Below are 101,268 nucleotides of genomic sequence, written 5' to 3' on the forward strand. Positions count from 1 at the left end.
TCGCACGTGCTGTCCGAGGTCGAACGCGTCGCCGACCGCGTCGCGATCATCCGCGAGGGCCGGTTGCTGCTCGTCGATGACGTCGCCACGCTCAAGGGTCGCTCGCTGGTGCGCATGCACATCCGCTTCGACCGTCCGCCTCCGCTCGACGAGTTCGCCCGGCTCGAGGCCGTGCGCGAGGCCACCGCGGAGGACGGGACGCTGCACCTGGTCGTGGAGGGATCACCGGACGCGGTGATCAAGCTCGCCGCGAGGTACCGCGTCGAGACCTTCGTCAGCGACGAGGCAGCCCTCGAGGAGATCTTCCTCACCTACTACACGCGCGGTCGGAGCCCCAGCGAGGAGCGGGGCCGTGTCTGATCTCTCCATCGCCACACGCTGGTTCGCCGACCAGCGCCGCGCGCTGATCGGCTGGACGCTGGGAGCCGTCGCGCTGATCATGATCATCGTTGCGACCTACCCGGCGATCCGTGACAGCCCCGAGCTCTCGTCGTTCGTCGAGGACCTGCCCGAGTTCATGCGTGCCATCGTCGGTGAGGAGATCACCTCTCCGGCCGGGTACCTCGGGGCGCGCCTGTTCTCGACCTCGCTGCCGGTGCTGCTGCTGATCTACCTCATCGGCCGCGCCACGAACGCGATCGCCGGCGACGAGCGCGACGGCAAGCTCGAGCTGCTGCTCTCCGAGCCGATCACGCGTCGTCGCGTGGTGCTCCAACGTGGTCTCGCGCTCGCGGTCGCGGCGATCGTCATCTGTGCGGCCAGCTGGGTCACGATCGTGGTGGGCGGACTCCCGGTCGACCTCGGCCTACCTGCCGGTGACGTGGTCGCCGCGCTCGTCAGCACTCTCCTGCTCGGTCTGGCGCACGCAGCGGTGGCACTGGCGGTCGGTGCGGGGAGCGGGAGCAAGGGTGCCGCGACCGGGGCGGCTGCGGTCGTCGCGTTCGCGGGGTGGCTCCTGTACGGCCTCGCCCCGATGGTCGACGTCATCGAGGACGTCGTGTGGTTGTCGCCGTGGCACCACGCGCTCGCGGCCGACCCGATCCGCGACGGCTTCGACGCGGGTGGATCGCTCGTCCTCACCGCCATCGTCGCGGTCGCCACGGTCGTGGCGATCTGGGGCTTCGACCGCCGCGACGTCGGCGTGTGAGCCGCGACCGCCAGGTGCACGCGTCGGTACGCTCGGGCTTCCGCCCCGATCGAGGTCATCGCTGTCGTGACGACCCCTGCCATCGTGGTCGCCGGTCTCGTGAAGCGCTACGGCGCCACGACCGCCGTCGACGGGCTGGACCTGTCGGTCCGGACGGGTGAAACGTTCGCCTTGCTCGGGCCCAACGGGGCGGGGAAGACCACGACCATCGAGTGCTGCGAGGGCTACCGGCGGCCCGACGCCGGCGTGGTGCAGGTGCTCGGGCTCGACCCGGTCCGCGACGCGACGCGGCTGCGACCCCGGGTGGGGCTGATGCTCCAGGAGGGCGGCGTCTACCCGACCGCGCGGCCGCTGGAGGTCCTCCAGCTGTTCGCGGCGTTCTACGACCGGCCGCGCGAACCCGCGGCGCTGCTGACGCAGGTCGGGCTCGACGACGCGAGCGGGACCCGCTTCCGCGACCTCTCGGGGGGCCAGAAGCAGCGGCTGTCTCTGGCGCTCGCGCTCGTGGGCGATCCGGAGGTGGTGTTCCTCGACGAGCCCACCGCCGGGCTCGATCCGGCCGCCCGTCGCCAGACGTGGCAGCACATCCGTGAGCTCAAGGCGCGAGGCGTCACGATCGTCCTGACGACCCACCTGCTGGACGAGGCCGAGGAGCTGGCCGATCGGGTCGCGATCATCGACCGGGGTCGGTTGATCGCGCTCGGGACACCGGACGAGCTCACCCACGGTGACGCCCCAGCCGAGATCCGGTTCACGGCCCGTCGCGGTCTCGACGTCGCCGCGATCGGCGCGGCGGTCGGAGCCGCCGTCGAGGAGGAGCGCCCCGGCCGCTACCTGATCCGCGTCGTCGCCACACCGAAGGTCGTCGCGCAGCTCGCGACGTGGCTGCTCGATCACGACGAACCGCTCGGCGAGCTGCAGGCCGGCAAGCGCAGTCTCGAGGAGGTGTTCCTGCGTCTCACCGCCGAGGAGGAGGCGGGGCGATCGAGCACCGGGACGGGGCGACGTTGAGTGCCGACCACGTCACCGCCGAGCCCGTGACCTCCGAGCGACGCGCCGGGGTCGCGCGCGGCGATCGCCACACGCCGGTACGGGGCGCGGTCGTGGCCCAGGCGCGGATGGAGCTCGCGCTGCTGCTGCGGTCGGGCGAGAGCCTGCTCGTGACGCTGGGGATCCCGCTCGGTCTGCTCGTGTTCTTCTCCCGCGTCGACGTGCTGCCGACGGGCGATCTCGAGCCGGTCGACTTCCTGGTCCCGGGCGTCCTGGCCATCTCGGTCATGTCCACCGGGTTGGTCGCCCTCGCCATACAGACCGCGTTCGAGCGCAAGTACCTCGTCCTCAAGCGGCTCGGTGGGACCCCCCTTCCACGGTGGGGCCTCGTCGCCGGCAAGGCACTGTCCGCGCTCGCCGTGCTGGCCGTCCAGACACTGCTCATCGTCGCGATCGCGGTCGCCGGCCTCGGATGGTCGGCGTCGGTCGGCGCCGTCGCCTGGATCACGCTCGCGCTGGTCGTCGGCACGTTCACCTTCAGCGCCATCGGTCTGCTGATCGCCGGCACCTTGCGTGCCGAGGCCACGCTCGCGGTCGCGAATACGCTCTACCTCGCTCTGCTGCTGGTCAGCGGCCTCGCGTTCGAGTCCGAGACCCTGCCGCGCCCGCTGGAGGTGGTGGGACTGGCACTGCCGTCCGGGGCGCTGGGCATCGCCCTGCGCGACGCGGTCGATGGCGTCCTGGCGGTCACCCCCCTGCTCACCGTCGTCGCCTGGGGCGTCGCCGCGGCGCTCGCGGCGGGGCGCTGGTTCCGGTGGGAGCCGTAGTCGCGGGCGTGGGTGGAGACGGTTCCGAACGTGGCAGGGTGCTCCGCTAGCCTCCGCATCCCCTTGCTCGGATCTCGGGTGGCGGACAAGGAGACGTGACGTTGGGCGACCCACGCACGTGGCGGTGCCGTGCCCGGTGGCTGCTCCCACTCGCCGCGGTCGCCGCCCTCAGCGCCTGCTCCGGCGAGCAGACGGCACTCGACCCGCAGGGACCGTTCGCGGAGCGCCCCGACGACCTGTTCCGAGTGGTCTTCTGGATCGCCGTCGGGGTTTTCGTGCTCGTCCAGGGCCTGATCATCGTCGCGGTCCTGAAGTTCCGCGACCGCGGGGATGACGAGACGCTGCCGGTGCAGACCCACGGCAACACCAAGCTCGAGATCCTGTGGACCGTCATCCCGGCGCTCATCCTGGCGGGCATCGCCGTCCCGACCGTCCAGTCCATCTTCGAGCTGTCCGAGGAGCCCGATGGAGCCGTGACCATCGAGGTGTTCGGCCACCGCTGGTGGTGGGAGTACCAGTACCCCGAGGCCGGCGTCGAGACCGCGAACGAGATGGTCATCCCCGTCGGCCGCCCGGTGCGCCTGGTCATGACGGCCGAGGAAGCCGACCAGCCCGATGTCGGCGTGATCCACAGCTTCTGGGTCCCCGCCCTCGCGGGGAAGCAGGACGTGATCCCCGGCCGCATCACGACCCTCAACATCCAGGCCGACACCGAGGGCCGCTACCTGGGCCAGTGCGCCGAGTACTGTGGTCTCAGCCACGCCAACATGCGCCTGCGCGTGATCGCGGTGCCGCCCGACGAGTTCGACCAGTGGCTCGAGGAGCAGGCCGCGGACGCGCCACGGCCCGACGAGGGAACGCTCGAAGCGGAGGGAGAGCAGCTCTTCTTCGGTGGGGCGTGCGTGGGCTGCCACGCCGTGCGGGGCGTCGAGGTGGACGGCACCCGTGCCACGGGCAACGTCGGGCCCGACCTGACCCACTTCGCGACCCGCGAGGAGTTCGCCGGCGCCATCTTCGAGGTCAACGAGGACAACCTCGCCGAGTGGCTCGAGGACCCGCCGGCGATGAAGCCCATGACCCCGGACGAGCGGCCCTCGCTCGGCATGCCCGACCTGGGGCTGAAGCCCGACGAGATCCGTGCCCTGGTCGCCTACCTGCTCAGCCTGACGTAGAGGAGCGCAACCGATGGCCAGTTCGTCCGTCGCGCCGAGCGGCTCCGTCTTCCGCCGACCCCTCGCCACCAAGGGGTGGGGCAGCTGGTTGACCACGGTCGACCACAAGAAGATCGGGAAGATGTACGGCTTCACCGCCTTCGCGTTCTTCCTGATCGGCGGTCTCGAAGCGGTGTTCATCCGCCTCCAGCTCGCCGAGGCCGACGCGTCGGTGCTCTCCGCCGAGGTCTACAACCAATTCTTCACCATGCACGGCATCACCATGATCTTCCTGGTGGTGATGCCCATGGCGGCAGCGTTCTTCAACTTCCTGATCCCGCTGCAGATCGGGGCGCGCGACGTCGCCTTCCCGCGCCTGAACGCGTTCAGCTACTGGGCGTTCCTGTTCGGCGGTCTGTTCCTGTACAGCTCGTTCATCTTCGGCGGCGCGCCCAACGGTGGCTGGTTCGGGTACGCCCCGCTGTCCACGTCCACCTCGGGCCTCAACATGGCGTACTACGGGGTCGGGCTGCAGATCCTGGGCATCTCGTCGCTAGCCGCGTCGGTGAACTTCATCACGACGATCCTGAACATGCGCGCGCCCGGGCTGACGATGATGCGCCTGCCGGTGTTCATCTGGATGTCGCTGGTCGTCAACTTTCTGCTGCTGTTCGCGATGCCGGTCATCGCGGTCGCGCTGTTCCAACTCACCTTCGACAAGGTGTTCTTCACGAGCTTCTTCCAGGCCGCCACCGGCGGGGACCCGGTGCTGTGGCAGCACCTGTTCTGGCTCTTCGGCCATCCCGAGGTCTACATCCTGATCCTGCCGGCGATGGGGATGGTGTCGGAGATCCTGCCGGTGTTCAGCCGCAAGCCGCTGTTCGGCTACGCGGCCGTCGTGTTCGCCGGCGCCGCCATCGGCTTCATGGGCTGGGGCGTGTGGGCCCACCACATGTTCGCCGTCGGGCTCGGGCCGGTCGCCAACTCCGCGTTCGCGCTGTCGACGATGTTCATCGCGGTCCCGACCGGGATCAAGATCTTCAACTGGGTCTTCACGATGTGGGGCGGCAAGATCCGCTTCACGACGCCCATGCTGTTCGCGATCGGCTTCGTGGCGATGTTCACCATCGGTGGCCTCTCGGGCGTCATGCACGCGATCGTCCCCCACGACGCCCAGCAGACCGACACCTACTTCGTGGTCGCCCACTTCCACTACGTGCTGTTCGGCGGGGCGCTGTTCGGGATCATGGGCGGCATGTACTTCTGGTGGCCCAAGCTGTTCGGCAAGATGCTCGACGAGCGCCTCGGCAAGATCCACTTCTGGCTCTGGTTCGTGGGCTTCAACCTCGCCTTCGGTCCGATGCACATCGCTGGGCTGCTCGGCCAGCCACGCCGCACCTACGTCTACGGCGAGGAGCTGGGCAGCTCGGTCGAGCGCTGGAACCAGGTCTCGACCCTCGGTTCCCTGATCATCGTCGTGTCCGTCGTGGTCTTCATATGGAACGCATGGAAGACCTACCGCAGCGACGAGATCGCCCCGCACGACCCCTGGGACGCGCGCACGCTCGAGTGGCTCACGCCCACCCCGGTGCCGGAGCACAACTTCGACGTGATCCCCACGGTCACCCACCGCGACGAGTTCTGGCACCGCAAGTACGCCGAGGACGATGCGGGGCGCGCTGTCCCGGTGCCCGCCGGGGCGTCGGAGGACCACGCCGCGGAACACGGCGAGCACGAGGAACACATCCACATGCCCGACCCGAGCTACTGGCCGCTCGTGCTGTCCGCCGGTCTGCCGTTCATCGGCTACGGCGTGATCTACAAGAGCATCATCTGGGCCGTGATCGGCCTGGTCCTGCTGCTGACCGGCGTGTACGGCTGGCAGCTCGAGCCGGTCGCCGAGGGCGACGAGTAGACCGCCACACCGGCGGAACCGCGACGGAAGGAGCGCCCCGTGTCCACGGCGGCACACGAGACGTCACTGGGTCTCGACCACCGCAAGGTCGCGATCTGGGCCTTCCTCGGGTCGGAGTTCCTGTTCTTCGGCGCGTTCATCTCCTCGTTCCTGCTCTACCAGAACGACGTCAACGAGGGTCCCGGCGTCGAGCTCTTCGACATCCCGTTCACCTCGGTCAGCTCGTTCGTGCTGCTGATGAGCTCGGTGACGATGGTGCTCGCCCACTCCGCGCACGTGCGCGGCGACATGCGCCGCATGCGGTTGTGGGTCCTGGCGACCGCGTTTCAGGGCATGGTCTTCATCGGCGGGCAGGTGTTCGAGTTCACGACCTTCGTCAAGGAGGGGATGGCGTTCACGACCAGCCCCTTCTCGTCCGCGTTCTTCGCCCTGACCGGGTTCCACGGGGCGCACGTGACGGTCGGGATCCTGATGCTGCTCAGCCTCGCCGGGCTGACCAAGCTCGATCGGGTCAAGCCCGACCAGCACATCAAGACCGAGATGATCGGCCTCTACTGGCACTTCGTCGACATCATCTGGATCATCATCTTCACCGTCGTCTACCTCATCCCTGCGGGCTGAGTCGAGGAGGAGACCGTGGCGACCACCACCGACGCTGCCGCTGACACCGGGATCGAGCCCGAAGAGGTCCACCACCCCACGCCCGGGGAGTACGTCCGCATCGGCATCGTGCTCGCGGTGCTGACCGCGCTCGAGGTGAGCCTGTTCTACATCGCGCTGGCCGATGCGGTCCGCGTGACGTCCATGCTGATCCTGATGGTGATCAAGTTCGGGTCGGTCGTGGCGTTCTACATGCACCTCAAGTTCGACTCCCGGCTGTTCCGGCGGCTCATGCTGGCGGGGCTGATCCTGGCGGCGGCGGTCTACGGGGCGGTGTTGGCGATGTTCACCAACGTCACGCCGCCCGGCACGACCTGAGCACGGCATGACTGATCGAGCCTCACCCCCCAGGCCGGCAACGCCGGCCCCTCCCCCCTCTCAAGGGGGGAGGCATGGACTGATCGAGCCTCACCCCCCAGGCCGGCAACGCCGGCCCCTCCCCCCTCTCAAGGGGGGAGGCATTGACTGATCCGCTGGCCTGGCACCTCCACCCGGAAGCGTGGCTGCTCTGCCTGGGGTTGCTCGGGCTGTACTTCGGCGCCATCCGCCGCTACGGCCGGCTGTTCCACCCGCGCCCGTCCGACCCCCCGATCACCTCCGGTCAGCGGTTCGCGTTCGTGCTCGGCGTCGCGCTGCTGTGGTTCGCCTCGGCCTCGCCGTTGCACGACATCGGCGAGCGCTACCTGTTCTCGGCCCACATGATCCAGCACCTGATCGAGGTGTTCGCGGTGCCGCCCCTGCTGCTGTTGGGCACGCCCCGCTGGATGGCCGAGCTCGTCCTGCGCCCCGCCTGGCTCCGACGTTCGGTGCGGGCGATGGGCCAGCCCCTCGTCGCCGCGGCGACCTTCAACGCGCTGCTGCTCGCACTGCACTGGCCGGCGCTGATCGAGTGGACGCTGGGGTCGGAGTCGCTGCACGTCGGTGTCCACGCGGTGCTCGTCGGGGCGGCGCTGCTGATGTGGCTCCCGGTGCTCAGTCCCGTGCCGCACATCGTCCCACGGCTCTCGCTGCCGGGGCAGATGGGCTACTTGTTCCTCCAGACGCTGCTGCCGACGGTCCCCGCCTCGTTCCTTACCTTCGGCGAGGCCCCGCTGTACGCCATCTACGAGACCTTCCCCCGCATCTGGGGCATCTCCGCGCTCCACGACATGCAGATGGCGGGCCTGATCATGAAGCTCGGCGGCGGCGTGCTGCTGTGGACCATCATCACCATCCTGTTCTTCAAGTGGGCCTCTCGCGAGGACCGCGCTGACCACGGTGAGGCTGCCGCCCCCCCTGTGACGTCGTCGACCACCGGCTGACCACGGAGACCGACCGCATGGACAAGCACTTCCGCAACCGGGCCTTCCTCCCCATCGTCATGCCGCTGGCGATCCTGGCGTTCATCGCGATCCTCGTCGGGCTGTTCGCGCTGATCCTGCTGTGGAACACGCGCGAGTCGGCGCTGGTGCTCGCGCTCGTCGCCGCCGGCGGTGTGCTGTTCGCCATCTCGCTGGCGTCCTCGCAGGACCGTCTGACCGGGCTCCAGCGGGGCGTCATCACGGCCGCGGGAGTGGTGCCGGTCCTGCTGGGCGGGGCGGTCGCCGTGGGCGTGTGGGAGGTTCCCGACGAGGAGCTCAACATCAACCGCACCCCCCACATCGTGGCGGGTGCGCTCGAGGGCAGCGAGGCGGCGGTCGTCGCCACCGAGTTCGAGTTCGACCCCGCCCAGGGCGAGTTGACCGCCGGCGAGGTCGCCTGGACCGTCAGCAACGAGGGCGCCGCCTTCCACACCCTGGTCCTCGAGGGACTCGAGGGCCAGATGAAGCTCGAGGTCAACAGCGGCGAATCCGACCAGGGCTCCATCACCCTCGACCCGGGGGAGTACGTCTTCTACTGCGATGTCCCCGGCCACCGCCAGCAGGGCATGGAGGGCACCTTCACCGCCGCCTGACCCTCCTCGCTGCCGCGCCCCGTCCCACGCGTCCCGTCGCATGGCCGCCCACTTCATCCCCCACTTCGGTCGGATATCCGGCCGAACCGGGTGACGAAGTTGCGCTGCCCGCCGGTCCACAGGCCCGGACCAGTCCGACGGCCCGCCCCGGACACACGTCGGTGACAATCGGGCATGGTCGACGACGAGCACCGGTCCGCCCTCGAGCGCCTCGGGTACGAAGCCCGCAAGCGCGGAGGCTGTTTCACCCGGCAGCAGGCGTACGCCGAAGGCGTCATCCCGGCGCGCTTCCACCACCTCACGTCGACGGGCGTGATCGTGCCGGTCCACCCGGGGCGTGCGATCTTCCGGTTCGCCGGCACGCCGACGACCTGGGAGTCGGACCTCCACGCGGCCCTGCTCATCGCCTCGCCTGCAGCGGTGGTGAGCCACAGGTCCGCCGCGCGACTCTGGGGTCTCGAGGACTTCGGTGTGACAACGGCGATCGATCTGTCCCTGCGAGCGAGGAAGTCCCGACGCCACGTCGATGGGGTGACCGTCCACCTCACGCGGTGGCTCCCGGAGGCGCAGGTCGTCAAGGTGGGGGCGGTGGATCGCGTGACCGTGGCCGCTCGGACGATCCGTGACCTCGCCCGGTACCTGCCTCACGACCGACTCCTCCCCGTGGCCGTGGACGCCTGCCGCCGCAAGCTGACCGACCCCGAGGAGCTGGCTCGTTGCCACCTCGAGATGGGTCGTGCCTGGGGTGCGCGGACCATGGAGTCGGTGCTCGAGATCCTCGACGACGACTGCCTCCGCGCGGCTTCGGTCCCCGAGCTCGACCTGCACGTCGCCTTGATCGGTGACGATCGGGTTCCCTCCGCACGTCCTCAACTACCCGGTGACGTTGCGGAGGGGTCGACGGGTCGTCTTCGACGTCGCGTGGCCCGATCTGCTCGCCGCGACAGAGGTGGACAGCGAGCGCTACCACGGCATCGACCACGACCGACGGCGTGACGCGGCGCGTGACGAGGCGACCCATGCCGATGGCTGGGTCGTGGAACGCGTGTCTACGGCCGAGCTCGGCGACATGGCCGGAACGCTCCACCGGCTCTGCGGCTTCATCGCCGAGGCGCGCCGCACACTCGGTTCCCGCTACGTTGCGTGAGAGCCTCGACTTCGTCTCCCGATCCGATCGGATATCCGAGCGAAGTGGGGGACGAAGTCAGGTCAGCTGCGGGGGCGTGTCCCCGCGTACTGCCAGGCGAGCAGCGACAGCGCGATCGCGCCGATCATCAAGCCGAAGTCGCGCAACGCGATGTCCCAGTACTCGGTCCGGCCGATCGGCTCGACCGGATCGCCGAACCAGCTGAGCACGACCAGGTTCACCACGATCGTGCCGAGCCAGAAGGCGACGAGCGGGGCGCCGATCCGCGGCGCGAACAGCACCAGCAAGCCTGCCGCGATCTCGATCACACCGACGCCGTACATGATCTCCTGCGCCGTCCAGGGCAGTGCGTCGACGACGCCGTCCCACAGGTAGTACTGCCACTCGACCATGAGGTTGAAGAACTTGTCGAGGCCGAACAGGATCGGGGCGACCCCGAAGCCGGCCCGGAGCAGGCCGTACGCCCAGTACGCCAGGTCCCGCCCGGCCCGGGGCGGGGCGACCGTCGTCGCTGCCGTTGCGCGCTCCTCGGTCTGGGCAACCATGAGAACCTCCACGAGGTCGTCTCGAACCAGGTTGCGTCCGCGCACTGGGCCTGGCCGCGAGCGGACCCGACCGGACGACCGTGATCGCTCAGCGCACGGCGCCGGTACCGTTCAGAGGAGGGCGTCGAGGGTGGCGGCGCCGAAGACGAGGGCGAGGTAGCTCGTCGAGTAGTGGAACAGTCGCATGGCGGTCCTCACGTCAGGATCACGACGGAGGCGGTGGGCGAGCACGAGCCACCCGGCGGTGAGCGCGAGCGCGGGCACGACGTACCAGGGCCCGGCCTGCGCCCCGGCCCAGTACAGCAGCACCATCGCCAGCAGCAGGTAGCTGTAGAGCAGGATGTGGCGGGTCGCTTCGCGGTTGCCGTGCGTGACGGTGAGCATGGGCAGGCCTGCGGCGGCGTAGTCATCGCGGTAGCGCATCGCCAGCGCCCAGAAGTGTGGCGGCGTCCAGTAGAAGACGATGCCGAACAGCAGCCACGGCTCGGGTGCAGCCAGGGTCGCACCGGGCACCGCGACCCAGCCGGTCAGCACCGGCACGCACCCTGCCGCCCCGCCGATGACGACCGCCTGGAACGTCCGGCGCTTCATCCCCAGCGTGTACACGAAGACGTAGAACAGGATCGCCGAGGTCGCCAAAAGCGCCGCCGGGAGGTTGACGAGCAGCGCCAGCCACGCGAACCCGGCCACGCCCAACACGACCCCGAACGCGACCGTGGCGCGGCTCGACACCAGATCGCGGGCGGTCGCCCGGCCGCGGGTCCGGTCCATCATGCGGTCGATGTCGCGGTCGAGTTCGTTGTTGAGCACGTTCGCGCTCGCCGCCGACAACGTCCCGCCCAGCAGCGTCGCGAGCACCAGCCACGTCCCGGGCCATCCCTGCTCCGCGATGACCATGGCGGGCACCGTCGTCACCAGCAGCAGCTCGATGATGCGCGGCTTGGTCAGCCCAACCCAGTAGCGGGTCACCACGCCCCGCTCCCTGGTGGGCGCCCCGGCCTGGGGGGTGGAGACAGAGTCGGTCATGCCTCCCCCCTTGAGGGGGGAGGGGCCGGCGTTGCCGGCCTCGGGGGTGGAGACAGGGTCCGTCACGCCGGCACCTCGACCGGGGACCGGTCTGGAGCGGACGACGCCGCCACCTCACCGTTGCGGCGTGCCAGGACGGCCGCGGCGACGAGCGCCGCCCAGGACGCGGTCGCGACCATGAGGTGGGCGACGATCAGGCCCGCCGCCGATACCTCGGTGAACACGTGCGCCGCCCCGAGGCCGATGTTGACCGTGTAGAGGGCGAAGCCGGTGTGGACGAGCGAGGTCTCGGGGCGGGGTCGCCCCGCGCGCCCCGCGCGCATCGCGAGGTAGGTGAGCGCGACGAAGACCACGGCGACGACGGCGCGGTGACCGACGTGGAGCTGGGTGGTCGTGTCGGCGCCGGTCGGGATCAGCCCGGCATCGGTGATCGGCCAGCCCGGGACGTAGCGGTTGTGCACCAGCGAGCCGAGCACGATCACGGCGTAGACGCCGAGGGCCCCGCCCCACAGCAGCCGCGACCACGCGGTGGTGGCGTCCGGTTCACCGCGTGAGCCGATGAAGAAGCTGTTGACGGCGATGGCGGCCAGCAACCCCATGAGGATCATCGCCACGCCGAGGTGGACGCTGACGAGGTCGACGTCGAGGCCGGTCTTGACCACCGCCGCCCCGAGCCCCGCCTGGACCAGCACGGCGATCACGGCGATAGCGGCGGGCACGTACAGCCGTCGCTCCGCGGCGTGGCGTCGTCGCGCGTGGATGGCCAGCGCGATCAGCAGTCCGATGACGATCGCGGCGACCCAGCGGTGGGTCCACTCGACGACCATGTGGAACTCCCACCGGGGCAGCAGGCCCCCGAGTGCGCCGTCCTCGCACAGCGGCCACGAGTCGCGGCAGCCGAAGCCCGATCCCGAGCCGCGGGTGAACGCCCCGATGCCCACGAGGACGAGGGCGGTCGCCAGCGAACCGACGGACAGCTTCTGCGTTCGGGTCACGCGTCGACCGTCGCGCGTGGTCCGGTGGTATCAGCGGCGACGTCGACGGAGCGCAGACGCCACCCGACCCACGCGATCGCGGCCGCGAACACCAGCGACACGGTGAACAGCAGCCCGTGGACGACGACGAACCCGGTGGTCCGCTCCACGTCGTCGGTCGCGAGGTTGTACAGGCGCGTCCCCCAGACCCAGACGTTCCAGGCGGCCGCGGTCAGCAGCAGCCAGGACCAGCGTCGGAAGGGCTGGGAGGACGCGTTGCGGGCCCAGGTCGGCACGAGGGAGAGCCTCCGGAGACGGCGGCGCCGCAGGGTACGCGGCCGGTCCCGGCGACGCCGCATCCGCGCCGTTGGTGGAGGGGTGGCACCCTCCCCCCTTCGGACCGGAGGTTGACGTGGCGGACGATCCGCTCCGGCTGGTCGTGTTCGGCGACAGCCTCGCCTTCACGACCGCGGAGGGCCCGCAGTTGCCCGACCACCCGGGCGTGTACCCCAACGTCCTGCGGCGCCTGCTGGAGGCCGAGCTGGGGCGCGAGGTCGAGGTCACGACCCTCGCGCGCGCGGGGCTGACCATCCGCGAGGCGTGGCGCTGGGTGACCAAGGACCGCCACGCGCAGTTCGATGTCCTCGCGCGCGCCGACGCGCTCGTCGTCGCCATCGGCAGCTTCGACCACGCCCCGGCCGGCACGCCGGCGGTGCTGGACGCGGTCGTGCCCTACGTCCGCTCCGACCGCGCCCGTCGCGGGCTCCGGCGCGGTCTGCACCTCGCCTACCCCTGGTTCGTCCGCGTCAGTCGGGGACGCCGACCGCGCACGCCCGACCGCGTCTTCGACCGGCTCTACGACCAGCTGCTGCTGCAGCTGCGTGGACTCGTTCGCGGGGCAGCCGGTGTCGTCATGGGTCCCACGAGCCACCGCTCGGACTTCTACGCCCACCGTCACCCCGGCCACACCCAGGCGGAGGCCCGCCAGTTCGCGATCGCGCAGCGGCACGGCTTCCCGACCGTACCCTCGTGGCCGCACGTGCTCTCGGCGACCGACCGGCTCAACATCGATGGCATCCACTGGCCCGAGGACGTGCACGCCGCGGTGGCTGCGGCCCTGGCCACCCCCCTGCTCGATCAGCTACGTGGGACCGCCTGCAAGCTGGTCGACCCCTGGGACGAGCACGGGGCGTGAGGGAAGATGACACGCAGCGCTTCAGCGGCGGCTCGGGTAGCCGACTAGTACCTTCGTCGATCGGGATGAGTTCCGTGGAGGGTGCGCTGTGAGTTGGGCTAGACGTCGCCTGCGCCAGGATGGCTTCACGCTGGTCGAGCTCTTGGTGGTCGTGGTCATCCTCGGCGTCCTCGCGGGTATCGCCATCGCGACCTTCCTCATGCAGCGCGATCGAGCGGTGCGCAGCGCCGCCATCTCGTCGCTCCGGAACACCGAGACCGTGGTCGAGAGCATCCGGAGCGAAACCGGCGTACTGGCCACGACCGCGGCGGAGTACACCGCCGATCAGCCGGCGTTCACCTACGTCGACGATCCGGCGGCTTCGGACGATCCCAACGAGATCTCGGTGGACGGCGACGACGCCGTCCCGTACGTCTCGTTCGCCGCCCTCGGCGGCGACTTCTGCTTCTACCTCCGGGTCGACGACACCGTCGGCTCGTTCCGGCACCGCGAGCCGGCCGAGGGGGTCGACTGCACCGGGAGCGAGTTCCCGCCAGGGGTCCCCGGGGCTGGCTGGGGCTAGACGCAGCACCGCTACGTTCGCCTCCTGACAGGAGGCACGGCGTGAAGATCGGTGTCCAGCTCCACCCGCAGCACACGACCATGGACGCGTTGCGGCAGGCCGCACGCGGCTCCGACGCGATGGGTGTCGACAGCATCTGGACGTGGGACCACTTCTACCCCCTCTACGGCGACCAGCAAGGGCCGCACTTCGAGGGCTGGACGACGCTGACCGCCTTCGCCGCGGACACCGAGCGCGCCCGCCTGGGGATCCTCGTGTCGTGCAACAGCTACCGCAACCCCGACCTGCTCACCGACATCGCCAGGACGGCGGACCACGTCTCCGGTGGGCGCGTCATCCTCGGCATCGGCGCGGGCTGGTTCGAGCAGGACTACGCGGAGTACGGCTACGAGTTCGGTTCTCCCGGCCAGCGCGCCCGTGCGCTGGAGGAGAGCCTGCACCGGATCGCCGCCCGCAAGGAGCGTCTCAACCCGCCACCGGTCGGCGACCTCCCCATCATGATCGGCGCCAAGGGTGAGAGGGTCATGCTGCGCCTGGTCGCGCAGCACGCGGATCTGTGGAACACGTTCGGTCCGCCTGACGACTTCGCGGCGAAGAACGCGGTCGTCGATCGCTGGTGCGACGAGGTCGGTCGCGATCCCCGCGCCATCGAACGCACCGTCCTGATCAGGGCGGACGAAGGTCCTGGCGTGGTCCAGGCCTACGCTGAAGCGGGGGTGGAGCACCTCATCGTGCAGCGCGGGGCGCCGTTCGACCTCGTGCCCATCGGGGCGTTCCTGGACGCCGCCCGCTGACCGTCACGCGGTGTTGTCCCAACCCTCCTCGAGGATGGTGTCGCCGCTGCGCAGGCGGTAGTACACCTGCCAGTGGTAGTAGGCCTCGTACGTGACCGGCTCGGCCTGCATCACCGACGCGTACGCCTCGATCGCCGCGACGTAGCGGTCGGAGTGGTTGTAGGCCCACAGGGCGCCCGCCATGTCCGCAGGCGCCCCGTGCGCCACGAGGTAGCGGGCCGCGGCCCGGATCGCGTCGCGCGGGTCGGTGATGTCGCCCTCGCCGTACGCCTCCCAGGTCGAGGGCAGGAACTGCATCGGTCCCCGAGCGCCCGCGACCGAGTCACCGCGGATGCGGCCCATCCTCGTCTCGACGAGGTGGATCGCCGCGAGGTAGGTCCAGTCGACGCCGAACTCCTCCCCGGCCGCCAGGTAGTGGCTGCGCAGTTCATCCGGCGGTGGCGGCGTGACGATCTCCCACGGCGGCAGCTCGTCGCGTGGCTCGGTCAGCGCGAACAGCTCGACCGTCGCACGCAGGTTCGCGTCGTAGCTGTCCCCGAGCGCCACGGGCACCCGAGCGGTGACGAGCTCGTGCCACTGCGGAGTCAGCGCGAGCTGCCGGTACGCCGCCTGCTGCACGTGCGCCCACCCACGCAGGCGGTCGGTCGGCGTCTCGGGGTCGCGGATGGCCGCCTCGGCCGCGAGCAGATCGTCCGCGAGCGCCTCCGCCGACGCGTGCTCGGTCGTCGCCCCAGGGGGCGCATCCGGCGTCGGGCTCGGCGAGGGAGAAGGCGAGGGAGACGGGGACGGCGGGTCGGTGATCGCAACCGTCGGCGACGGCCCGGCCATGGGCTCCGCTCCGTCGTCAGCACACGCCCCGCCCACGAGGACGAGCACGGCGACGGTGAGGGACGAGGTCAGACGCGACATGCCGACGGAGGGTACGGACGACCCGATCACGCGCGAACCGAGGGAGCGCGACGGCAGCAGCCGCGCGGATCAGCGCCCCGCCTCGGCCTGCAGCGCCGCCCCGCGCGCCCGCTCGTCGATCGGCTCCCGGATGAACTCCTGCACGACCCGGCGGCAGACGTCGTCGCGCCACTGGATCGGCGGGCTCTTCATGAAGTAGCTCGACGCGGAGTACACCGGCCCACCGTGACCGCGGTCCTTGGCGATCTTGGCCATGCGCAGGGCGTCGATCACCACGCCGGCCGAGTTGGGGGAGTCCCACACCTCGAGCTTGAGCTCGGCGTTGAGCGGCACGTCACCGAAGGCGCGGCCCTCCAGACGGATGTAGGCCCACTTGCGGTCCGACAGCCACGGCACGTGGTCGGACGGGCCGATGTGGATGTTCTCCTTGGGCAGCTCGTAGCTGAGCTGGCTCGTGACCGACTGGGTCTTGGAGATCTTCTTGGACGTCAGGCGCTCGCGTTCGAGCATGTTCATGAAGTCCATGTTGCCGCCGAAGTTGAGCTGGTAGGTGCGATCGACCTGCACACCGCGATCCTCGAACAGCTTGGCGAGGATGCGGTGGACGATGGTCGCGCCGACCTGGCTCTTGATGTCGTCGCCGACGATCGGCACGCCGGCCTGCTCGAACCTGGCGGCCCACTCGGGGTCGGACGCGATGAAGACGGGGAGGCAGTTGACGAAGCCGACGCCGGCGTCGATGGCGCACTGGGCGTAGTACTTCGCCGCTTCCTCGGAACCGACCGGGAGGTAGCAGACGAGCACGTCCGCCTTCGACGCCTTCAGGACGCCGACGACGTCGACCGACTCGTCCGGAGCCTCCTCGATCACCTCGCGGTAGTACTGGCCCAGACCGTCGAGGGTGCGCCCCCGCTGCACGGTCACGCCGATCGGCGGGACCTCGGCGAACTGGATGGTGTTGTTCGGCGGGGCGACGATGGCCTCGGCCAGGTCGCGACCGACCTTCTTGGCGTCGACGTCGAAGGCGGCGACGAACCTGACGTCACCCACGTGGTAACCGCCCAGCACGGGGTTCATCAGCCCGGGGATCTGCTCATCGGGGTGGATGTCCTTGTAGTACTCCACGCCCTGGACGAGCGAGCTCGCGCAGTTGCCGACGCCCACGATGGCGACGTTGATCTGCCGCGCGTTCTCGGTCATGGGTCCACTCCTACGGTCGTGTCCGGGCGGTCGCGCCATCCACGCGCCGCGGTGACGGTGACTTGGCCGGTGCCGGGTCCTCGTCGGGCTGTTCGGTCTCGGGACTCACCGCGTCGTCCTCGGCGCCGGTGAGCTGACGGCGTTCCGCGGCGATGAGGTCGTCGAGCCAGGCGATGTCGGCCGCCGTGGCGTCGATGCCGTGCTGGAGCAGCGACATCGTGTAGCTGTCGACGTGACCCGGGGCCTCGTCGAGCGAGGCCTTGAGGTCGGCCAGCTTGTCGTGCAGGTAGGCCTTGCGACGCTCCAGCAGGCGGATGCGCACCTGGGGGGTGAGGTAGCGGAAGAACGCGAGACGGAGGGGGAACTTCTCCTCCTCCCACGTGGTCGCGGCGCGGTCCTCGATGAGGTCGAGGAAGTCCTGCTCCCCGCGCTGGGTGATGCGGTAGATCTTGCGTCGTCGTGCGGTGCTGCGATCGTCGAACAGCACCTCGACCGCGCCCCGCTTGGCGAGCCGCTTCAGGGTCGGGTACAGCGATCCGAACGAGACCTGCCAGAAGCTGCCCAGCTTGGCGCTGAGCTCCTTGCGGAGCTCGTAGCCGTGCATGGGCCGCTCCTTGAGCAGACCGAGGATCGCCAGTTCGAGCACGAGGCAGCTTCCTGTTACCGTTCGCGTGGATCGCGGCGGGTAGCGCGGCGATGTATCGGGGCGATATATCGTGACGATACGTTACCCGGGTGGTCCCCCTCCGGCAAGCACGCGCGCGGACGAAGACGGATGGCGATGACCCTGCCGCCACGCGCACGAGCGTCCCTGTGACCGAGGACGACCGCGACCTCGCTCGGGCGATGTACGAGCTCGAACGGCTCACCGATCGACTCCGCGAGCGCAACGCCGAGTTGGAGCAGTTCGCCTCGGTCGTCGCGCACGACCTGAAGTCGCCGCTGTCGTCGATCCGGGGTCTCGCCGAGACCCTCCAGGCCCGTGCCGAGGACCTGAGCGAGGCAGAGGCGGACATGCTCGGACGCATCGTCCGCGCCGCCGATCGGATGCGCGCCCTCATCGACGACCTGCTCGTCCTCGCGCGGGCCGGTGGTGGCGACCTCGACCTCGAGCAGGTCGACCTGGCTGAGGTGGCCGCCGACGTGATCAGCGACCTCGGCGAGTCGCTCGACGTGGCCGGTGGAGAGGTCATCGTCCACGAGCTGCCGACGGTCGAGGCGTCTCCCACCCTGATGCGCCAGCTGCTGCTCAACCTCGTCGGCAACTCGATCAAGTACCGCCGCCCCGACGCTCCCCCACGCGTCGAGATCGCCGCCGAACCAGCGCCGCCGCCCCTCTACGCCGACCCCGACGGCGGCTGGTGGCGCATCGCGGTCCGCGACAACGGTCGCGGCTTCTCGCAGGACGACGTGGACCGCCTGTTCGTCGCGTTCGACCGGCTCGGACAGGTCGACGTGTCGGGCACCGGGGTCGGCCTGCCCATCTGCAAGCGCATCGTCGAGCGCCACGGCGGCGACATCTCTGCCGAGGGAACGCCCGGCGCGGGCGCGGCCTTCACGATCCTGCTGCCGGAGCGCCAACCGGAGCGGTGACGGCGGGGCGTGGTGGCACGGTGGGACCGTCCGGCTCGTCGGGACCGACCGTCGCGGCGAACTCCGACCCCGTGGCGCAGATGACCCGCACCACGATGTACATCCGGTGGGTGCCGTCGGCGAGCAGCGCCTCGGCCTCGAAGCCCTCGTCCTCGAGGAGCAGCAGCTCGACGCCGGCTTCGGTGGCGTAGTGCTCGCGCGCCTCGATGGGCGTCATGGCCAGGAAGCCGTCGACCTGCGTGAGGGGACCACTGTGGTGGACGGCGGTCGGGTACGCGCTGTCGGGGAGCCGCAGACCGTCGACGTCGCGGACATCGATCGGCTCGGGAGGGTCGGTGCAGGGGGCGAGGATGCTGTAGTCGATCGGCTGAGGTGACGGGGCGGCGCGGGGCTCGTCGCCACCGCAGGCGCCGAGGAGGCTGCCGGCGAGCAGGAAACCGGCAGCCCCGAGTCGAAACCCTCTCGTGAGCACATCCACCGAGGGGAGCATCGCATGCGCCGCTGGCTCGTTCCGACCGTCGTCCTCGCACTCGCCGCGAGCGCCCTGGCCGCCATCGACGCTCACCACGCTGACGACATCGGCCTCCCCGCCAAGATCGTCGACCTGACGCCGGACATCGTGCGGGTCAGCGAGTACGCGACCACCGACTTCACGCCGGAGGACGGTCCGGTCGACACCACCACCCAGTGGCGCGTCACGACCGGCACCGGCAACGCGGCGGAGTCGTGGGTCACCACCACGCCGGAGGGACGCATCTACGACCTCGGCGGCCGCTACCTCAACTACTCCGACGATGACGGTCAGACGTGGAAGTCGGTGCAGCCGCAGGACCCGCTGATCAACGGCGAGGGCTCGGTGGTGGTCGCCCCCAACGGCGACATCCTCGGCGTGACGTGGGACCCCTACGCCGGCGACCGGGTGTGGACCTACAAGTACAGCAAGGCCGAGGACGCGTGGTACTACTCACAGAACGTCTTCCACACCCCCTTCTGGGACCGTCCCGGCATCGACGTCGTACCCGGCGAGTTCACCGACCCCCTGGGCAACACCTCGCCGTACATCGTCTTCATCAACGGCTTCCCGCACAACATCTGGCACTACAGCTACGACGGTCTGAACTACCCCTACACGACCGAGCTGAACGTCGACCGTCGCAACAACCAGGACGCACCGGTCAACGAGTGGCTCGACATCGAGCCCGATCCGTCATACGACTGGATCCAGCCCAACACCTACTTCGCGTTCGCCGCGCTCGGCGACGGCGATGCCGTGATGGGATCGCTGTACTGGGAGAGCGACGACATGTCGTGGCACCCCTTCACCCTCGGCGACGGCTCGTCGTTGCCCAACGGCGGCCGGATCCAGACCGACTCGCTGGGCCGGCTCCACACCACGGTGCGGGTGGCGGACGGCTTCGAGTACCGCGTGTCCGACGATGGCGGCCGCACGTGGAAGGCGACGTTCGCCGGTACCGGCAGCCCCGGCGACTTCCGTGCCAACGCCGAGGTCGGCGTCGCGGCGGTGTGGGCGCTGGAGGGCACCCAGGATCTGCTCTACAAGTTCGACATCAGCGGCGATGCGCCGGTGCTGACCCACCGCCACGTGATCGGCCGCGGTGACGACTCGAGGACCGGCGGCATCGGCTTCTACGGGCTCACCGGCGGTCACCGCTACGACTTCCCCAGCGTGGGCATCCTCCCCGACGGGCGTGCGGTGCTGTCGTTCATGGACACCAGCACGACGATGTCGTTCCCGACGCTGGGCACGCACGTGGTGTCACCGGGTCTGGCGATCGAGCTGCCGGCCCCCGAGGCGCCTACGACGAGCGGCTAAGCGCCACCGTACTTCCGCTGCCGAGAGCTGAGCGCCGCCGCCCCGAGCGTCGCCGCGATCCCGAGCGCCGTGCCGGCACCGGTCGTTGGCAGATCGGGAGTATCGGTCGGCGCACCGGATGCGTCGTCGTCGGGGCGCCCGCCGCCGCTCACGGATCCGTCGCTGGTGAGCGTGCGCGACCACGCCACCGATCCGTCCCCCCGCAGCAGCTCGATGGCCAGGCTCGGCGCCCCGCCGAGATCGCCGCTGCGGAACCAACCGAGGTAGCTCTCCCCGGCTTCCTCGAACAGCACCCCGTCCCCACCGACGGGTGGGTGCCAGCCCGGCGGGGGCGGGATCGCCAGTGGGCACGGTCGCAGCTCGAGGACGCCGCGAGACTCCACGACCGCGGCGGAGTGCGAGTCGCCCGTCACGAACACGACCGCTCCCTCCACCGCGGCGGCGATGTGGTCGAGCACCACCTCACGCTCGGCGGTGAAGGCGCTGCCCCAGCAGGTCTCGTCGTTCGCCGGGTGGAAGACCGGGTTGGGCGAGCACACGATCTTGAACGGCGCGTCGCTCGTGGCGAGCCCGTCGAGCAGCCACGAGAGCTGGTCGCGCCCGATCAGCGACTTACCGGGCTCGTCCGGCGCCTCGGGGTCGTGCTTGTAGCGGCGTTGGTCGAGCATCCACGTGTGCACGTAACCGGCCGCGAAATCGTAGTAGGGGTCGGCGGTCACGATGTGCTCGTAGGGGAGGATGCCGAAGTCGGCCAGGTCGGCTGCGGCGGAGTCATCGACGCCGTAGTCGTGGTCGTCGCGGGTGATCGCGAAGCAGCAGCGATCGACGATCGGGGCCAGGACTCCGGCGTCGAGGAACTCGCGCCAGATCCCCGCGTAGCCGGACACGGTCTGGCTCAGCGACCCGTGGCTGTCGGGGTAGTTGAGGTCGCCCTCCCACACGAACACGTCCGGACCGAGGTCGGCGAGGAGCGAGAACGGGTTGGCGCCGACGGTGTTGAACTCGTACGCGCACGAGGCGATCGCCAGCGTCCACGGCGTGCCGTCGTCGATGCCGGGGAGCGCACGGAAGCGTCGGACGGGTCCGGGGCTGGTGCCGGCGGCGCTCCGGAACACGGGGCGCCAGAACACCTCTCCGGCTCCGGCTGGTGTGCTGACCGAGGACAGCAGCGTCAGGAACTCGTTCGTCGGGACGAACACGCTCCTCGTCGCACCCGTCAGGTCCGGCGACGCTGCCACCTCGATCGCGATCTCGGCGGGCACGTCGGCGACCACCGACACCCGCGCCCCGCCGTCCGCCGGCGCCCCGGTCCGCACCGCCACGGCGGAGGGGACCGTGGGCTGGGGCTGCTCGGCCGAGCTCACCGACCAGGCGTCGACGTGCGCGACGCTGACCTGGCGGTACTCGGCCTCGGTCAGACCGGCGAGCGGGGTGGTGTTGACGAGGCGACCGCTGCCGAACATCGGGGGTGCATCCGGACCGCTGAGGAAGCCGGTGTCGGACGTCGCCAGGACGCCGGGATCGCCCCCGACCTGCAGCTGCGGGGTGCGGTCGTCGCCCTCGGCGATCGCACTCAGGCCGTCCGCATCCGTGACGGTCGCGACCACGCGGGTCGGATCCGCACCGGTGACCTCGAGCGACACCGTCAGCGGGGTGCGCAGCACGGGCGCGGGCGCCGAGGCGATCACGGTCTCGCCGTCACGCGTGCGCGCCACCGCGCTGATCGTCCCGGTCGAGGTGTCCACGATCGCGGCGAGGTGCGTGCGGGGCGCCACGCGTCGTGCCACCACTCCCGCGGCCAGGCCGAGGCGACTGAAGTTCGCGACGACGACCGCGTCGAGGACGCGGTGGTCGGCGAGGAAGGCCACGTGACGTTCGTCGGCGGGGTAGATGTCGGTCGCGGCTTCGAAGACGCCGATCCCGCTCGCGACGCGGAGGTTCGCGACGCCGTCGATGAACCAGCCGTCGCCCCAGCCTTCGCGATCGACGTCGAAGCCCTCGGTCGCGTCGACGACGACCGCACCGACCGGCCCGGGGTGGAGCAGCGATGCGGCACCACCGACGATGCTGGCTCGCAGGAAGCTCCGGCGCGTCAGACGCATCCCCGTCCCCTCTCGACGAGGGCACGCTAACCAAAGCACGGTCAGGCGGGGCGGTAGATCCGGTCGCGGTACTCGCGCATCATCCGCGTGGCCGTGAAGCGCCAGCCCAACGTGCGCAGTGAGTTCTTCACGATCGCGATCCAGGCACGGGGGATACCGTCCTCGTCACGGTCGTAGAAGGTCGGGACGACCTCCTTCTCGAGGAGGTTGAACAGCGCCTCGCCGTGCTCGTGGTCCTGGTGTTCGACGTCGGTCGCGACGTCACCCTCGATCGCCCACCCGTTGGTCCTGTCGTAGCCCTCGGCCCACCACCCGTCGAGGACGCTCAGGTTCAGGCCACCGTTGAGCACGACCTTCATCCCGCTGGTGCCGCTGGCCTCGAGCGGTGGCCGCGGCACGTTCAGCCACACGTCGCATCCGGAGGTGAGCAGCGCCCCGATGTGCAGGTCGTAGTCCTCGAGGTAGCTGACCCGCTCGGCGACGGCGGTCTGGCTGCGCATCTCGAACAGCGATCGGACGATGCTCTTGGCACCGTCGTCCTTGGGATGCGCCTTGCCGGCCACGAACAGCTGCACGGGCTCGGGGTCGTCGAGGATCTTCGCGACGCGCTCTGGTTGCGATCCCAGCAGGTACAGCCGCTTGTACGAGGCGACGCGTCGCGCGAAGCCGATCGTCAGCGCGTCGGGGTCGAGCCGGCTCGCCGCCGCGTCGACGTAGTCGAGCGGCTCGCCCCGACGGAGGCGGTCCTCGATACTGCGCTCACGGACCCACTCGATCAGGGCTGTGCGGGAGGTACGTCGTGCCTCCCATAGCTCTGTGTCGGGGATGTCGTCGACGGCTGCCCAGGTCTCGGGGTCGCCCGCCCGTGCGGTCCAGTCGTCTCCGAGGTGGCGGTCGAGCACCGCTCGCATGGGGGCGGACAGCCACGTGGGCAGGTGCACCCCGTTGGTGACGTGGGTGATGGGAACGTCCTCGACCGGTCCCGGGTACAGCGGGTTCCACATCTGCCGCGCCACCTCGCCGTGCCGCTGGCTGACCGCGTTCGTGCTGCGTGAGAGCCGCAGCGCGATCGGCGTCATGCCCGGTTCGCCCTCGGGTTCGACGCATGCGAGGTCGAGGAAGCTGTCACGATCGAGACCGGCTCGCTCCGGCGCGCCGTCGACGGTCGCGAGGAAGCGATCGGTGGGGTAGGTCTCGTTGCCTGCCGGGACGGGGGTATGGGTCGTGAAGATGCAGCGCTCGCGGATGCGCTCCATGGCGGACGTCTGGTCGTGGCCGTCCGCGATGCGCCCCGCGATGAGCTCGAGCGCGGCGAGGGCGGGGTGGCCCTCGTTCATGTGGACCGTGCCCGGGTCGATGCCGAGGGCGCGCAACGCGCGGACGCCGCCGACCCCCAGGACCGTGTACTGGGCCAGGCGTAGGTCGGGATCGCCCTCGTAGAGCCGCGCGGTGATCCAGCGGTCGACCGGGTGGTTGGCGTGGAGGTTCGTGTCGAGCAGGTAGAGCGGGACCCGGCCCACGTCGACGCGCCAGATCCGTGCGTGCACGTCGCGGTCGCGGACCGGGACCTGGATCTCGAGTGGCTGGCCGTCGCTGCCGGTGACCGGCACGGCGGGGGTGAGCGGGGCGTCGGTCCGGACCCAGAACTCGTGTTGCCACCCGGTGCGGTCGAGCCGCTGGTGGAAGTAGCCGTAGCGGTACAGCAGGCCCACGGCGACCATCGGCATCGCGAGGTCGCTGGCCTCCTTCAGGATGTCACCGGCGAGGACGCCGAGGCCGCCTGCGTACAGCGGCAGTGCGTCGTGTACGGCGTACTCCGCGCAGAGGAAGGCGGTCGGTCGCTGCGGGTCCAGGCCCCCGGCGGGAGGGCGGGTCAGGTCCGCGTCGACACGGGCGGCGAGGGACTCGACCCGCTCGGCGAGCGTCGCATCGGAGGCGGCACGATCGAGCAGCGGTGGAGGGACCTCGACGAGGAAGCGCACCGGGTTACGCCCGACCTCCTCCCACCGGCGCGGGGCGATGGCTCCGAACACCGCGTCGCCCTCCGGGTCCCAGGACCAGCGCAGGTTGTAGGCGAGGTCAGCCAGGGGCCGCAGCGGCTCGGGGAGCCTCAGCGCGAGCGTGGCGGCTGCGCCACGCAGATCGGCGGCGCCGGTGGTCGGGGCGTGGTGCAGGTACACGGTCGGCCTCGTCGGATCGGAGCGGGCGGGCGGCCGTCAGCGACGGCGGAACAGCAGCGTGCAGTGTGCAGGTACCACCCGCTCCGTCCCACCCGGGACGGCCTCCCGGCCAGGTTCGTCACCGGGAGGGAGCGCCGCGCTCGTATCGAGCATGAGCTCCCAGCTCTTGGCCCAGGTCCCGTCGGGGATCGTGAACGTCACCGCTTCAGGGTGAGCGTTGAACAGGATCAGGAAGCTGTCGTCGGTGATCCGCTGTCCGCGGCGGTCGGGCCGGGCCATGGACTCGCCCGACAGGAACACCTGCATCGAGCGCGCCCGCGCGTGGTTCCAGTCGTCGTCGGACATCTGCTCACCTTCGGGAGTGAACCAGGCGATGTCCTCGACCTCCTCACCGTGCAGGGGACGGCCCTCGAACCAGCCCCGCCGACGGAACGTGGGGTGCTCACGGCGGATCCGCAGCAGCTCCCGCGTGAAGGCGAGCAAGGGCTCGTCGATCTCGTTCCAGTCGCACCACGAGATCTCGTTGTCCTGGCAGTAGGCGTTGTTGTTGCCGCCCTGGCTGCGACCCAGCTCATCGCCCCCGAGCAGCATCGGCACACCCTGCGACAGCAGCAGCGTCGTCAGCAGGTTGCGCTGCTGTCGCGCCCGGAGCTCGAGCACGTCCGGGTCGTCGGTCGGTCCCTCGACGCCGCAGTTCCACGAACGGTTGTCGTCGCTCCCGTCGGCGTTGCTCTCGCCGTTGGCCTCGTTGTGCTTGTCCTCGTAGGAGACGAGGTCGCGGAGGGTGAAGCCGTCGTGGCACGTCACGAAGTTGATGCTGGCGGACGGGTAGCGGGTCGACGAGGCGTACAGGTCCGAGCTGCCGGTGAGCCGCATCGCGAACTCCGGCAGCGTCTCGTCGGTCCCGCGCCAGTAGTCGCGGATCGTGTCGCGGTACTTGCCGTTCCACTCCGACCACCGCGGGGGGAAGTTGCCCACCTGGTAGCCGCCCTCACCGATGTCCCACGGCTCGGCGATCAGCTTCACTCGGCTGATGACGGGGTCCTGCTGGATGACCTCGAAGAAGGTCGACAGCCGATCGACGTCGTGCAGCTCCCGTGCGAGCGAGGCGGCGAGGTCGAAACGGAAGCCATCGACGTGCATCTCCTGGACCCAGTAGCGCAGCGAGTCCATGATCAGCTGCAGCACGTGCGGGTGGCGCATGTCGAGGCTGTTGCCGCAGCCCGTGTAGTCGATGTAGCGCCGAGGCTTGTGGTGGTCGAGCCGGTAGTACGCCCGGTTGTCCAGCCCGCGCAGCGACAGCGTCGGACCGGTGTGATCGCCCTCGGCGGTGTGGTTGTAGACCACGTCGAGGATGACCTCGATGCCGGCTGCATGCAGGTCACGGACCATGCGTTTGAACTCGCCCACCGCCGCTCCGAGGTGATGGGCGCTCGCGTAGTCGTTGTGCGGGGCGAAGTACGCGATCGAGTTGTAGCCCCAGTAGTTGGTCAAGCCACGCGCGACGAGGTGCTGCTCGCTCACGAACGCGTGCACGGGGAGCAGCTCGACGGCCGTGACCCCGAGCTCGATGAGGTGCTCGATGACCGCCGGGTGGGCGATGCCGCCGTACGTCCCGCGCAGGTCGGGCGGGAGCTCGGGCTGGCGCGCGGTCAGGCCCTTGACGTGGGCCTCGTAGATCACCGTGTCGTGCCACGGCGTGTTGGGTCGACGGTCCTCGCCCCAGTCGAACCACGGGTTGACGACCACCCCCTTGGGCACGAACGGGGCGCTGTCGCGATCGTCGGGTGGGCCGTTGAGGTCGCCGGCCGCGTACCCGAAGACCGCCTCGTCCCAGTACAGCTCCTCGTCGATCGCTCGGGCGTACGGATCGAGGAGCAGCTTCTTCGGGTTGCAGCGGTCGCCCGTGTTGGGATCGTAGGGGCCGTGGACGCGGAACCCGTAGCGCTGCCCGGGGGACACGTGCGGGAGGTAGCCGTGCCACACGAACCCGGTGACCTCGGGCAGCTCGAAGCGGATCTCGCGGCTGAGGCCGTCGAAGAGGCACAGCTCGACCCGTTCAGCAGCCTCGGAGAAGACGCTGAAGTTGGTGCCCACGCCGTCGTAGGTGGCGCCGAGGGGGTAGGAGTCGCCCGGCCACACCTCGAACCTGCTCACGCCACGCTCCCGGGATCAAGGGGATGGTCAGCCACGCCCCGTCGGCGCGGACGGCCCCGAGGGTAAGCGCTACGTGCGGTTGACGCGCTACCCGCCGCGGGGCGCGGCTCTCCCGGAAACCCCCGTATCCGGTGGTTCCGGGGGGATGGCGGGCGGCAGGCGACGCCGGGGCGGGTCCAGGTCGACAGGAACCCCCGTATCCGGTGGTTCCGGGGGACGGCGGGGGGTGCCACGGGTCCAGGTCGACAGGAACCCCCGTATCCGGTGGTTCCGGGGGATGGCGGGGGGTGCCACGGGTCCAGGTCGACAGGAACCCCCGTATCCGGTGGTTCCGGGGGATGGCGGGTCACCTGAGGAGGAGGCGGGGCGCCTCGACGCCGAGTTCGAACGCACGTGAGCGGGCGACCGACTCGATCCAGAGCAGGAACGCGTTCTCGTCGGCGAGATCCTCCGCGATGATGGGGACGACCTCGATCTCCAGGCGCTTCAGCTCGTCGTTGCGAGCGCCATCGCGCAGCCGTTCGCGCTCGCCTCGGTGGTCGACGAGCCCGAAGTACTCGAGTGCGAGGCGGATGGGGCGCCAGAACCAGTCGACACGACGTGTCGGAGTGACCCACACCTGCGGCTCGGGGCTGGGGTCGAACCGATCGAGCAACGGCGCCACTCGCCGTTCCCCCTCGCTCTCGTTCTCCGCGCTGCCCTCGGTCAGGAAGCTGTCCCACCACATCGCTCCGGGATCGTCGGGGCCGAGTTCACGGACCCTCGACTGGAGCCGTTCCGACGATGTCAACCTGCGAGCTCGGGCGTTGTCGAAGCCCACACGCACGCGCCGTTCGCCGAGCTCGTCCGCGAACCTCCCGCTATCGACCAGTGCGTTCGTGATGGTCGCAACTCGCAGCCCCTTGAAGCGGCCGGTGGTGGCATCTGGCGTGGGGTTGGCTCGGTAGCTGAACTCGACGTTGCCGATGCGGCGGTCCGGCCGGAGCAGCGCCTCGAACGGATCGCTCCTGGTGAAGCCTTCGATGTTCAGGATCGCCAACACGAACGGACCGGTGATGCACGCGTCGGGGCGCCCGCGCAGCTGTGCCGCCATCGCGTGCTGCTCCGGAACCTGCGGCGCGCCACGGACCCGGTACTGCCCTCGTTCGTGAGGGATCAGCTCGCCCCGCTGCACCAGGCCGTCGATCTGGCCCCGGCTCATGAAATCGAGGAGCTGGAACCGACCGACGATCCCGAACTGGTCGTTGAGCAGCTCCAAGGCTTGGTCGGGTAGTCGTGCCATGGCGCGCAGCTTCCACGAGCCGACGCGAGACGTCACGCCCCGCGGTGCCCAGCATGTGGATACGTGTGAGGCGCTACGCGAGCTTGCCGGGTCCACGGATCTGGCAGACCGCGGGGCGACGGCGAGCGGCCTCACCGGAACCCCCGTATCCAGTGGTTCTCGGCCGGGGCGTAGGCGCGACGGGGACCGGACCCACAGCAACCCCCGTATCCGGTGGTTCTCGTGGGATGGCGCCGCGCGATGGGAGCCCGACGCACCGGAACCCCCGTATCCGGTGGTTCTCGGGAAGGGTGGGGCGCACCGGGGTCGGGGACACCGGGGTCGGGGACACCGGGGTCGGGGGGTTCGCCGGAATCCCCGTATCCGGTGGTTCCGTGAGGGGGGCCGGGCGGCGGTCACGGCGGGGGCGGGGCGGCGGTCACGGGGGGGTAGCCCCGCCCCGCGCATCGCCCAGGGCCGACAGGCGGTGGGTGACGGCGGGGTCCTCGGTGATGGCCTCGAGCGGTTCGGGGAGGGCGAGGGTCCAGTTGCGGGGCAGGCTGGTGCCGGGGATGTTGGGGCGGTCGGTGACGCCGAGCAGGTCCTCGACCTGGGTGACGACGACCCGCGATCGCGCCCCGCCGAGCAGGCGGTGGGCGGCGAGGATCGCCTCGTCGAGCGGGGCGTCGGGGCCGAGGCCGGCGCGGTCGGCCAGGCGGCTGCGTACTCGGGCGAGGAAGTCCTCGTCCGGCTCGCGACCCAACTCACGCTGGGCTGCCGACTCGGCGCCGGTCCAGACCCCGACCAGAGTGGGCAGGTCGTGGGTCGTCAGCGCCCCGAGCGAGTCGGGCGCCCAGTGGTCGGGATGGTCCTCGTCGAGCCACAGCACCTGGTAGCGCAGCATCCGGCGCGTGGCGAGCTCGTCGCGGACGCCTGCCTCGACCGTCCCGAGGTCCTCCCCGACGATGTAGGCCTGCGCGCGGTGGCTCTCGAGCGCGAGGACGCCGAGGACCTCGCGGGTCGGGAAGCGCACGTACGCACCCTCGGCCGGGGTCGCGCCCGGTGGGATCCAGAACTGGCGGAACAACCCCAGGACGTGGTCGATGCGCAGCGCGGTCGCGTGCCGCAACGCGCCCCGCAGCGTCTCGATCCACGGCTGGTACCGGGTGGCCCGCAGCCGCCAGGGGATGAACGGCGGCAGCTGCCAGTCCTGGCCGTGCGGACCCAGCTCGTCGGGCGGGGCGCCGACACTGGCCCCCACGGCCAGGGAGTCGCCCAGATCCCAGGCGTCGAACCCTCCGGGGTCGAACCCGACCGGGAGGTCGCGCATCAGTCCGATCGACGCCCCGGCTCGGGCCAGCTGGCGGTCGAGCTGCCACTGCACCCAGCGGTGGAACGCGACCCGGTCGGCGTGCTCGGCAGCGAACGCCTTCACCTCGGGAGAGTCGGGGACGCCGTACCCGCCGGGCCAGGCGTGCCAGTCGTCCCCGAACCGCTCGACGAGCGCGTTGTAGGTCGCGAAGCGATCGAGCGCCGGCCCCACCTCGGCGGCGAACGCCTCGACCTCGTCCGCGAACGTCCGGCGCCCCGCCCGCGCCCACAGCGCCTCGAGCGCGGCGCCCTTGAGGCGCAGCACCGCGTCACGGTCGATGTCGCGCCGACCGTTGAGGCTCCGTCCGGCGCGCGCGAGCGCCCCGAGGTGGTCGCCGAGCAGCTCCACCCCCTCCAGCTCTTCGATGCGCAGGTACAGCGGATCGCGGAAGCGGCGCGTCCCGGGGAAGTAGGGACTGGGATCGAGGCGCTCGGCGGGGCGGGGCGCGTCGATCGGGTTGATGAGGGCGACATCGGCACCCAGACCGGCCGCCCAGGACCCGAATGTCGCGAGGTCGGCGAGATCGCCGACCCCCCAGCTCGACGCCGACCGCAGCGCGTACACCTGCAGCGCGACGCCCCAGGCATGCAGATCGTCGGGGAGGTAGCAGCCACCGGGCGTGACGATCAGCCGGGTCGACTCGTCCTCGCGGACGGCCCCGTCGCGGACCGGGTGCAGGTCGTGGTAGCCCAGCGGGAGGTCGTCGGGCAGCAGCCCCTCCGCGTGGCGCTCGGTGCCGTCCTCGAGCACGAGCACCACCGGCCCCATCAGCGGCTCGGGTGCTCCGTGGCGCACGACCCAGACGTCCCAGGGGTCCGGCGGCGCCTCCTCGGGCTCGCCACCCATCGCCTCGATCAGCGACCGGCGCGACGACTCTGGCACCTCGGTCCAGCGACCGTGCGCGTCCTCGTACCCCGCCACGACACCCCACCCGTCGTGGATCACGACGTCGCACCCATGCTGGCGGGACGCAGATCGGCGGTCGCGGCGGCGACTTCGTGGTCACCGAACACCGCGGCGGTGTCCGGGGGGATCGGTGCGTCCGCCGACACCGGCTGCGACGACAGCAGCAGGTGGGCGGGGCGGTCGCCCAGCGGCGGGTCGAGCGGGACGCGGCCGAGGTTGACGACCACCGTGACGCGGCCCCGCTCGACCGCGATCCAGTCGGCGCCGGTCCGGGTCCGCACTCGGTCACGGCGACCGTCGGTGAGTTCGGGGATGCGGCGACGCAGCGCGATGAGTCGGCGGTACCAGCCCAGCATGCCGGCGTGGGGCTCCGCGTCGCGTTCGTCCCACCGCAGCATGGCGGAGACGACCGTCGCCGGATCCTGCGGATCGGCCACCTCGTCCGGAGCCCACCCGAACGCCGCGAACTCCTCGCGACGTCCGCGCCTGACGGCCTCGATCAGCTCCGGGTCGTGGTGGTCGGTGAAGTACGGGAAGGGCGTGGACGCGGCCCACTCCTCGCCTTGGAACAGCAGCGGCACGATCGGGGCGGTCAGGATCAGCGCGGCCCCGGCTGCCGCACGCTCCGGCGACACGAGGTCGGTGACACGCTCGCCCCGGGCGCGGTTGCCGATCTGGTCGTGGTTCTGCAGGTAGCCCACGAACCGCGATCCCGGTACGTCGTCGGCGGGGCGGCCGTGGACGCGCTGACGGTAGACCGAGTGGCGGCCGTCGTAGACGAAGCCGTGGCGGAGCGCGTACGCGACGTCGCTGAGATCGTCGAAGTCGACGTAGTAGCCCGACCGTTCACCGGTCAGCGCGACGTGGAGGGCATGGTGGAGGTCGTCGCTCCACATCGCCCCGAGGCCGTAGCCGCCGGCCTCGCGAGGTCGCACGAGGCGCGGGTCGTTCAGGTCGCTCTCGGCGATGAGCCACAGTGGCCTCCCGACGTGCGCCGCGAGCTCGGAGACCTCGACCGCGAGCTGCTCGAGCACGTGGATCGCCGAGGTGTCCACCAGCGCGTGGACGGCGTCGAGCCGGAGCCCGTCGAACCGGTAGTCGGCGAGCCACTGCAGCGCGTTGTCGACGATGTAGCGACGCACCTCGTCACTGCCCGGACCGTCGAGGTTGACGGCGGGGCCCCACGGTGTGCTGTAGCGGTCGGTGAAGTAGGGACCGAAGCGATCGAGGTAGGCCCCGTCGGGACCGAGGTGGTTGTAGACGACGTCGAGGATGACGCCGATGCCGCGGGCGTGGCACGCGTCGACGAACCGCTTCAACCCCTCAGGGCCGCCGTAGGCGTCGTGAACGGCGAACCAGCCGACGCCGTCGTACCCCCAGCCGTGACGTCCCGGGAAGGCGTTGACGGGCATCACCTCGACCGCATCGATGCCGAGCTCGACCAGGTGGTCGAGCCGATCGACCGCCGCGTCGAAGGTCCCTTCGCTGGTGAAGGTGCCCACGTGCAGCTCGTAGAGGACCGCGGACGGCAGGTGGAACCCGCGCCATTCGCTCGCACCCCACGGGTACGTGTCGTGATCGACCGTCCGGGAGGGGCCGTGGACGCCGTCGGGTTGCCACGGGGTGCGCGGGTCCGGGAGGGCCTCGCCGTCGATCACGTAGCGGTAGTCGGTGCCGCCTCCCACATCGAGGTCGGCGGACCACCAGCCCCCCGGGCCGGGTTCGAGTGGGTGGACGCCTCCGTCGCTGTCCACGGCCACGGTGGTCGCCTCGGGCGCCCACACGCGGAAGCTGGTCACGCCCCGCCCTCCTTCACGAGCAGTCCGACCGGGAACCTCGCCAACAGGTTGGCGACCCCGATCCGACCTCCGTCGACCTGCGCCCCCGTCAGATGGTCACGCCAGCGTCCGTCGGGCAGTTCCAGCGAGGTGTCGCCCCACGACCAGTCCTCGAAGTCGCCTCCGAGCGCCACGACGAGTCGGGGCGCGAGCACGACCACGTCTCCGCCGCGCTGGAACGCCACGAGGTGCTCGCCGCGCTCGCCCCGCACCTCGATGGACCGGTAGCTCCCGCGGTGATCGAACGCTGACGGATGCTGGCGGCGCAGGCGCAGCGCCTGCTGGACCACGTGCAGTTTCGGCAGTCCCACGTCCATCCGCGCGAGGATCTTGCCCGGTGAAGGATCGGTGGCGAGCTGGGTGAGGAGCCGGCGCCGGAGGTCGAAGTCGACGGGGCGGCGGTTGTCGGGGTCGACGAGCGAGAGGTCCCACAGCTCACAGCCCTGGTAGGTGTCGGGCACGCCGGGGGAGGTGAGGCGCAGCAGCGTCTGGGACAGCGAGTTGAGGTGGCCGGGCGCGGCGATGGTGTCGACGAACCGCTCGAGGTCGGCGACGAACGCCTCGTCGTCGAGCACAGCGTCGACGAAGTCGTGCACCGCGGACTCGTAGACCTCATCGGGATCGAGCCAGGAGGTCTGACGCTTCGCCTCCCGCAGCGCCTTCGTGACGTACGCGTGGAGGCGCTCGCGGGTGAGCGGCCACGCTCCGACCATCGTCTGGTACAGCAGGTACTCGGCGTGCCGGTCGGGCAGCTTGTCACGGTGGTGGTGCGCGTTGCGTTCGACCCACCGGTTGACCGTGGTCGCCCACCGGCCCGCGCTCTCGGACAGGACCGCCAGCCGGGCTCGGACGTCCTCGCTGCGCTTGGTGTCGTGGGTCGACGTCGTCAGCATGGTCCCGGGTCGCGATCGCTGTCGTCGCTCGTTGGCCGTGTGGAACTCCGCGACGCTCACGCCGAAGTGGCCGGGGTCGCCGCCCACCTCGTTGAGCGCGAGCAGTCGCAGATCCCGGTAGAAGGCGGTGTCCTCGGCGCCCTTGGCCATGACCGGGCCGGTCAGCTGCTGGAACCTCGCGACGAGCTCCGGCGCGTCGGTGCCGGACAAGGTCAGTGTGTCGGCCAACCACGTCAGCTCGTCGGCGAGGTCGGGGCGCTGCGCCGACGCCGCGGTACGAGCCACGGCGATGATCTCGCGGTCGGTGTCGGTGATCTCGCCCCGCTCGGGGGTGACGTAGGTCCGGTACACGGGGAACGCGACCAGCAGCTCGATCAGCGCCGCGCGGACGGACTGCGCGTTCCGGTCGGGTGCCGCGGAGACGGCGAGGCCCACCAGCCGGCTCAGTTCCGCCCCGAACAGGGTGTCGATGGCCTCGCGCTTGGCGGCGGCGAGCGTGTCCACGTAGGGCTCATGCTCGCCGACGACCTCGCGCACCAGCTCCGCGAGGGCCCCCTCGGCGGTCGGGTCCACGAACAGGCGCAGCACGAGGTTGCAGAACTCGTAGCCGACGGTCCCGTCCACCGGCCAGTCGGTGCGGGGCGGCTCACCCTCCTCCACGATCTTCTCGACGATGATCCACGCGTCCGGTGCCGCCTCCCGGATCTGCCGGAGGTAGCCCACCGGATCGCGCAGACCGTCGGGGTGGTCGATGCGGATCCCGTCGAGCTCACCGCGTTCGAGCCACGCCAGCACTCGGTGGTGGGTCAGCTCGAACACCTGCGGGTCCTCGACCCGGACCCCCAGCAGAGTGGTGATGTCGAAGAAGCGTCGGTAGTTGAGCTCGTGGTTGGCGCGGCGCCAGTGCACGAGTCGGTAGTGCTGACGTGCCAGCAGCTCGAGCAGCCCCTCCTCCGCGAGATCGAGCGAACCGGGCGCGACCGGGAAGGCGTGCTCGTGGTAGCGCAGGACCGGTTCGTCCCCCGATCGATCCAGCGTCAGCTCACCGGACGCCGCCACCTCGTCGAGCGGCGCACCGAGGACGGGGAGCACGATCTGCGGCGGGGCGTCGTCCGACCGGAGCCAGTCGATGTCGAAGACCGAGGCGTACCGGCTGGCCGGGCCGTGCCGGAGCACGTCCCACCACCAGCGGTTGTGGCGTGAGGCGGCGAGGTGGTTGGGGACGATGTCGAGCACCCACGCCAGCCCCTCCTGCGTCAGCGACTCCACCCAGCGTGCGTGCGCGGCCTCACCACCCAGCTCGTCGTTGACCGCGGTGGGGTCGACGACGTCGTAGCCGTGGGGACTCCCAGGGACGGCGTCGAAGGACGGTGAGGCGTAGGCGTGGCTCACCCCAAGATCGGCGAGGTAGATGCTGACCGTCGCCCCGTCGTCGAACGTGAACCCCGGGTGCAGTTGCAGGCGGTACGTGGCGCTCGGCGTCGGCATCACGCCACCCGTCGGAGCACGACGAGCGATCGCGGTTGGACCCGGAAGCGCGACCCCTCCTTGATGGTCCGACGGGAGGTGCCCGGACCCAGGTCGCTGGTGTCGAGCAACTTCTCCCAGACCGGGCCGCCTGCCGCGGCAGGGAGCGTGAAAAACAGGGCGCCGTGGTGCGCGTTGAAGACGACGTAGAAGCTGTCGTCGACGATGCGCTGTCCGCGGTTGCCCTTCGTCGCGATGGCATCGCCGTTGAGGAACACGCCCAGCGACTTGGCGAAGCCCGAGCCCCAGTCCTCGTCGGTCATATCGGTGCCGTCGGGCTGGAACCAGCCGATGTCGGACTGCTGGCCGCGGATCGCGCGACCGTGGAACCAGCGGCGGCGACGGAACACCGGATGGTCACGCCGGAGCGCGATCAGCTGGCGGGTGAACTCCAGCAGCGACTCATCGCCTGCGTCCCAGTCGAACCACGAGATCTCGTTGTCCTGGCAGAAGCCGTTGTTGTTGCCGCCCTGACTGCGACCGAACTCGTCACCCCCCAGCAGCATCGGGACCCCCTGGCTCAGCAGGACGGTGGCGAGGAAGTTGCGCTGCTGCTTGGCGCGGCGAGCGAGCACCTCCGGGTCCTGCGTGGGACCCTCCTCACCGCAGTTCCACGACCGGTTGTCGTCGGTGCCGTCGGTGTTGTCGAAGCCGTTGGCCTCGTTGTGCTTGTGGTCGTAGCTGACGAGGTCGCGCAGCGTGAAGCCGTCGTGCGCCGTGACGAAGTTCACCGAGGCGAACGGTCGCCGGGTCGACGCGGCGTACAGATCGGAGCTGCCCGTGAAGCGGTAGGCGAAGTCGGCCAGGGTCGCCTCCGCACCGCGCCAGTAGTCGCGCACCGTGTCCCGGTAGCGGCCGTTCCACTCCGACCATCCCGGCGGGAAGTTGCCGACCTGGTAGCCGCCCTCGCCGACGTCCCAAGGTTCGGCGATGAGCTTGACCTGGCTGATCACCGGATCCTGCTGGATCAGGTCGAAGAACGCCGACAGCCGGTCGACATCGTGCAGCTCGCGGGCCAGCGTCGCGGCGAGATCGAAGCGGAACCCGTCGACGTGCATCTCGAGCACCCAGTAGCGCAGCGAGTCCATGATGAGCTGCAGCACGTGCGGGTGACGCATGTTCATCGAGTTGCCGGTGCCGGTGTAGTCCATGTAGAAGCGCGGGTCCTCGCCCACGAGTCGGTAGTACGCGGGGTTGTCGATGCCCCGGAACGACAGCGTCGGGCCCAGGTGGTTGCCCTCAGCCGTGTGGTTGTAGACCACGTCGAGGATGACCTCGATGCCGGCGTCGTGCAGTGCCCGCACCATCTGCTTGAACTCCTGCACCTCCGCGCCGACGCGGTCGGAGCTGCGGAAGCGGTTGTCCGGTGCGAGGTACGCGATGGAGTTGTAGCCCCAGTAGTTGACCAAGCCGCGCTCTACCAGCTCGTGCTCGGAGACGGACGCGTGCACGGGGAGCAGCTCGACGGCGGTGATGCCGAGCCGCTGGAGGTGGTCGATGACCGCAGGGTGCGCCAGGCCCAGGTACGTACCGCGCAGCTCCGGCGGCACGTCGGGGTGGCGCTGGGTCATGCCCTTGACGTGGGTCTCGTAGATGACGGTTTCGTGCCAAGGCGTGCGGGGTTGGCGGTCGTTGCGCCAGTCGAACCAGGGGTTCACGACGACGGAGCCGGGCGTGTAGGCGGCGCTGTCGCGCGTGTCGGGAGGCCCGTCCGGATCGCTGAGCGGGTAGCCGAACACCGCGTCGTCCCACACGAGCCGGCCCTCGAGGGCCTGGGCGTAGGGGTCGATGAGGAGCTTGTCGGGGTTGCAGCGCAGCCCGCTTGCGGGGTCGTAGGGGCCGTGGACGCGGTAGCCGTAGCGCATCCCGGGGCCGACGTCGGGCAGGTAGGCGTGCCAGTTGAAGCCGTCGACCTCCTCCATCTCGACCGAGCTCTCGCCGTGGCTCGTGAAAAGGCACAGCTCGACCTGTTCGGCGACTTCGGAGAACAAGCTGAAGTTGGTCCCGGCGCCGTCGTACGTGGCCCCGAGCGGGTAGGGCCGCCCGGGCCAGACCTCGATCGGTTGCCTCACGCGTCCGTCCCGGGACGAGCTCGCCGGTCCTCGCGACCGATCTCGATCTCGACCTCGAGGTCACGGTCGGGGGTGGTCCCCGACGGGGCGCCGGTTAGCTGGCGGCGGGTCGGCTCGAACGGCTCCGGTCGGGCACTGGGCTCGCCCCTCAGCGCCACGACCGACAGCGGCGGCAGGGTGAGGTTCAACGAGTAGGGCCGGCCGTGGTAGGGCACGGGCACGGCCTCGACCGCGCCGAGGTTGCCCTGGCCGCTGCCCCCGTACTCCTCGGCGTCGCTGTTGGCGATCTCGTCCCACGTCCCGGCGTGGGGGACCCCGACGCGGTAGTTGTGCCGTGCCCCCGGAGTGAAGTTGCAGACCACGAGGACCGTCTCGGTCTCGCGGCCGCGGCGCAGGTAGGCGATGATGCTCTGCTCCCAGTCGGACGCATCGAGCCACTCGAACCCGTCGGGGTGACAGTCGAGGTCGTGCAGAGCCCGTTCCCCGCGGTAGAGCCCGGCGATGTGTCCGAGCCAGCGCTGCAGGCCCGCGTGCTGCTCCTGCTCGAGCAGGTGCCAGTCGATGCTGACCGAGTGGTTCCACTCGCCCCACTGCCCGAACTCGCTGCTCATGAACAGCAGCTTCTTGCCGGGCGTGGTGAACATGTACCCGTACAGGGCGCGCAGGTTGGCGTACTTCTGCCAGTCGTCGCCCGGCATCTTCGCGAGGAGCGAGCCCTTCCCGTGCACGACCTCGTCGTGGGACAGCGGGAGGCAGTAGTTCTCGCCGAAGGCGTAGATGCTGCGGAACGTCAGCTGATCGTGGTGGTACTTGCGGTGGACCGGCTCCTTACTGAAGTACACGAGCGTGTCGTGCATCCAGCCCATGTCCCACTTGAACCCGAAGCCCAGGCCTCCGATGTAGGTGGGACGCGACACCATCGGCCACGCGGTGGACTCCTCCGCGAACGTCTGCACGTCGGGGTAGGCGGCGTAGATCTCGCTGTTGAACCGACGGAGGAACTCGATCGCCTCGATGTTCTCGTTGCCGCCCCACTGGTTGGGGATCCACTCACCCTCACGTCGGGAGTAGTCGAGGTAGAGCATCGACGCGACCGCGTCGACGCGGATCCCATCGATGTGATAGCGGTCGAGCCAGTACATCGCGCTCGACAGCAGGAAGCTACGGACCTCGTGGCGGCCGTAGTTGAAGATGTAGCTGCCCCAGTCGGGGTGGAAGCCCTGGCGCGGGTCGGCGTGCTCGAACAGGTGCGTGCCGTCGAAGTAGGCCAACCCCATCTCGTCGGTGGGGAAGTGGCTGGGGACCCAGTCGAGGATGACCCCGATGCCGGCCTGGTGGAGTCGGTCGATCAGCCACATCAGGTCCTGAGGCGTGCCGTAACGCGAGGTCGGGGCGAAGAACCCGGTGGTCTGGTAGCCCCACGACCCGTAGAAGGGGTGCTCCATCAACGGCAGGAACTCGACGTGGGTGAACCCCAGCGCGGTGACGTGCTCGATGAGCGGATCGGCGAGGTCGCGGTACGACAGCGTCTCGTCGTCGTCACCCCGCCGCCACGAGCCGGGGTGCAGCTCGTAGATCGAGATCGGGGCGTGCAGGTTCTGGCGCGCGCCCCGCTGCGCCATCCACTCCCCGTCGCCCCAGTCGTAGCTCAGGTCCCACACCTTCGATGCGGTCTTCGGCGGCACCTCGGTGTGGAACGCGAAGGGATCGGCCTTATCGACCTCGTAGCCCTCGTGGGCCTCGGAGACGATGTGGTACTTGTAGGTCGTGCCGACCCCGACGTCGGGGACGAAGCCCTCCCAGATCCCCGACACGCCGCGTGCGGCGAGTGGCGTCGCGCCCTGGTCCCAGCCGTTGAAGTCCCCGAGGACGCTCACACTCCGCGCCCCCGGCGCCCAGACACCGAAGTGGGTGCCGGCCACCCCATCGACCTCCCTCGGGTGCGCGCCGAGCTTCTCGTACAGCCGCAGGTGACTGCCCTCGTTGAACAGGTGCAGATCGAACTCGGTGAGCGGCGAAGGGCTCGTGGTCTGGGTCGCGTCGGCGTCGGAGCGTGGCATCGGGGTCTCCTCGGGTTGTGCTATCGCTTCGCTACTTGAGCACTCCTCAGGTTGTGCTATCGCTTCGCTACTTGAGCACTGCTGAGGTCGAGTAGGCGCTCGGCCCCGGCGAGTGGGATCGCCACCCAGTCGGGGCGGTTGTTCAGCTCGTAGGTCAACTCGTACAGCGTCTTCTCCAGCAGGTACACACGCAGGAGCAGCGCCGTCTCATCGGCGGTGTCCGGCAGGAACCGGCTGCCCTCCGCGGCCTCGAGGTAGCCGCGCAGGAAGGCGGCGCCGACCCACGCGCTCCAGGCGTCGGCCGCTGACGCGATCGCCGCCGCGTCCTCGTCCGAGGTGAGTGTCCCCCGCTCCTGCAGCGCACGTGCGGCGACGTGGGCGGCGTACTCGAACGAGCGCAGCATCCCCGCGACGTCGCGCAGCGGGGAGCGCTTGATGCGACGCTCACCGAGGGGCAGTGCCGGCTCGCCCTCGAAGTCGATGATGGTGAAGTCACGACCGGTCCACAGCACCTGGCCGAGGTGGTAGTCGCCGTGCGTGCGCGTGCGCAGGCCCGACAGCTTGGCCGTCTTCAGCGGGGCGAAGACCGCGAGGACATCGTCCTCGCGCTTGGCCAGCGACTCCACCGCCGCACGGGTCTCGTCGTCGGTGATGTCCCGCGCCGACCGGCGCAGCAGCTGCAACGTTCGACGAGCGCGTGTGCGCATGCCCTGGTAGACCGATCGCAGGTGGAGCGCGGTGAACGGCTCCGGCGCGAACGCCTCGTCCTCGTCGTCCGACGCGAGCGCGGCGTGCAGTTCGGCGGTGCGGCGGCCCAGCAACGACACCAGGGACGCGTAGGGTCCAACGCGGTCCTCGATGTCCTCGAGTGCCGCGCCACGAGCGAGTGCCGAGCGGTCGAGCGTGGGCGGGGCGACGATGACGCGTTCGTCCGACAGCACCGCCTCGTAGAAGCGGCCGAGCTCGTCGAGGGCCTGGCTCCAGGCATCCCCCTCGTTGGGAACGAGCTCCTGGAGCACCGCCAGGGTGCGGGGCACGGCGCGTCCTCGCCGGTACGTGAGCGCACCGACCGTCCGTGGGACGTGCTCGAAGTCGGCCTGCTCGGTCAGGAACCGTCCCACCTCGAGGTCGGGGTTCTCACCCTCGTCGGGGCGGCGCACGAGCTTGAGGATGAAACGCTCGCCGAACCGGATGGACGTGTTGGACTGCTCCGCGCCGAGCACGTGAGGGTCGAGATCGTCGCCGAGCTCGAGCTTGCCCCGCCGCCGCTCCGCGATGACCTCACCCTTGCTGCCCTTGAGCTTGCGGCGTCGCGCGAGGTGTTCGAGCAGTCGGCGGGCGAGCTGGTCGTTCCACGCGGCATCGAAGAGCACGCCCGAGGGCGCGTTACCCTTGCCCTCGACCCGAGCGAGCACCGCGTGGGGAAGGTCGATCTCGACCTGCTCGTTGTGCGGATCGCCGGCGAACGCGAGCGGCAGCACGTACGTCTCGGGGTCACCCTGGGCGTACTCGACCGTGACCAGCAGCAGCACCGCCTTACCGTCCTCGAGCGGGACTGGGATGGCGTCGGCGATCCCCGCTCGCCGGACGGTCCTGGCCTTGCCCCCGAACCACCGGCGCGACCCGAGGATGTCGGGGAGGTGACGACCGAGCGTGGTCCCGCCTTCGAGCGCGAACTTCGGCCACGGCTTGGAGGTCGAAACGGTCACGTGACCGTCCTCGCGAGGCACGGTGGGCGTGCTCAGGCCCGGGTAGGCGGTGATGCGCTCGCGCTCGTGGCTCAGACCGAACCAGTAGAAGCCGTGCGGTGCGAGCGTGAGGAAGTACGGCAGCTCGCCGATCCGCGGGAACGGAGTCACGCCGAACAGCTCGACCGGGGTCGTGCCCCGGTGCTCCGACAGATCGAGTTCGACCGCCTGGGCGTACCGCGACAGGTTGGCGACCACGAGGACACGCTCGTCCTCGTGCTCGCGCACGAACGCCAGCACCTTGGGGTTGTCGGGCTGCAGGAACCCGATGCTGCCGCGCCCGAACACGGGATGCTGTTTCCTCAGCGCGATCAGGCGCTTCATCCACCACCACAACGACGACGGGTTGTCGTGCTGCGCCTCGACGTTGACCGTCTCGTAGTGGTACTCGGGGTCGATGATCACCGGCAGGTACAGCGACTGCGGGTTGGCGCGGCTGAAGCCCGCGTTGCGGTCGGCGCTCCACTGCATCGGTGTGCGCACGCCGTTGCGGTCGCCGAGGAAGACGTTGTCGCCCATCCCGATCTCGTCGCCGTAGTACAGGACCGGTGTGCCGGGCAACGAGAACAGCAGGCCGTTGAGCAGTTCGATCAGGCGCCGGTTGTTGCGCAGCAGGGGCGCGAGGCGGCGTCGGATGCCGAGGTTGATGCGCATGCGCTGGTCCGACGCGTAGGCGCGGTACATGTAGTCGCGCTCCTCGTCGGTCACCATCTCGAGCGTGAGCTCGTCGTGGTTGCGCAGGAACACGGCCCACTGGCACGCATCGGGGATCTCGGGCGTTTGCTGGAGGATGTCGATGACCGGGAAGCGGTCCTCCATCCGCACCGCCATGAACAGCCGCGGCATGAGCGGGAAGTGGAAGTTCATGTGGCACTCGTCGCCGTCGCCGAAGTAGGCCGCGGCATCCTCGGGCCACTGGTTCGCTTCGGCGAGGAACATCCGTCCGGGCCACTTGCGGTCCAGGTACGCACGGAGCGTCTTGAGGTAGGCGTGGGTCTCGGGGAGGTTCTCGCCGTTCGTGCCCTCGCGCTCGTACAGGTAGGGGATGGCGTCGAGGCGCATCCCGTCGATCCCTGCCTCACACCAGAAGTCCAGGACCTGCTCGACCGCGCGGTGCACCGCCGGACTATCGAAGTTGAGGTCGGGCTGGTGGCTGTAGAAGCGGTGCCAGTAGTACGACTGGGCCTCGTGGCTCCACGCCCAGTTGGAGTGCTCGAAGTCCTGGAAGATGATGCGGACGTCGGGGTAGCGGTCGGGGTCGTCGCTCCAGACGTAGAAGTCACGGTCAGGAGTCCCCGACTTGGCCTTGACGGCTCGGCGGAACCACGGGCTCTGGTCGGAGCTGTGGTTGATCACCAGCTCGTTGATGACCTTCAGCTCGCGCTTGTGCGCCTCGTCGACGAAGCGCTTGAACTGTCGCATGGTCCCGTAGTTGGGGTGGATCGCGGTGTAGTCGGCGATGTCGTAGCCGTCGTCCCGTAGTGGCGAGGGGTAGAAGGGCAGCAGCCACAGCGCCGTGACGCCCAGGTCCTGCAGGTAGTCGAGCTTGTCGGTCAGTCCTCTGAAGTCACCGATGCCGTCGGCGTCGCTGTCGTGGAAGGCGCGCACGTGCAGCTCGTAGATGATCGCGTCGCGGTACCACTGCAGGTCGTCGACGGAATAGTTCATGCCTCGCCCCTCAGGGGGGAGGGGCCGGCGTTGCCGGCCTGGGGGGTGAGCCCAGACAGCGTCCATGCCTCCCCCCTCAGGGGGGAGGGGCCGGCGTTGCCGGCCTGGGGGGTGAGCCCAGAACGTGTCACAGGAAGTACGCGAAGTCGCGCTCGGTTCGCTCGTGTCGCCGCAGCGTGAACACGTGGGCCGGGAGCACGTTGGGGTCGAGCTCGACGTAGTTGTCCGGGCCGTGCCACAGGTACCGGGCGCCGCCGAGCAGGTCGTGGACCTGGTAGCCCTGGTCGGTCCGGAGCCCGAGCGCGGCGAGGTCGAGGTGGAGCCAGCCCGCCTGCTTCCAGTGCGGGTCGACGTTGACCACCACCAGGATCACGTTGGACCCGTTGTCGCTCACCTTCGAGTAGCACAGCAGCTCGTCGTTGTCGACGCGGTGGAACAGCAGCGACCGGTCACTGTGTAGCGCCGGGTTGTCGCGCCGGATGCGGTTGAGACGCGCGATGAGGGGCGCCAGCGAGTCCTCGCGGTCGAGGTCCCAGTGCCGGACCTCGTACTTCTCCGAGTCGAGGTACTCCTCGCTGCCGGGCTCCCTCGCCTCCGACTGCATGAGCTCGAACGCCGGTCCGTAGATGCCGTAGTTGGCCGAGAGCGTCGCCGCGAGGACCAGTCGCTGCACGTACGCGGGGCGTCCGCCGTACTGCAGGAACTCGGTGAGGATGTCGGGCGTGTTGGGCCAGGCGCTGGGCCGGAAGTAGTCGGCCACCTCGGTGCCGGTGAGCTCGGTGAAGTACTCCTCGAGCTCCCACTTGCGGGTGCGCCACGCGAAGTAGGTGTAGGACTGCGTGAAGCCCCGCTTCGCCAGGCCGTACATCAGCGATCGGCGCGTGAACGCCTCGGAGAGGAAGATGATGTCGGGGTGCTCGGCGGTGATCTGCTCGATGCACCACTCCCAGAACGGCAGCGACTTCGTGTGGGGGTTGTCGACGCGGAAGATGCGGATCCCGTGACCGATCCAGAAGTCGAAGATCGACTTGAGCTCGGCCCACAGCGATTCCCACGCGTCGCACTCGAAGTCGAAGGGGTAGATGTCCTGGTACTTCTTGGGCGGGTTCTCGGCGTACTGGATGGTCCCGTCGGGGCGCTTCTTGAACCACTCGGGGTGCTCGCGCACGTAGGGGTGGTCGGGGGCGCACTGCAGGGCGATGTCGAGGGCGATCTCGATGCCGTGGTCGGCCGCCTCGGCCACCAGTGCCTCGAGGTCCTCGATCGTGCCGAGGTCGGGGTGGACCGACTTGTGCCCGCCGTCCTCGGACCCGATGGCCCACGGGCTGCCGACGTCGCCGGGCTCGGCGGTCACGGCGTTGTTGGGGCCCTTGCGGTTGACCTCGCCGATCGGGTGGATGGGCGGCAGGTAGAGCACGTCGAAGCCCAGACCGGCCACGTACGGCAGGCGATCGATGACGTCCCGGAGGGTGCCGGGACGGTCGGGATCGGGAGAGGCGGACCGAGGGAACAGCTCGTACCAGGTGGAGTAGCGCGCGCGTTCGCGGTCGACGTGGAGCTCGAGCACGCGTCCGTAGTCTGTCGCGAAACGCCGCTCGTCGTTGGCGGCGACCAGCTCGGCCGTGTCGTCGGCGAGCGCGACGTCGATGCGGCGGTCGAGCGGGGCGCTCTCGTCGCGCAGCGTCGTCGCGATGCGATCGAGCTCCTCGGCGCTGTCGCCGGTCGCGTTCTTGACCGCGGCCTCGACCAGTTCCGCACCCGCGAGCAGGTCTACGGTCACGTCGACGTCGGCGGCGACCTTCTTCGCCAGGTCCGAGTGCCACGTCCCGAAGCGGTCGACCCACGCGCGCAGCGTGTACTCGTAGCGTCCGACCCGGTCGACCTCGAACGATCCGGCGAAACGGTCGGGGACGTTGGGCACCGCCACCATCGTCGTCTCGTGCCAAGTCTCCGTGCCGGCGGGCCGGTAGCGCACGACCGCCGCGACGTGGTCGTGGCCATCGGTGAACACATCGGCCGTGACCGTCAGCTGCTCACCGACGGTCCGCTTCGCACGGAAACGTGCGCACTCGATCTCGGGTGAGACGGCGTTGATGACGACCCGGCTCCGCGCGTCCTGCACCGTTGTTACCTCCCGCCAGCGGATACGGGCACGTTAACGGCCCTCTGCGGCCTCGGCAGGCGCCGTTCGGTCAGGTCGCTGCAGGAGCGTGTGCATCGCGACCCGGGGACCGAGTCGATCACCGGCTCAGTCCGCAGGCTCGAGGTCGAGGGCGCGGAGCAGGACCTGACGCAGCGGAGGTCCGTCCGCGCTCACCCCCCGCAGCTCGCGCTCGTCGGCGATGGCCTGCGCGAGCGCCCCCGCGTAGGCGTCGGCGACGTCGGCCCAGACGCGCCGGCGCCACAGCCGCCGAGCGGCCGCCATGAGGGTGCGGTCGGGGGCCCGGGGCGGAGGAGCGATCACCTCGACCTTGCCGGGCGGGAGCTGGAACGCGCCCCGCAGTTCCTCGGCGCCCTGACGCGAAGCCGCCACGACGCGTCGCGCCTCGTAGGTCAGCCACCACTCGATCTGGTGGACCAGCAGCGCATCGCCGCTCAAGTCACCGCCCGCGCAGCCGTGAGTGGTGCCGTCGAGGACGGCCAGCAGTGCAAGTTCGTAGCTCTGACGCAGGTGGATCGCCGCGTACGTCGTCTGCCACCCCTGCGCGAGCAGGACGTCGACCTGCACGTCGCGCAGCAGCGTCGCCGCCGCCGCGAAGGCGCGGGTGTTCAGCGCGAGCACGCGCGGTACGAGCGCGTCGTCACCATCGGCGATGACGGGGGGCGCCTCGCCGACCCAGTGGACGTCGATACCACCCACGTCTTCGGAGTGCGTCGGGGCGTCGCCCCCGGCGGCGAGCAGGTGGACGTCGTTGCCGCGGCGCGCCAGCGTCTGCGCCAGGTCGAGCGCGTCGGCGTCGATGGTCCCGGCCGCATCCGTGGCCGCGTTCCAGGCGAGCGAGAGGATCCGCAAGGTCTTCCCAACTTCCACCGTATCCGGTGGTTTCAGTCTGAAGTGCCCGTGCCGGCGTTGCGACGAGCGAGCCGCTTGACCAACTTCCACCGTATCCGGTGGTTTCAGACCGAAACCACCGGTATACGGTGGAAGTTAGAGAAGCGCTGCCCGGCGCTCCGACGCCGGGACGTGCCACCCCTGGCTCGTCACCCAGGCGGCGAGGCGCTGGAAGTCGTCGGTGGGGCCGGGGACCTCGTGCTCCTCGCCACTGGAGAAGAACAGGGTGGGGGTCTCGACCTGGTCGATGCCGATCTCGAGCCGCGGGGCCTGCTCGTAGTCGAACGCCTCGCCGATGTTGTTGGCGCGGGCGTCGCGCAAGGTGAGCGGTTCGAGGTCGTAGCGGTACTCGATGAAGCGCAGTATCGATGTGTGCTCGAACGGGCCATCGTGGTGCACGTAGCCCTTGCGCGAGTAGGGCGAGATCGCCAGGCACGGGACGCGGAAGCCGAGCTGGCCGAAATCCTCGTCGATGTCGTCGGCGTTGGCGCGGTCGTCGGGTACCCGTGGGGGCCGGACGTGGTCGAAGAAGCCGCCCCACTCGTCGTAGTTGACGAAGAACGCGTGACGGTCCCACTGCGGCCCGGTGACGACGGCGTGGATGAGGTTGTTGACCCAAGCCTGGCTCGCGCGCATGTCGGCGCCGCTGGGGTGGTCGTCGGTGCGGAGGCTGCCGAGGAAGCCGGGATCCACGAAGTACACCTGGGGGAGGTTGCCAGTCGCGGCGTCGAGGAAGAAGCGCTCGACGTGGAAGGCCTTGTGCATGTGCCGCAGCCCGAACAGCCCGATCGCGGGAAGGTCGACGTAGTAGTAGCCCCAGCTGATGCCCGCGGCCTCCAGCCGGTCCCAGATGGTGGGCCACGTGAAGCCGGTCTCGTGGCCTGGCACCTGCGGCGGCAGCGCGTTGGACTTCAGGCCGCCCGACTGCGCCGAGTGCATGTACTCGCGGTTGGGGTAGGTCGGGCCGAGGACGGCGCAGTAGTAGTCGTCGAACAGCGTGAACTGGCGGGCGAGCCGGGCGTAGTAGGGGATGTCCTCGGGGAGGTAGTAACTGAGCGCGTACTCGTCGTTGCGTCCGTCGAGGAAGCCGTTGGCGAGCTGGTCCCGCCCCGCGCCCCACCCGTGGTCGGGATCGGGGTGCTCGGGGCGGCGGCGGTACTCCGGCGCCCGGTGCATCGGCGAGGCGGTCGACCCGGTGTCCGGGTCGGTGTAGGTCAGGTCGAGCCCGAGGTTGAGGAACCCCCGTCCCTTGTCGTACCAGCCGAAGTAGGTGTCGTAGCTGCGGTTCTCCATCATCAGCACGCCGATGTGCTCGATGGGGTTGTCGGCCGGATCTGGCGGCAGCGTCGACGGTGGGATGGTCAGGTCCAGACCCGGAGGCAGGCACGGGTCGGGTTCCTCCTGGCCGAACGCCCGAGCGGCGCCGGTCACGCCCGGCAGTGACGCTGCTACCGCGGCGCCCCCCACGGACGTGGCGGCACCCTGCAGGAACCTGCGACGATCGAACCTGGACACGGCAGCACCTCGGGGGATGGGATCCGCGGTCAAGGGTGACTTCCACGCCGACGCAGCTGTTCCCTGCGTCGGCGTGGGACGACGCCGCGCTAGCGCAGAGGCTGGCGATGACGGAAACGCGCGTGGAGGCGTGTTCCCGTCGGGCTGACGTGCCCTGGTCGTGATGGCGATGACGGAAACGCGCGTGGACGCGTGTTCCTGTCGGGCTGACGTGCCCTGGTCGCACCAATCGGCGTCGGCCGCAAGAGCCGGGGTCCTCGTGTCCTCCTCGCACGTGCCGTGGGGGGCGGCGCGTCGACACGCGGTAGCTTCGGCCCGCTCCTCTGCCCCCCTCCCAGGAACCGCATCGTGGAAGCTGCTCTCAACGCCGTCGAGGTACGCGGCGCTGTCAAGGTGTTCGGGGCGGGTCCCACCGCCGTGCGCGCGCTCGACGGCGTCGACCTCACCATCCCCGCAGGCGAGTTCGCCGCCATCATGGGGCCGTCTGGATCCGGCAAGTCGACGCTGCTGCACTGCACCGCGGGACTCGACCGGCTGACCTCCGGCGAGGTGGTCATCGGCAGTACGTCGCTGGGCGGGCTGAGCGACAAGCGTCTGACGCGACTTCGCCGGGAGGAGGTTGGCTTCGTCTTCCAGGCGTACAACCTCGTACCCACGCTCTCCGCCGAGGAGAACATCACCCTGCCGATCGATCTCGGTGGGGGGGACGTCGACCGTGGCTGGTTCGACCAGATCGTGGTGACCCTGGGACTCGGTGACCGCCTCGGGCACCGCCCATCCCAGCTATCGGGCGGTGAGCAGCAGCGGGTGGCTGCGGCTCGAGCGTTGATCTCCCGTCCGGCGGTCGTGTTCGCCGACGAGCCCACCGGCGCGCTCGATTCCAACTCCTCTGCCGAACTGCTGGGGTTCCTGCAGCAGGCCTCGACGGAGTTCGGCCAGACGGTCGTGATGGTGACGCACGAGCCCCACGCTGCGGTCTACGCCGAGCGCCTCCTCTTCCTCAACGATGGCCGCATCGTCGACGAGATGGCTGCTCCCGACGCCGAGGCGGTGCTCGACCGCATGAAGCGGTTCGACACCGCCGCCTGATCACCGCGTCGCGAGAGGAGGTCGACCGATGCTCCGCGTAGCCCTCAAGTCCGTGCTCGGCAACAAGCTCCGGCTCGCGCTGACCGCGCTCGCGGTCGTGCTGGGGGTCGCGTTCGTCGCGGGCACCTTCGTCCTCACCGACTCGATCGACCGTGCGTTCGGCAACCTCCTCGATGAGGTGAACGAGGAGGTGGACGTCTACGTCAACCCCGCATCCACGATCGAGCGCGACGTCACCCAGCCCGCGGTCGGGGAGGCGGGGCCCACCCTCGACGAGGCGCTGCTCCAGGACGTGCTCGAGGTCGACGGGGTGGCTGGCGCGGCCGGTTTCGTCCAGGGTTTCGCCCAGATCATCGATCAGGAGGGTGAGCCCGTCGGCGGCATGGGCCCGCCTACGTTCGGCATGTCGTTCGTCGAGTCGGACCGGACCATCACGATCCGTGAGGGCCGCCCCCCGACCGCGCCGGGCGAGGTGACGATCGACGCGGCGACCGCGGAGCTGACGGACTACGAGGTCGGTGACACCGTGCCCGTCCTCCTGGCAGGTGGTGTCGAGGAGTTCGAGCTGGTCGCTATCACCGGTTTCGGAGATGCCGACAACCTCCTCGGTGCGACCATCGCGACGTTCGAGATGCAGACCGCACAGACGCTCCTGGGCAAGGAGGGGCGCTTCGACCAGATCGCGGTCCGGGCCGAGGAGGGGGTCGACGCCGAGACGTTGGCAGCGCGCATCGGGGATGCGGTGGCCGGTCCGTCGGTCGAGGTCGTCACGGCGGATGCTCAGGTCGCCGAGGATCGGCAGCAGATAACCGAGGGCCTGTCGTTCATCAACGTCGCCTTGCTCGCCTTCGCCGGCATCGCGCTGTTCGTGGGCGCGTTCCTGATCGTCAACACGTTCTCGATCATCGTCGCGCAGCGCACGCGGGAGTTCGCCCTGCTTCGTGCGGTGGGCGCGTCGGCCTCACAGGTGCGTACAGCGGTCATCCTCGAGGCGGTGGCCATCGGCGTGCTCGCCGGTGTGGTCGGCGTCCTGGCCGGCATCGGGCTCGCGCAGGCGCTGCGGGCGATCTTCGGCGCGATCGGGATCGACTTCCCGGACGGCGGTCTCGTCCTGCTACCACGAACGGTGATCGTGTCGTTCGTGATCGCGGTCCTCATCACCGCGGTCGCGGCGGTGGTGCCGGCGCAGCGCGCGAGCCGCATCACGCCGGTGGAGGCGATGCGCGAGAGTGCGGGCGACGAGCGGGAGCGCATCGGTCGAGGCAGGACGCTCGCCGGTACCGCGCTCGGCGTCGCAGGCGGGATCCTCGTGGCCGTCGGACTCGTCCTGGGCCCCGGGAACGCCATCGCCTTCGTGGGCGCCGGGGCCGCCGCCATGTTCGTCGGCGTCTCGTTGCTGGCCCCCTACGTCGCCGGTCCCGCCGCCGCGGTCATCGGCGCGCTCGCCGGACGGACGGTCTCGGGGCGTCTCGGTCGCGGGAACGCGGCGCGGAACCCGCGTCGCACCGCCTCGACAGCCTCGGCGCTGATGATCGGTGTGGCGCTGGTGACGTTCGTGTCCATCTTCGCCGCCTCGGCGACGGCGTCGGTCAGCCGGCTGTTCAACGAACAGCTCGGGGCGGATCTCACCGTCCAGTCGGCGTCGGGGTTCACGCCGATCCCGCCTGGGTTCGCCGCAGCGCTCCGCGAGCTCGACGCGGTCGGGGCGGTGACCCCGGTGCGATCGGCGACCATCCGCATCGACGGCGTCGAGGGCCGCTCCAACATCGGCGCCGCCGACCCCGTGGCGATGCCCAGCCTCATCGAGATCGGGGTCGTCGAGGGTGAGCTCGCGGACCTCACGACGCCCGACACGGTGCTGCTGCACGAGGACTTCGCGGCCGCCGAGGACCTCGTCGTCGGTGATGACCTCGACGTCGCGTTCACGACCGGGGCGACGACGACGGTCGAGGTCGTGGGGATCTACGCCAACGAGGAGCTCGCTGCCGGGCCCCTGCTGGTCTCGCTCGAGACGCTCGAGCGCCACGTCGAAGGAGCCTTCGACCTGATCGTGGTCGCTGACGCTGCGGAGGGCGTCGAGGTCGAGGACGCACGGGTCGCGATCGGGGCGGTGGCCAACGACTTCCCGGGTGTCGTTGTGCGTGACCAGGCGCAGCTGCGTGAGCAGTCGCAGGAGCAGGTCGATCAGCTGCTCAACATCATGATCGGGCTGCTGATGCTGGCTTTGATCATCGCCCTGATCGGCATCGTGAACACGCTCGCGTTGTCGGTGTTCGAGCGGACCCGCGAGATCGGCCTGCTGCGCGCGGTCGGCATGGAGCGGCGCCAGGTGCGCCGGATGGTGCGGTGGGAGGCCGTGATCGTCGCGGTGTTCGGGGCGGTGCTCGGGGTGACGGTCGGCGCCTTCTTCGGCTGGGCGGTCGTCACCTCGCTCGCTGACGAGGGGCTGCCCGTGCTCGAGTTCCCCGTCGGCCGGCTGCTCGTCTACGTCATCGTCGCTGCCCTGGCCGGCGTCCTGGCGGCCGTGTTCCCCGCCCGGCGCGCAGCCCGACTGGACGTGCTCGAAGCCGTCACCACGGAATGACCGCGGGCTCAACCCCCGTGCCACCGGTGTGGGCGCCCCGTCGATGTACGCGTTGCGGTGCCATCTGGCACCGAAGTGCGTACATCAACCCGCCGGACCCGTCGGCGCGGTCGCACGGAGAGGTGGAGACGGAGGTGAGGTGACCGCCGGGGACCCGCCGGCTCGGACACGAGGGGGGCTGCACTCAGCGGAGGCGGACGGGAATCGAACCCGCCAGGGCGTCCAAGACGCCCTCAACGGTTTTGAAGACCGCGGGGCCCACCAGGAACCCAGACGCCTCCCCGTGCTCCAGCGTCGGAGCACGCCCGGCCAGGGTAGTGTCCGATGGTGGTGGCCCGACGCCCCAGGCCGCTGGGGCAGGGGCGACGCAAGTCGCCCCGTCCGGCCCACCTCTACCGTCCAGGGGAACGTCGGAGAGACAACGGAGGGTGAACGTGAGGGCACGCATGCGATGGACCACGCTGCTGGCGCTCGTCGTTGGGCTCGGTGCCTTGCTGCTGACGGCGGCGGCGCCGGCGGACGTCGAGGCGGATCCGCTGGCCGGCTACCCCGAGGGCAGCCAACTGCTCGAGGGCGGGGCGGTGGCGGTACCGATGAGAGCTCCGTCACCCGACTGGCTGACCCCGGAGCTGCGCCAGAAGGCATCGGAGGCGGCCGGACGCGGCATGGGCGTCGACATCGAGACCGGTGAGCTGGTCTCGGCGAGCGCGGCCAGCCAGTTCCTGTTCATCCGCCCCGGGACGTGGATGATCGCCCCGGCGTGGTGCACGATGGCGTTCGTGACCGGCAGCCCCGGTTCGTACTCCATCACCACCGCCGGGCACTGCTTCGACGGCCGCTCCGAGGTGATCGTGCTGACCGCGCCGTCGCTCATCTTCGCGATCGGCACCGGCAACGGGCACGCCGGACCGGTCGGCAACGACCACGGCAGCGTCAAGATCTATCCCGAGTTCCAGACGTACGTCGATGCCGACACCGCCGTCGTCGGCGGCCCTGGCCCCGCCGCGAGCTGCGGCAGCTCCAGCGTCGTCGCCACCATCACTAACCCCGTCCCCGTCAAGCACTTCGGTCACGGTGTGGCGATCGGGACCGGCGGAACCCCCCGTGCAGGGGTGAGCACCCACGCGAACAACCGCGACCCGTTCATCGAGGGCGGCTTCAGCGACCGCGCGGTGTATTGGTTCGGCGCCGCGACGCCGGGAGACTCCGGATCGCCCGTGATGACCGCCGCCACGCCGGAGTGCCCGCTCGGTGAGGCGCTGGCGATCCTGACCCACCTCGTCGTCGTCGGGCACAACGCGCAGTACATCGCCGGGACCCCGGTCAGCAAGATCGGGACCGCGACCGTCGGCAACGGCCTCCCCGTCTAACGCGTCCGGTCAGCTGGCGGGGGTCAGGGTCCCGGGCGAGACGTCCAGGGTGGCCGCGGCGCCGGGCGTGCCCAGCCAGTTCTTGGCGTGCACCTCGAAGAACGTGCAGTCGGACACGCCAGACAGCGAGACCGTCTCGGCCTGAACGCCGCCGGTGAGGTTGTTGCCGGTGGAGGCGGCGATCTCGTTGCCGTCCGCGTCGAACACGTGCAGGTCGTAGTCCCCGCGCAGGTCCGGCTGGGTCGGCTCATCCCAGTCGAGGGTGATGCTCAGCGACTGCGCCCCCGCGTACTGCGACGGCACGTCGAGCACGTACGCGAACGCGTTCACCGACGCCGCCGCGAGTCCGGTCTGATCGCCGATCCCCTGGTCGACGACGCTGGTGGGATCCGGGGTGCCCCCGCGGAAGGACTCGCCGGTCCCGGCGGCCAACAGCGCGCTCGCTCCTTCGGGGAGTTCGCACGGGGTGTCGACGTGGTCGCCCTGGAGGTTGCTGATCCCCACGTCCAGCGTCGCCTCCGCACCGGGCGTGCCCAGCCAGTTCTTGGCGTGGACGATGACCTGGGTGCACTGCTCGACACCGGAGAGGAAGACCGTCTCGGCCTGGGCACCGCCCAGGAGGTTGTCGCCGGTGGAGGCGGCGATCTCGTTGCCCTCGGCGTCGAACACGTGCAGGTCGTAGTCCCCGCGCAGGTCCGGCTGGGTGGGTTCATCCCAGTCGAGCGTGATGGTCACGGTCGCCGTGTCGGCCGGCGCGATGTCGACGAGGTAGTGGAACGCCGTGACCGACACGCCGGCCAGGCCGGTCTGGTCGCCGATGCCCTGGTCGATGAGGCTGGTCGGATCGGGCGTGCCCCCACGGAAGGACTCCAAAGTGCCGTGCACCCCGATCGCCTCGGCGCCTTCCACCGCGGCGCACGGTTCCGTCGGTGGTGCGAGCTCGGGATCGTGCATGGCGATCGAGCTCACCGCCAGTACCCCGAGTGCGACGAGCGGTAGCGCGGGTCGGATCTGCATCGTTATCTCTCCAGCCGGTGGCCTTCTCGCTTGTGGACCTTCGACACGCACCCTCCCGGTTCCTGCCGACATCCCGGAACAGCGATCAGGGGTCCTGGGGGCACTCGCCGTCGATCGGGGCGGGACACGGAGGGACGGGGATCGCGGCGTCCCACCCGATGTGCCTCTCGGCGAGGACCTGCTCGAGCAGGCTGGGACGGTTGGTCATGATCCCATCCACCCCGAGGTCGATGAGGCGCTCCATCTCGGCTCGGGAGTCGATGGTCCACGCGTGAACGGCGAGGTCGTTGGCGTGCGCGTCGGCGACGAAGTCGGCGGTGACGACCTCGATGCCGCTGTAGCTGGGCGGGACCTGCAACGCGTGGTGGATCACCAGCGGGACGCCGGGTGCGGCGGCCTGAGTGGAGGCGACGAACGCCCCGGCCCCCACGAGGCCCGGGGCGGTGTGCACGTCGGGGGCGTGGGTCTTGAACTCCAGCACCGCCTGGTCCTCGAACGACACGACGATCACGTCGTCGGTGCGCTCGAACTCGGCGAGCAGGTCCGCGATCGCCTGGGCGTTCGCCGACATGGTCTGGGGAGCCTCGGGTTTGATCTCGATATTGAGCGGCACGCCTGGGAAGGTCTCGAGCACCTCACGCAGCGTCGGGATGCGGAACCACTCCGGCACGTAGCCCGGCACCGGATCGCGGTCGCGGGTCGCCATCCCGCGCCACAGGTAGTCCGCCTCGGGGCGGCCGGTGGCCGGGTAGCCGCCCTTCACGGCCCAGTACGCGGCGTCGAGCGCTTGCACCTCGGCCAGGGTCAACTCGGCCACCCGCCCCGAACCGTTCGTGGTCCGGTCGACGGTGGAGTCGTGGATGACGACGACGTGACCGTCGGAGGTGATGGCGACGTCGGTCTCGAGCACGTCGACGCCCCGCAGCAGCCCCTCGCGGTAGGCGTAGAGCGTGTTCTCGGGCCACTCGAACGCCCCGCCGCGGTGGGCCTGGTTCAGCACCCGGCGCTCGAGCCACGGGTTGTGAGAGGCGGCGGTCGTGAACGCCGGTAGTGCTGCGGCCGCGATGGCCGCGACGAGGAGGAGTCGCAGGATGGGCATCGGGTCAGCCCGCGACGTCGAGGTAGAACGGGGACGTGTAGGCGATGGCCTTGCCGAGCCCGGCGTAGTCGGTGCTCGCTGCGCGACCGTCGGCGCCCTGGTCGGGGTCGGTCAGGCGCACGAAGAGCCAGTCGCCGTCGGCGCGATCGACCTCGAGCTCCACCGTGATCAGCTCACCCTCCTCGCCCGGGACGACCGCGGTCGCCGCTGATGCGATGCTCGGGAGCTGGTCACCGGGACGGCAGACCTGCACGCCGATGGTGCGTCCGGTCCAGTCGTCGCCGGGGTCGCTGAAACCCGACGGTGGCGTGACCACGCCCCGCGCGAGATCGAGCTCGATGCGCACCGTGCCGCCGTCGTGTGCCAGCGCGGATCCCATCCGCGCGTCCTCCCCACTGGAGAGCGAGGTGGCACGCGCGTCCAACCGCAGACCCAGGACGTTGGTCGCGAAGAAGCGCCGCTGGAGCATCGCCTGCTTGACGCCGTCGGGTCCGAGGTCGTCGACCCACAGCCCTCCTCGGCCCTTACCCTCCTCGAACCCCCACTCCGTTCCATGCTCGTCGGTTACGCCGAGCAGGCCCGGGCGCCAGCCCGCGTTGAGGCACTGGTTGATGGGCGAGGGGCGTCCACGGTCGACCGCCCTGAACAGGTAGTCCTCGCGGCGGTTGAACACCTCGAGGCTGACGAGCCGCTCCTGCAGCGCGGCGTCGTACCAGAAGTCCTGGAAGCGGCCGACCTCGCGTCCGGGATGGTTGAACCCGGCGATCCCGTCGAGGCCGCCGACGCCGTTGGAGGGCTCGAGCTTGAGCCACTCGTAGAACAGACGCATGCCCTCGCCGACGTTGCCGGTGGCGATGAGGGCGTCGATCTGTTCGGCGAGTTCCTGCGGGAAGTCGCCGTCGCTCTCGTCGTGGAGGAAGTCGCCGGCGTTGTTGCCGCGCCCCGCGCCTCCCGTGTGCAGCGGATCGGTGTAGTTCTCGCTGAACCACACGTTCATGTGGCCCAGCGACGGGCTCGACCACTCGAAGCCGCGGAGCGCGAGGAACTCCTCGGAGGTCGCGGCCTCGGCGTAGGCACGTGTCTGCTCCCAGCTCGCGTCGTTGAGGCCGAAGAAGCCGCCGCACGTCGTTCGCTCGGGTCCGAACACGTCGCAGGGGAAGCCTCCGGGGAGCCCCCAGCTCACCGTGGTGTGGTCGGTGAGCGCCGCGATGTCGAGGCCGGCCGACCGCATCGACAGGTACGCCGCGCTGGCCTCGCCGGCGCCGTCGGACAGCAGCGTGTGGTTGTGCAGGTCGGCGTGGACCACGCGCGTCCCGGGGAACAGCCGGGACTCACGAGCGGTGCCGTAGTTGTCCTGCGCCCCGAGCGTGGGGCCGAGCGGAGCGAACAACCCGCGGTTGCGCAGCAGGGGCGGCATCAGAAGCAACGCCCCCGCGCTGCTACTGCCCTTGAGGAAGTCGCGTCTCGAGAGGTCCATGGGTCGTGCTCCGTGGAGAGTGATCATGTGGACGTGACCGGTGTCCTCGGGGCGGACGGGTCCTACTTCGCCGCTCCGCGTCCCTTCTCCTACCCGTGGAACAGCTCGGGCCGGGGCGCCACCCGCCCCGGCCCGAACGGGCCGATCCTCTCGCGCAGGTCCGTTGGCCACCCGAGCCCCAGCTCCTGCGGACCGCGCGGATCGGTGCCAATCAGTCGATCGTGATCGTCACCAGGACCTCGTGCTCACCCGCGAAGTTGCAGCCCCGGAGATCCCACTCGCGGGGCTCGAAGGCGGCGAAGTGGGTCTCCTCCGCGATGGCGCCGCCGCCGCCGCTCGCGGCCGCGTCGTCGACGAACAGGTCCCAGTCGAGCTTGTTCCACAGCTTGATCGTGATGGTCTTCCCGGAGTACCCGGACAGGTCGACGGTCTGCTCGGTGACACTCCCCGGCGCGTTCTCAGGGATCCAGTCGTAACACTCGGGACCGGACATGCCGCCGGGTGTGGCGCTCATGGTGAAGCTCAGGTCGAAGTGCAGGGGTCCACCGACGCTCCGGGAACTCCCGGTGTCGTCGGAGGTCGCGTAGAACTCACCGTCCTCGCCGTCGGTGTCGAACATCGCGCTGTACCACACCTCCGCGAGGTGGTGGCCGCTCTCGCCGAGCGGGTTGATCTCGGTGCCCCACCGCACGTCGATCCAGAACCCAGGGACGTACTCGGTGATGGTGGTGCTCACGATGTTGCCGTCCACGTCGGTCGCCTGGTCTTCGATCACCTGGCAGTCCTCGGCGGCGACGTCACCAGAGACCGTGAAGGTCGTCGAGTACGCGTAGCTCAGGGCATCGGGGCCCTCCGCGAGGTTGGCGCAGTCGCCGTCGCGCACGTCACCCGAGACCCCCATGAAGTAGTCGTCCGCACCATCGGGTGCGCCCTGACCGCTCTCCAGCGACGAGACGTGCGGTGAGTGGCGCAGCATCGTCAGAGGGAACGGGTCCCCGGTACCGACATCCATGAGAGCCGTCGTGCTGAACTTGAGTCCGAACGCCCCCTTCGCTAGGAGTTCGCCGTCGAGCCCCAAGGATTCGTCGTAGGTGACGATCAGCCGGTGCTCGTCGAACGCTGGCACCTCTTCGTTCGCGTTCGGTGGCAACCAGTTGAGGCTGCCGACCGGGTCGGTCTCCTGCGCATGGCCGGGCACCGACCAGCCGAGTTCGTCGACCGACACGTCGGTGGATGGAGCCGTGAAGCCGACGACGAGCGCGACGACGACGGCGATGAAGGTTGCGTGACGGAGCATGGGTTCCCTCCAGGTCTCTCCCACGAGCCTCTCTCCCGGTGAGACTTCGCGCTCCGAAGGTCGAGTTCCTGCCTGATCCTCAGATCTCTTCCAGGAGTCCCGCAGCCGTGGCGGAGCGTCGGATCCGCTGCACGTCGTGGTCGAGGTGGCCCACCGACTCGAACGTGGCGACGATCAGCTCGGCTTGGCGCCGAAGCGGCTCCGCTCGGCCGCTCAGATCTGCCCGCTCCACGACGCCGTTCAGCCGCTCGAGCGTGTGCAGCAGCGCGACGACGACGCCGGGCTGCGGCGCGGCAGCGATCCGGATCTGGTCGAACGCGCGGTGGACGAAGTCGGCGTGCGTCGGGTCGTGCGGTCGGTACAGGACACGATCGTCAGGTCCCCGCTGGACCCGTGGCGGCAGGTCGCGGGTGAGGAGGTCACCGACGACCGCGCCGAGGCTGACGAGGACGTCGTGGGCGGTGGTCGGGTCGTTGATCCCCGGCGACAGCGCCCTCAGGGCGATGTCGACGAGTTGGCGGATGCCGAACAGCACGTCCTGCTGCATCGTCCGCCCCCGACCGAACCCGAACGCTCCGGTGAGGCGGTCGTTCAGCGCGTCCGGGTCGTCCGGCGGCGGCCACACCGTGACCAGCGGAGCGCCCTCCGTGACGAAGGTGCCGATCCGGACGTCCAGACTCGCGGATGCGCCCGGTGGCAGGGCGCGCAGGACGCCCTCGCTGTCGAGCTGCTGGACCCACCCGTCCCGCGGAGCCGGCACGACGTGGGCGTCGCCATGAGGACGGGCGATGTCGGTGACCACGATGTCCTCGCGCTCGCCCGGCGGGGGGAAGAGCGATGCGATGCGGTCCCGCGTCTCCTGCGTCACGCGCGCGATGATCTCACCCACCTGCATCGACCGGGCGCTGTGATCGATGAAGGCGACGATGGCGAGGATCGCGGTGGCGGCCAGCACGACGGCGACCGTGAGCCCCAGGTTCCGCGTGACCGCCGGCTCGCCGTCCGCGATCCCCGACGCTCGGGTCTGGGTCAGCAGCAGCAGCGCGTACGTGAACGTTCCCACGACCACGCCGATGACCACCTGGCTGAAGCGGTCACGGAGGAAGCCTCGTAGCACGCGGGGCGAGAACTGGCTGGAGGCGAGCTGGACCGAGACGACCGTGACCGAGAAGACGATACCGGCGACCGTAATCGTCGCCCCGGCGATCGTGGACAGGACCGAGCGTGCGCTGTCCACGCTGGCGCTCAGCAGTATCGGCACATCCCCGAGCTGGGGTCCGTAGCGCTCGTCAGCGGTGGTGACGAGCCAGGTCGCGAGCGCTGCCGCGACCACGAACAGGGCGGGGATGTAGAACAGGCTGCCGCGGACCCGCTCGGCGATGGCGCGCAGACGGATGAGCACGGTTCAGCGGCGCAGCAGATCGGCGCGCCCCGCCAGCTCCTGGAACAGCAACGCCTCGCTGAGGCAGGCCTTGAGGAAGTCCCCCAGGTGGAGCGACTCGTCCTCGCCGTGGGCGTTGGTGCGCGGGTCCTCGAGCCCGGTGAGCAGGCACGGCGCACCACCGAACGCGTCACTGAACGGCTGCACGAACGGGATGGAACCGCCGCACCCGATGAGCGCCGGGGCGCGGCCGAAGGCCGCGGTCATCGAAGCGGTCGCGGCGTCGAACGCCGGTCCCTCCGGGTCGGTCACCCAGGCGGGGTTGTGCGCCCCGACCTCGGTGTGGAGCTGCAGGCCCCACGGCACGTGGGCGCGGAGGTGCTCCTCGACGAGATGGAGGCCGCGTTCGGGATCCTGACCCGGCGCGAAACGGAGGGAGAGCTTGGCGCGCGCCTCGGCGACGAGCTGGTTGGAGGCGTCCCGCACGGATGGGGCGTCGACACCGATGACGGTGATGGTGGGCTGGAGCCAGATCCGCTCCCACAGTCCGAGGTCGGGGTCGCCGGTCCACGCGACGCCCTCGAGCACACCGGCTTCCTCGCGGATGGCGTCGGCGTCGTCGCCGAGCGCCCCGATGAGCTCGCGTTCGCGCTGGCTCGGCGCGCGGACGTCGTCGTGGAAGCCGGGGACGGCGGGGCGCCCCTGGTCGTCGTGCAGGCACGCGAGGAGGCGGGTCAGCCCGGTCAGCGCGTCGGGGATGGGGCCGCCCCACATGCCGCTGTGCACCGGCTGCTCGAGCGCCCGCAGCGTGACGTACAGCTCCCCCATGCCGCGCAGGCTGTAGGTGAGCCCGGGCCAGCCGACCTTCCAGTTGGTCAGGTCGGTCAGGACGATCACGTCAGCGACGAGCACGTCACGGTAGGCCTTCAGGAACTCCGCGAGGTGGGGCGAGCCGATCTCCTCCTCCCCCTCGATGATGACCTTCACGTTGACCGGCAGCGCCTCGCGCGTGCGCAGCCACGCCTCGACGGCCGCGACGTGGACCATGATCCCGGCCTTGTCGTCCGCAGCGCCGCGCCCGTACAGCCGGCGGTCGCGTTCCGTTGGCTCGAACGGCGGCGAGGTCCAGTTCTGGGGTGTGCCGACCGGTTGGACATCGTGGTGCGCGTACAGCAGGACGGTCGGGGCGCCGTCACCGGCCTCGAGCCACTCGCCGTACACGTACGGGTGGGTGTCCTCGAGCTCCAGCCGGCGCACCTCGTTCAGCCCGGCGGCCTCCAGGTGGCGCGCGGTGAGCTCCGCCGAGCGGCGTACCGGTTCGTGGTCGTGTCCCGCGAAGCTGATCGAGGGGATCTCGACGAGGTCACGGAGCCGGTTGACGGTGTGGTCGAACCTCCGGGCGACCTCCTCGGCCACGTCCTCGAGGCCCACCGGGACGACGGTCTCGTCGGGCAGGTCGGTCACGTGCACGGCTCCGAGGTCGGCGGGGCCGCAGTCTGCCCCATCCACCACCCGCGGGGTCTCGGCGGCCGTGTCCCCTCCGCATCCGCGCTGGTACATCGCAACCGTGGAGGATGCGATGTAGCAACATCGATGTGCTAGACGGGCGCTGGTCTCACGCGGGGTCGATGAGGTAGACGGCAGCGGAGTTTCGCTCGGGCAGGGTCACGTCGATGCCGCCCCGCAGCTGCTCCGTCCCGAACGTGCCCAGCACCTCGCCGGTCACCAGGTCGGTGAGCGTGAACGCGCCGTCGCCCCGCACGCCCCGCAGCGCCACCGACCTCGTGGCGCCCTCGGCGTCCTGGCGGTAGACGGCGACCGCCCCGCGCTGCGATGCCGCGTCCCAGAACTGCAGGCCCGTCCAGGTGTCGCCCGGCAGCGGATCGTCCAGCAGCGGGTAGGTCAGCGAGGTGAACCGGTCGCGGTGCGTCTTGTACCGCTCGACCCACGCCGCAGCGACGTCGAGCTCGTCCTCGGTGAAGCGGGTGAGGTCGCGGAAGAACGTGACGTGGCTGCCCAGCATCGTCGCCGCGAGGTAGTCGGCCGACCAGCCCTGCCCGGTGCGCGACATCGCGCCCTGGCCGATGGTGGAGCCGGGGACGTACGGGGCGAGCACCCAGAGGTTGTGCAGCGCCTCGTTGGGGCGGGGCCCGCCGTTGGCGTACCACGACGGCCCGCGCGCGGCCGACTCGAACGGGAACAGCCGGTAGTCGTTGGTCTCGTCGATCTGGAAGGTCACGTCCGGGTAGCTGACGATGAGCCGGTCCACCATCGCCACGAACTCCTCGCGGTACTCGTACGCGTCGACCCCATCGGCGCCGAGGCAGTCGACCCACGCGAGGAAGTCGAACTTGAAGTAGCGCGCCCCGTAGAGGTCGATGGCGCGGCGGATGCGCGACTCGATGTGATCGATGAGGACGCCGTCGGGGCCCAGGCCCCGCGGGTTCCAGGTCCCGAGACCGGCCTCGTTCGACGACGAGTCCGGCTCGACCGTGTTGTAGACCGCGAGCCCGTCGCCGACCGGGGTGCACGCCCAGGTCGGGTTGTCGCGGTACGCCTGCGCCGCGGGGTTGAACTGCATCGGCGTGAACCACAGGCCCAGCCGCATCCCGCCGTTGTCGGCGAGCACGTCCCGGACCGCGGTGAACTCGCTGTCGGGGAACCGCGGCGGCCACCCGGTGGTGTCGGCGCGCGGCTCGGGGCAGTCGGGCGAGTCGGGACACCAGTCACCGGAGGCTGCCTGCCAGCCGTCGTCGAGCACGAACGTCTCGATCCCGATGCGTCCCGCGAGCTGCGCCTGACGCACGGTCTCGTCGAGGTCCATGTCGTCCTTGGCGCCCGTGGAGATGCGGTTGGAGTCGACGCCGTTGGAGTTGAACACCACGTCGCCGACCTTCCAGCCCGACCAGGCGTGCTCGGTGAGGTAGCGGTGGTGCTGCCAGGGCTCGTCGTCGGCGTCCGCCCCGAACCCGGAGAACACCCGCTCCAGCTCGAGCGGGGCGCCGGGGCGCACGACCCGGGTGCGCATCTCGGCCGGCGTGGGGTTGTCGACGTGAACGTCGCTCTCGAACGGACCGAGGTAGGCGAGGTCGTCGCCGAGGTCGACGTGGACACGTGCCTGCGCGCCGTCGAACGCCGCTCGCGACGAGTCGTAGTTGACCCGCTGGAGCACCGCGAACCAGCGCGGATCGTCGCCGGTCGCGAGGTCGCCGTCGCTGTCGATGCTCAGCCACTGGGCCGTGACGTCGAGCGTCTCGCCGGTCGTGGTGTGGCGGTGGTCCTGGCCGGCGTGCGATCCACCGAACGGCTCGACCGCGGGCGCCCACTCGAACACGTCGTCGGAGCCGCGCCAGTCGTAGCCCGCGTTGAAGTGGTGCGCCGCGACCGCGGCACCCTCCAGCCCGTCGGCGACCTCTAGCGTGTACCCGGTGTACCGGCCCGGCAGCAGGACAGTGGTGTCGATCTGGTAGCCGGCGATGCCGGGGTAGAGCGTGTACGTCCGCTGGGCCGCAGGTACGCCCGACAGCGCGAGGTCGAACGTGACCGCCAGACCACCGCCCGCCACCTGCGTCGAGCGGACGTCGGTGACGTCGAGCGCGAGGTTCAGCGCCTCGCGCCGGCCTGCCACGTCGAGGTGGAACTCGTGGCTGTTGCTGACGGTGAGGTCGGTGCGCAGATCGGTCATCGCGGTGGTGCGGAAGCCGTCGCCCGCCCACGTCCGCGACACGACGTCGTTGGTCAGCGTGACCTCGTCCCCGTCGACCACGAGCCGCACCGGCGAGTCGCGGCTCGGGGCGTCGCCGCTGAGGTAGATCGGAGAGGACAGCGCGGCCATCAGCAGGCGGTTGCGGCAGTAGGTCGTGTCGCCGCCGAGGGCGTCGTCGCACGCCGTCGCGCGCTCGTCGGGCGCGTCCTCACCGAACACCTCTACCCGGAGCCAGGTCGTGCCCTCGGGGGCGGTCAGGACCTGCTCGAAGTCGTCGCTGTCGACCTGCACGTCGCCGAACGGGGCCGCCCCCTCGTCGGTCACGACCCGCAGCAGCGTCCCGGCGGCGTGCTCCGCGCGGATCCGGATGGTCGAGGACGCCGGGAGGGTGTCGCCGATCATGGCATCCCAGACGCCGTCGCCGTCGGTATCCGCGTCGATGAAGACCCGTGGTCCCTTCGACACGGGAGGCTGGTGACTGATCGTCGTTCGGCCCGCGGCCAGCGCCTCGAGGACGCCCCGCTCGGACCGGTCGGTCACGTACACCCAGGTGGTCGGCTGGCCGACGCCGTTGCCCGGCGTGGTCGCCTTCCAGTGGTTGTCGCTGCCTCCGGTCGCCCCGACGTGGTGACCCGCGTCGAGGAAGTCGTTGTAGAACCTCAGCGCGGTGTCGTTGTTGGAGCCCGACGGCAGCGGCGGCTGGTAGGGCCAGGGGATGTTCCACACCTCGATGGTGTCGGGCACGACGTCGTGGCCGTAGCCCCAGTCGAAATCGGCGAGGTCGTGGGTGGCCGAGTCCACCGGATGGTTGATCTGGAACACCCCGTCCGCCTCACGCAGCGCGTCGGCGATGGCGTTCACGTCGTCCGCATCGGTGTCGCCGTCACCGTCACGGTCCTTGTCGTACACCTCCGTGGCGCCGTGCATCTGGGCGTGGCCGGACAGCGACTTCTCGTACGAGCGCACCGGGGTGACCCCGTACGCCCCGAAGCCCGGCGAGGTGTGGCTGCGCACGTCGTTGTGGTCGGTGATGGCGAGGTAGTCCAGGCCGCGCGTCGAGGCGATCCGGAACTGCTCCTCGACCGACCAACCGTAGGTGTAGAACTCGTCCGTCCCGGTGTTGTCGTCGTCCGGACCGGACCACACGTCGTGGCTGTGGTGGGTGTGGACGTGCAGGTCCCCCGCGATCCACTCGCCGTCCGCTGGGTCGGCGGGCGGGGCGGGAGCAGCGGGCCCGAACGGTCGGGCGGATGTGCCCGGCACGGCGAGTTCGCTGCGGGTGGTACCGGGGAGCGTCGCGCCGAGCGACGCCGCCCCGAGCGCGAGGACGGTCAGCAGGGTCAACGGGCGTCGCACGGCTCAGGCCTCCGTGTCGTGGTGTTGCCCCAGCGGTCACGCCCCGTCACGAGTACGGGTCCGCTGACGTCGGGGCAGGTCGCCTCGGCGGCGACCGCGAGCGCGGTGGCCGCGGTGAGCACGAGGAGCGAACGGGCGCGCAGCATCGGAGGGATCCCCAAGGAAAGAGCTGACGGCGGTGTCACGGTTGGCTTCGACGTCGGGGCGCTGGCCTCCTGCCCGTCCACAGGCCCAACCTGCTTCTCCCCCTCGGCGTACGCTTCCGGTCGTAGGGTCACGGGCATGGAAGGTCGCCTGATGCAGCCGCCACCGGCCGGCACGACCGGGCTGACGTACGCGGACCTCGCACGCTTCCCCGAGGGCGATCGCAACCGCTACGAGCTGATCGACGGGGAGCTGCTCGTGACCCCAGCGCCGGTGAAGCGCCACCAACTCGCGGTCGCGAACATCGTCCACGCGTTCGTCGGTTACACGCGGGAGCACGGTGGGCAGGTCCTGCCCGCTCCGACCGATGTCCGGGCCACGGACGAGACCCTGCTGGAGCCAGATGTCGTGCTGATCGTCGCCTCCGAGGTCGACCCCGACGAGGACCGGTTCGTGCGGGGCGCGCCGAGCCTGGTGGTGGAGGTGTCGTCGCCGTCGACGCGACACACGGACCTCGTGGGTAAGCGGCGCGTCTACGAGCCGCCGATGCTGCTCGATGCGGTGCGTTTCCCCGGCTTCACGATGCCGGTCCCCGACGCGCTCGGCCGCCGGCCCGGACCTGCGTAGCGTCGATCACTCCGCTTGGCCGTAGATGGCTGCCGCGAGCGAGCGGTCACAGCCGCTCGCTCGTAACGTGGCCTCGCGACGCTCGATGTCCCCGCGCGTGGGTGCGATCGATGCCAAGCCGATCGCGGCGAGGACCAGGCCGATCAGGTACGGCCACAGCGCCTCGACCAGGAAGCTGCCGACGAAACCGAACAGGGCCGCGCTCTCGGCGAAGGCGATCCCGAGGAACATCCATGTCGAGTAGGAGCGTGCCAGCTCCGATGCTCCGGAGCAGTCCAGCGGGAGGCGGCGCGCCCACCACACGCCACCCAGCGCCACGATGCCGAGACCGACGACACCGGCAGCGACCGCCCCGGTGCTGGCCTGGGCCGGCTCGTCCGACGGGAAGATGAACAGCAGCACGACGAGGAACAGCGCGTTCGACGCCCCGAACGAGAGGAACACGCTGCGCAGCTGGGTGATGCTCGGCGTGGACGCGTCGTCCTTCCGCAGAGCGCGCATGCGCACGAGGTGCACGAACGGCACGAACAGGAGTAACAGGCCGGACAACGCGGGGCGCCAACCCGGATCCTGCGTGGTGCCGAGGGCCGAAGTGGATGGCTCTCCCACGCTCGTCCTCCCAACCGGACGGCAACGCCGCGACCCTACGTCGTCCCGGTCTCCCCGGCCACCGCCGTCCGGACCGTGCGAGGATGTGGATCGACGCTGCGGATGCAGCGTCGCCAGAGCAAGGGCGACGCCCCCGCCGGGGGGAGGCGGGGGCGTCATGGGGGGTCTGGAGATCGGCCGGTCAGCGCTCCTGGAGGGGAGCGGGCAAGTTGAAGTCCCGCTGCGCGCTGTCGATGAGACCCGCCGGCAGGCTGGTGCCACTGCCCATGAAGGACTGCAGGCGGGGGGTCGTGCCGTCGCTGGAGACGAACTCGTCGCGCTCGAACGTCAGGAACGGCAAGGTGATCGAGCTACCGGCGAGAACGTCGACGGTCTGACGCGTCCCGATGTTGCGGTACTCCTCGCTGTTGGCGCTGCTCACCAGCACTCCGATCCGGTGACCGGCCGGGATCGGCCAGTCCTGTCCGTACATGGTGAAGCTGACGTTGCGTTGCCCTGGCACCGTCCCTCGCACTAGCGACGTCCCGCGCGAGATCATCCGTGTGCGGCCGTCGGGCCCGATGTCGTACACGTTCACGGTCACGTTCGCGTTCGGGACCGTGTCTACGTTGATCGAGGCGGTCGGCTCGCCCGAGAGCCACACGGCGTGTGGCAGGGGCTGGCTGATGGTCCACACGCCCTGGCTCGCGGAGGGCGACAGGCCGCTGCCGCTGCCGTTGTCGGTGTACGAGCCGGCGTTGAGCTCGGTGCCGTAGAGGACGGCGTCGGCCGGCGGCCACGCTTGCTCGGCACGCCAACGACCGAGGATGTCCTGGACCTCGATGGCGGGGTCGTCGATCGGCGGCTCCACGCCCTTGAGGTGCTCGTCGAGGAAGCGCATGGCCTGCTCGATGAAGTCGGCGCGGCCGACGGCCATGGGGCTGTCCTGCGTGCTGCCCGGGTTGTCGCACGCGGCCTGGGTCTCCCACGCGCGGCAGTGGTCGAACTGGCCGTACCACGCCCGGTTCTGGGTCGCGGTCAGGCCGTTGAAGTACTGGAAGGCTCCGTCTGACCGTGTGTTGGTCTCGAGGAAGCCCTGTGTCAGGAACAGCGGCGTGTTCTTGCCGGAGGTGGTCCGCAGCAGGTCGCGCTCGGTCCAGTAATCGCTGTTCTCCCGGTTATCGGCACTCAGCCCGATGTTGGTCGCGTAGCAGTAGCCCTGCGGTGCGCCGTTCACGTGGTACTGCGGCGTGTCGCTGGGGCGCCCGGGCTTGGCGTCGATCGCTTGGAACAGGCCGATGGTGAGCAGCCAGTTGGGGCGCTGGACCCCGTTCATGAAGATGTACTTGTAGCCCGAGTAGACCGGCTCGAGCGACAGCACCGCCGCGAGGCCATCGGGCTGCTCGTCGATGCCCATCAGCCCGGTCCAGCCGTCGTAGCTCTTGCCGAGCAGCGCGACCTTGCCCGTCGACCACGGCTGGCTCGCGGCCCACTCGACCGCCGCCCGGACCGCGCCCTGCTCGCGCTCGCCACCCCAGTCGTTGCAGCCGCCGGAGCCGCCGTTGCCCGGCAGGTCGACCATGACGTACGTGTAGCCCTTCGTCAGGGCGCCGCTCAGATCCAGGAAGTCGTAGAACCGCGGGTTGGGCCCTTCGCCGAACGGGTCGACGTCGAGCGTGGAGCCGTTGTGGTTCGTGTACGGGCTCACGGTCAGGATCACCGGTGTGGGGTTGGTGTCCGTGAGGTCGAGCCCCTTGGGGCGGAGGACGTCGGCGTGGAGGTTGGTGATCCCGTCGTAGGACGGGAAGTAGTGCTCGCTCCAGTCCGCGTCGTCGCGGAGGGCCATCTGCTCCTGCTGCTGCGACGGCTGCGTCGACTGCGTGGCGGGCACGAAGCCCACCAGGCCGACGGCCAGGACGAGCAGTACGAGGAGCGTGGTGCGCGTTGCCTTCATCGGTTCGATCTCCCTCAGGAAGTGGGGGTCACGCGGGCGGTGGCGGTCGCCGACTGCCCACCCGTCTCGGACGTCACGGTCAGGGTCAGGTCATCGGCGGTGGGCGGCTCGTCGCCGTCGGGCACCCGCACGAACACGGGGACCTCGACGGTCTCGCCGATGCCCACCTCGACGACGTCGTGCTGGAGCTGGACCTGCCAGCCCTGTGTGGTCGCGGCTGCGAGCCGGAACAGGTCGATGCCGTTGCCGGTGTTGGTCACGGCGAACGTCACACGGGCGACGTTGCCCGGGGTGGCACTGCCGTCCTGGCCCGTGGCTGTCTCGACGCCCCGTGTGAACGGTGACTGGTCGTCGAGATGGCGGACCGCGACGCGGTAGGTGCGCACGCCGTCGTCACCGACCGTCGTGTCGAGGACGTAGAAGTGCAGCTGGTTGGCCTCGTCGACGTACTCGTCGACGACGCCCTCGCCGGTGCCGGCGCGGAAGGTCGCGTCCGCGAGCTGGCGGTAGTCGCCGAGCGAGATCGGGAACTCCTCGCCGGTCGGCGTGATGTAGTCGAAGATCTCGCGGCCCTCGTGCTCGCCCACGCCGGTGCGAGCGTTGATGTCCTCGGGGTGCGAGTCCTTGACCCAGATGAAGGGCGCGAGGTCGGCGTTCTTGGTCTTGGCGATCAACACACCGCGGTCGGTCAGGAACGAGTCGTAACCGATGCGGTCGACCGCCTCGACCGTGTAGTTGTGGTAACCGCCACCGTCACAATCGTGCTGCTGCGCGGTCGAACACGATGGCGACTCGTCGCGGTCGAGCACGATCTGGATCCCGTGCAGGCCGACGTCGGTCGTGATCGGCGCGAGCGGGTAGGCGCGCGGGAAGATGTCGACCGCGATGACGCCGGCACGCGACAGCGAGTCACGCTCGAGGAACAGCACCTCGTTGGGCTTCATGAAACCCAGGCGCAGCTTGTTGCGCAGCATGTGGTGGCTACCCATCGAACCGCCCTGGTTGGGCGGGATCTGCCACCGGTTGTGGGTGCCGCCGGGACCGTTGAACGTTCCGCGGCTGAGCATGTCCCACGGCCCCGAGTAGCTGCGCCGGACCGGGTTGCCGAACGGGTTGTTGTAGTTGTCCAGCACGCCGAAGATGTGGCTGAGTTCGTGCGCGAAGGTCGACTGACCGTCGCTCTCGCCCTGGGTCGACATCACACCCGGGATCGCGTGCGACCAGATCGACTTCGCCGCGGCGAACGAGGTCCAGTCGATGTAGCGCGTGTTGGCCCAGTTGGGCTTGGACTCGTCGGGGTTGCCGAACTCCTCGGTGACCTCCTCGGGGGTCGCGAACATCATGCGACCGAACTCCTCCCACACCCCGGACTCGTCGTAGCCGGCGTGGAGGAGCCAGCGGAAGTCGTAGTCGTGGCCGCCGTTGGTGGCCATCCCGGTGACGGTGTCGGCGAGCGACGCCTCCAGCAGCTCGGTGTCGAAGTTCTTGTTGCAGGAGTCACCTGCCGGGCACGAACCGCCAGCGCCGCCGACGTCACTCAGGCCGTACTCGTGCTCCTTGCCCTCCATCCGGTAGGGACCGAACGCGTCGGCGTCCACGCCGACGAGCCCGTAGGAGTCCTCGAGCCAGTACTCGTTGACGGTGTGGCCGTGGTTGAGCTCCGACGGTTCACGGATGAGGAAGTCCGCGTACCAGTCGCCGACCTCCTCGCGTGGGATGTCGCCGACGCCGATGGGGTTGTGGACGCCGTCGATGCCGAACAGGTCCGAGCCCTCGGGCTCGGTGACGATGAACTCGCGGTCCTGGAAGTCACCCAGGAGCAGGGCGGCGCGGATCTTCTTCACCGGTTGACGGGGCGGCTCGTTCCAGTCGACGCCAGGGATCGGGGTGTAGTCGTCCCACGTCTGCCACTCGGGCAGCTCCCACGACTCGGGATCGACCGGGGCTGGGAAGTCGGTCAGTCCATCTTGTGGGACCTCCTCGGCGAGGTGGTCGGATGCGACCGATGGCGCGGTGCTCCGCGCGGGCGTCGGGACCGCGGTCGTGTCCGCCCCGAGTGGGGCGAACGCCACCGACAGCGCGGCGAGGCCGGTGAGTGCGGCGGGCAGTCGGGTGCGCATGGGGTGATCGCCTTCCTTCGCTCAGGCGCCGATGAGGTGCGCGCGGACGGGCGCGTCAGCGAGGGCAGGGCCCGCAGTGGCGCTCTCGCGAGCCTCGATGACCGCGACCTCGCCGCAGAGCTCTACCGGCGTGGCGGCGACCCGCTCGCGTTTCGCACGCCCGTCGAGCAGGAGGCCGATGATGGGCTCAGCGGCCTGTGCCATCGAGACGAACACGCCGCCGCCCTCCATGGGCTCGGTGGCGATGCCGTGGAGTGCGAGCGCCACCGCCGCATCCTGGGCTTGCTCAGCGTCGAGCACGTAGCCGCAGGGCGGCGGGTCGGCGTACGAGGTCGACTCCTCACGGCTGCCGAGGACCATGCCGTCGATGGTCGTGTCCTCGTCCTGGCCGTTGAAGAACAGCGGGACGTTCCGGTCGGCGCCCTCCTGCGCCTTCTCTTCCTTGGCCTTCTCGCTCTGTGTCGCCACCGCCGCGCCGAGGTCGCGCATGAACCGTAGGGTCTCGTCGATCGCGTCGACGTGAGCGTTGACGCGACGGTTCTGCAGCCCCGCGGTGTTCAGGTCGCCGGTGCCGTTGTTGGGGTTCTGCGTCACCGCGGTCTCGAGGAGGATGCTGGCGACGTGACGCAGGCCAAGGGCGTTGCGGGCGATGCCATCATCCCAGTCGCCGGCCGTCTGCGTCACGTGGTAGTCGTCCTCGAGCGCGCGGTAGCGGCCGTACTCGCCAGCGGTGTAGCCGTCTTCCTCGACACCCTTGGCGACGTAGTCCTCGGCGAGCGTGCGTGCCAGTGCGCGCACGCCCTCGTGGGCGTTGAGGTTGCGCGGCCACAGGTACAGGACCTCGTCGTCGTAGAACACCGGGACGGATGGGCCGTATTCGTGCAGATCGGCGGCGGCGTCCGGCTGCCAGTCACGGATGACTTCCGCGATGGCCTGCCCCTCGGCCGTCCGCAGCTGCATGTGATCCCGGTTGATGTCGATGCCCTGGGAGTTCCGCCGGTTGTTGACGGCGCGGCCGTCGGGGTTCGCGGTGGGTATGAACAGGATCGTCTGGTGCTGCATCTGCCGGATCAGCGTCGGGTCGTCGGTGAACGCAAGGTCGCGGAGGTGGATCAGACAGGCCTCGCGCCCCGCCGGCTCGTTCCCGTGCTGCGTGCACACGAACAGGACGACCGGCTCCTTGGACTCGAGTGCCTCCTCTGCCGTTCGCGGGGCGGTAGCACCGATCGTGACGAGGTGCAGCGGTCGCTCGTGGAGCGTGTGGCCGAGTACCTCCAACCGGACGCGAGACGATCCGGCTGCGACCGCGTCGAGGAAGTCGAGCTCGCCCTGGTGGCTGGTCCAGTCCGCCCCGCCGTTGTCCTCGAACTCGGTCGTCGGCGGGGTGGTCTCCTGCCCGGACGCGGCCAGCGGCAGGAGCGCCGCAGCGAGCGCCGCGACAGCGGTGACGATGATGGGACGGAGCGTGCGCACGGGTTCCCCCTCCGGCTGCCGCGTCGAGGGATCCGCCCCGACGCGTCTCGTGTGGCGGTTCGGTGGGTGCTTCTCCGTTCGGGTCCCGTTGTCCTGCCTCTGGCGACGGCGCATCCGCTCCGTCGATCTCCCGCGGCCTGGGCTCCGTGTGGAGTTGTGCTCAGATGTGAGGCCAGGTCTCCACGCAGCGGGGGCGGGGCGCGCGTGCGCCGGGGCCGAGGTCAGGGGCTGCGGAGACCCGTCACGGCGGCGACGAGGGGCTTCTCGAAGCTGCGGCCGTAGGCCTCGCCGACGTTGTCGAGCGTCGGAGCCAGCACGACCATGCGCTGCTCGCTGTCGATCTCGGTCAGTGGCTGCGTGGTCATCGCGTTGTCCGACTCCGCCACGAGCAGCAGATGCAGGCCGTGCGTGCCGATCGATCCCTGCCAGAACCGCCGTGGGTTCTCGGTGAGGTAACGGGCGTAGTCGGGGTCCTCGGCGTGGCGCTGGGCGTCCCAGCACTCGCGTGGCAGCGGCTCACCGACCTCCTCGCCGGTCTCGGGGTCGAGCTCTCGCCAGGTCGCGAACTCGCCGCTGTCGACCTTGCGACTGCGGAGGTGGGGACCGGGCGACGAGCCGGTGCCGTCGTCGAAACACGCGTCGTCGCGGTAGTAGGGCGTGGCGAAGACGCTCTGGGCCGCTCCGGGGGTGATCTCCTTCAGCGACCAACGCGTGACCAGCGTCCCGTGCTCCCCCGCGATCTGCTCCCAGTGCAGGTTGCCGCTGGGCCCGCTGAACCACGGATCGGTGGTGTCGATGTCGTTGTGGACGCACTCGCCGCTGCACCCGTTCGGGTCGGGGTCGCCCACGGTGACAGGACCACCCAGCGGGTTGCGCTCGTTCACCCATGGGTCATCGAAACGGAACCCGTCGTCGCCCACGTGGAGGTGGCTGTTGCCGAAGACCTCGTCGTCGATGCCGTCGATCGCGACGCCATCGGCGTTGTTCGGGTTGTAGTAGCGCGACACGGCATCGGCGTTGTAGTCCAGCTGGACGTAGATGCCGTCGAGCGGTGGGATGACGTGGACCCGCAGGAAGTTGATCCAGCGGATCTCGTCGCGGTAGAAGATCTCGCGCCGCACGACGTTGGTGCCGGAGTCGGCGCCCCACGTCTCGCGGATCGTGCGGACCGGGCCGGAGCGCTCGCCCATCAGCTGGCTCGAGCCGCCCCAGTTGTTGACCTCCTCCTCGTAGCCGCAGCAGGGGGTCTCGCCGCCGGGGCGCTGCTGGAACGCGCGCGCCTTCCACTGGTCGAGCAGGTCGGTGCCGTAGGTCCAGTCGCCCTCCTCATCCTCCGAGACCGAGATCTCGGTCATGAGCCAGCGACCCTCGTAGCGGAAGCGGTAGCGGGGCGTCGTGATGGTGGCCTGGTCGCCGGGGCGGCGCTGGCGGATCTCCTCGCCCTCGTCGTCGCCGATGCACTCGCCGGTCGCGGGGTCGTGGTAGGGGCCGGGCAGCGCCGCCCCGTAGTTCTCGTAGCTCGACTCGCTGAACAGGAACACGTTGGCGTCGGGGTCGCGCTCGTAGCGGACGTAGCCGCTGGTGGCGTCGAACGCCGGGGCGGGGCCGCCCGTCTCGGTGAGACCGACGTAGACGTAGCTGGTGACGCCGGAGTGGGGGTCGGTCAGTGCGATGTCGTGCATCGCGAGGATGCCTGGCGGCGTCGGAGCGGTCGGGGGTGCCGGCTCGCCGGCATCACGTGCCATGAACACGATCTCGTCGTCGCTGTCGAGTCCCTGCACCGGGTCGACCGCGACGTCGCTGTCGGGCATCGCGAGGCAGGGGTCGTCGGGGTGGCTGGCGCGCCAGCGGAAGCCCTCGCGGTCGAACGCGTAGCTCAGGTGCTGGTCGGTCTCGGAGTAGAAGGCGAACCCGCTGCGGTTGTTGGACAGGAACCGCGGGAACATCTCGTCGACCTGCAGCGGGATCTGCTCGAACGCCTCGCCGGTCCAGCGGTAGCCGAGGATGCGGTCCGTCGGTGGGCCGCTGACGGGTGCGAGCGCCCCGCTGGAGACCCACGGGTCCTCGTACGTGTTGGTCGTGCACGGATCATCGGGCGTGACCGGCGTCTCGTCGATACCGCCAGCGCAGCGCTTGCCGTCCGCGGACCCCGGGTGCACGGACTGGTCGGCGGGGACGGACCACGTCGGGAACGAATCCCCGGTCAGGACGACCGGTTCGGTGTCGCGGACCGGGTCGGTCGCGATCGATGCGGGGTCGTCGGGCAGCAGCTCGGTGACCACCTCCTCGGGCCCCGCGGCCTCGGCGCCACGCGTGTCCGCGAGGTCGCCGGTTGCGGCGGCGGAACCGAGCGTGGACGCGGCAAGCGCGAGGACGAGGGTGAGGCGGACGGGGCGCATCGGGGCGTGCTCCGGCTGAGGAGAGGGGTTACCCCGGGTACTTCGTCGCCCGCCCCGCCATCTCCTGCACTTGAACCTCAGCGTGTGCATCTGGACCCGGTAGGCGGGTCGATCTGCACCCGCTGCATGGTGGACCACCTCAGCGTGTGCATCTGGACCCGGTAGGCGGGTCGATCTGCACCCGCTGCGGTCAGGCGCGGCAGCCGAAGGCGGCGAGGTCGTGGGTGGACAGGCTCGGCGGGGCGGCGCCCGCGCCGGTGCCCCACTCGCTCGGCGCGACGCCCATCTCGAAGGAGACGGTGCCGCCGTCCGCGACCTCGGACTCGGCGAACCAGGTGCGTTCGAGCGGCGCCCCGTCGAGGCTCGCGCTCTGCACGTACTTCGCGGCGAAGTTCGCGCCGGGCGCCTCGATGACGAGGTCGCCGTCGGGGCGGTGGATCGTGGCGCGCTCGAACGTGGGTGAGCCGACGGTGTAGATCGGGGCGCCGGGCGTGATGGGGAACACGCCCAGCATCGTCCAGACGAGCCACCCCGACAGCGCCCCGAGGTCGTCGTTGCCCGGCAGGCCGTCGTAGGTCGGCGTGAAGAGCGAGGCGACGCCACGAGCCACCGCCTGGGTCTTCCATGGCGCCCCGACCCAGTTGTAGAGGTACGGCGCTTCGAGGTCGTGCTCGTTGCCCGGGGCGTACTGGTTGCCGTAGTAGAAGATGCCGAACACGGTCGCTTGGTTCTGCACCTTCGGCCACGCGACGGGGATGGTCCCGGTCAGCGGCAGCCCGAAGAAGGCGTCGAGGCGCTGCTCGACGTCGACGCCGGCATCGGCCATGCCGCCGACCAGCCCCGCGAGGTCCTGCATCGCGAGCCACGAGTACTGCCAGGAGGTGCCCTCCTGGAAGCCGTAGCCGTTCTCGGGGTAGAAGTCGGCCAGCCAGGTCCCGTCCGCGTCGCGGGGCCGGATGAACCCGGTCTCGGGGTCGAGCAGGTTGCGGTAGTTGGTCGCCGTCTCCAGCACCCGGTCGCGGTCCTCCTCAGCGCCCCACCGATCGGCGACCAGACCGAGCGCGAGGTCGGCGAAGCCGTACTCGAGCGTCGTGCCCGCATCGCGTGTTCCCCCCGTGAGCAGGTCGGTCGGCCCGGACGGCGGGCCGACCGGGAGGTAGCCGAGGTCGCGGTAGGCGGGCTTGCGCGCGTCGTAGCGTTCCAGCATCTCGGCCAGCAGCGTCTCCCGCAGCGCCGCATGCGACGGGTCGTCGAGCAGCCCGCGGCACACGCCTTCGGCGATGAACGGCAGCACCGGGTCGCCCGACATGTAGCCGGGGTCGTTGGGGCCGAGCTGCCACCGGGGAAGGTGGCCGCGCTTCTCGGCGAAGTCAGCCAGCGAGTACAGCATGTCCTCGTAGCGCTCGGGGTCGATCACCGCCAGCAGCGCGTTCTGGCCGTTCTTGGAGTCCCACAGCGAGAACTGGGTGTAGCGCGGCCGCTCGCGGTGGTGGATGGCGCCGTCGCCGCCGGGGTAGCGGCCGTCGACGTCGGACAGCAGGTTGGGGAACAGCTGCGCGTGGTACAGCGCGGTGTAGAAGCTGGTCCGTTCGAGGTCGGTGCCGCCCTCGATCTCGATCGCGTCGAGCGCCCCGTCCCACGCCGTCTCCGCGTCGGCTACGACCGCCCCGAAGTCCCAGCCCGGGTTCTCGGTGTCGAGGTTGCGGACGGCGCCGTCGATGTCGGTGAAGCTCATGCCGACCTTGACGATCACCTCGTCGACGCCCTCAGCGAACTCGAGCACCGCCGTCGGCTGGCCGTCGAGCGAGGTCACGGCCGTGCCCGCGGGGTCGGTCAGCGTGAAGGGCTGGTTGGCACGGACGGCGTAGTGGATGTCCATCGGCCCCGAGACGTCGTCGTGGACGGTGCCCACCACGAGGCTCGGGTCGTCGGGGTGCAGCGCCACGGTCGCGTCCTTCAGCCCGCGCAGGCTCCGGGACGGGTCGATCACGACCTTCGGGGCGACCCCGAGGGGGTACTCGTAGCGGTGCATGCCGGTGCGCTCGGTCGCGGTCAGCTCGGCGATCACCCCGTAGCGCTCGAGGATGACGCTGTAGTAGCCGGCCTCGGCCACCTCCCCTGCGCGGTCGAACGGCGAGGCGTAGAAGGGAATGGGGGCCGAGCCGGGGTGCGACTGGCGGCGAGCGTCCACCTCACCGTGCATCGGGAACAGCGGCACGTGTCCGCCCTGCCACACGCCCGCGGACATGTGGGTGTGACTGAAGCCGGTGATCACGCTGTTGGTGATGTAGTAACCGCCGTAGTTCAGAGGGCCCTCGGCGGTGTCGGGGCCGAGCCCGACCATCCCGTGAGGCAGCACCGGACCGGGGTTGGTGAAGCCCGGGGCGTAGGAGCCGATCATCGGGTCGACGTACTCCCGGGGCGTCACCGCGCCCCGCTCGGCCGCGGGCACCGCCGGGGCGGCGGCGACAACCGCGAACGCGGCGAGACCGGCGAGCAAGCGACGCATCGAGGCTCCGAGCTAGGGACGATGGGAAGCCTTCGACCCCCGCGGCCGCTTCCCCTGCCGAGTGGGAGCAGGTCTGCGCGTAGCCGCACCGATCTGCTCCCACCGGGGGAGGAGTCAGGGGGTCGGGGGTCGAAGCCTCCACCCGACCCCCCTCCTCAGGTAGGACCATGCGCTCGTTCCTCGCACCGCTCGTCGCGGCCGCCCTCACCGTCGGGGCGCTCGTCGCCGCCCCGACCGTCTCCATCGCCTCGGCCGACGACGCCATCGCTGACTGGGACGGCATCCGCGCCGGTGTCGGCATCGCGGATGCCACGTGGCACGTCGGAGCTTCGAGCGGCCAGTACAGCGACTTCGCCTTCCCGACCGGCGCGGTGAGCGGCGGCGACGTCGACCCCCACCACCACGCGACCTACAAGTCCAGCTCCTACGGGGTGCAGTCGCGGCTGACGGTCCGCGCGCTGGTGGTCGAGGGGACCAACGGCGAGCGCGTCGCGCTGCTGAAGTCGGACAACTACCTGGCGCAGGACCTGCTGCTGCGCCGCGTCGGCCAGCTGCTGGCTGACGACCCGGGATCGCAGATCGGCTACGACGACATCCTCCACGCCGCGTCCCACAACCACAGCTCGCCCTACTACTCCACGCCGTCGTGGGGTGTCTGGCTGTTCCAGGACGCGATGGACCTGCGCATGCTGGAGTACCAGGCGCAGGCGATGTACCGGGCCATCCGCGAAGCTGAGATCGACCTCGCCCCGGCGCGCATGGGCGCCACGACCGTCCACCACGAGCTCTACAAGGGCAACATCATGCGTCCGCAGACCGCGGACGACGGCTCGCCCGCCGGGTTCCCCAACGATTACGGCGACGAGGGCCTGCCCGTGCTGCGGTTCGACCGGCTCACCGAGGACGGCTTCGAGCCGATGGGCATCTGGATGAACTGGGGCCAGCATCCCGAGTCGCTCGACGGCTACGACCTCATCACCGCCGACTTCCTCGCCCCGCTCGAGCGCTTCGTCGAGCGCGACACCGGCGCGAAGCTCGTGTTCAGCCAGGGCGACGTCGGCTCCGCCGAGGGCCCCTACGACGGCTGGAACCGCGGCCGCATGGACGATGGCACGCTGATCGCGTGGGCCCACATCGGACACGCCCAGACCGAGCGGGGCGCGCGCCTGCTCGCCGACGCGGTCGTCGAGGGCTTCGAGGCCATCGGGCAGGGCGAGGGCGACGTCCCCTACGCCACCCACTTCGAGGTGGGTGCGATCAACGGCTGGGTGCCCGGCCCGATCAGCCACCCCTACCCCAGCGTCTCCAACTGCCGCACCGAGCCGACCGTCGAGGGCGATCCCGGCTCACCCATCCTCGGCCTGCCCGACTGCGCCCGCAGCGGGGCGCTCGGCTCGCCGCTCGACCCGCTCTACGAGAACCTGCGGGCCCACGGCCTGCCGGTCCCGGCCAACTACGACGCCCCGTCGTTCACCGGCGTGCAGGAGAACGTGCGCCTGCGCCTGCAAGCGATCAAGCTCGGCGACATCATCATCGCGTCGTGCGCGTGCGAGGCCCAGGTCGATCTGATCCTCAACTTCGAGAGCCGCGCGAACGACGTCGTCGGCGACCTGCACGACGGCTTCGACTGGTTCGAGGACCCCAACACGACCTGCACCCAGGGGGAGTCCGGGGAGTGGACCTGCCAGTACGCCGACCCGGAGGCGCGCGGCGGACGGAGCTGGACCTTCAGTGACGCCGCGTACCAGCGCTACCAGGCCCAGGTCCACAACCCCGCCGACGGCTGGGACGAGCTCGACTACGCCCCGTACGCCAACAGCGAGCCCGACGACCCGGCCGAGATCAAGGGCAACTTCACCACCGAGGAGCTGGACGAGCAGACCGGCTACGCGCTCGCCATCGGCGTCGGCCACGCCGGCGACTACAACGGCTACACGGTCAGCTACCGCGAGTACATGGGCTACGACCACTACCGCAAGGCGCTGACGAGCCACGGCCCCCACACCGCCGACTACATGTCGACGTGGATGACGCGGATGGCGCGGGACCTCAACGACCCGAGCTACTCGTACGTCGAGGAGATGACCGCACAGGACCCGACCACGGTGGCACGGCTCGCCGCCGACGAGGCCCGCCAGGTCGCCCAGAGCGAGCTGCTCGGCCGTGCGGCTGGCACCGCCTACACAGCGTGGCTCGCGGCGTTGCCCGCTGACGTCGGACCGGCGGAGATCCTCGCCGATGGCCAGCCCGGCGATGTCAGCCGCTTCGACGCCGCCACCGTCACGTGGCGGGGCGGGTCCAACGCGGTCGACAACCCCACCGTGGTCGTCGAGCGTGAGGTCGACGGGGCGTGGCAGCCGTTCGCTGACATGTCCGGCGAGGTCCAGACGATGCTGGACATGCCCAACGGCGTGCAGGGTGTCGCCGACACCTACACCGGCAGCCAGGAGTGGCGGTGGACCGCCAGCTTCGAGGCGTTCACGGGCGGGCCGAACCCGGCGCTGGGATCGACGCCTCCGGGCGAGTACCGCTTCGTGATCGACGGCGTGATCAGCGGTGGTCTCGGCGAGGGCAGGAGCACCTACCACCTCGAGTCGGACTCGTTCACGGTCTCGGTGTGGGACGGCATCCCCGCCCCGACCGTCTCCGTCGACGGTGATGTCGTCACCGTTCAGACGGAGCGGGTCCTGTACCCGAGGACCTACGAGTCCGACTTCCCCTTCGTGTCCGACGACGGGCGCGGCGGCCTGGTCGATCCCGAGACCGGCGAGGCCGTGCCCGACGATCTGCGCGTCTGCGAGACGTGCTCGTTCCGGGCGTGGGCGTTCGAGGGTGAGGTGGCGGCCGTCGATGTCACGATCCGGCGGACCGACGGCTCCGAGGAGATCGTGGGGGCGACACCGGCGGGCGACGGCAGGTGGACGGTCAGTGGGCTGCAGCTCGCCGACGGCGACGAGGTCGTCGTCGCGGCCGGGGGTGTCCGCGACCAGGACGGCAACGTCAACGGTCTCGGCTCCGACGTCGAGGTCGTGACGCTCACGCTGTCGGGTACCGACGAGGTGATCATCCGACCCGCGCTGCCCGATGCCGCCCAGGATGGTCGAACACCTGCCGGGTCCAGCCACGCGCCAGAGGCCGCGCCGGCGCGGGTGGCCGCCGCGACGGCCACGGACACGGCCGCAGCGGTGTTCGTGCTGCTGGTCCTGGCGGGAGCGGTCGTGCTGCTGGCTCGCCGCCGGGGAGCCTGACGCCACGCGCCACGGTCCACCGTCGGCAGCCCGGGGCCGCCGGCACCCCGCGCGTCCACCCCCCATCCACAGGGGCTGTGGAAACTGGGGATGGACCTGGGCGGATGACCCAGGAAGGTCACGCTGCGTAGTGCATCACCCGCGCCCAGCCACCACCACCCCCCGGAGGGCCTACCGGCGTCGTCCGTACGGCCAGCTCCTGTGGAGAGATCTGGGGACGGATGTGGATGACACCCCGCGCAGGTCGCGGACGAGGACGTGCGCGCAGTGACGAGATGCGCCCCGCTGCGGATACTGCGGCGCCGACCACGGGGCTGCTTGGTCTCCGCCGGGCGCGTCGTTGCAGTCGGTTCGGGGCCCGTGGCTATCCTGCGCGCGGCTCGGAGCCGGCCGGGTCGTAGCCGTCGTTCGGAGGTGGACGTGGGTCGTGCCCGCGAGGTCTGGGACCGCATCGTCGAGATCTGGACGAGCGCGGACACGTCCGACGTCCCCGCGCTGTACACGGCCGATGCGCTCTACCTCGAGCCGTACAACCCACCGCACAACGGCAACCTGCTCATCCAGGCGTACGTCAAGGACTACCTCGCAGGCAAGGACGACCTCGCCATCGAGGTCAAGCGCGCGTTCGAGGACGCCGAGGGGCGCGGCATCGCCATCGAGTGGATGCTGTCGTACACCGCCGGCGGGCGTCGCTGGTCCGACCTGCCGCGTGCGACCTTCATCGAGCTCAACGACGACGGCATGGTGGTCTACCACCGGGACTACTTCTGAGCCTTTCCTTTGCGACGCCGCATCCGCGTCGTCGATAGGGGCTTGGCGCGTCGCCCGCGGCCGAGAGCGCGGTCTCGGCCGCTCGGTGAGCAGGGGGACCCGCACGCCTGCTCCTGACGCTGGCGACGTCGCCCGTGGTCACTGGGCGTTCTGGGCCACGGGGCCTCTCCCGGCAACCCGCATCTGCGCGGGTTTCCTCACTGCACGCCCGCCTCAACCGGGGTTGGTGTTCTCTCTGAGCAGGTAGCGGGCGAGGGCGGCGGCAGCCACTACCGCCAGGGCGATGATGAGGGCTTCGTTCGGGGGGCGGTGGACGTCGGGGAGGCGCTGGCGTAGCGACACGGGGGAGTGGAAGTCGCGGGTGTCCCAGCCCATCGCGACGGCGGCGGCGCGCAGCTCGCGGTCGGGGTTGACCGCGACCGGGTGGCCGACCGTGTCGAGGAACGGCAGGTCGGTGATCGAGTCCGAGTACGCGTAGCACCCGGTCAGGTCGTAGCCGCGGGTCTCGGCGACCTGCGCGACGGCGTTGGCCTTGTTCCGGCCGTAGCCGTAGTACTCCAGCGTGCCGTCGTAGCGGCCCTCGGCGTCCACGCCTGCCCGGGTCGCGATGACGTCGCGGATGCCGAGGCTGCGGGCGAAGGGGATGACCACCTCCTCCCCCGAGCTCGACACGACCCAGATGTCGCGCCCCGCCGCGCGGTGCTCCTCGAACAGCTCCAGCGCCTCGCGGTACACGTACGGCGCGATGGCCTCCTCCATCGTCTCGATCACGAGCCGCCGGACGCGCTCCGCCTCCCAGCCCCGGGTGAGGTCGAGCAGCGCCCGTCGCATCTGCTCCATCTTGCTGTGGTCCGCGCCCACGAGCTGGTAGACGGCCTGCGCGTACATCCCCTTCAGCACCGTCGTGGGGGCGATGAGCCCGTCGCGGTAGAGGGTCCGGCCCATGAGCAGGGTCGAGGAGCGCGCGATGATGGTCTTGTCGAGGTCGAAGAACGCGGCCGCCGTCGCCCCGGTCCGTCCTACCCGCACCTCCTCGAGCATGGCGTCGCTGAGCCGGTCGGCGTGCTCGCGTCCGTAGCGCTCCTCGGTCTCGGCGGCGGCCTCGTCGTCGTCACGACCGAACACGGCGCGGAGACGGTCGATGACCGACCGGTCGGGTGAGGCTGGCGCTGTCTCCTCGTCCGCCTCGGAGCGAACGGGGGCAGGCTCGGGGACGCCCGGCTCGTCCGGCTCTGGGGGCTGGTCCACGCGCATCCTCGGGTGGGCTCACCGGAGGATAACGACGGCACCGTGGCCGCCATCCACAGCCGCCGCGGTCCGCGCGACCCGTACGACGCACCCGCCCCGTACGGTCGCCCCGACCGAGCGGAGCACGTGGTGGACCCATCGACCCCCTACCGGGCGAGGCTGGCTGGCCCGCACGCGGACGCGCTGGTGCGCTGGTTCGACACCGAGCTCGGGTGGTACGCGGTCCAGGACCCAGGTGAGGCGCCGTGGCTGACGGTGGCGGACGTAGCCGGCGCCATCGCGGAGCCCGGCCCGGCCGACGTGCTGCTCCTCGCGAGCGGCGACGGCGCCGTCGAGGCGGCTCGTGCGGCGGTGGCCTGCGCGGATCCGCACGTCGTGGTGTGGCCCGACGACCGTGACGCCCTGCGAGCACTGGCCCCGCAGCCGCCCGCGCCCCGCGCCGTCGATCGCATCGAGGTCGGCGGGGCGTCCGGCGGTGTGGGGACGACGACCGTCGCGGCGGCGCTCGCCGGCCTGGCCGCGTGGGGAGGACAGGCCGTTCTGCTGCTGTCGGCGCCGGGCGGGCCACTGCCGGCGGAGACACCCATTGTCGCGGCGGAGGATCTCGCCGGGGTCCACACGTGGTCGGCGGCGAACGTGGTCCCGGGCGTCGCGGGTCTGCGTTGTCTCGGCGTCGCGGGCGAGGTGGCCGGTCTCGATCCCGGCGAGGCCGCGGTCGTGATCGTCGACCGCGGCGTCCGTCACGACGTCGACGTGCTCGTCGTGCGGCGAGACCGGGCCGGGCTCGATGCGCTCGGGCGGACGACGGCCGGGGCGGTCGTCGTGCTCGATCACGGCATCGCACCGCCTGGAGCGGTGCGCGAGGCCATCGGGACACGCCGCTTCGTGGTCGTGCCGTGGTCCCGACGTGTGGCGCGTGCCGCGTGGGAGGATCGTCTCCCCGCAGCCCTGCCGGGCACGTGGCTGGACGTCCTGCGCCCCGTCCTCGGCGCGTAGACCATCTGCTCGTTCCACAGCCCGCCCCGATCCATCCTCGCATCCCCGCATCCGGGGCGTAGGGTGTCGGCGACCGAGCCGGGGGCGGCCCGGGACCGTGACACACCGCCACCCCGCCGTCGATCCGGCCAGCCAGCCCGCCGCCGATCCCGTGCTGCGCGCGGCCGTGGAACAGCGCCTGCTCGCGGACGCCGAGGTCGCGGCCGCGCCCGGTGATCGCTCGGCACTGCGCCGCGCGGTCGCACGGGCCCTCGCTGCCGAGGGGATCATCGTCGCGCCCGCACGCTGGGCGACCCTCGTGCGCGATCTGGTCGACGACCTCGGAGGCCTCGGTCCGCTCGAGACGCTCCTGCGCGATCCGGACGTCACCGACGTCCTGGTGAACGGGCCCTGCGACGTCTGGGTCGAGCGACGCGGCGTCCTCGCTCCGGCGGGCGCCGCCTTCCGCGACGAAGATCACGTCACGCACGTGCTGCAGCGGGTCCTGGGCCCACTCGGCGTGCGTCTCGACCGTGCGCATCCGTGGGCCGACGCCGTCCTCGATGGCGGCGTCCGGCTCCACGCCGTGATCCCCCCGCTGGCGCCCACCACGGCCTTGACCCTCCGCCGCGTCGCCACGCTCGTGCCCACGTGGGGCGATCTCGAAGCCGCTGGCACGGTCCAGCACGGGACCGCCGCGGTCCTCCACGAGCTGATCGAGGCGCGCCGCAACGTCGTGATCAGCGGGCCCGCCGGCGTCGGCAAGACCACGCTCCTCAGCCGCCTCGTCCGAGACGTGGGCGGCGATCGGGTGGTCATCATCGAGGACGTCGCCGAGCTGGACCCGGGTGACCGCCACGCGGTGATGCTCCGCACGACCGCGCCGACGCCTGACGGGGGCGCGGGGATCGGACTCGGTCGCCTCGTCCGCAACGCGCTGCGGATGCGCCCCGACCGCCTCGTCATCGGCGAGGTCCGGGGCGCCGAGGTCGCCGATCTGCTCCAGGCGATGAACACGGGCCACGCAGGCTCGATGACCACCGTGCACGCCAACTCCGCCGAGGACGCGCTCGTGCGCCTCGAGGGCATGGCGCTGCTGGCCGGGATCCCCGTCGAGGCAGCCCGCGCCCAGGTCGCGACCGCCGTCGATGCGGTGGTGTCGCTGGCGCGGGGACCGGACGGCACACGTCAGCTCGCCGAGATCGTCACCGTCGAGGCGGCCCGGGACAGGGCGGGGACGCGACCGCGCGCACGGAGGGTGCACCCGTGAGCGGCGCCCTCGACGAGGTCCGTGCCCGCCTCGAGGTGGGCGCTCCCGTCCCCCCGGACGCCGATCTGCACCCGCGGTTGCACCGCGCGCTCCAACTGGCGCGAGCGGTCGGGGCGCCCGCCCTACCCGCACTCGACGCGGCGGCGGCGGCGCTCGATGACGACGACCGCCGACGTCGGGCACTGCAGGTCGCCACGGCTCAAGCCCGGACCGTCGCCGTCGGTCTCGTCGTCCTGCCGCTGCTCGCGCTCCCCGTCTTCGGAGCCATGACCGGCGTGGATGTCCTGGGCTTCTACGCCTCGCCCGCTGGGCGGGTGGTCGCGGTGCTGGCCGTGGGTCTGTTCACGGCCGGAGCCGCGATCGCGGCGCTGCTGCTCCGCAGCGCCACCGCCGATCGTCCCGACCGGCTCGGCGCCGTGACGGATCTCGACGAGGTCGCGGACCTCGTCGCCACCGCCCTGAGCTCCGGCGCCCCGGCGGGCTTCGCGCTCCGAGCGACCGCACGCGTCCTCCCTCATCACGCCGCACAGCTCGAGCGGCTCGCGCTCGTGATCGAGCGGGGCGTCGCCCCGTCGCACCCGGTGTCCCCGCGAGCAGGGTTCGACCGCATCGCCGCCCTCGTCCGCACCGGCATCTCGTGGGGTGCGCCGGTCGCGCCGTCGCTGCGCCGTCTCGGCCGGGACGTCCGCGCCGAGCGTCTCGCGGCAGCTCTCGCCCGTGCGGAGGCGCTGCCCGCTCGCCTGACCTTCCCCACCGCCCTGTGTCTGCTGCCCGCGACCGTGCTGTCGATCGGCGCCCCGCTGCTCGCCTCCGGTCTCGCGGCGGCCGGCACCTGAACCGAAAGGTCCACCGTGAACCACGACCACCGCAGCCGCGCCGAGGGGGGATCGCTCGTCTCCGAGTACGGGCTGATCGTCGTCGTCGGGGCGACCATCGCCTCGCTCGTGATCAAGTGGGCATCCGGCGGCGCCATCTGGGAGCTGCTCGGGGCGTTGACCACCAAGGTCAAGGCCCTGGTCGGCGCGTGAGCATGCCGTGCGCGTCGCCGTGGCGGCGCGAGGGCGGCTCGGTCAGTCTCGAGTTCGCCCTCGCGCTCCCGGCGTTCTTCCTCATCGTGCTCGCGTTCCTGCACACCGTCGGGTTCGCCCGCGACCTCGTCGTCGTCCAGGTCGCCGCGCGCGAGGGAGCACGAGCGGCCGCGGTCTCCCGTGACGATGCGACCGTCCGTGCGGCGGTCGATGCTGCCGTCGACGGCCGGGCAGCGCGGATCTCGATCTCGCCGCGACAGCGCAGCACCGGTGACCTCGTCCGGGTCGAGGTGATCCTGCCGACGCGCCTGCCGGTCGGACCACCGACGGTCACCGGCACGGCGGTCGCCCGCGTCGAGGCGATCGTGGACGCACCGTGATGCGGCGGCGACGCACCCGCCCCGCTGAGGACGGCAGCGCCCCGCTGCTCGGCGTGGGCGGACTCGCGGCCGTGATGCTCGTCGCCGTCGCCGTGCTCGACCTCGGTGCCTACCTCACCGCCGCGGTGCGGGCACAGGCCGCTGCGGACGCGGCTGCGCTCGCCGCAGCGGCGGTCGCGCACCCGCACGGCCGCGCGCGCGGCCTCCCGATCGAGGCCGCACGTGCACTCGCGGAGGCTCACGGGGCGAGCTTGGGCTCGTGCTCGTGCGCCACCGGATCGCGGACGGTCGAGGTGTCGGTCTCGGTGGACGTACCCGCCGTGGTCGTCACCCGGTTCGCCGCCCGCCGGGTCGTGGCCACCGCATCGGCGACGCTCGTGCCGCCCGCTGCCGCGCCTGATCAGCGGGTGGGCTGGAGAGTGCGCTCGAGCGCCGCCTCGATCTCGCGGAGCGCCCGATCCTCGGTGTCCGGCGACGGACGAGCGTGGTGAGGGGCGTAACGGCGGGTCTCCTCCGAGCCCAGCAGGACGCCGACCGGTTCCTCGGGGAGGTCGGGGCGGTGCAGGCGAACCCGACGAACGTACTCGCGGGGCGTCTGCCACGCGTCGCGGTCGATGCCGTGACGACCGAGCAGCAGGGCCAACTCCTCGAACGGTGAACCCGGAGGTGGCGGTTGCAGGCGTCGTCGCCGCCACAGCCACCACCCAGCGACCAGCGCGGCGATGCCAGTCGTCATCGCGATCAGCGCAGCCGGCTCGCGGACGACCGCTCGAGCGGCGGCGGCGACGGCGTCGCGCACGGGGTCAGGCACGAGCGCCGCCACGGCCCCGGCGATCCACTTGAACGCCGAGATGAGCGGCAGGCGAGCGACGCTGGAGTTGTCGACCGCCTCAGGTACCGCCCCGGTCGGGTCGAACGGGATCCAGCCGTGCCCGGGGATGTGCACCTCGACCCAGGCGTGGGCGTTGGACATCTTCACGTCGAACACCCCGGTCAGCGGGTTGTAGCTGCCCGGCTGGAAGCCCGTGGCGAAGCGCGCCGGGACACCCGCCGCTCGGAGCAGCACCGTCATCGAGGAGGCGATGGGTTCGCACCAGCCCCGCCGCGACTCGAAGAGGAAGTGGTCGACGAGGTCCGTGTCGCCAGCCGGTGGGACCTCGTTCAGGGTGTACTCGGTGTTCGCGCCGATCCAGGCCTGGACGACCTCGGCCTTCAGGTACGGGGTCGGCTGGTCGTCGGTGAGCGTCCGCGCCAGGTCGCGGACGCGCTGCGGCAGCCCCGCTGGGAGCTGGGTGTAGCGGTCCACGAGATCGGGAGGAGCGTCGCCGTCGGCGGCGCGCAGGACGTCCGGCGGGGACGTATCGATCACCGAGACGACCGAGTACACGGTCTCCCTGCTCTGCAGCTGCCCGGTGGTGATCGTCCCGTCCTCCCAGTGGTGGACCGAGCCGCCGGAGAGGTAGACGCGGATGGGGTCGGCCGCTGCGAAGACGAGGTTGGGAGTGTCGGCCAGCAACTCGAAGGTCTGCACCACCCGGCTGCGGTCAGCGAGGCTCGCTGGCTCGGGCTCCAGCCGCACCGGCGTGCCGTACGTCGGGTCGGGCTGCTCGGAGGTGCGCGTCCACCCGGTGCCGTCGTAGAGGTCGAACACGATGCCGCGCCATAGACGCGGACGGTCGGCGCGCACCCGCATCACCGGCTCGTCGCTGAGCTGGCCGACCGTGCGCAGGTCGACGTACTCCGAGAAGCCGAAGTAGGCCGTGGGGTTGAACCCGAGCGCGCCATCGCCGGGGCCGCGCAGCCGACCGTCACCGTCGAGGCCCGGGTTGGTGACGAACGGCGAGGTCAGGCCCAGCGACGGGATCCCCTTGAACGGCAGACCTCCGAGCTGGGTCGTGTTGCTACGCGGCAGAAGCCCGAACACGAGCACGCCCACCAGGAGGGCGGGCAGCGCGGCGCGCAGCGTGCCCGCACCTGCGCCGGCGAGGCGCTGCACGAGCGGCGGGGCGTCGGCTGGTGCGACGTTCGTCGGGGCGGGTTCGGGACGGTCGCTCGGGACGAGCCGTCCGAGTCGTTCGCGGTCGCGCAGTTCGTCGGCCCGCTGGAGGGCAGCGGAACGTTGGATGAGCACCATGCTCGCGCCGGCGGCCACGGCGTACACCAGGAGCAGGATCGCGAACACCATCGAGTGAGTGCTCGTGGCGCTGAGCGCGATGAGCGTCAGCGACGAGGCGAGCGTGAAGCCCAGGTCCCGCCGGGCCGGTAGGTCGAAGCCGTGGAGCACCTGCACCCCGAGGAACAGCGCAGCCAGCGGCCCGCGGGTGTCGTCGACGCTCGCGACGTAGCGGATGTCACCGAAGAAGCGCATCAGAGCCAGCGCCGCGCCGATGGTCAGGGCGAGCTTGATGAGGGTGTTGTCCTTGCCGGCCCTCCGCTGCGACACCCATGCCCCGACGGGCAGGAGCACGAGGGCAGCAACGGCGTCCAACGGCGGTGCCGCCCCGCTGACCAGCGTGGCGAGGACCGCGATCTCGACGGCGACGAGGACGGCGACGCGCAACCCGACCGAGTCCTCAACCCGCCTGGTGCGGTTCACGCGCCGGTAGCCCTCCAGCAGCCGACCCAACTCAGCGCTCCCCGGCGTGGAACGAGAACCAGCCGCCGACGGCGGCGAGCGGCAGATCGTTGGGCACCGTGCCGAGGTCGCGGAAGGCGCCTGCCGCGGCGACGGTGATGCCCACACCTTCCGTCGCGGGAGTCAGCGTGATCGTGACCCGCGTCCGACTCGGAGGGGGATGCGCCAACGGGCGCGCCGCAGCGCCCGCGTGCGGTGGGAGGAGGGCGAGGTGGTTCCGCGCTGTGGTGCCCCAACCGACAGCGGTCCCGTCGACACCGACCTCGACGGGGTACCCCCCGCCGCGGACGTCCTCGGCGATGCCGCACACGAGTTCGGCCGCGCGGTCGAGGCTCGCGCGGTCCCAGGTCGCGGCCGCGACGTCGACGCGAACCCCTGGGAGGGCTTCGTCGGCGAACTCACGGACGACCAGGCGCGAGCGGCGGGCACTCGAGCGCCAGTGGATCGCCCGAGCCGGATCGCCGTGGCGGTACTCGCGCACGCCGAGGATCTCGGGGCCCCCACCCTCACGCGCGACCTCCTCGCCGACCTCGACCGCCCACGGGGCATCCAGCGGTGGCGTGTGCAGATCGGGGATCGCCGGCAACGCGTACGTGGCCGCTGGGACCGTCCCCGTCGCCCTCGCCTCGACGAGGCCGAAGACGTCCGAGACGATGACCTCGACCTCGCCGCCGGTCACGTGACCCCGGGGGAGTGCTGCGGTGGTGTGCAGTCGCGCCCCGCCTTCGCGCCGCTCCGCCGTTCCCACCGTGCCGGTCAGGTGATCGATGACGACCACGTGAGCAGGGGTCGCGATGTCGAGCTCGACCTCGGCCTCGCCCGCGACCCCCGCGATGACGCGCGGAGGCAGCCGACGGCGTACCCGCACGCTGCCAGCAGCACGTCGCGCGGTGACCCAGCCGAACGGCACCGTGCCGATGAGCAGCGAGGCGAGCGCGATGACGAAGCCCGCGTTCACGTTCGCGCCAGCGCCGTACAGCAGCAGCCCCAGCGCCGCGTTGAGCACGGCTCGTCGGGTGGGGCGCGTCCGTGTGCGGCGCAGCGTGACCCACCCGTCGGGTTCCGCGCCGATGGGCGGGGAGGTCCCGGTGCGTCGGGGCGGGTTGGCAGTCACCTGTCTCGACCGTCGGTCACGCTCACGGCCTGTAACAGCTGGGCGACGATCGCGCGCTTGTCGGGCTGCTCACCGCCGGGCCCGCGGCCGACCACGAGCCGGTGCGCGAGGACGGCGGGGGCGAGCGCCTTGACGTCGTCGGGCAGCACGTAGTCGCGCCCCTCGAGCGCCGCACGCGCCTGCGCGGCGTGGATCAGCTGGATCGTCGCGCGCGGACTGGCTCCGAGCTCCACCGCGGGATGCGACCGCGTGGCGTCCACGAGCCGCACGGCGTAGGCGATCACCTCGTCGGTGACGGGGACAGCACGGACCTGCTCCTGCAACTGGGCGACATCGCTGACGGTCAGCACGGGCTTCAGCGACTCCAGCGGGTGACGCAGCACCTGCGCGCGGACCACCGCCGCTTCCTCGGACGTCGTCGGGTAGCCCACGCTCGTGGCGATGGCGAAGCGGTCGAGCTGGCTCTCGGGCAACGGGTAGGTGCCGACGTGCTCGAGGGGGTTCTGCGTGGCGACGACGAAGTGCGGGTGAGGCAGCTCGTGACTGATGCCGTCGACGGTGACCTGGTGCTCCTCCATGGCCTCGAGCAGCGCTGCCTGCGTGCGCGGGGTGGTGCGGTTGAGCTCGTCGACGAGGACGACGTTCGCGAACAGCGGTCCGGGGACGAACTCGAACTCCCGGAGGTGCTGGACGTAGATACTCGAGCCGGTGACGTCGGCTGGCAGCAGGTCCGGTGCTCCCTGGACCCGGGCGAAGCCTCCGTCGATGGAGCGGGCCAGCGATCGCGCGAGGACGGTCTTGCCGACCCCCGGGACGTCCTCCAACAGCAGGTGCCCGCCTGAGGCCAGGGCGACGATCGCGAGTTCGACCACGCGTCGCTTGCCGGTGACGACTTGCTCGACGTTGTCGACCAGACGACGCAGGGCGGTCGCTGCGCCACGGGGGGCGAGGGTCTCGGCGGTCACACGAGCTCCTGCGGTCGGCACGGCCCTCGGGTCGTCGGAACGGTCCCCGGTTCGCGTGTCGGCGCACGAGCCGCGAAACTCCAGCGGTACCGTCGTCGTTGTTGTCGGCACGCGAGGGGGGCGTGTTGAGCGTTCCGGTGCTCCCCAGGATGCCGGAACCAGACCCAGCGCGCTCGGCCCGACCACGGCGGACGGACCGCCGAACGGAACGTGAGGAGCAGCCGGACATGACGCAGCCACCTCCCGACGACGGCGCCGACGACGGCGTCGTCTCCGCGGAACCGCTCGGTTTCGCGATGGCGGACCCGGTCCGGCAACGTCGGACCAGTGCCACCGGGTTCCTCATCGACGCGTTCCGTCGCCGCCGGATCGGCCGCGCGACGCTGTCCGGGCTGACGATCGTGCTCTTCCTGGCCGGCGTCGGCATGTTCGCCTACCCGTTCATCACCGACGTCTACACCAGCCAGGTGGTCCAGAAGGGGTTGCAGGAGGAGTTCGACGAGATCCAGGTCGCCTCGTTCGAGGAGTGGGAGGCGGAGGTCGCGGGTGAGACGGGCAAGCCGCTGACCAAGATCGTCCTGCCCAAGCTCGACGTCGCGACCCTCGTCGTCGAGGGGACGTCGCCGTCCGCGCTGCGCGCCGGAGCGGGCCACTACCCCAACACCCCACTTCCGGGCCAGGTGGGCAACGTCGCCATCGCCGGCCACCGCACGACCTACGGCCGCCCGTTCAACCGCCTCGACCAGATGCGCCCGGGCGACGACGTGTGGCTGGTGACTCCCGTTGCCGACCACCGCTACGTCGTGGTCTCTGCCCGCGAGGCCGGCTGGATCGCCAACCCCTACATCACCACGCCGAAGGACTGGAGCGTCGTCGCTCCCACCAGCGACGCGTCGCTGACCCTGACGACGTGCCATCCGAAGGGCTCCGCGGCCGAGCGGCTGGTCCTGCGTGCCGAGCTCGCGGAGACGTTCGAGGCGGGCTACTACGACCGGACGGTCGCGGCCGCCGCCTGAGGCGTCCTCGGTTGGCAGGTTGTGCTCGACGCGCGCCACGGCTGGGCACACGCCACGTAGGCTCCGAGGCGTGTGGACCCCTCGCCTCCTCGCCCTCGTGGTCGTCGTCGCCGCGGCGGCCTGTGGCACCGGTCCGCCCGACCACGTCCGACTCGGGCTGGTGGCGCCGCTCACCGGATCGCGGGCCTTCATCGGCCAGGAGATGCTCAACGGCGCGCGGATCGCCGTGGAGGAGCTCAACCGCGAGGGTGGTCTGCTCGGCCAGCCGGTCGAGCTGGTCGTCGAGGACGACGCCGATCTCGTCGACCTCCCCGGCCAACTCGCGGACCTGGCCGAGCGCCAACGGGTCACCGCGGTCGTCGGGCCCGAGGCGCCTGGCGTCCTGCTCGGCCCGCGCAGCCCGCTCACCCGCCGCGACGTCCCCGCCCTGCTGCCCTCCGCGCTCGCCGGGGACGTGACGGACGCGTCGTCGCTCGTGATCCGCACCATCCCCGCAGCCGTGGATCAGGCCGAGACGCTCGGCCGCTGGCTCAGCGACGTTCGCGCCATCGACCGCCTCGCGTTGCTCATCGCCGACCCCGTCGAGGGCGACGCCGCCCGCGAGGATCTCCTCGACGGCTTCGTGCGAGGCGGCGTCGAGGTCGAGGCGGTCGTGGAGGCAGCCGGGGATGCCGCGGACCTCGGCCCGTCGGTCGCTGCCCTCCGGCGTGCGGCACCCGACGTCCGGGCGGTGATGCTCTGGGGTCCGCCCGCCCCGGCGGCGCGCGCGACGATCGCGGTCCGACGTCAGAACTGGGACGTGCAGGTGCTCGTACCGCCGAGCGCCTTCGTCTCGGAGTACCGCACGCTCGCCGGCGACGCGAGCGAGAACGTCGTCCTGGCGTTCCCGTACCGGGAGGAGTGGTTCACCGAGCCCGTCCTCATGAACTGGCTGCTCCGCTACCACCGCGAGCACGGCCTCGGAGCCATCCCCGAACTCGAGACGCTCGTCCTCGATGTCCCCGTCGCGGCGGTCGCCGCGTACGACGCCGTGATGCTGGTCGCCGAGGCGGTCAGGGTCACCGGTTCACGGGTTCCCGCCGAGGTGGCGAACGCGCTCGTCGACGTCGAGGTCGAGGGGATCCTGCGGACCTACGAGCTCGGCGGGGCACGGGAGGCGTGGGACCCTCGCGACCTGTACGTCGCGCGGTTCCACCAGCTCGCGACGGTCTACGACGTCGATCCGCGTCTCGACCTCGACGAGCAGCTCAGGCTGTGGCAGGCACAGGTGAACGCCGAGTACATCCCGCCATCGGTCCTCGAGGGGCCCGGCGGAGCGATCATCGAGGCGATCATCGCCGAGCGCATCGGCGAGGTGAAGGAGTACATCCCCCCCGCCCCGCCACCCGGACCGATCACACCGGGGGGCGTCACTCGATGATCCCACGGCGGATGGCCGTCGCTACCGCCTGGACGCGATCATCCACTCCCAGCTTCTCGTAGACACGGCGCAGGTGGGACTTCACCGTCTCCGGGCTGACGCCGAGGTCGGCTGCGACCGTCTTGGTGGATGCGCCCAGCGCGACCGCGCGGAGGACCCGTAGCTCATGAGCGGTCAGCCGGTGTTCCGACGCGGCTTCGGCCGCTAGGGGCCCGATCCGTTCCAGGAACGGCCCCGTGATGCTGGGGTGGAGGTACGCCGAGCCCTGGCTGACCGCCACGATGGCAGTGACGAGCGTGTTGCGACCGCAGTGCTTGGGCACGTAGCCACGTGCGCCTGCCGCCAGTGCCCGGGTCACGGTGTCCGCGTCGTCGTGCATCGTCAGGATCAAGATGGGTAGCTGCTCGTGCTCGCGTACCAGCGCCTCGGTCGCCGCGATCCCGTCGTGACCTTCGTCGAGCGTCACGTCGACGATGACGAGGTCCGGTCGAGTTGCTGCGACGAGCTGCAGGGCTTCGGCCTCGCTCGGCGCGACACCCACCACCTGGATGTCCTCCTGTGCGAGCATCGTCGTCAGGGCGTCCGCGAAGACCTGGTGATCCTCGACCAGTGCTACGCGCAGTGTCACGTCCGCCCTCTCCCCGCGGTCACACGTCCCGCCCACGCAGCGGGATGTCGATCCGCAACGTGGCGCTTCGCTCGGAGGTCACCAGGTCCAAGCCGCCCCCAACGTACGCCAGTTTCTGCTGCAGCAGGCTGAGGCCGGATCCGTTCGAGCGATCCGAGGCGACGTTCCTGATGTCGTTGTGCACCACCAACGAGATCCGATCCGACGTGCGCGACAGCACGACCCGGATGTCCTCAGCCGCGGCGTGGCGACGGGCGTTCACGACGCCCTCCTGAAGGCTCTCCAGCAGCAGCACGCCAAGGGACGACGAGATGTCGTCCCATCGACCAACGCCGACCTCCACGTTCACGCGGCAGTTCTGTTCTCGGCTGAAGCGCCGCGCGAAGCGCTGGATGGTGTTGCCCAGCCCGTCGCTGTCGACGCTGCGGCTGCGCAGATCGAAGATCGCCCCACGCAGGCTCTGGATCGCCGTGTCTATCCCTGCAACGAGACGAGGCGAGACCTCGCGGGCGACGGCGTGCTGTCCGTTCCCCACGGCGTGCTCGATCGTCTCGGCCGTCAACCTCGTCGCGCTGAGGCTCTGCAAGGTGACGTCGTGGATGTCCGCGGCGATGCGGACGCGTTCGCGGTCGCGCTCGTCCACCAGCCGATCCGCGAGGCGCCGATGCTCCCTCTCCAAGGAGCTCAGCTCATGCGACACCACCAGCGCGTGTCGTGCACTCAACAGGGGCAGCGCCAGCAGGAGGACCGCCCACGCCCCGATGCGGTCGTGCGCCATGCCGAGCGCAACCCCCATCGCACCCAGCATCAAGTAGGTCACGGCGGCCGTCGGTCGATCGGGGATGATCGCGGCGACCGCGCGGTGGACCGGTGTGCCGCGAGCGCTGCGCTCGGCGACCGCGACGAGCGACCAGTTCGATAGGTGGTAGGCCAGCACGGCGAGGAGGATGGTGGCGGCGGTCGGGCGCGCTCGCAGGTGCAGGATCGCCGACGCTGCCGTGGTGGCGAGGGCCATCTGCATGCGGTTGAAGAGGGCGTGCGACAGCCTGGTCTCCCCCCGCAGCTCCCAGACGGACACCGCCGAGACGCCGACCAGGACCCCGGCCACGGGCGGGTGGAAGAGGTAGGCGATAGCGATGTTCACCGGTGAGCTCATCGATAGGTAGACGTTGCTCGTGGCGGGGGCGGGCAGCGCGTTGGAGACCGCTGCGAGGGCCCCCCACAAGAGCAGCGCCGTGACCGGTCTGCCTGCGCCGGCGCGGACGGCGACGATGATGAGCGAGACGGACGCCGCCGCGAGGAGCCCGATGTAGGCCTGGAAGGCGGCGGTGGCCTGTTCGGTCCGCGCGGTGGTGGCGGTGTGCCCGTCACCGCGCGGACCGAACCGGTCGTTCAGCGCCAGTTGGCGGTCGCTCCGGCTACGAGCAACAGGCTGGCCAGTGAGGCGAGGCGGATCGCGATCCGCCGGATCGTCCTCGTCAACTCCTCCATCGTGGGAACCTCCCCTTCGTCGTTCGGGATGGTTCCGCTTCGCTCGTTGTGATCGGACGCTCACCGGGTGGCCTCCTGGAGGTCACGACTCGAGTCGTCATCGACCCGGGAGCGACGTGCCAGGCCCCGCGGGCCCGCCTTCGGCCAGCGGTCGCTCGCGCTGGAGTCAGGGTGCCCACACGTGGAGCGATCCCGATCACACGCCGGGTGAGGCTCGCACACCCCGGACGGGTGGTCAAGACGTCACCCATCGGGGCTACCTCCACCGTGGCCCAACTGGCACGGTGGCCCGGCCACGCGGCCGTCACCCCGGCGGCGTGGCGGAGCGAGCAGCGGAGCGGAGCGGAGCGGGGGGGGCGGGGGTGGCTGGGCCGGGTCACGTCGGAGGGAGGCGCGTGGTGGCGCGTCACTGGTTCCGCGTGGCCGCGGTACGGAGGTGGACGCGCGCCGCCGTGGCGCTAGCAGGGGCCGCCGTCGTCGTGACGGCGGCACCTGCCGTCGCCGATGGGGGGCACGTCTCAGGGGCGTTGGCGTTCGTGAACGGCAGTCGCAGCGCCAGCGGCAGCCCACCGGTCTCGCTCGACCCGGGCCTATCGTCGATCGCGCACGGCTGGGCCGTGACGCTGGCCCAGCGCGACGAGCTGGTCCACAACGCCCGTTTGCCCGCGGCCCTGGAGGATGCGTTCGGCAGCGGCTGGGTCTCCGCTGGCGAGAACCTCGGTCGCGGACCCAACGTGACGTCGATCCACGACGGCTTCCTCGCCAGCGCGAGCCACCGCGCGGTCCTCCTCGATCCGGCGTACACGCTCGTTGGCATCGCCGTGGTGCCCAACGGACAGCGCCTGCTAACGGTGCACGTCTTCGTGCACCCGGCGGCGCCCGCCCCGGCGGCGGTCACCCCCGCGGCCGATCCGCCGGGCGGGGCGCCGCCTCCCTCTCGATCGGGTGGCGACACCGTGGCGGCCGCGCGCCCCGCCGTCCACCCGTTGGCCGGTCTCGCGGCCACGAACCGCGCCCCGCCGACGCAGGTCCGCGATCATGTCCCGAGGCTGCGGTCGAGGGCCGTGTCAGCGGCGCGCGCGGGCACGGTCGGCGCTCTGCCCGCGGCGGCGCGACCGCCTGACCGATCCCGGGCCGTCCCAGCGTCGGTACAGCCCCGGTCCTGATCGACCTCACGGTGCTGGAGCCCACCTCCGAGGCACTGGCGGGAGCGCACGGCTCCGGACGGGTCGGGACGGATCGCACGAGCTGACCGCGCCCCCTCCTAGGCTGGGGGAGTGCCGACGACCCGGTCGAACCCGTTGCGGGTGGAGCAGCGCGGCCCACAGCGCGTGGAGCAGCGCGGCCCACTCGTCGGGTGGCCTGCACCGTCGCACGCGTGAACGACCCCGCGGTCCTCGTCTCGACGGCGCTGGCGCTCGGCGCCGCGTACGCGCTGGTGGGCGTCGCCGTCTCGACGGTGGCGCTCGCCACCCGGACGCTGCATCTGGCGGTCGGCCCGATCCTGGTCGTCGGGGTGCTGGTCCGCCTCCTCCTGGGAGTGACCGAGGTCGTGGGCGTGCCCGACGTGGTCGCGGTCCTCGCGGGCCTGACCGTGGGAGCGTTGCTGTCGGCGCTGTTGGAACCGCTGGTCCTCGGCCGGCTCCGCGACGGGCTGCCGTGGTTGATCGGGCTGGTCGTGGCTGCCGCGGTGCTCGAGACCGCGGCGGCGCGGTGGCTCGCAACTCGGGCGTTCCGACCGCAGCCGCTCGTCGGTGGCGAGGGCACGGTCGAGCTCGGTGGGGCGGTCATCGGTGTCCCGCTGGTCGTCGCCCTCTTGATCGGCCTGCCCACCGCCGTCGTGCTCGCCGTCATCGTTCGCCACACACGCTGGGGCAGGCGACTCCGCGTCGTCGGTGCGTCGCCGCCAACGGCGGAGCGTTCGGGGTTCTCCCCCGCGGTCGTCCGCGCCAGCGTGCTGGCGTTGTGCGGTGCCGTCGCCGTGCTGGCCGGCCTGCTCATCGCGCCGGTCACCTTCGTCGGGGTGGGGCAGGCCGCCCCGCTCACGGTCCGTGCGGTGGCCGCCGCAGCCCTGCTCGGCCCCGGCGGGCCGAGGTGGGCCGTGCCCGGTGGCTTCGCGCTGGGCGCCGTCGAGGCGGTCGCGCAGTCGGCGTGGCCGAGAGCAGGAGGCGAGGTCGGGGTGGCCGTGCTCGTCGTCGCGCTGCTGGTGTGGCGTGGGAGCGAGAGGTCCCAGGCGTGGGGCCGCGCGTGGTGAGACGCGCGTGGATCCTCGTCCTCGTCGTCGCAGCCGTCGCGACAGCGTGGTTCGCCCCGCTCCCGGTGGTGCTGGGAGGCAACCGACTCGTGGTGTTCGCTCTGCTCGCCACCGGGGCGTGGATCACGCTCGGCCGGGCCGGCCTGGTCGATCTGGCAACGGGCGCGGTCGCGGGTGTCGGTGCGTACCTCGGAGGCGTCACGGCCGGCCTGGTCGGTTTCCCGATGTTGCTGGGGCTGCTGTGCGGGACCACCGCAGGCGCCGTGACGGGAGCGTTCGTGGCCGCCGTCGGCGGCCGGGTCGGGCGCACCCTGTCGGCCCTCACCTCCCTGGCGCTCGCGGCGGCCGCCGTCACCCTGTTCGCCGTCCTCCCGGGCGCGGGCGGTGGGAGCGGGTTCCACGCCGTCCCCCTGCTGACCGGCCACGACCGGGTCGACCTCGTCGCCCTGCTCGTTCTCGCCGCGGTGGCGGTCGTGGTGGCGCGGTGGTTCGACACCTCGGTCGCAGGAGCGCGTGCGGCGGTTGCGCTCGATGCCCCGGCCGTAGCTGCGTCGCTGGGACGGCCCCCAGCGTTCGACGCGGGGGTCGCCGGCGCGGTCGCGGGGGCCGTGCTGGGGCTCGCCGGGGCAGCAGGCGCGGCCGTCACCGGTTCCGTCGCGCCGGGGGCGTACGGGCTGCGGCTGTCCGCCGGTCTCGCCCTGGCGGTGCTGGTCGGCGGGGCGCATCCGCTGGCCGGGGCGGTCGGGGCGCTGATCGTGTGGGGACCGAGCATCATCTGGCCCACGGCACCGATCGTCGGCGACGCCCCGCTGCTCGTCATGGGGCTCGCCGGTCTGGGCCTGCTGTGGGTGCGAGCGGGTGGACTCCTGCCTCGTTCCGGCCAGCTGGTTCCGACCACCTCCCCCGACCCGCCGACGTCCGCCGGCGCGACCCTCAGCGTGACAGACGCGAAGCTGCCGGGCGGCCGGGTCGATCTCGAGGTCCTTCCTGGAGAGGTCGTCGCGCTCGTCGGCCCCAACGGCTCGGGGAAGTCCACGCTCCTCGCGCGCATCGGCGGCCAGCTCGACGATGCCGGGACGGTGCGCATCGATGGCGCGCAGCCTCCTCACGGAGCGGTGGCACGGGCCAGGCGTGGCGTCGCGAGGAGCTGGCAGCGGGTCCCGGGACTCGATCAACTCGACGCCGAGCGCGTCGTGACCACCGATGTCGGCGCCCGCGCCGCGGTCGCGTGGGCACGTGAGGTGTTGGGCGAGGGACCGGGCGCCGATCAACTGGTACTCGTGGCGGCGCGTCGACCGGCGCTCGCTCTGCTCGACGAGCCCGCGTCCGACCTCCCGCCGGATCGTGTCGCGCGCTTCGTGCGCGGCCTCGCCGCGGGCGGCGCCGCGGTCCTCGTGGTCGAGCACCGCCCCGAGCTGGTCACCGAAGCCGACCGCATCGTGCACCTCGGTGGTGATCCGTGAGCCGTCTCCGCGCGGACCTCGTCGTCCAGCCCGCTCCGGTCTCGCTCGATCTCGGTCCAGGAGAGGCCGACCTCGTCGACATCGAGGCGGTGGCGCCGCTGACCGGCATCGGCCTGCACCTGCTGGAGCGGCGCCGTCACGACGTTCGCCTCGATGGCCGTCGGTTGGATCGGCACGGACCCGCCGGGCGTGTCCGCCGCGGTCTGGGCGTCGTATCGGGTGCACCCGTGGCTGCGGATGTCTCGATCCTGGACCAGCTCGCCGCCGTCCGGGGAGCGGCAGCCGCTGGAGCCGCGCTCGCCGAGGCGCCCCTGCTCGCCGGGCGCGGCGCCGACCCGGCGGGGATCCTGTCCGGAGGTGAGCGCCGCGTGCTGGCGTGGCTGCGGTGTCAGCTCACGCGCCCGCGGGCGGTCGTGCTCGCCGCTGCCGGGACGAGCCTCGATCAGGACACACTGCGGTGGTGCGACGGCGTGGTGGCGCGGTGGCGTGCGGAGGGGGTCGCGGTGGTCGTCCGGCCGGGGCGCGACGAGGAGCGAGCCTGGGCTGCTCCGGACTGAGTGGAGCTGACTCCGGTGTGTCATCATCCGGCTTCCCGGACCACCACCTGGCGAACTGGGGTGGAACCCGGGCGCCGAAGCTGCCGACGAGGGATACGTGCACACCACGGGCGATCACCGGTTGCGCCGCGCCGTGTGCGCGGTGCTCGCTGCGGGCGTCGCCGTCCTGACCGTCGGGGCACCGGTGGTCGCGGCGGTCACCTGGCGTGTCGACTCCCCGACCGACGAAGAACCGATCCAGACGCCCGCGGCTATCCAGGTCACCACCCAGCGGGAGCTCCTCGATGCGCCCGTGGAGCAGGTGGACGTACGCGTGGTCGGCACCGGCCAGGCCATCGGGCAAGCGGTCGCGCTGGGATGCATCGAGGGATGCAACGGTGAGCAGACGCGCCGCGACGGTGGCGTCACCCTCGACCCCGCCGCACCCGCGGACTTCTTCGCTGGTGCCGCGCCGATGTGCAACGGCGGCTGGAGGCTCGAGCTGCGCCTGAACCGAGGCGAGTGGCGGAACGGCTCCGCGTTCACCGTCTCGTACCCGCCCTCGGCGGTCCCCTCGCTGGATCTCACCGCCGGCGACAACCGGGTGGACGTGAGCTGGGGTGCCGCGCCCGAGCCCGACGTGTCGGGCTACAGCCTCCACCGCCGGCGGGCGGGCGCCTCGTTCTGGGGGCACCCCATCGGTGAGTTCGCTCCGGACGTGCGCAGCTTCCGCGACACCGGTCTGGAGCCCGGCGAGTACGAGTACCGCGTGACCACCCACCGGCCCGACGGCATCGGGGCTGCGCCCTGCGTCGACGATGGCAAGAGCCTCACTGCTACGAGCGCCCCGAGCGCGACGACGGTCGGGTCCCCGCCGTCGCCACGACCGACCTCCTCACCCTCGCCGGGTGGTGCCAGTGGTGACGAGACCTCCGGTGGGGACGGCGACACGACCGGCGATGGCGACGGTGATGGGGGAGGCGACGGTGGATCCGCTGGCACCGGTGGGGATGGCGGTACCACCACCGGAGGGAGCACCCGTCGCGTCACCCCGCCACCGCCGCCGTCCGGGTCGGGCCCCGAGCTGAGCGCCCCGGATCTGCCTCGCCCCCAGGTGGCCCAACCCGAGGAGCACTTCTTCGGCGAAGGTGAGGGCTTCGAGGAGCTCCTGGACTACGGGGATGCCGGCGAGGACCCCGACAGCGACTCCACCGAGGAGCTCGGCGAGGTGGAGGTCGAGGCCTCCGGGTTCACCAGCGTCATCACGCGCATCTTCGACTCCGATCGGGTCGTGCGCTTCATGGCGGCCAGCCTCGTGCTGTTCACGCTGGCGCTCCACGTGATCCGCTGGATGCACGAGGGCGACGTCGCCTGACCACCACGGTCGGTCATCACCCGCTGTGGGACAGCAGCAGATCGAGCACGCGCACCGCCCCGTCCTTGTCGAGCGGTTCGTTGCCGTTGCCACACTTGGGTGACTGCACGCACGACGGGCAGCCGCTCCGGCAGCCGCATCCGGCGACGGCCTCCCGGGTCGCCCGCAGGTGCTCCGCGAGGCGGTGGTAGCTGCGCTCCGCCAGTCCAGCCCCACCGGGGTAGCCGTCGTACACGAACACCGTGGGCAGGCCGGTGTCGGGATGCAGCGCCGTGGACAGGCCGCCGATGTCCCACCGGTCACAGAGCGCGATCAGGGGAAGCAGGCCGATGGCGGCGTGCTCGGCGGCGTGCAGCGACCCCGGCACCCGTGTCGGGGTGACGCCCGCACGCTCGAGCAGGTCGGGTGCGACCGCGTACCAGACCGCCACCGTTCGCAGCTCGACCGGCGGCAGCTCGAGGTCGATGCGCTCGACGACCCGGTCGGTGCCGGGGTAGAAGACCTCGTAGCCCGTCACCTGGGTGACCACGCGGACGCGTCCGAGCCGCAGCGGGACAGGCCCCCACGCCGAAGCGTCCAGTTCCTCGAGCACGGTCACGTCGGTGTCGGACCGTGCCCTCGACGCGTGGTTGATGCCCGGTGCCTCGTGGGCGACCGCGAGGCGCCGATCGAGGTCGAGGCGTTCGATCTCGTACTGGCGGCCCTGGTGGAGGTAGACCGCACCGGTGTGGACCTGGGTGTGGGCACGCGCCTCGTCGACGTCACCGACGAGGGCTCCGGTCGCCGCGTCCACGATCCGGATCGGGTCGCCACCGACCGACCGCAGGTTCACCTCGGCGGCAGCACGACGTCTGCCCACCCAGAAGTGCCGGCCGCCCCGCTCGCGCAGTCGACCTGCCTCCACGTCGTCCGCCAGCAGCTCCGGCGCGGTGGGTCCGAACCACCGCTCCGCCTCCTTCGCGTCCAGCGGCTGCTCCTGGCAGGCGCAGCGCAGGTGCGGCCGGAGCAGGTAGGGGTTGGTCGGGTCGACGATCGCGTCCTCGGGGTCGCGCGTCAGCAGATCGTCGGGGTGATGGACCAGGTACTGATCCAGAGGGTCGTCGGCCGCGACCATCACGCCGGCGCTCTCGGAGGCCGCTCGCCCCGCCCGCCCCAGTCGCTGCCAGAACGACGCGATCGTCCCCGGGTAGCCGGCGAGGATCACCGCGTCGAGGCCACCGACGTCGATGCCTAACTCGAGTGCCTCCGTGGCCGCGACGCCGAGCAGTCGCCCCTCGGTGAGCGCGACCTCGAGCTCGCGTCGCTCCTCCGCGAGGTAGCCGGCGCGGTACGACGCGACCGCGTCCGCCAGCGGGTGGTCGTCTCCGAGGCGCTGGCGCGTGAACATCGCCACGAGCTCGGCGGCCTTGCGTGACTTGACGAACACGAGGGTCTGGACCTCGGCGCCGACGAACGAGGCGAGCAGGTCCGCGGTCTCGCGCAGCAGGGACCGGCGCGTGCCCTGCTCCTCGTCCTCGAACGGCGGTTCCCACAACCCGATGTCGATCGCGCCCCGCGGGGCGCCGTCGATGACGGTGGCGCCCACGTCGAGACCGGTCAGCGCGCTCGCGTGCTCGGCCGGGTTGCCGATGGTGGCGGACGCGAGGATGAAGGTCGGCGCCGCGTCGTAGCGCTCACAGAGGCGCCGCAGCCGCCGCAGCACGAGCGCGACGTGCGATCCGAACACGCCGCGGCTGGCGTGGCTCTCGTCGATCACGACGTACCGCAGCCGGTGCAGCAGGTCGCCCCAGCGCTGGTGGTCGGGGAGCAGGCTGTGGTGCAGCAGGTCGGGGTTGGTCAGGAGCCAGTTGGCGGTTCGCCGGATCGCGTCGCGCTCGGGCGTGGGTGTGTCGCCGTCGATCGCTGCAGCACGGAGCTGGGGCAGGCGCCACTCGCGCAGCTTGCGCAGCTGATCGCGGGCCAGCGCCTTGGTGGGTGCGAGGTAGAGCGCCGTCGCTTTGTCGTCCGCGAGCAGGGTCTCGAGGACGGGAAGCTGGTAGCACAGGGTCTTCCCGCTCGCCGTGCCCGTCGACACGACGACGTGCTGTCCGTCACGGACCCGGGCGAGCGCCTCGGCCTGGTGGCTGTACAGCTCGGCGATGTCGAGCCACCCGAGCCGGTCCACGAGCGGGGCGGGGAGATCGCCGGGGATGGGAACGGTCCGCGCCCGACGAGCCGGCAAGCGAGCGAGGTGGACCAAGCCCTCACCCTCGCCGCCCTTGGTGGTCGCGGCGATGAGCTCGAGGACTTGGCGGGGATCCACGGCCGGGAGCCTAAGCACTGCGGCGCCAGCCGCATCGCCGGCCCGCGTTGGGTGGCCGGGGGCGCGGCTGTTCCGGGCCGCTGGGTGACCGACGTCGGCGGGGCGGATGCCGGCGGCGTGTTCGTTCGTCGTCGGGACACGCGCCCCGTCGGCGTCGGTCGGTCGCTGTGCAGTTGTCATGGATCGGGATGGCCCTGGCTTCAGCC

At 70.8% G+C, this 101,268-nt stretch carries 77 protein-coding genes and 1 tRNA gene (1 of these 78 cut by a window edge); 35 read left to right on the plus strand and 43 right to left on the minus strand.

Annotation, left to right across the window (positions count from 1 at the left end):
- From KY469_07045 to KY469_07095, 11 genes are all read left to right on the plus strand, one after another.
- Nucleotides 1-360 carry the 3' portion of an ABC transporter ATP-binding protein gene (locus KY469_07045; GenBank protein MBW3662840.1) on the plus strand. 558 nt of this gene lie to the left of the window's left edge, so only the last 360 of its 918 coding nucleotides appear in the window; its start codon lies off the left edge, out of view; it ends in the stop codon at nucleotides 358-360.
- Nucleotides 353-1,147: an ABC transporter permease gene (locus KY469_07050; GenBank protein MBW3662841.1), complete on the plus strand. Its 795-nt coding sequence runs from the start codon at nucleotides 353-355 to the stop codon at nucleotides 1,145-1,147. Before KY469_07045 ends, KY469_07050 begins: the two co-directional genes overlap by 8 nt.
- 57 nt (nucleotides 1,148-1,204) lie before the next feature.
- Entirely contained in the window at nucleotides 1,205-2,158 is a 954-nt protein-coding gene (locus KY469_07055; protein ID MBW3662842.1) for an ABC transporter ATP-binding protein, read from the plus strand.
- Between the two features lie 107 nt (nucleotides 2,159-2,265).
- Nucleotides 2,266-2,964: an ABC transporter permease gene (locus KY469_07060; GenBank protein ID MBW3662843.1), complete on the plus strand. Its 699-nt coding sequence runs from the start codon at nucleotides 2,266-2,268 to the stop codon at nucleotides 2,962-2,964.
- Between the two features lie 101 nt (nucleotides 2,965-3,065).
- Nucleotides 3,066-4,136, plus strand: coding sequence for a cytochrome c oxidase subunit II (gene coxB, locus KY469_07065; GenBank protein MBW3662844.1), 1,071 nt, complete (start codon nucleotides 3,066-3,068; stop codon nucleotides 4,134-4,136).
- Between the two features lie 13 nt (nucleotides 4,137-4,149).
- A complete protein-coding gene (gene ctaD / locus KY469_07070) occupies nucleotides 4,150-6,030 on the plus strand; it encodes a cytochrome c oxidase subunit I (GenBank protein ID MBW3662845.1) in 1,881 nt (626 codons plus the stop codon).
- A 39-nt stretch (nucleotides 6,031-6,069) separates the two neighbouring features.
- Complete coding sequence (locus KY469_07075; GenBank protein ID MBW3662846.1) at nucleotides 6,070-6,651, plus strand: cytochrome c oxidase subunit 3; 582 nt, start codon at nucleotides 6,070-6,072, stop codon at nucleotides 6,649-6,651.
- A 15-nt stretch (nucleotides 6,652-6,666) separates the two neighbouring features.
- On the plus strand, nucleotides 6,667-7,008 hold the full coding sequence (locus KY469_07080; protein MBW3662847.1) for a cytochrome C oxidase subunit IV family protein: 342 nt from the start codon (nucleotides 6,667-6,669) through the stop codon (nucleotides 7,006-7,008).
- Nucleotides 7,009-7,151: 143 nt separating this feature from the next.
- Nucleotides 7,152-7,991 carry a cytochrome c oxidase assembly protein gene (locus KY469_07085; protein ID MBW3662848.1) on the plus strand — a complete coding sequence of 280 codons (840 nt, stop codon included), beginning with the start codon at nucleotides 7,152-7,154 and terminating at the stop codon, nucleotides 7,989-7,991.
- Between the two features lie 17 nt (nucleotides 7,992-8,008).
- On the plus strand, nucleotides 8,009-8,623 hold the full coding sequence (locus KY469_07090) for a hypothetical protein (GenBank protein ID MBW3662849.1): 615 nt from the start codon (nucleotides 8,009-8,011) through the stop codon (nucleotides 8,621-8,623).
- Between the two features lie 174 nt (nucleotides 8,624-8,797).
- Nucleotides 8,798-9,619, plus strand: a complete 822-nt coding sequence (locus tag KY469_07095) for a type IV toxin-antitoxin system AbiEi family antitoxin domain-containing protein (protein MBW3662850.1) — start codon at nucleotides 8,798-8,800, stop codon at nucleotides 9,617-9,619.
- A gap of 213 nt (nucleotides 9,620-9,832) precedes the next feature.
- Here KY469_07095 and KY469_07100 read toward each other — a convergent pair whose 3' ends face one another.
- From KY469_07100 to KY469_07115, 4 genes are all read right to left on the minus strand, one after another.
- Nucleotides 9,833-10,246 (minus strand): hypothetical protein, encoded by a 414-nt coding sequence (locus KY469_07100; GenBank protein ID MBW3662851.1) that lies wholly within the window; start codon nucleotides 10,244-10,246, stop codon nucleotides 9,833-9,835.
- Nucleotides 10,247-10,426: 180 nt separating this feature from the next.
- On the minus strand, nucleotides 10,427-11,341 hold the full coding sequence (locus KY469_07105) for a heme o synthase (protein MBW3662852.1): 915 nt from the start codon (nucleotides 11,339-11,341) through the stop codon (nucleotides 10,427-10,429).
- 62 nt (nucleotides 11,342-11,403) lie between these two features.
- Nucleotides 11,404-12,336 (minus strand): COX15/CtaA family protein, encoded by a 933-nt coding sequence (locus KY469_07110; protein ID MBW3662853.1) that lies wholly within the window; start codon nucleotides 12,334-12,336, stop codon nucleotides 11,404-11,406.
- A complete protein-coding gene (locus KY469_07115) occupies nucleotides 12,333-12,611 on the minus strand; it encodes a hypothetical protein (GenBank protein MBW3662854.1) in 279 nt (92 codons plus the stop codon). The genes KY469_07110 and KY469_07115 overlap by 4 nt, the downstream gene beginning before the upstream one ends.
- Before the next feature lie 116 nt (nucleotides 12,612-12,727).
- On the opposite strand from KY469_07115, the gene KY469_07120 reads away from it, so the two are divergent.
- From KY469_07120 to KY469_07130, 3 genes are all read left to right on the plus strand, one after another.
- On the plus strand, nucleotides 12,728-13,510 hold the full coding sequence (locus KY469_07120; GenBank protein ID MBW3662855.1) for a hypothetical protein: 783 nt from the start codon (nucleotides 12,728-12,730) through the stop codon (nucleotides 13,508-13,510).
- 88 nt (nucleotides 13,511-13,598) lie between these two features.
- Complete coding sequence (locus KY469_07125) at nucleotides 13,599-14,072, plus strand: prepilin-type N-terminal cleavage/methylation domain-containing protein (protein ID MBW3662856.1); 474 nt, start codon at nucleotides 13,599-13,601, stop codon at nucleotides 14,070-14,072.
- An 80-nt stretch (nucleotides 14,073-14,152) separates the two neighbouring features.
- On the plus strand, nucleotides 14,153-14,866 hold the full coding sequence (locus tag KY469_07130; protein MBW3662857.1) for an LLM class F420-dependent oxidoreductase: 714 nt from the start codon (nucleotides 14,153-14,155) through the stop codon (nucleotides 14,864-14,866).
- A 3-nt stretch (nucleotides 14,867-14,869) separates the two neighbouring features.
- On the opposite strand, the gene KY469_07135 is transcribed toward KY469_07130, so the two are convergent.
- The 3 genes from KY469_07135 to KY469_07145 all read right to left on the minus strand — a co-directional run bounded on the left by KY469_07135 (nucleotide 14,870) and on the right by KY469_07145 (nucleotide 17,621).
- Nucleotides 14,870-15,694 (minus strand): lytic transglycosylase domain-containing protein, encoded by an 825-nt coding sequence (locus KY469_07135; GenBank protein ID MBW3662858.1) that lies wholly within the window; start codon nucleotides 15,692-15,694, stop codon nucleotides 14,870-14,872.
- A 150-nt stretch (nucleotides 15,695-15,844) separates the two neighbouring features.
- Nucleotides 15,845-16,975 (minus strand): inositol-3-phosphate synthase, encoded by a 1,131-nt coding sequence (locus tag KY469_07140; protein ID MBW3662859.1) that lies wholly within the window; start codon nucleotides 16,973-16,975, stop codon nucleotides 15,845-15,847.
- Between the two features lie 10 nt (nucleotides 16,976-16,985).
- Complete coding sequence (locus KY469_07145) at nucleotides 16,986-17,621, minus strand: PadR family transcriptional regulator (protein MBW3662860.1); 636 nt, start codon at nucleotides 17,619-17,621, stop codon at nucleotides 16,986-16,988.
- A gap of 167 nt (nucleotides 17,622-17,788) precedes the next feature.
- Here KY469_07145 and KY469_07150 point away from each other — a divergent pair, with 167 nt between their 5' ends.
- Nucleotides 17,789-18,568, plus strand: a complete 780-nt coding sequence (locus tag KY469_07150; protein ID MBW3662861.1) for a hypothetical protein — start codon at nucleotides 17,789-17,791, stop codon at nucleotides 18,566-18,568.
- On the opposite strand, the gene KY469_07155 is transcribed toward KY469_07150, so the two are convergent.
- The gene (locus KY469_07155; protein MBW3662862.1) at nucleotides 18,531-19,058 is read right to left on the minus strand and encodes a hypothetical protein; all 528 of its coding nucleotides are present in this window, start codon (nucleotides 19,056-19,058) and stop codon (nucleotides 18,531-18,533) included. The genes KY469_07150 and KY469_07155 overlap by 38 nt on opposite strands.
- A 3-nt stretch (nucleotides 19,059-19,061) precedes the next feature.
- Between KY469_07155 and KY469_07160 the strand changes: the two genes are divergently transcribed.
- Nucleotides 19,062-20,402: a hypothetical protein gene (locus KY469_07160; protein MBW3662863.1), complete on the plus strand. Its 1,341-nt coding sequence runs from the start codon at nucleotides 19,062-19,064 to the stop codon at nucleotides 20,400-20,402.
- On the opposite strand, the gene KY469_07165 is transcribed toward KY469_07160, so the two are convergent.
- From KY469_07165 to KY469_07225, 13 genes are all read right to left on the minus strand, one after another.
- Nucleotides 20,399-22,504, minus strand: coding sequence for an alkaline phosphatase D family protein (locus tag KY469_07165; GenBank protein ID MBW3662864.1), 2,106 nt, complete (start codon nucleotides 22,502-22,504; stop codon nucleotides 20,399-20,401). The genes KY469_07160 and KY469_07165 overlap by 4 nt on opposite strands.
- A gap of 41 nt (nucleotides 22,505-22,545) precedes the next feature.
- On the minus strand, nucleotides 22,546-24,684 hold the full coding sequence (gene glgP / locus KY469_07170; GenBank protein MBW3662865.1) for an alpha-glucan family phosphorylase: 2,139 nt from the start codon (nucleotides 24,682-24,684) through the stop codon (nucleotides 22,546-22,548).
- A gap of 36 nt (nucleotides 24,685-24,720) precedes the next feature.
- Nucleotides 24,721-26,841, minus strand: coding sequence for a glycogen debranching protein GlgX (glgX, locus tag KY469_07175; GenBank protein ID MBW3662866.1), 2,121 nt, complete (start codon nucleotides 26,839-26,841; stop codon nucleotides 24,721-24,723).
- A gap of 346 nt (nucleotides 26,842-27,187) precedes the next feature.
- Nucleotides 27,188-28,123, minus strand: coding sequence for a hypothetical protein (locus tag KY469_07180; protein ID MBW3662867.1), 936 nt, complete (start codon nucleotides 28,121-28,123; stop codon nucleotides 27,188-27,190).
- A gap of 418 nt (nucleotides 28,124-28,541) precedes the next feature.
- Nucleotides 28,542-30,419 carry a 4-alpha-glucanotransferase gene (malQ, locus tag KY469_07185; protein MBW3662868.1) on the minus strand — a complete coding sequence of 626 codons (1,878 nt, stop codon included), beginning with the start codon at nucleotides 30,417-30,419 and terminating at the stop codon, nucleotides 28,542-28,544.
- Nucleotides 30,416-32,179, minus strand: coding sequence for a malto-oligosyltrehalose trehalohydrolase (treZ, locus tag KY469_07190; protein ID MBW3662869.1), 1,764 nt, complete (start codon nucleotides 32,177-32,179; stop codon nucleotides 30,416-30,418). The genes malQ and treZ overlap by 4 nt, the downstream gene beginning before the upstream one ends.
- Nucleotides 32,176-34,599: a malto-oligosyltrehalose synthase gene (gene treY / locus KY469_07195; protein ID MBW3662870.1), complete on the minus strand. Its 2,424-nt coding sequence runs from the start codon at nucleotides 34,597-34,599 to the stop codon at nucleotides 32,176-32,178. The genes treZ and treY overlap by 4 nt, the downstream gene beginning before the upstream one ends.
- Entirely contained in the window at nucleotides 34,599-36,698 is a 2,100-nt protein-coding gene (gene glgX, locus KY469_07200; protein ID MBW3662871.1) for a glycogen debranching protein GlgX, read from the minus strand. The genes treY and glgX (KY469_07200) overlap by 1 nt, the downstream gene beginning before the upstream one ends.
- 8 nt (nucleotides 36,699-36,706) lie before the next feature.
- Nucleotides 36,707-38,770, minus strand: coding sequence for a 1,4-alpha-glucan branching protein GlgB (gene glgB, locus KY469_07205; GenBank protein MBW3662872.1), 2,064 nt, complete (start codon nucleotides 38,768-38,770; stop codon nucleotides 36,707-36,709).
- A gap of 56 nt (nucleotides 38,771-38,826) precedes the next feature.
- A complete protein-coding gene (treS, locus tag KY469_07210; GenBank protein MBW3662873.1) occupies nucleotides 38,827-42,186 on the minus strand; it encodes a maltose alpha-D-glucosyltransferase in 3,360 nt (1,119 codons plus the stop codon).
- A gap of 127 nt (nucleotides 42,187-42,313) precedes the next feature.
- On the minus strand, nucleotides 42,314-44,332 hold the full coding sequence (locus tag KY469_07215; protein ID MBW3662874.1) for an alpha-1,4-glucan--maltose-1-phosphate maltosyltransferase: 2,019 nt from the start codon (nucleotides 44,330-44,332) through the stop codon (nucleotides 42,314-42,316).
- Nucleotides 44,333-44,434: 102 nt separating this feature from the next.
- On the minus strand, nucleotides 44,435-45,199 hold the full coding sequence (locus KY469_07220) for a glycosyltransferase (protein ID MBW3662875.1): 765 nt from the start codon (nucleotides 45,197-45,199) through the stop codon (nucleotides 44,435-44,437).
- Between the two features lie 135 nt (nucleotides 45,200-45,334).
- Nucleotides 45,335-46,753 carry an alkaline phosphatase family protein gene (locus KY469_07225; protein ID MBW3662876.1) on the minus strand — a complete coding sequence of 473 codons (1,419 nt, stop codon included), beginning with the start codon at nucleotides 46,751-46,753 and terminating at the stop codon, nucleotides 45,335-45,337.
- Nucleotides 46,754-47,098: 345 nt separating this feature from the next.
- Here KY469_07225 and KY469_07230 point away from each other — a divergent pair, with 345 nt between their 5' ends.
- Nucleotides 47,099-47,842 carry an ABC transporter ATP-binding protein gene (locus KY469_07230; GenBank protein MBW3662877.1) on the plus strand — a complete coding sequence of 248 codons (744 nt, stop codon included), beginning with the start codon at nucleotides 47,099-47,101 and terminating at the stop codon, nucleotides 47,840-47,842.
- 28 nt (nucleotides 47,843-47,870) lie between these two features.
- Nucleotides 47,871-50,426 carry an ABC transporter permease gene (locus KY469_07235; protein MBW3662878.1) on the plus strand — a complete coding sequence of 852 codons (2,556 nt, stop codon included), beginning with the start codon at nucleotides 47,871-47,873 and terminating at the stop codon, nucleotides 50,424-50,426.
- Nucleotides 50,427-50,613: 187 nt separating this feature from the next.
- On the opposite strand, the gene KY469_07240 is transcribed toward KY469_07235, so the two are convergent.
- Nucleotides 50,614-50,707, minus strand: a tRNA-Sec gene (locus tag KY469_07240).
- Nucleotides 50,708-50,860: 153 nt separating this feature from the next.
- Between KY469_07240 and KY469_07245 the strand changes: the two genes are divergently transcribed.
- Entirely contained in the window at nucleotides 50,861-51,796 is a 936-nt protein-coding gene (locus KY469_07245) for a hypothetical protein (protein ID MBW3662879.1), read from the plus strand.
- Between the two features lie 9 nt (nucleotides 51,797-51,805).
- On the opposite strand, the gene KY469_07250 is transcribed toward KY469_07245, so the two are convergent.
- From KY469_07250 to KY469_07285, 8 genes are all read right to left on the minus strand, one after another.
- Nucleotides 51,806-52,813, minus strand: coding sequence for a hypothetical protein (locus tag KY469_07250; GenBank protein ID MBW3662880.1), 1,008 nt, complete (start codon nucleotides 52,811-52,813; stop codon nucleotides 51,806-51,808).
- Nucleotides 52,814-52,898: 85 nt separating this feature from the next.
- Nucleotides 52,899-53,912 (minus strand): glycerophosphodiester phosphodiesterase, encoded by a 1,014-nt coding sequence (locus KY469_07255; protein MBW3662881.1) that lies wholly within the window; start codon nucleotides 53,910-53,912, stop codon nucleotides 52,899-52,901.
- A gap of 4 nt (nucleotides 53,913-53,916) precedes the next feature.
- The gene (locus tag KY469_07260; protein MBW3662882.1) at nucleotides 53,917-55,389 is read right to left on the minus strand and encodes a twin-arginine translocation signal domain-containing protein; all 1,473 of its coding nucleotides are present in this window, start codon (nucleotides 55,387-55,389) and stop codon (nucleotides 53,917-53,919) included.
- Nucleotides 55,390-55,600: 211 nt separating this feature from the next.
- Entirely contained in the window at nucleotides 55,601-56,686 is a 1,086-nt protein-coding gene (locus tag KY469_07265) for a hypothetical protein (GenBank protein MBW3662883.1), read from the minus strand.
- 79 nt (nucleotides 56,687-56,765) lie between these two features.
- Nucleotides 56,766-58,088 carry a DUF2254 domain-containing protein gene (locus tag KY469_07270; protein ID MBW3662884.1) on the minus strand — a complete coding sequence of 441 codons (1,323 nt, stop codon included), beginning with the start codon at nucleotides 58,086-58,088 and terminating at the stop codon, nucleotides 56,766-56,768.
- Between the two features lie 3 nt (nucleotides 58,089-58,091).
- A complete protein-coding gene (locus KY469_07275) occupies nucleotides 58,092-59,627 on the minus strand; it encodes a M20/M25/M40 family metallo-hydrolase (protein MBW3662885.1) in 1,536 nt (511 codons plus the stop codon).
- Between the two features lie 55 nt (nucleotides 59,628-59,682).
- Nucleotides 59,683-63,129, minus strand: coding sequence for a CehA/McbA family metallohydrolase (locus KY469_07280; protein MBW3662886.1), 3,447 nt, complete (start codon nucleotides 63,127-63,129; stop codon nucleotides 59,683-59,685).
- Nucleotides 63,114-63,275, minus strand: a complete 162-nt coding sequence (locus tag KY469_07285) for a hypothetical protein (protein MBW3662887.1) — start codon at nucleotides 63,273-63,275, stop codon at nucleotides 63,114-63,116. Before KY469_07285 ends, KY469_07280 begins: the two co-directional genes overlap by 16 nt.
- A 136-nt stretch (nucleotides 63,276-63,411) precedes the next feature.
- Between KY469_07285 and KY469_07290 the strand changes: the two genes are divergently transcribed.
- A complete protein-coding gene (locus KY469_07290) occupies nucleotides 63,412-63,900 on the plus strand; it encodes a Uma2 family endonuclease (GenBank protein ID MBW3662888.1) in 489 nt (162 codons plus the stop codon).
- Between the two features lie 6 nt (nucleotides 63,901-63,906).
- Here the strand turns inward: KY469_07290 and KY469_07295 are convergent, their stop codons facing one another.
- From KY469_07295 to KY469_07320, 6 genes are all read right to left on the minus strand, one after another.
- Complete coding sequence (locus KY469_07295) at nucleotides 63,907-64,509, minus strand: hypothetical protein (GenBank protein MBW3662889.1); 603 nt, start codon at nucleotides 64,507-64,509, stop codon at nucleotides 63,907-63,909.
- Between the two features lie 181 nt (nucleotides 64,510-64,690).
- Nucleotides 64,691-66,442, minus strand: a complete 1,752-nt coding sequence (locus KY469_07300) for a CocE/NonD family hydrolase (protein MBW3662890.1) — start codon at nucleotides 66,440-66,442, stop codon at nucleotides 64,691-64,693.
- 14 nt (nucleotides 66,443-66,456) lie between these two features.
- Nucleotides 66,457-68,562, minus strand: a complete 2,106-nt coding sequence (locus tag KY469_07305; protein ID MBW3662891.1) for a hypothetical protein — start codon at nucleotides 68,560-68,562, stop codon at nucleotides 66,457-66,459.
- A 21-nt stretch (nucleotides 68,563-68,583) separates the two neighbouring features.
- Nucleotides 68,584-70,035 (minus strand): carboxypeptidase, encoded by a 1,452-nt coding sequence (locus KY469_07310; GenBank protein MBW3662892.1) that lies wholly within the window; start codon nucleotides 70,033-70,035, stop codon nucleotides 68,584-68,586.
- Between the two features lie 221 nt (nucleotides 70,036-70,256).
- Nucleotides 70,257-72,434: a hypothetical protein gene (locus KY469_07315; protein MBW3662893.1), complete on the minus strand. Its 2,178-nt coding sequence runs from the start codon at nucleotides 72,432-72,434 to the stop codon at nucleotides 70,257-70,259.
- A 190-nt stretch (nucleotides 72,435-72,624) separates the two neighbouring features.
- A complete protein-coding gene (locus KY469_07320; protein MBW3662894.1) occupies nucleotides 72,625-74,943 on the minus strand; it encodes a GH92 family glycosyl hydrolase in 2,319 nt (772 codons plus the stop codon).
- A 167-nt stretch (nucleotides 74,944-75,110) separates the two neighbouring features.
- Between KY469_07320 and KY469_07325 the strand changes: the two genes are divergently transcribed.
- Both KY469_07325 and KY469_07330 read left to right on the plus strand, forming a co-directional pair.
- Nucleotides 75,111-78,191 (plus strand): neutral/alkaline non-lysosomal ceramidase N-terminal domain-containing protein, encoded by a 3,081-nt coding sequence (locus KY469_07325; GenBank protein ID MBW3662895.1) that lies wholly within the window; start codon nucleotides 75,111-75,113, stop codon nucleotides 78,189-78,191.
- A 420-nt stretch (nucleotides 78,192-78,611) separates the two neighbouring features.
- Nucleotides 78,612-78,962: a nuclear transport factor 2 family protein gene (locus tag KY469_07330; GenBank protein ID MBW3662896.1), complete on the plus strand. Its 351-nt coding sequence runs from the start codon at nucleotides 78,612-78,614 to the stop codon at nucleotides 78,960-78,962.
- A 213-nt stretch (nucleotides 78,963-79,175) separates the two neighbouring features.
- On the opposite strand, the gene KY469_07335 is transcribed toward KY469_07330, so the two are convergent.
- A complete protein-coding gene (locus KY469_07335; protein MBW3662897.1) occupies nucleotides 79,176-80,003 on the minus strand; it encodes an HAD-IB family hydrolase in 828 nt (275 codons plus the stop codon).
- A gap of 336 nt (nucleotides 80,004-80,339) precedes the next feature.
- On the opposite strand from KY469_07335, the gene KY469_07340 reads away from it, so the two are divergent.
- The 6 genes from KY469_07340 to KY469_07365 all read left to right on the plus strand — a co-directional run bounded on the left by KY469_07340 (nucleotide 80,340) and on the right by KY469_07365 (nucleotide 84,354).
- On the plus strand, nucleotides 80,340-81,206 hold the full coding sequence (locus KY469_07340; GenBank protein ID MBW3662898.1) for a hypothetical protein: 867 nt from the start codon (nucleotides 80,340-80,342) through the stop codon (nucleotides 81,204-81,206).
- A 97-nt stretch (nucleotides 81,207-81,303) separates the two neighbouring features.
- Nucleotides 81,304-82,455, plus strand: a complete 1,152-nt coding sequence (tadA, locus tag KY469_07345; protein MBW3662899.1) for a Flp pilus assembly complex ATPase component TadA — start codon at nucleotides 81,304-81,306, stop codon at nucleotides 82,453-82,455.
- Entirely contained in the window at nucleotides 82,452-83,291 is an 840-nt protein-coding gene (locus KY469_07350; GenBank protein ID MBW3662900.1) for a type II secretion system F family protein, read from the plus strand. The genes tadA and KY469_07350 overlap by 4 nt, the downstream gene beginning before the upstream one ends.
- A 15-nt stretch (nucleotides 83,292-83,306) precedes the next feature.
- Nucleotides 83,307-83,483 carry a hypothetical protein gene (locus KY469_07355; GenBank protein MBW3662901.1) on the plus strand — a complete coding sequence of 59 codons (177 nt, stop codon included), beginning with the start codon at nucleotides 83,307-83,309 and terminating at the stop codon, nucleotides 83,481-83,483.
- Nucleotides 83,480-83,863: a pilus assembly protein gene (locus KY469_07360; GenBank protein ID MBW3662902.1), complete on the plus strand. Its 384-nt coding sequence runs from the start codon at nucleotides 83,480-83,482 to the stop codon at nucleotides 83,861-83,863. Before KY469_07355 ends, KY469_07360 begins: the two co-directional genes overlap by 4 nt.
- Nucleotides 83,863-84,354, plus strand: coding sequence for a hypothetical protein (locus KY469_07365; protein ID MBW3662903.1), 492 nt, complete (start codon nucleotides 83,863-83,865; stop codon nucleotides 84,352-84,354). Before KY469_07360 ends, KY469_07365 begins: the two co-directional genes overlap by 1 nt.
- On the opposite strand, the gene KY469_07370 is transcribed toward KY469_07365, so the two are convergent.
- The 3 genes from KY469_07370 to KY469_07380 are packed head-to-tail and all read right to left on the minus strand — an operon-like array spanning nucleotide 84,264 to nucleotide 88,577.
- Nucleotides 84,264-86,489, minus strand: a complete 2,226-nt coding sequence (locus KY469_07370) for a DUF3488 domain-containing protein (protein ID MBW3662904.1) — start codon at nucleotides 86,487-86,489, stop codon at nucleotides 84,264-84,266. The genes KY469_07365 and KY469_07370 overlap by 91 nt on opposite strands.
- A gap of 1 nt (nucleotide 86,490) precedes the next feature.
- Nucleotides 86,491-87,612, minus strand: coding sequence for a DUF58 domain-containing protein (locus KY469_07375; GenBank protein MBW3662905.1), 1,122 nt, complete (start codon nucleotides 87,610-87,612; stop codon nucleotides 86,491-86,493).
- Entirely contained in the window at nucleotides 87,609-88,577 is a 969-nt protein-coding gene (locus KY469_07380) for a MoxR family ATPase (GenBank protein ID MBW3662906.1), read from the minus strand. The genes KY469_07375 and KY469_07380 overlap by 4 nt, the downstream gene beginning before the upstream one ends.
- Nucleotides 88,578-88,804: 227 nt before the next feature.
- Between KY469_07380 and KY469_07385 the strand changes: the two genes are divergently transcribed.
- Nucleotides 88,805-89,593 carry a class E sortase gene (locus tag KY469_07385; GenBank protein ID MBW3662907.1) on the plus strand — a complete coding sequence of 263 codons (789 nt, stop codon included), beginning with the start codon at nucleotides 88,805-88,807 and terminating at the stop codon, nucleotides 89,591-89,593.
- Between the two features lie 70 nt (nucleotides 89,594-89,663).
- On the plus strand, nucleotides 89,664-91,013 hold the full coding sequence (locus tag KY469_07390; GenBank protein MBW3662908.1) for an ABC transporter substrate-binding protein: 1,350 nt from the start codon (nucleotides 89,664-89,666) through the stop codon (nucleotides 91,011-91,013).
- Here the strand turns inward: KY469_07390 and KY469_07395 are convergent.
- Together KY469_07395 and KY469_07400 are read right to left on the minus strand one after the other, a co-directional pair.
- Nucleotides 91,003-91,641, minus strand: coding sequence for a response regulator transcription factor (locus tag KY469_07395; protein ID MBW3662909.1), 639 nt, complete (start codon nucleotides 91,639-91,641; stop codon nucleotides 91,003-91,005). The genes KY469_07390 and KY469_07395 overlap by 11 nt on opposite strands.
- A gap of 19 nt (nucleotides 91,642-91,660) precedes the next feature.
- Nucleotides 91,661-93,196 (minus strand): hypothetical protein, encoded by a 1,536-nt coding sequence (locus KY469_07400; GenBank protein ID MBW3662910.1) that lies wholly within the window; start codon nucleotides 93,194-93,196, stop codon nucleotides 91,661-91,663.
- Between the two features lie 334 nt (nucleotides 93,197-93,530).
- Between KY469_07400 and KY469_07405 the strand changes: the two genes are divergently transcribed.
- The 5 genes from KY469_07405 to KY469_07425 all read left to right on the plus strand — a co-directional run bounded on the left by KY469_07405 (nucleotide 93,531) and on the right by KY469_07425 (nucleotide 98,760).
- A complete protein-coding gene (locus KY469_07405; protein ID MBW3662911.1) occupies nucleotides 93,531-94,298 on the plus strand; it encodes a CAP domain-containing protein in 768 nt (255 codons plus the stop codon).
- Nucleotides 94,299-94,510: 212 nt separating this feature from the next.
- Nucleotides 94,511-95,386 carry a hypothetical protein gene (locus KY469_07410; protein MBW3662912.1) on the plus strand — a complete coding sequence of 292 codons (876 nt, stop codon included), beginning with the start codon at nucleotides 94,511-94,513 and terminating at the stop codon, nucleotides 95,384-95,386.
- The gene (locus tag KY469_07415; GenBank protein MBW3662913.1) at nucleotides 95,380-96,849 is read left to right on the plus strand and encodes an ATP-binding cassette domain-containing protein; all 1,470 of its coding nucleotides are present in this window, start codon (nucleotides 95,380-95,382) and stop codon (nucleotides 96,847-96,849) included. Before KY469_07410 ends, KY469_07415 begins: the two co-directional genes overlap by 7 nt.
- Entirely contained in the window at nucleotides 96,846-97,406 is a 561-nt protein-coding gene (locus KY469_07420) for a hypothetical protein (GenBank protein ID MBW3662914.1), read from the plus strand. Before KY469_07415 ends, KY469_07420 begins: the two co-directional genes overlap by 4 nt.
- A gap of 97 nt (nucleotides 97,407-97,503) precedes the next feature.
- Nucleotides 97,504-98,760 (plus strand): fibronectin type III domain-containing protein, encoded by a 1,257-nt coding sequence (locus KY469_07425; GenBank protein MBW3662915.1) that lies wholly within the window; start codon nucleotides 97,504-97,506, stop codon nucleotides 98,758-98,760.
- A 16-nt stretch (nucleotides 98,761-98,776) separates the two neighbouring features.
- Here the strand turns inward: KY469_07425 and KY469_07430 are convergent, their stop codons facing one another.
- A complete protein-coding gene (locus tag KY469_07430) occupies nucleotides 98,777-101,062 on the minus strand; it encodes a DEAD/DEAH box helicase (GenBank protein ID MBW3662916.1) in 2,286 nt (761 codons plus the stop codon).
- Nucleotides 101,063-101,268: the final 206 nt, after the last annotated feature.

Source organism: Actinomycetota bacterium (assembly GCA_019347575.1).
GTDB lineage: Bacteria > Actinomycetota > Nitriliruptoria > Nitriliruptorales > Nitriliruptoraceae > JAHWKY01.

What these genes read in the sequence shown, in the direction of transcription:
- KY469_07160 (MBW3662863.1), top strand. Translation starts at nt 19,062, where the DNA reads ATGCGCCGCTGGCTCGTTCCGACCGTCGTCCTCGCACTCGCCGCGAGC.
- KY469_07155 (MBW3662862.1), bottom strand. Translation starts at nt 19,058, where the DNA reads ATGCTCCCCTCGGTGGATGTGCTCACGAGAGGGTTTCGACTCGGGGCT.
- KY469_07090 (MBW3662849.1), top strand. Translation starts at nt 8,009, where the DNA reads ATGGACAAGCACTTCCGCAACCGGGCCTTCCTCCCCATCGTCATGCCG.
- KY469_07315 (MBW3662893.1), bottom strand. Translation starts at nt 72,434, where the DNA reads ATGCGCCCCGTCCGCCTCACCCTCGTCCTCGCGCTTGCCGCGTCCACG.
- KY469_07365 (MBW3662903.1), top strand. Translation starts at nt 83,863, where the DNA reads ATGCGGCGGCGACGCACCCGCCCCGCTGAGGACGGCAGCGCCCCGCTG.
- KY469_07300 (MBW3662890.1), bottom strand. Translation starts at nt 66,442, where the DNA reads ATGAAGGCAACGCGCACCACGCTCCTCGTACTGCTCGTCCTGGCCGTC.
- KY469_07140 (MBW3662859.1), bottom strand. Translation starts at nt 16,975, where the DNA reads ATGACCGAGAACGCGCGGCAGATCAACGTCGCCATCGTGGGCGTCGGC.
- glgB (MBW3662872.1), bottom strand. Translation starts at nt 38,770, where the DNA reads ATGCCACGCTCCGACGCCGACGCGACCCAGACCACGAGCCCTTCGCCG.
- KY469_07275 (MBW3662885.1), bottom strand. Translation starts at nt 59,627, where the DNA reads ATGTACCAGCGCGGATGCGGAGGGGACACGGCCGCCGAGACCCCGCGG.
- KY469_07260 (MBW3662882.1), bottom strand. Translation starts at nt 55,389, where the DNA reads ATGGACCTCTCGAGACGCGACTTCCTCAAGGGCAGTAGCAGCGCGGGG.
- KY469_07255 (MBW3662881.1), bottom strand. Translation starts at nt 53,912, where the DNA reads ATGCCCATCCTGCGACTCCTCCTCGTCGCGGCCATCGCGGCCGCAGCA.
- KY469_07105 (MBW3662852.1), bottom strand. Translation starts at nt 11,341, where the DNA reads ATGACCGACTCTGTCTCCACCCCCCAGGCCGGGGCGCCCACCAGGGAG.
- KY469_07290 (MBW3662888.1), top strand. Translation starts at nt 63,412, where the DNA reads ATGGAAGGTCGCCTGATGCAGCCGCCACCGGCCGGCACGACCGGGCTG.
- KY469_07265 (MBW3662883.1), bottom strand. Translation starts at nt 56,686, where the DNA reads ATGCTCCGTCACGCAACCTTCATCGCCGTCGTCGTCGCGCTCGTCGTC.
- KY469_07095 (MBW3662850.1), top strand. Translation starts at nt 8,798, where the DNA reads ATGGTCGACGACGAGCACCGGTCCGCCCTCGAGCGCCTCGGGTACGAA.
- KY469_07130 (MBW3662857.1), top strand. Translation starts at nt 14,153, where the DNA reads ATGGACGCGTTGCGGCAGGCCGCACGCGGCTCCGACGCGATGGGTGTC.
- KY469_07335 (MBW3662897.1), bottom strand. Translation starts at nt 80,003, where the DNA reads ATGCTCGAGGAGGTGCGGGTAGGACGGACCGGGGCGACGGCGGCCGCG.
- KY469_07305 (MBW3662891.1), bottom strand. Translation starts at nt 68,562, where the DNA reads ATGCGCACCCGACTGCCCGCCGCACTCACCGGCCTCGCCGCGCTGTCG.
- KY469_07235 (MBW3662878.1), top strand. Translation starts at nt 47,871, where the DNA reads ATGCTCCGCGTAGCCCTCAAGTCCGTGCTCGGCAACAAGCTCCGGCTC.
- KY469_07325 (MBW3662895.1), top strand. Translation starts at nt 75,111, where the DNA reads ATGCGCTCGTTCCTCGCACCGCTCGTCGCGGCCGCCCTCACCGTCGGG.
- KY469_07385 (MBW3662907.1), top strand. Translation starts at nt 88,805, where the DNA reads ATGACGCAGCCACCTCCCGACGACGGCGCCGACGACGGCGTCGTCTCC.
- KY469_07180 (MBW3662867.1), bottom strand. Translation starts at nt 28,123, where the DNA reads ATGGCACGACTACCCGACCAAGCCTTGGAGCTGCTCAACGACCAGTTC.
- KY469_07320 (MBW3662894.1), bottom strand. Translation starts at nt 74,943, where the DNA reads ATGCGTCGCTTGCTCGCCGGTCTCGCCGCGTTCGCGGTTGTCGCCGCC.
- treY (MBW3662870.1), bottom strand. Translation starts at nt 34,599, where the DNA reads ATGCCGACGCCGAGCGCCACGTACCGCCTGCAACTGCACCCGGGGTTC.
- KY469_07135 (MBW3662858.1), bottom strand. Translation starts at nt 15,694, where the DNA reads ATGGCCGGGCCGTCGCCGACGGTTGCGATCACCGACCCGCCGTCCCCG.
- ctaD (MBW3662845.1), top strand. Translation starts at nt 4,150, where the DNA reads ATGGCCAGTTCGTCCGTCGCGCCGAGCGGCTCCGTCTTCCGCCGACCC.
- KY469_07165 (MBW3662864.1), bottom strand. Translation starts at nt 22,504, where the DNA reads ATGCGTCTGACGCGCCGGAGCTTCCTGCGAGCCAGCATCGTCGGTGGT.
- KY469_07060 (MBW3662843.1), top strand. Translation starts at nt 2,266, where the DNA reads ATGGAGCTCGCGCTGCTGCTGCGGTCGGGCGAGAGCCTGCTCGTGACG.
- treS (MBW3662873.1), bottom strand. Translation starts at nt 42,186, where the DNA reads ATGAACTATTCCGTCGACGACCTGCAGTGGTACCGCGACGCGATCATC.
- KY469_07285 (MBW3662887.1), bottom strand. Translation starts at nt 63,275, where the DNA reads ATGCTGCGCGCCCGTTCGCTCCTCGTGCTCACCGCGGCCACCGCGCTC.
- KY469_07250 (MBW3662880.1), bottom strand. Translation starts at nt 52,813, where the DNA reads ATGCAGATCCGACCCGCGCTACCGCTCGTCGCACTCGGGGTACTGGCG.